Genomic DNA, 115,343 nt, shown 5'->3' on the forward strand with positions numbered 1-115,343 from the left:
TACGCCACTATTACTGATCACTATTTTAGCAATGATTGTTAAAGGGTTTATTGATTTTAGTGACCATTCATCAAGTCATGGTAATACAGAACTTTTCAACAGTAATATAGGTAGTTTTTCTCAAGGATTTACACAAGGTTACTTAACAATGGATGCGATTGCTGCGATTGCATTTTCAATGATTGTAGTGAATGCGATTAAAGCAACAGGTGTCAATCATGCTGATAAGATATTTAAGCAAACCTTAATGGCAGGTTTAATCGCAGCTGTCGCATTAATCTTTATCTATATTTCGTTAGGATTTATCGGAAATCATATTGATATTTCTGATGCAAAGTTAAAATCACTTGCTGCTAAAGACCAAAACGTAGGTACATTTTTATTAACGACAATGGCATCTACTGGTTTCGGAACTTTCGGTAAGTATTTATTAGGTATTATAGTAGCTTTAGCTTGTCTAACAACAGCATGTGGTTTAATAGTTGCTGTAAGTGAGTATTTCCATAGAATCATACCTAAAATTTCATATAAAGCATTTGTAATTTTCTTTACTATTATTAGTTTTATCATTGCAAATCAAGGTCTGAATGCTGTCATTACAATGTCGCAACCTGTGCTTAGCGTCATCTATCCTGTGGCAATCACAGTAGTGTTACTCATCTTGATAGCTAGATTCATTCCAACAAAACCTATTACACAGCAAATCACTGTTATTGTAGTTGCAATTGTATCTATCTTGAGTGTGATTCATACACAAGGATGGTTAAAATTGAGCTTTATGGACCATCTATGGCTTAAAGATTATTCATTAGAATGGTTCCCAATTGCTGTAATGACTACTATTATTGCATATATTATTAGTATTTTTATCAAACAACAACCTATCGTTTATCAAAAAGAATAGATATTAAAAAAGCTTCCCTAAAATTAAATAGGGAAGCTTTTTAAGGTTCTTTTCGCATTGATAATAAATGTTGTTTCAAATCATTTTCAAGACCTGACAATTCTTTTTCTGCAGCTTGTCGTTTTTGACGACCTTCATGTTGAATTTGTAATGTTTGTTCAATAGTATCAATAATATCACTTTGTGTTTGTTTCAATGTTTCAATATCGACAACACCGCGTTCGTTCTCAGTTGCCGTTTCAATCGCATTTTGTTTCAACATCGATGCGTTTTGAGTTAATAAATCATTCGTTGTATCAGTGACTGCACGTTGCGCTGAAACTGCATTCCGTTGACGCATCAATGTCAGTGCAATAGCCATTTGATTTTTCCATAATGGAATACTTGTTAGTATTGAGCTCTGAATTTTTTCAGCTAATGCCTGATTTACATTTTGAATCATTCGTATTTGTGGTGCAGTTTGAATGGCAATTTGTCTTGAAAGTTGTAAATCATAGATTCTTTTTTCTAAGCGATCCACAAATTGCTCCATATCTGCGACTGCTTGAATATCCATCTGATTGCCTGATGTTTCAGCTTTCTTTTGTAACTCTGGAATAGTATGTTGTTGAATATCTAGCTTTTTTCGTTGTGCTGCTGCAATATAAAGCGTCACATCATCAAAATATCGCTTATTTTGATCATACAAGCCATCTAATAAATCTATATCCTTCGTTAAGTTACCTTTATGCTTTTCCAATTGAATGGTGATTCGATCAATCTGTGAACTCACTGATTGCATTCTAGAGAAAATCTCATTAATTGAAGATTTCGTTCTTCTAAAAAGACGTTTTAGTCTAGATTGTTTACTAGGGTCTAAGTCATTAGGGTTCACAGATTTTAATTTACTCATCAATTGGTTTAATGAATCACCAACAGGACCCATATCTTTTGACTGTACATCGTCCAACATTTGATGTGAAAACTGCGACATATTTTGTTGTAAGTTTGTACCAAAAGATAATAGACCATCGTGATCAAGTGGCTTAATTTGTTCACTAATCTCATTAATCCTTTTTTGATCAGCTTCAGTAAATTGATGTTCAAAATCTTCTACAATCGTATTAGGTTGCTCAGATTGATGATTGATATATTGATCAAGAGGGTGTGATGGGGTACGTTCTTGTTCATTTGCCATGTCCATTTACGCTCCTTATCTTTATAATTTTTTTCGACGCTGTTGTTCTATTTTATTTAATTCCATTTCAACATCTAATCGTTCATAATCGTCTTCATTCAGTTGTTTTAAATCCGCTACTAATGTTCGTTTTACTTCATCTAATGTAATTCTTGTTTGTTCTAATTTCTGCTTTTCTTCGGGAGACTTTCTAGGCATTTTAGTTAATCTCGTATATGAATCTACTAAATTCAAGGCATTATCAATATGCGAATAAAAGAATCCTTCTACTTTAAAAAACATACCTGGACGTTGTCTCACACTCATATAAATCGAGCGAGAGATTCTATAGATATCGTTGACCTGTCTGAAATCTTTAATAGAACGAATATTGATAAATGATTTTAAAATCAAACGTATTTTGGATTGTGCTTGGTTTAATTGACTTCTAACATATCTATATTCTCTTCTAGTTAAACCTATTTCATTTAGATATTTACGCGAAGTCAAACGTTGAGTAGGGAAGTACGATAAGACAAATCCACCCAAACCAATGACCCCGTCAACGATAAATGACAGATCAAATCCAAAGATACTAACCATCCAAGCAATTATCGCTACCGGTATACCTACCATCGCCCCCAAAACTCTTGAAATATTATATCTCAACTGCCATCTTCCTTTTTTTGTATTTATTTAAATTGTTTTGAATTCAGTTAATGTTTCGTCTATATCTAAATCTTCTACTTGATAGTTAGTTACATGTGAGGCAGGAGAAGCACCTGCAATAACGCTATTGATAAATGCTTCTAAATTTTCTTTTTCTCCTTGAGCATATATATCAACATAGTCTTCAACATTTTGCACTGTACCTACAACGTGATGTTGATTGCCTAATCTTTGAGTGTAAAATCTAAAACCGACACCTTGTACTGTGCCAAATACTTGTATATGTTTACGTTCCATTATTATCACCTCATATCACTATTATAAGGATAAAGACGTAAAAAAACTAATAATTGCTATATCGTCTATCAGTCAAAAGTATGAGTCTTCTAACTTGATTTTGATATACAACCAGTTAAAATTATCAGTATAGAATTTTAAGAAGAAGGGAATACATATGTGGACGGTTGCAAAAATTAGAGCTGACTATGAAGGTTGGTGGTTGTTTGAAGATTGGCCAGAAAAGATTGTGAAACAATCTGAGTTTTCTACATATGAAGACATGTTAGATGCTTACTGTAAATTAATCAAAGATTGCAACGATTATTACGATAACTGTGTGATGGGAAAATATAACATGTACGCATTTTACAATAATTGTGATTTGAATTTTTGTGAAGATTGTGATGAGGATTTGCAAATATTTTATAGTTTTATTGTTTTAAAAAATAATGAAGTTTATTATAATCTTCCAAAAATAGTTTAAATGATAATTTCCTATAATTGTATTGCAATTTTGCATTATATAAATTATAATATCAAGTAAGCAATAGTTTTATTCCATATTGCAAAAAATATTTGCTATTATCGTTATGAGTAATTAGGTCATGTATTTTTTGTAATATGCGAATAACGCATATTGAATGAATTTTAGTCTTGGAGGTTTCAGATTATGAAACAAGGTACAGTTAAATGGTTTAACGCTGAAAAAGGATTCGGCTTCATCGAAGTTGAAGGAGAAAACGACGTATTCGTACATTTCTCAGCAATTAACCAAGATGGTTACAAATCATTAGAAGAAGGTCAATCAGTTGAATTTGAAGTAGTTGAAGGCGACCGCGGACCACAAGCTGCGAACGTTGTAAAACTATAATAAATAGATTGTAATTAATTGACTTTATTAACTAACACCTTACCAAGATGTAAGGTGTTTTTTTGTTGTTCATTCAATATGCTTTGTGAATATAAGGGATACTTATTTGATCGTCATAAAAAACGTTACTTTCACTTTCTGGTGTTAAGTAACGTTTTTTATGTTTAACTTCTCGAAAATCATTTAGCCATCATATCTCTCAATATCTAGAAAAAGGCTATAGCAACTAGTTTCAACAAACTAATTGTTATAGCCTTATGAAATGCCGATTAAAGTTAACTATAATTATTTAGTATCATTAATAATGAGTTGTCTTAATGATTGACGTTTAATCACTTCACGTGCTTTTCCATCTTTAATAAAGAATACTGATGGTTTTTGCATTTGATTATAATTAGATGCCATAGAATAATGATATGCACCTGTTGATAATATCGCTAAATAGTCGCCACGTTGTACAGAACTTGGTAATTTTGCATTCTTAATGATAATATCACCAGATTCACATAATTTACCCGCAATAGTTACTGTATCATCCGCTTCTTCGTGTCGATTTACTAATAAAGCTTGATACTTAGCATCATATAGTGCTGTTCTAATATGATCACTCATACCACCATCGATAGATACGTATTTATTAATTTCCGGTATCTCTTTAATCGTACCTACTTCGTACAATGTGATTCCAGCTTCGCCAACAATAGAACGACCTGGTTCAATACCTATTTCAGGTGTTTCCATATTTAACTGATTCGCTTCATTTTTGATTGCATCAGTGATTTCAGCAATGCCGCTTTCAATAGGGAAGCTAACATCTCCCTCAACATATTTAATGCCAAAGCCACCACCAAGATTAAGTAAATCAACTTGAATTTGTTGATCATTTAACCAATTCATAACTATTTTTGCAGTTTCAATAAATGCTTCTGTACCTTCAATTTGAGATCCAATATGAATATGTACACCTTTTAAGTTAAGATGTTTAGCTTGTTTGATTTTATCAACTGCTTCATTGGCTAAGCCATAACGTATCGACAATCCAAATTTACTATCCTCTTGTCCAGTTTGGATAAATTCATGTGTATGTGCTTCTACACCTGGATTAACTCTTAATACTACTTGTACCGTTTCACTAGCATATCGATCGATTAAATCGATTTCTTCTAAAGAATCTATGACAAAATATCCGATATGATTGTCTAAGGCATATCTAATTTCATGCTTCGTTTTATTGTTACCATGGAAGTGTATACGACTTGGGTCAAAGCCAGCTTCTAATGCAGTATACAATTCTCCTTCAGATACAACATCGAGTTGTAAGTCTTCTTCTTGGACTAATTTAACCATTTGTATACATGTAAATGCTTTAGAGGCATATGAAATATTATATTTTAATCCACTTTGTTGAAATGCTTTATGATAACGACGCATTTGATTTCGAATTTGTTCTTCATCATAAACAATGGTTGGGGTACCAAAGCTTTGTGCAACTGTTTTAAGACTTGTACCTCCCATTGTTAATTCGCCGTATTCGTTATATTCTACTGTCATCTTTATCTATACTCCTTTATAAGAGAATCGTGATTCATAGCGCTCAGTTGTTCTGAATTTGCTCCCACACCCTTAAAGGTATATTCATCAATGCGCATACTTTCATTATATAATACAACTTGATCTTGTGCATGTACGTGTTCATCAACTTCTACAAACATATGGCTCATCATTAATGCTCGAATAGGGTAGCGCTTGCCATTAATTAGTGCTTCATGTTGCGCTCTTGTTCTTAATATACCGTCACCATAACCAACATCTACTACAGCAAGCTTAGTATTATCGTGTTGTGTTTCAAAAGCCCAACTATAGCCACAATAGTCACCATTTTGAACTTCTCTAATTTGAATGACGTTAGCCTTTACAGTCAATGCTTGTTGGATGGTTGATTCATCCAAATCACTATAGGGTCGTGAACCATATAAAGCGATACCCACTCTAGCATGTGTATGGTGGGGAAGAACGACTTGTCCTTCTCGATAATAACTTGCACTATTTTGAGAATGTATATAGTCGAATTGATACCCTTCATTTAATAATGTATGTAAAACATTCAACCATGCTGAACGTTCTTCATCATATTCAGGCACACCAAATTCATCAGCATAACCAAAATGTGTCCATAAGCCAGAAATAATCATGCGTTCAGAATTTTTATTCTGTTGATGATCTTGTAACACCTGTTGAATCTCTTCCAATGTTTTAAAACCAGAACGATGTAGTAAATTTTCAAACTCTAAGTGTACATGAATATCTCGTAAATCTGCTTTATGCTCATAATAATAATTTAAAGAAGGTAAGGTCATATGAATATGATAATCACGAACCGTATCAAAATCATATACCGCATTCATTAGAAATACAGTTGCGTCTGGTGCTAATTCACGCACTCGAACTGCTTCTTTAAGTGACGTCGTACTAAATGTATTGATACCTGCACGTAAAAATTGTTTAACCGCAAATTCTAAACCATAGTGGTAGGCGTTATTTTTAACAACAGCCATAATGGGTTGTTGATTTTTCACTTTCTTAGCATTGCTATAAAATGCTTCTGTATCGACTGACCAAATTGCTGTCAATGCTTACACCTCTTTATAATTTAATAATAATTGTTCATAATAATTAGCTACATCTATTAATACCTTTTCATCAAAATTCAGATGAGACGTATGTAATCCTGTCACATAACCTTTTTCTTTATTTCGAGTGCCAACGAATACAAAATAAGCAGGTGCTAATAATTGACCATAAAAACTAAAGTCTTCGCCGAATAAGAAAGGTGTAGGTTTGTCGATGACTTCTAGATTAGCATTGTTAAGTGCTTGTTCAACAGGTTCACGTAATTTCGGACTATTCATTGTAGGTGGATAGCCTTCCTCAAATTTCACTTCACATGTCACATTAAATAACAAAGAGACACTTTCAGCAATTTTTTGCATTTGATTTTTTACAATAGTTAAATCATCGACGTCATATGTACGGATTGTTCCTTCTAAATAGCCATTACTTGGTACTGTATTGATAGCTTCACCAGCTTCAAAATGACCCATATGTACAATATTTCGTTTTAATCCATTCAAATGAAATTGTTGTATTTGTCCCACTTGTGTTAAGACATGTTGTAATGCTTCTCCACATGAATGACCTTGTTCTTTATCAGCAACATGACTAGATAGTCCTGTTAAATAGAATCGGTACTCTGTCGCACTTGCAGTAATTTCTTCGTCTCTAATGACAACTGTGCCTTCGTCAGAAAAAGGATTAACGTGAATTCCAAATACAGCTTCAATAGGGTAATTTTCAAAAGCTTTGGCTTTTATAAGACGATGCGCGCCACCACCTGTTTCTTCTGCAGGTTGAAATATAAATACAATATTGTGAGGAAGCGTACCTTTATCTGCCATTGCTTTACATCGTTTTACAAATAGCATCAATGCCGTCGTATGACCATCATGACCACATGCATGCATCACGTTATCATTTTGACTACGAAAATCTACATCATTTTCTTCAAAAATAGGTAATGCATCTATATCTGCTCTATAAGCGATAGTATGCTGACTATTACCTTCAAGATATGCAATTGCACCTGTTTCCAATGGACGTTCAAATGGAACATCTAATTCTGTTAAGAAATCCGTGATGTACTGTGTAGTTTCATATTCATGTAAACTTAATTCAGGATGTTGATGTAAATGTCGACGGTGTGTTGTTACAAATTCTAATTCATTCATCATTATCATTCCTTTCATTGTAATAATCCCAAAATATACTTTTAAGTATCATGATAATAAAAAGTCGAAACAATGAGGAGGGGCGATGTAATCATTTGAACGTTAGAGCGTTAAGCATACTCACGTTCAAGTTCAAAACATAGGCCACTCCTTTGTTTCAACTGACTTGTAATTATTATAAATTAATCATTTAATTTGCGTAATGCTGATACAATTTCACGTTTAGAATCTTCTACTTCATATGTTTGTTTGATCACTTTAGCAGGTGTTCCAGCAACAACTGCGCCTGCAGGTACATCTTGTGTCACAATAGCGCCAGCTGCCACAATTGCACCTTCGCCAACTCGAACACCTTCTAAAATAACTGCATTGGCGCCAATTAACACATTATCTTCAATGACAACAGGTGACGCACTAGGTGGCTCGATGACACCAGCTAATACTGATCCAGCACCAACATGTACATTTTTACCAGTCGTAGCACGACCGCCTAAAGTCGCATTCATATCTACCATCGTTCCTTCGCCAACAACTGCGCCAATATTAATTGTTGCACCCATCATTACAACTGCGCCATCTTCGATGATAGCTTGTTCACGAATGAAAGCACCTGGTTCGATACGTGCATTCGTATTTGTTAAATCTTTTAAAGGAATTGCTGAGTTGCGTCGGTCCATTTCAATTTCTACATCTTCAAATTTATTTTGATATGTCTCATAAAATGGTTTCCAGTCATCTGCTTCACAAAAGATAACTTTAGAATGTTCTGATCCAAACACTTTGAATGATTCAGGGAAGTTGACCCCATCAAATGTACCATTGACATAAACTTTTAAAGGTGTTGATTTTTTTGCATCACTAATATATTGAATAATTTCTTGTGCTGATAAATGTTGTACCATAATTTTGCTCCTTTAGTTATATTTTATAAATTATCAAACGTATAAAAACCGTTTTCCTTGTTGATTAACTTTTCAGCTGCACCAATTGCACCATTCGCGAAGATATCTTTAGATTGTGCTTTATGTGAAATCGTAATTGTTTCATCTGTGCCAGCAAATAATACATCATGTTCACCAACAATCGTACCACCACGAACGGTATGAATACCAATTTCATCAGGTGAACGCTTCTCAGTTTTATCATGACGATCATAAACTGGCGTTGTTTTATCACGTAAACCTTCTATAACATCATATAACTTCACTAATGTACCACTAGGTGCATCCACTTTCTTATTATGATGTGCTTCTGTCAGTTCAATATCAAAATCTTGTAGTAGGGGAACTGCCGCTTCTAAAATCTTAGTAAGCGCATGTACACCATAACTCATATTCGCACTGAAAAATACTGGCATCTTTTTACCTAATGATTCTAATTTTTGAGTGATTTTCTCTTTTTCACCAGTAGTCGCAACGACTAATGGCAATTCAAATGATTCATCTAATAGGGGTAATAATAAATTAGGATTAGAAAAATCAATTGCTACATCTGCTTCTTTAGCATCGGCTATATGATGATATTGTTGGTAGGGTGTTGACTCACTATGAGTCGGTTCAATAACACCGACAATTTCATGGCCTTTTTCTTCAGCTAATCTTGCAACACGCTGGTTCATAGCGCCATAGCCAATTAATAAGATTTTCATTATTTTTCACCTGCTTTAAATGTTTCGTAAGCTTGCTCTAATGTTTGACGATCATTTTCCTCAAGTGGTACAAGAGGTAAACGTAATTCATAGCTTCCAAATCCTTCATAAGCAGTTAATGTTTTAATTGGAATAGGATTAACATCAACTGATAACGCGTCTAATAAACGGCCAATCGGTTCAAATGCTTTTGCCATTGTGTCCCCATCTTGTTTAGCATCATATAAGTGTTGAAATTCTTTTGGAATGACGTTAGCAATTACTGAAATCACGCCATTGCCACCACGTTTATAAAAATCAACAACATTATCGTCATTACCACTATAAATGGCAAATTCATCTTGATTTACACGTTTTTTAACCTCTTCAAAATAATCAAAATCATTTGTCGCATCTTTAAGCGCTACAATGTATTTATTTTGACTTAACGTTTCAACTGTTTCTGGTTCAATCGTCATATTCGTACGTGAAGGTACATTATATAAGACCACAGGTAATTCAACTGCATTCGCAATTGTTTCGAAGTGTTGAACTAAACCACGTTGATTTGTTTTATTGTAATAAGGTGTGATAAGCATCACTGCATCTGCACCAAGTTGACGTGCGCGTACAGACGCTTGAATAGATTTTTCAGTATTGTTTGTACCTGTACCTGCAATCACAGGTACCTGTTTGTTAACTAAATTAACAACTGTTTCTAAAACATGTTCTTTCTCTTCATCGTTTAGCGTAGGGCTTTCAGCTGTAGTTCCATTTACAATAATCGCTTGTGCATTATTTTCTAATAAGAATGTAACGTGTCGTCTTAATGCATCATAATCTACTTCATTATTTACAAATGGCGTTGTTAATGCTACGCCTACACCTTCAAACATGTGTGTCATATTAAAGAACTCCTTTCAATTTTAAAACTTGTTCTAAAACTTGAACGGCATTCAATGCTGCACCTTTAAGTAGGTTATCTGATGTACACCATACGTGGAATGTATTATCTAAAGTGTCATCACGGCGAATACGACCAACAAACACATCGTCTTTACCTGTTGAGTGAATTGCTAAAGGATATTCATTTTTAGCTGGATTATCAACAAGAACAACACGATCATCCTTATCAAATAATTCTTGAATTGCCTCAACAGTCGTATCTTGATTTAAAGTAACATCCATTTCAACACTATGACTATCTTGAACTGGTACACGTACACAAGTTGCAGTCACTTTTAAATCTTTATCATTTAAAATTTTACGCGTTTCATCTATCATTTTTTGTTCTTCTTTTGTATAACCATTTTCAAGGAATACATCAATATGTGGTAATACGTTATTATAAATTGGATGAGGGTAGGCTTCAGGTGCTTTACCATTTGCACCTTCAGATAAATCTCTCTTACCCTTAACACCAGATCCTGAAACCGCTTGATATGTCGTATAAGCTACTCTTGATAAACCAAAAGCATCTTGTAATACTTTTAATGGTACGACAGACTGAATTGTAGAACAATTTGGATTAGCAATGATTCCTCTTGTAAAGTGTGGTTCGTTTACTTCAGGTACAACTAAATCAACATCTTCAGTCATACGCCATTGACTAGAATTATCAATGACAATAGCGCCCGCTTGTTCAAATAGTGGGGCGAAATGTTCACTTGTACCGCCACCAGCACTCATAAGTACATAATCAAAGTGTTCACTTGCTGCTTCATCTGTTAGTTCTTGTACTGTATATGTTTTCCCTTTAAATTCGATCTTTTGACCAGCTGAACGAGCTGAAGAAAATAGAACCAATTCATTGAAAGGGATTTCTTTACGGTCTAAAGTTTCTAACATTTTTGTTCCAACTAATCCTGTTGCACCAACTACTGCTAATTTTGTCATGTCTAAGTCACTCCGTTTTAAATATTATTAATATTGTGAAAAATTAAGTTAAAATCAATTATATATCAAATGCACCGTACAATTCTTCGACGGCTTTTTCACCATTTTCAGCATCAATGACATAAGAAATACTGATTTCAGAAGTGGTTGTTTGGTAAAAAGGTATCTTCGCATTGATTAAAGTAATAAATGCCTTAGATGCTACGCCTGACATATCTCTCATACCGGATCCGATTAATGAAATTTTGACATATGCTTCATTAATTTTATAATCCAAAGCTTCAAAATCAACGGCTAATTGTTCTAAAATAGCTGAGATTTGATGTGCATCTGTATCTTTAATACTGAAGGATAGTTGTAGTCCTTCGTGGTTGACAATTTGTGAAATCATATCCACATTAACTGAACCCATTTCTAGCTCTGTGAATAGTTGTGTTAATAATTGATTATCTGGTAGGGGATAGGTGATCGTTACATGCATCATGTGTTGATCTAATGCAACCCCAGTAACTGCTTTTTTCTCTAATAAATCACTTCTAGACATAATCCATGTTCCTTTCACATTTGATAACGTTCTTCCTAAATATAATGGTATATCATAATTTTTAGCCAACTCTACGCTACGTGTCTCAAGTACGCCAGCACCTAATGCGCTCATTTCCATCATTTCCTCATATGATACATACTCTAAACGTTTGGCATAACTCAGTACTCTTGGGTCTGTAGCATATACACCATCAACATCTGTGTAGATTTCACAAGGAATCTGATTACTCGTCGCTAAAGCTACTGCTGTTGTATCTGAACCACCACGTCCTAGTGTGGTTAATTCATGATCCTCATTGATGCCTTGGAATCCAGCTATAACAAGTACATCGTGGGTATCAAAAGCTGTTTCAAAGGTTGATGGGTCAATTTCAGCAATTTTACTTTTTAAATGATGACCAATGGTTTTGATACCTGCTTGATATCCTGTCATTGCTTTAGCGCTAATACCAATATCATTAAGTACCATTGATAAATATGAAACGGTTTGTTGCTCACCTGTAGTTAACAGTAGGGCGAGTTCTTGCTCTTTTGGTGTTGATGTTAAAGTGGACACATTCTCCATTAATTGATCCGTGGTTTTGCCCATTGCACTAACTACCACAATGAGTTGTTCACCTTGTTCAACACGATTTTTTAGCATACCTGCTATATTTTTAATTTTAGTAAAATCACTGACGGAAGAACCGCCAAATTTCAAAACACTTCTATTCAATATTTGTCCTCCTCAGTTAGTAGGGAGACACATCCATTCAATAAAAAAGAACAAGTCTGGAATGCGACTTGTTCTACATTTATGTACAAGTGATGCACTCCATTATTATGAAATAATGACAAACTCTTAGCTCTTAACCAAAAAGTCCAACAAATGATACCTGCTATTATCATTCGTTTCGGCATTGCCCCCTTTCAATATTAGCTGTTAGCAGACAGTTGCCTAATATTTACTCATGTTTAATGCGCCTCATCAAAATCTTATTCAATTGATATGTTTTTATTATACATATACCACATGTGACTGTAAACCGATAATTGCGATTTTTTGAAATAAACAGAAAATTTCAAAGTGATACTTAGCATTTTAATGGTTAGTATCTCTCGTGCACTCGGATGGTAAGACGAGTGTAGTCATTAATATAAATAACTAATGTAGTAGGGGAACGTTCATTATATCTGTATATAAAAAGCGTATAAATACATCATCAAAATGTATTCATACGCTCAATCGAAGTCATCTATTTTAATACTCCTGTTTCTTTTAAGTATTCTTCATATGGAATTTCTTTAGAAACAGCACCAGATTGATTTAAATCAATCACACGGTTAGCAATTGTATTGATAAATTCAAAGTCATATGATGTAAAGATCAATGAACCTTTAAATGATTTCAAACCATCATTGACTGCGGTGATACTTTCTAAGTCTAAGTGGTTGGTTGGCTCATCTAGTAGTAACACGTTAGCACTTGATAGCATCATTTTACTTAACATACAGCGAACTTTTTCGCCACCTGATAACACGCTTGCTTTTTTCTTAACTTCTTCGCCACTAAACAACATACGTCCTAAGAAGCCGCGTAAGAATGTTTCAGTTTGCTCATCTTCTGGCGCACATTGACGTAACCAGTCCACAAGATTCATATCCACACCATCAAAGAATTCAGAATTATCTTTAGGGAAGTAACTTAATGAAGTTGTTACACCCCATTTATAAGATCCTTCATCTGGTTCCATTTCACCAGCTAAGATTTTAAGTAATGTTGTTTTTGCAATCTCACTATCACCAATTAAAATGGCTTTATCATTAGGATTCATTGTAAATGAAATGTTATCTAATACTTTTTCGCCATCAATAGTTTTAGAAAGGTTTTGTACAGTTAATAAATCATTACCAATTTCTCTTTCAGGTGTGAATTTTACATATGGATAACGTCTGGATGAAGGTTGGATATCATCTAATTCAATTTTTTCTAATTGTTTCTTACGACTTGTTGCCTGTTTAGATTTAGAAGCATTCGCTGAGAAACGAGCAACGAAATCTTGTAATTCTTTAATTTTTTCTTCTTTTTTCTTGTTTTGTTCTTGAGCCATTTTTTGAGCTAATTGACTTGATTGATACCAGAAATCATAGTTACCAACGTAAACTTTAATTTTACCGAAGTCTAAGTCAGCAATATGCGTACACACATTATTTAAGAAGTGACGGTCATGGGATACTACAATAACTGTATTTTCAAAGTTAATTAAAAAGTCTTCTAACCAACTAATAGCTGGAATATCCAAACCATTGGTAGGCTCATCTAGTAATAGTACGTCTGGATCGCCAAATAAACTTTGTGCTAACAATACTTTTACTTTTTGGTTATTTTCAAGTTCAGACATTTTCTTGTCTTGTAATGATGCATCGATACCTAATCCTGAAAGTAGGTTAGCTGCATCTGCTTCAGCATTCCATCCATTCATTTCAGCAAATTCGCCTTCAAGTTCAGCAGCACGAATACCATCTTCATCACTAAAGTCTGGTTTCATGTAGATTTCATCTTTTTCTTTCATTACTTCATATAAACGTTCATGACCTTTGATCACGACATCTAGAACACGTTCATCTTCATATGCGAAGTGATCCTGTTTTAAAATCGCTAATCTTTCATCTTTACCTAATGACACATGACCCGTTTGTGAATCCAACTCACCAGATAAAATTTTTAAGAAAGTAGATTTACCTGCACCATTTGCACCAATTAATCCATAGCAATTACCCTCAGTAAATTTAATATTTACATCTTCAAATAGCTTACGATCACCAAAACGTAAACTTACATCAGTTACTTGTAACATGCATTTGCTCCTTTTTTATATCGTTATTCTAACGGAAGAATTATATCATATTATAACGATAGTTTCGACCACCTATAACTTGTAATGATAGATTACAAGACTCATGTTATACTATAAAAGAATAAAAGACTCGAAGGAGAATATAATGGCACTAGAAAAAGATATCGTAGGTTCTATAGAATTTCTTGAAGTAACTGGCTTACAAGGATCAACATACATGTTAAAAGGACCCAATGGAGAACAAGTTAAACTCAATCAATCCGAAGTAAATGAAGAAGATGAATTACAAAAAGGTGAAGAATACAGTTTCTTCATTTATCCAAATCGATCAGGCGAATTATTTGCGACACAAAATATGCCTGATATTACAAAAGACAAATATGACTTTGCAAAGGTACTTAAAGTCGATCGAGATGGTGCACGTGTCGATGTTGGTCTTCCAAGAGAAGTATTAATACCATGGGAAGATCTACCAAAGGTTAAAACACTATGGCCAGAAGCAGGAGATCAATTACTTGTTACATTAAGAATTGATAGTCAGAACCAAATGTTCGCACGATTAGCAAGTGAAGGTATCGTTGATAACATGTACACACCAATTAACGATGATAGTAAACAAAATGAAATGTTAGAAGCTAGACCATATCGTGTATTAAGAGTGGGTAGTTTCTTATTAAGTACAGAAGGTTATAAAATTTTTGTTCATGAATCTGAACGTAAAGCAGAGCCAAGATTAGGTGAATTAGTAACCGTTCGTATCATTGGTCATAATGAGCGCGGTGAACTTAATGGTTCATTTTTACCTTTAGCTCATGAAAGGTTAGACGATGATGGTCAAGTCATATTTGATTTACTTGTGGAATATGATGGCGAATTACCTTTTTGGGATAAATCAAGTCCCGAAGCTATTAAAGAAGTATTTAATATGAGTAAAGGTTCATTTAAACGTGCCATTGGTCATCTATATAAACAAAAGATAATTAATATCGAAACGGGTAAAATTAGCTTAACGAAAAAAGGTTGGTCTCGTATGGAAGAACAACAAAATTCTTAATACAAAACGCATTTCTTCTATTAGTATAGTCGAATCATATCACCATAGCGCTTATTGAATGAAATATTTCAATAAGCGCTATTTTTGTAATACTTTATGTCCCCAAAACCATAATTCTTATATGTATTCATTTTAACAACTGAAAATTTACATTAATCTCCAAAATTCCATACTTTAAAAACCTTGCTATATCAATGTTCGAAGCACATTTACAATTCAATTATCATTCTTAACAAAACATTTACATTAGCTCTATTATTAATTAACAATAAACCTTTAGTATTAGAACTGTAAGAAATACATATAACATTTGGGTTATTTATATTAGGAGGATGTTTCAATGAAAAAGTGGCAATTAGTCGGTACGACTGTATTAGGAGCTTCAGTACTTTTAGGCGCTTGTGGTGGCGGTAACAACGGCGGTTCAGGCGAAGGTAAAGATGTAAGTGGAAAAGTAAAAGGTGACGGGTCATCAACAGTCGGTCCAATCATTGAAAAATTAAACGAAAAATTCGCTAAAGATTATCCTAACGCTACAGTATCATCTGGTACTTCAGGAACTGGTGGCGGATTCGAGAAATTCATTTCTGGTGAAACAGATTTCTCAAATGCTTCAAGACCAATTAAAGATGAAGAAAAGAAAAAATTAGAAGATAAAGGCATTAAATACAAAGAATACAAAATTGCACAAGATGGTGTAACAGTTACAGTAAACAAAGATAACGACTTTGTTAAATCATTATCTAAAGACCAACTTAAAGAAATTTACTCTGGCAAAGCTAAAACTTGGAAAGATGTTAACTCTAAATGGCCAGATAAGAAAATCAAAGCTTTCTCACCTGACCAATCACATGGTACATTCGACTTCTTTACTGAAGAAGTAATGGACAAAGGTGATATCAAAGCTGAGAAAAATGCTGATACAAACGTAATCGTTCAATCAGTTGAAAAGAATAAAGAAGGTATCGGTTACTTCGGTTATAACTTCTATCAACAAAATAAAGATAAGTTAAAAGAAGTTAAAATCAAAGACGATAAAGGTAAAGACACAGAACCAACTAAGAAAACAATTCAAGATAACTCTTATGCATTAAGTAGACCATTATTCATCTACGCTAAAGAGAAATCATTAAAAGAAAATAAAGCATTCCAAGAATTCATGAAATTTACACTTGAAGATAAAGGTAAATCAGCAGAGGATGCTGGGTATGTAGCACTTCCTAAGAAAGACTATAAAGAAGAACTTAAAGATTTGAAAAAATACATTAAGAAAAACAGCAAAGACTCTGATAAAAAATCTGATAAAAAAGAAGATAAATAATTAATAATAGAGTTTGGGAATACTAACGAAAATCAATGCAAAGTGGTTAATTCAATAACCACTTTGTCTGATTTTCTTTTCAGGTTATAAGTCATATTACAAATCATGAGTCTAGCTCATCTATAGCCTGAAATATTCCCACTCTTTTTTTATAATTGGGAGATTTAAGAAGAGAGAGGTTTTTAAATGGCTTCAAAAACAAATATTAGAGAAATGATTGCTAAGAACAATGCCAAAAAGGGTGGTACAAGCGATAAAATCGTACCTATTATTTTGGCTATCATTGCAGCGATTTCAATTTTAGTTACATTAGGGATTTTATTTACTTTACTTACAGAAACAATTACGTTCTTCACACGTGTACCAATTACAGAATTTTTATTCTCTACAGATTGGAACCCATTCTCTGCTAAACCATCTTATGGTATTTGGGCATTAATCATAGGGACTTTAAAAATCACAATCATTGCTGCATTATTCGCCGTGCCAATCGGTTTAGGTGCTGCTATTTACTTAAGTGAATATGCTACTGACAAAGTTAGACGTATTATCAAACCAATTTTAGAAATTTTAGCAGGTATTCCTACTATCGTATTTGGTTTCTTTGCCTTAACTTTTGTCACACCAATTTTAAGATCAGTATTTCCACAATTAGGTAGTTTCAACTCAATCAGTCCTGGATTAGTCGTAGGTGTTATGATTATTCCACTTATTACAAGTATGAGTGAAGACGCAATGGCATCCGTACCGAATAAGATTCGTGAAGGTGCATTAGGATTAGGTGCTACTAAATTAGAAGTTGCAATTAAAGTTGTGTTACCAGCAGCGGCTTCAGGTATTTTAGCTTCAATCGTATTAGCTGTTTCGAGAGCTATCGGTGAAACAATGATTGTATCTCTTGCAGCAGGTAGTACACCTACAGCTTCACTTAACTTAACTGGTTCTATTCAAACAATGACTGGTTATATCGTTCAGGTTGCTACGGGCGATGCTACTTTCGGATCAGACGTTTATTACAGTATCTATGCAGTAGGTTTCACGCTATTCATTTTCACATTAGCTATGAACTTACTATCACAATGGATTTCTAAACGTTTCAGAGAGGAGTATTAAAATGGCGACAACTACTAATACAGCAAATGGTAATAACAAAACATTAATCGATCAAAAGCAAGTCGATAAAAATATTTCAACTCGTATGACTAAAAATAAAGTGTTCAAAGGTATATTTTTAGCCTGTACATTAATCGGTTTAATCGTATTAGCAGCACTATTAATTGATACATTGATCAAAGGTGCTGGACATTTAACACCATCATTCTTCACTAACTTTTCATCTTCTACACCATCAATGGCAGGGGTTAAAGGTGCATTAGTCGGTACATTATGGTTAATGATTACTATTATTCCAATTTCAATCGTATTAGGTGTGGGCACAGCGATTTATCTTGAAGAGTATGCACGTAAAAATCCATTCACGAACTTTGTTAAGGTTTGTATTTCAAACTTAGCAGGTGTACCTTCAGTCGTATTCGGTTTATTAGGACTTACATTGTTCGTTCGTGGTATGGGCGTTGAATCTTTATCACTTGGTAAATCTATCCTTGCCGGCGCATTAACGATGTCTTTATTAATCTTACCGGTAATTATCGTGGCGGCACAAGAAGCGATTCGTGCTGTACCTAAATCTGTAAGAGAAGCATCTTATGGCTTAGGTGCTAACAAATGGCAAACGATTTATAAAGTCGTTTTACCTGCAGCTTTACCAGGTATTTTAACAGGATTCATCTTAGCGCTATCTCGTGCATTAGGTGAAACAGCACCATTAATCTTAATTGGTATTCCTACGATTCTATTACGTTTACCAAGCGGAATTATGGATCAATTCCAAGCATTACCAATTCAAATATATAACTGGGCAAAAATGCCTCAAGAAGAATTCCAAAATGTCGCATCAGCAGGCATTATCGTATTATTAGTAATCTTATTATTAATGAATGGACTAGCTATATTCTTCCGTAACAAATTCAGTAAGAAATTTTAAGCTGACGTCTTAAAAACAGGGAAACGTTATTTACGATTAAGTAGACATTAAATCAACTTAGTTAATTAGAAGGAGTTTTATATTATGGCTAATACAAAAGTCGAAGAAAACAAAAAATTAGATCAATTGAAAGACAACTCAAATCAAGGCGTATCTACAATAGTCACTACACAAGATAAACACGATCCGATTTCTGATAGTGAACGTAAGGTCGTTTACTCTACTCAAAATTTAGACTTGTGGTACGGTGATAATCATGCACTTCAAAATATCAATTTAGATATTCTTGAAAACAATGTAACTGCTATTATCGGACCATCAGGTTGCGGTAAGTCAACTTACATTAAAGCGTTAAATCGTATGGTTGAACTTGTACCTTCAGTAAAAACTGCAGGTAAGATTTTATATCGTGATCAAAATATCTATGATGCAAAATATTCTAAAGAAAAATTAAGAACGAATGTAGGTATGGTCTTCCAACAACCAAACCCATTCCCTAAATCTATATATGATAATATTACGTATGGACCAAAAACACACGGTATAAAAAATAAAAAGATTTTAGATGAAATTGTAGAAAAATCTTTACGTGGCGCAGCTATTTGGGATGAATTAAAAGATAGATTGCATATGAATGCGTATGGATTATCTGGTGGACAACAACAACGTGTATGTATCGCTAGATGTTTAGCAATTGAACCTGATGTAATTTTAATGGACGAACCAACATCAGCATTAGACCCTATTTCTACATTGAAAATCGAAGAACTTGTTCAAGAATTAAAAGAAAACTATTCTATCATCATGGTTACACATAATATGCAACAAGCTGCTCGTGTTTCTGATAAAACAGCTTTCTTCTTGAACGGCTATGTAAATGAATATGACGACACTGATAAAATTTTCTCAAATCCAGCTGATAAGCAAACTGAAGATTACATTTCAGGACGATTTGGTTGATATATGGCAGTGATTAGACAAAAATACGAAGGCCAACTAGAAGACTTAATTAAAGATTTACGTCGACTAGGTCTTCGTGTTTATTTTAATATTGAAAATGCATTAGTGTCGTTAAGTGATGATAAGAGAACTTTCGCTAGAGAGACGATTGAAAAAGATAAAGAAATCAATCGTTTAGACTATGAAATTAATGAAAAAGTCATCATGCTTATTACAAAGCAACAACCGATTGCAACAGACTTACGCATGATGATGGCAGCTTTAAAGATTTCTACTGACTTTGAACGTATGGGTGATAACGCCGCAAACATCGCTCATATTCGACTCAGAGTAAAAATTACGGATCATTATGTCTTAACAAGATTAAAGACTATGGGCAAATTAGCTATGTTAATGCTTGAAGATTTAAATACAGCTGTTAAAAATGAAGATATTACTTTAATTAAAGAAATTATTGAACGAGATCAAGATATCGATGATTTATATATCAACATTGTCAATACGACTTATTTAATTGATAACGATCCTTTTGTAGCAGGGCAAGCACACCTAGCTGCTAGGAATCTAGAACGTGTTGGAGATCATATTAGTAATATTGCGGAAAGTGTATATTACTTTCTCACAGGTGAACATTACGAAGCCGGTCGCTAAATTTCCTATTTAACCCAAATTTAAATGTAACGGACTCATATTCGTATTTGTTAGACCAAAAAGATATAAAAATCCCCTAAATGATAGCTCTTAGCTACATTTAGGGGATTTGTTTTACTTATGAATTAGCTTCAATTTCATCAGTGAGGGCAATGGCTTCATCGACCAATTCAGATATATATCGAATTGTGTCTTTCAATGGTGCTTCTGTTGTTATATCAACACCTGCTTGTTTTGCTAAAGCAACTGGTGATAAACTACCGCCTGATTTTAACGTATTTAACCAAGCATTAACAGCTGGTTGTCCTTCTTTTTTTATTTTTTGTGACATGACCGTTCCAATTGTTAAGCCCGCGGAATAAGTATAAGAATAGAGTCCCATATAATAATGTGGTTGTCTCATCCAAGTTAACTCCGTACCATCTGTCATTTCAACTGCATTACCAAAGAATTGTTGATAAACATTAAGCATAATATCATTTAACACTGGTGCTGTTAATGATTCTCCATTATCTACTTTCTGATATACTTCGCGTTGGTAAGCCGCTTCTAGCAAATGCGTCACCATATTATGATAATACGTACGAGAAAGTATAGAACCAATGACCCAACGTTTAAATCGTGGATCTTCGCTATGATTAAATAAATAATTTGCCATTAACATCTCGTTCATTGTTGATGGTGCTTCCACAAAATACATCGAAGCTTCAGATTCTAAGAAATTCTGATTTTGTTGTGCTAAAGTAAAATGCCCTGCATGTCCTAATTCATGTGCCAGGACAAATGTTTCGGCCATTTTCCCTGTCCATGAAATAAAGACATAAGAATGTGTGAAATAGGGACTAGCACAGAACGCACCAGTATCTTTCCCTTTATTTTGAGCGAAATCTATCCAACGATTTTGGTATGCTGACTCAATCATAGAATGATAATCTTCGCCAAGTACATCAAGTGCACCATAAATATAAGATTTAGATTCATCAATAGAGATATCCGGTTCATAACTAGGATCAATTGAAACCTTTAAATCTTCAAAACGCATTTTGTCCAATCCATGTACACGTTGAAGTAATTTAGCATATTTTTGCATGACAGGTGCTAAATCACTCATGATGACATCAATTTGTCTGTCAAACATATCACGAGTCACTTCTTGTTCTTGTAATAAATAATCAATAACTGAATCATATCCTCTTAAATCCGCTTCAATTTTTTCTTGTTGTACTTGCATATTATAAGTTGCAGCTGTTGTATGTTGATAACGTCTAATTGCATCACTAAACGCTTTAAAACTTTTCTGTCTAAATTCAGGGTCAGCATGATCCTCATATTCATTTTCAAATGTCGCATAATCCATTGGATACTCTGTATTGTTATGTTTAAATGATTCAAATGCAATATCTAACATTTTAGTTGTACCATATAAATCATAAGGTTGATTTAAAGTAGGGGACAGACTAGCTAATGTTTGTTCAACTTTAGGATCTAATTGATACGGTTTGCGTACAATTAATTGTTGAATGTAATGTGGATATTGTGTTTGAGATTTCAGTTGTTGTAACGTGTCATTATTCAAATTTAATATTTCTGATTCTACAAATGATAATCGACTTGCGATTTTGCCATAAGATGTATTTAATTTAGCATTTAATGTCTGTGCAGCTTCATCTGTTGTGTCCACGCTTAAACGTAATTCTGCATAATTGCCTAATCGATCAATCTGTATTAGAAGTGCTTCATAATCTTTAAGTGCACGTTCAATCGTATCAATTTCAGTTAATTGACCATTGTAACGCTCATGAAAAGATAATGAAGATGTTATCATCTCATCTAATGTTTGGTAAAAATCTTTATCATTTTGGAATAAATCCTTTAAATCCCATGTTTCAGTGCTAGATATATCTTGTCTATTTGGTAAACCTTGTGTCAATATGATTCACTCCCTGTTTGTAATCAATAATTTTATTATACATGAGTTAAATTCGAAACGCAGTTGATACATATCAATCATAAATCTGTACTTAATCAGTAATTAATCGTTCAGAAATACTACTATAGTAGGTTTAGTTAAAGTAAATTAAATAGTATAATAATGTTAGTATTATTTAAAATTAAGGAGAATCCATTTATGACTATTTTTGATATGCCGAATTTTCTATGGATTTCTATATTAGCAGTTATCATTTTAACTGTTTTCTGTACTTTAGTCTTACATAGATGGTTTATTGCAGCAGTTATTTCTTTTGTAGTATTAGGTGTATTAGCATTCTTTATTCCTAATTTCCAAGATATTACATTTCAACCTTTATTAGGGTATGCTGCTTTTATGGCGATTATGAGCTTAATTATCAGTTTCTTATTATGGTACTTCACACGTAATTGGAGACGTGAAAGAAAGAAAAGACAACTCGAAAAAGATATGCGTCGATATGAACAATTTGAACATGAAAAAGATATGAATCATTTTCGTCGTCGTTAACATATAACGGTCAAATGCCCAATTCTGAAACTATTAAACAGAGTTGGGTTTTACAATTTAGGTCATGCATTTAATTTTAACTATCATATTATAGGACAACTAATGGAGAGATACATATGAATTTAATTAAAATAATCATTTCAAAGTGTCTACAAACGATTGTAGTATTATTTATCTTATCTACAATTACGTTTATTCTAATGAAATTATCTCCTGGTAATCCAGTAGACAAAATATTACATTTAGACACTGCGCAAGTATCAAACGCTCAAATAAAAGCGACCGAAAATAAATTAGGACTAAATGAATCGCTATTGGCGCAATGGTGGCATTGGATAATCCAAATATTACATTTAGATTTAGGTGTTAGTTATCAAACTAACGAGCCAGTTAGCCAAGAGATTACAACATATGCACCTCCTACACTAATCATTACTGTAGGAACATTAATCATGTCAGTCATCATTTCAGTGCCATTAGGTATACTTGCAGCAATTAATTATCATCGTCCAATTGATCGCATAATTAGAATTTTTACCTCTTTATCTGTTAGTTTACCTGCATTTTTCATAGGTATACTACTATTATATATATTTGATTTAAAATTAAACTTACTTCCTCCAGCTAGTGATGGTCAATGGGTTTCATACATTCTACCTATACTAACTATGAGTATTGGTATGTGTGCTTATCTCATTAGATTAATTAGATCTAATCTACTAGATTTATATCAAAGTCCAATTGTCCAAGCTTCAAGGTTAAGAGGGATGTCAGAGGAGTATATTTTGTTACACGATCTACTCAAGCCAGCATTATTGCCAACTATACCACTCATTGGTCTTTCTGTTGGTAGTTTAGTAGGTGGCACAGTGGTTATTGAAAATTTATTTGAAATACCTGGTTTAGGCGCGTTTTTAGTCGATAGTATTCGTGCTAGAGATTATCCTGTGATACAAGGCATCGTATTATTTATTGGTACATTAGTGATTATTATTAATACATGTGCGGATTTATTAAGTATTTGCTTAGATCCTAAACAAGGATTAACGCAGCAAGCATGGCCTAAATCGTCTCAATCATTTAATGATAAGGAGGCGACACACCATGAAAATTAAAATCAATCGTTCAAATTGGATATTTTATGTATTTTTCATATATATTTTATTCATTGTTATCATGCAACTATTTGTGAATGACGATGCTGCTACAAAAGTACATTTGTCTCAAACATTTGAACCAATGAGTGCACAACATTTATTAGGTACAGATGATTATGGTAGAGATTTATTCACTCGTCTCGTAGTAGGAGCACTTTCTACGTTATTTATCACTGTGCTCACTTTAATATTTACAGTCATTATTGGCGTACCTCTAGGCCTACTGTCTGGTTATAAAAAAGGCTGGATAGACACAATCATCATGCGTATGATTGATATCGGTTTAAGTATCCCAGAATTTGTCATTATGATTGCACTTGCAAGTTTCTTCCATCCAAGTATATGGAACTTAGTTATAGCCATTACAGTAATTAAGTGGATGAATTACGCACGGGTGACAAGAGGAATTGTGAATACAGAAATGCATCAATCATATATTCGTATGGCACAACTTTTCAAAGTACCTACATTAACGATTTTATTTAAGCATTTATTACCTAAAGTACTGCCATCCATTCTCGTATTAATCATTGTGGATTTCGGCAAGATTGTATTATACATTAGTTCTTTATCATTTTTAGGTTTAGGTGCACAACCACCATCACCAGAATGGGGGGCAATGTTGCAAGCAGGACGTGACTTTATAACCTCTCATCCGATTATGATCATTGCACCTGCGTCTGTTATTGCTATGACGATATTAATCTTTAACTTAACAGGTGATGCACTCCGTGATCGATTACTAATAGGAAGAGGTGACTAAATTGAATATCATAGAAGTTAAAGGGCTCACCATTAATGATTCAAAAGGTCAATCACTTTTAAACCATGTAGATTTATCTATCAAGACACAACAAATCAATGCAATTATTGGAGAAAGTGGGGCAGGTAAAACTTTAGCTATACGTTTTATATTGAATCAATTACCTCATGATTTTCATATCGAATATGATGATTTCTTATATTATGGTCATCCTGTGACACAATTAGATGATCATTTAGGAAAAGACATTGGCTATATTTCTCAAAACTATACCCAAAGTTTTAATGACCATACCAAGTTAGGTAAGCAACTCATAGCCATTTATCGTACACATTTTGATGTATCAAAACAAGTTGCTAAAACTAAAGTAAAAGAAGCACTCACATGGGTGAATTTATCAAGCGAAGAGATTTTAACACTCTATAGTTTTCAATTATCTGGTGGTCAACTTGAACGTGTTTACATTGCAAGCGTACTTATGCTTGATCCTAAACTTATCATTGCAGATGAACCAGTGGCATCATTAGATATGGTAAATGGTCTACAAATAATGGATTTACTTGAACATATTGTTAAGGACCATCATCAAACTTTATTAATCGTTACTCACAATATGAGCCATGTTCTTAAATATGCAGATCAAATAGATGTAATTCAAAATGGACAAATTGTTGATAGTGGTAATCGTTCTTATTTTGAAAGTAAACAATCGACAACATACGCTCAACGATTATTTCATTTTAGAAGTCATATAAAGAGGGAATATCATGATTAAATTAGACAATATCTCATTCAATTATCATAAACAACAAACTGTATTAAGCCATATCAATTTAACAATAGAAGATAATGAAATAGTTGGTATTTTAGGTGAAAGTGGGTCAGGTAAGAGTACACTTAGTTCACTTTTATTACACGAACTTAAGCCAACAACTGGTTACATAGATGTTGATACACATGATATTTTACCCGTATTCCAACATGCTTCTGACAGTTTCAATCCTAAATTAACTATTCAGCAATCATTAGCTGAGCCACTCTTGTATTATAAAAAGCATACGACTCAGCATATTGATCAAATGATTCAAAACACTACATCATCATTTGACTTGTCGTTATCTTTACTTAGCAAATATCCAAATGAATTAAGTGGCGGTCAATTACAAAGATTTAACTTGCTACGAACATTGTTAGTTAAACCCAAAGTATTAATTTGTGATGAAATTACTTCAAACTTAGACGTTATCGCAGAACAGCATATGTTAGATATTTTAACTGCAAACTACCGTAAACACCCATATACTTTAATCATGATTTCACATGATTTATCTGTAATCCAACGTATTTGTCACCGGATTATTGTAATAAAAGATGGGGCGCTCGTTGATGATTTTGCTACCAATCAACTATTCAGCCATCATAGGCATCCCTATACCAAACAACTTGTAGCTTTATACGAATCAAATTAAATTATGTGATAAACCTATACCAAAGAAGCCCAAAGATGACTTTTATTTCAAAGTGACTTTGGGCTTCTTTATATAGAATTTGTTAACCAATTATTTCTTATCTTCAAAGGCGTCTTGAATATGTTCAAGTTGATCTATTGTAAGTTGATTACCACCTTCACCAAAATACCAAGCATTAGATTCAAATTGATATACATTATGATTTTTAATTGCTTTTATATTTTTAATAACCTTATTATTTAGTTCTTTAGGTAAATGCTGATCATTGCCATCTTTTGTTCGATTAATCACAAATAGTTTATCTGGATTAATTTTATTTAAATATTCATAACTGATTTGATTTCCTGCAGAATTGGCTTTCATGTTATTGTCCGCATGTTGTATACCTAAATCCTTATTCAAGAAACCACCAAATCGACCAGTTTGTCCAAATGCTTTCATACCTTTATCATCAACAACTAGTAGCAATACTTTGTCCTTATTAATCGCACGTTTTGTCTCATTTACTTTTTCTTTTAATTCTCGATTAAGTGTGTTGGCCTTATCTTTTTTATTAAATATTTTCCCTAATTGATTGGTTGTTGTTTCTATTGATGAAATATAATTTTCACTATCTGGACTAACAAATAAAATTTTAGCATCGGGCGCAGCTTTTTTCATTTCATCGATTGTTTTTGTATGTGCTTGTCTGAAAGAGGCTAAGATTAAATCTGGTTTTGCTTTGGCTAAATTATCGTATTTAGGTCGCCCAGGGTTACCCAAATTGATATATTGATCACTTTTAAATTCATTTAAAGCGTGGGGGAGAAATGCATTCCCTTGTCCTTTAGCAACTGCTTTTACATGACTTTTTAAATCCATTTGTTGCATAATGTCTAATGCACCATAATCTAAGACAGCAACTCGTTCAGGATTTTTAGGAACTTTGACTGTCTCAGTTTTCTTTACACCTTGTGAGTGGGTGTTATTTTTATCTTTAAACTCATAAGTATTTTTGATACTTACAGTGTCCTTTGAATTTTTACTAGATTGATCTGACGTTTGACTACAAGCAGTTAGTACAATACCAATGATTAAAATAATAAGTAGTTTATATGTATTTTTCATAATCATCCTCCTTATCATTATTTTAAATGAAATTGAGAATCATTATCAATTAATATTATTACTTTTCATTTAACCATTTATCCAATTCGTTACATATTGCTTCATTAGTGTCGTCGACTAAAGTAATTTGCGGATTATTAATAAACGTCGTATGATCCATATGTAAATTCGTTACAAAATAGCCATGAGATGCATGTTCTAGCATTTGAATGTCATTATGATCATTTCCAAATGCGATATATTCAGTTGTAGCTCCAATGATTTTTTGAATGGTAGTATGTTTATCAATACCTTGAGCTGTTATATCAATATAGTTTTCATTTAAATGTTGTATTAGCTCCAGGGAATGCGATTTTTCAGCTAAGATAGTAGCAATTTCTTCAAAATCATCATGACGAATATCTAATATGATAGCTTTAATGGGTTCAACAATGTCATCCATATCCAAAATCTTTGCTGTATGGTTAGGATCAATGCGTTGAAATAATTCATACGTTGCATCTAAGTTAGTTGAATAATTATATTTATCATCTAATATATACTTTAATTGATATGCATGAATAATATCTTTAATTAGTTGCAAATCATCCTGTGTAATAGATTTAATCACTTCAATCTGTCCATTTTGAGAAATGATTGAGCCATTACCACCAATAAGTGTAAAGTCTTTGAATTCAGGTATAACTGGTAGCAAATCTCTAATTGGACGTGCGGATGCAAATATCACTTGATGGCCAAGTTGATGTAATTTAAAAATACGTTCTTCAATAAGTAGATCAACATGATAACCATCAAATGAAATGGTACCGTCAATATCAAAAACAAAATTCATAAACAAAACTCCTAAATGTTAATAAAGAATATATAGATAAATTATAACATAGCAAATATATTAAGATAATGAAGAATAGGGTCCCCTATATCCAATATCCATAACTTCCTATAATATATATTATGTAAACTAAAATTAAAAAAACAATATAGGGCTAATATTCATATCTTATGAACAGGTATAACTAATTAATACGAATCCATTTATATTTTGATTGATAAAATCATTTGTTGCTAAGGCTTGTATTATTAAATGTTCATTTCCTTACATTCATATCTTAGCTTAATGAAACGTTAAATGATCATCGTATTTAAACTTAAATCTATAATCATTTTTAGGATAACTTTTAGCTTTGTCTTTATAAACTTCAATATATTATCAGTAATGCATTTACATCTAACGACCAGTTATCCATCAAAGTCATTCTCGATGCAACTGAGATGCTCTCACAGCACGGACATATTTAGTGACATGTTATAAATTTTGATTATTTTAAATTTAAGACGTTCATTTTAATTAAATACAGGCTTTATTTAAAATATCTAATCATCAATAATTTTATTGGTATATATTTGCAATTTAATGTAATGTAAATAGTTTTTATTATATCGATTCATTCAACTACTCAAAATATGTACTGTAAGCCTTATATAATTTATTTATTAGAAAATTCTCTATAACTATCATTGTTAAGGTCTTTGGTAATAGCTATGATAATTTTAGTAGGGTGCAATATGATTTTATATTAGCTTTTTATATTAATTATTTGTAGAATTTCACTAGATAAAAAAAGCTGAGACAAGAGTCTCAGCCTAGATATACCAATAGATTTGCTATGTCTTCTATTTTACTTCTTAACTTTTCTACGAATACGGTCTAATGTAGTGAATAACCAATATTTCACTTTGTTAATTGGCTTATAAAAATCTCCTATTAACTCTTCAATTTGAACATTAAATCCACGTTTAAAGCGATAAACGCCATAGTCCTCACTATTTTCAGTAAAGTCACCAGACAATCCATAGAAATTGTAACGATCATAACCATTATCGAAGCAATAATTAATCATGAACCAATGCATCATATATGGTCCCATGTATTGATTGAATTTTTCTGATGAACCACCTGAGAAGTAGTTGACTTCATAAGCATTAGCAAAGTAAACACCAGAAGCAAGATTCAATACTGAACCATCAGTTTGACGAATTTCACTAGCTTGTAGCATTTCTTTTTTATCATGCTCAATTTGCTTGTCTAATTCACTGATTTTCTTCAATTGTTTATCACTTTTGTTTTCTTTTGCCATCATTTGATCACGACGGTTTTCTTTATCATTTAGCGAATGCTGTAATGACTCAATATATTCATCTAAATCAATATATGCTAATGGCACTAATACTTTATCGCCGAAATGATCAATGAAATTATAGAAATATTGATCTGTTTTTGAAGCAAATCCAGTTCTTTCTTCAGTTTCACGATAAAGCTCTAAGAAAAGATCAAATTCATCCCTACTTAAAAATCTTACTTTTACTCCGTAGTTTATCGCTTTATTAATATTTCTTTTACGTTGACTATCGAATTCTTTCTTCAATGAAGCAGGTGTTTTGCCCTCTAAGTCTAAAACACCCATCCATCTTACTTGGCTGAAGCTATCGTAAGATGTTGTAAAACCATGGTGTTCATAACCGTGAGATTTAAATAAATTGACAAGTGCATCGTTTTTCTCATGGTTATCAAGTGGTTTAATATCTTTATCATAAATTTGATAAATCCAGTATGGATCCATTTTGACATATAAACATTGATGTTGATGTAAGTATTTATCTAATTCTCTCAAATAAAAATCAACTAAACCTAAGTCAGAGTAGTCCATGACTGGACCACGATTTGAATAATACACATAACTACCCATCGTTGGGATTTTTGAAAATAGACTTGCTGCAATGACCTTGTTGTTTTCATCTTTAATACCTAATAATACAACCTGAAAACCATCCGTTTCACGAGTAGCAATATTTTCTTTCACCTGAAAATAATGACTTTCTAATGATGGATTTTGTACAAAGTTCTCAAATTCTTTAACTGTCAACTCTGTAAATTTCATAATTAGATAATTCCCTTCCTAATAAAAATTTATTATTTATGCTTATTTTTTAAGTAATTTCTTTAATGTCGTATAAACAGTGTACATAGGTTTATTAATTGGTTTTATGAAATCTCCTACATATTCTATAACATCAGCATTATACCCTTTTTTGAATTTAATAACGCCTGCATCTTCTGCATCTTCTGAGAAATCTCCGCTAATACCATAGAAATTATAGCGATCAATACCGTGGTCTAATGCATAATTGATCATCGTCCATTGCACTGCATAACTACCTGCAAAGTGGCGATATTTATTTGAAGTACCACCTGCATAGTAAACAACTTCAAATGGATTGATGAAGAAGTAACCAGCCGAAATAGGTAATTCATTGCCATGTTCAGCTTGAAGTTGTTTCGCTTCATCTATTTTCTGTTGATTAGCTGCTAATTGTTGTTCTAGATTTGCTTTCTTATTATGTGATTTTTTATTATCAGGACGCTTTTCAATATCTTTAAGAGCTTTGTTTAAGTCTTTAGTTAAGGTTTCTTTTTCATTATTGAGTTCTTCAAGATATTCGTCAAAATTAATATATGCTAATGGCACTAGGACGCGATCCTTGAAGTGCTTATATCGATCATAATAATAACTATCATCTCTATCTAAAAACGCTTTTGACTCTGAAGTATCTTCCATGAATGATCGGAAAATCGGTAATTCATCTTCTGATAAGAATTTAACTTTCACACCATTTTTTTGTACTTTTTTAGTATTACGTTTACGTAAATTATCCATATCGTTTAAAACATCTTTTGCAGTTTTACCTTTTAAATTCAATACTGAATGGTGTCTTACTTGTAGTATTGGATCGAAACCATTGTGGAAACCTTCATGTTTAAAACCTAATGATGCCAGTTTATCAAATATCCAATCATTTCCTGCATTACCAGTAATATCCCCATCATGATTACGATATTGGTATGGAAGGTATGGATCGACTCTTAAATATAAACAATGATGTTTTTTAACATATTTACTTAATTCATTAAAGAAGAAATGAACTAATTCTTTGTTATCGTAGTCGATGACTGGTCCTCTATTAGTATAGAAATATTTGAAAAATTTCATCACTGGCACTGCAGTTAATAAGCAAGCTGCAATCACTTCATTGTCGTTATTTTTAATTCCAACAAGATGTGATTCAGTCCCTTCAGCAAGCTTTAATTCATAGTTACCTACCATTTGCGTAAAATGAGTATATGGCATTTGGTCTGTAAAATCGCCAAATTCTTTAGCGGTTAAGTTTGTAAACTTCATTATCATAACTCCTATTGTGTTTATCTCTATTTTTTCTCTCTATTTAAGAATTCGAATTGAGTTCATATCATGCTTAATTCAAGCGTTGTTACTATCTATCATTCATTATTTACAATATGTGTAACAACATTGATATTATCAAACTAATTGTACCAATCTAAGTTGTTTTTATTTTATTTTTCATAACTCTGACTCTAATTAGTTAAATGCAATGACTCATCAAATACTTAGTCATACAACTTAAATTGAATATACGTAATAATAGTATGAGTCGAACTTTTATCAACTCATACTATTATCGTATTATCACCTATTATTTTAATGCATTTGCAAATCTAATGCCAATGACTTCCCTTATAACAACACAATTTTATACTAATCAAGTAAAATCAATGTCAAATCGTGTAATAATTTACATATATCCTTTCCATTTACATTCTATTTAAATATTAAATTAATTTTTCTAATTTAATGCGTGCCTTATAGATTTAAGATAGTTGATATTTTCTTCTGTAGTATCATTAGCAAATCGTTTAACGATTTCACTACCAATGACCACGCCATCTGCTATTTGTGAAATATCTTTCACATGTTGCGCATTTCTAATACCAAACCCAGCTACGACTGGTACTTTTGCAAATGTCTTAATTGTGTCTAATTTAGACTTTAATTCTGGGTGGAATGTGCCATCCTTACCTGTAGTCGCATTCATCGTTACGGTATAAATAAAACCTTCTGCATTTTTGGCAATCAATTTCATTCGCTCTTCAGATGTTGTCATTGCAATGAGCGATATTAATTTTACATTGTATTGATGCGCTTGTTCTTTTATTTGCTGTCCAAGTTCAAAAGGTAAATCAGGAATAATAAGTCCGTACACACCTGCACGTTCACAAGCTTTAAAAAAGGATGTTTCACCATAATGGCAAACAATATTGTAATATGTCATTAATACATACGGACAGTCGATGTCATTTTGATGCAATTCAAGTTCCTTAAATATATAATCAATGTTAATACCTTCTTCAATCGCTTTTCCCCCTGCTTCCATGATTGTAGGACCATCTGCAACTGGGTCTGAAAATGGCACACCTACTTCAATCATATCTGCACCATTTTGACAAAGTAATGTCATATTCTCTATCAATTGATGGTTTGCCATTATATAAGGTATAAATAATTTATTCATTGATCTCACCTCTTTGTTGTGTATATTGACGAATCGTTTCCATATCTTTATCACCACGTCCAGATACAGTAACAACTATAATCTGGTCCTTATTCATTGTCGGCGCTAATCGTTCTACGTAACTTAATGCATGTGCACTTTCAATAGCAGGAATAATACCTTCAGCTTTAGTAAATCGAATTAATGCTTCCATCGCCTGTTCATCACTTGCATCTGTATAAGTGACGCGTCCAATATCATGATAATAAGAATGTTCTGGACCTATTCCAGGATAATCTAACCCTGCTGAAATAGAATGTGCCAATTGAACTTGACCATGTTGATCTTGAATTAAATACATTTTGGCACCATGTAGTACACCTGGACTTCCTTTACCTATAGCTAATGCATGCTTATCAGTGAGTTTACCTTTACCTGCTGCTTCAACACCATATAGTTTTACATCGTCTTGAATAAATGGATAAAAGGTTCCGATTGCATTTGAACCACCACCAATACAAGCAACAACTGCATCAGGTAAACATTGCTCTTTATTCAAAATTTGTGTTTTAATCTCTTTGCCAATCACACTTTGAAAATCTCTAACAATAGTCGGGAACGGATCTGGTCCAAGAGCTGAACCTAGAAGATAGTGTGTATCTTCGACATGACTAACCCAGTATTGAAGTGCTTTATTTACAGCATCTGACAATGTACCTTGACCTTCCTCAACAGAAACTACTTTAGCTCCGAGTAATTCCATTCTAAATACATTTAATTGTTGTCGTTGGATGTCCTCTTTCCCCATAAAAACAATTAAATCCATATCAAATAACGCCGCAACCGTTGCACTGGCCACACCATGTTGTCCTGCACCAGTTTCTGCTACTAATTTACGTTTCCCCATACGTTTAGCTAATAGCGCTTGCCCTAGAGCATTGTTAATTTTATGTGCACCTGTATGGTTTAAATCTTCTCTTTTTAAATATATTTTTGCTCCACCTAAAGATTCTGAATATGCTTTAGCATATGTTAATGGTGTTTCTCTACCTACGTATTCTTTTAAATAATATTGTAATTCATCTTGAAAAGTTTGATCATTTTTCGCTTCTTTATATGCTTGTTTTAATTCTATTATTGCTGGCATTAACGTTTCAGGGACATATTGGCCACCGTAAGATCCAAAAAATCCTAAGTCATCTGCGTCTGTTTGAATATGTTTATTCATGGTTCATTCTCCTTTCACAATGTTAACGATTGTTTTCATTTTATCTCCATCTTTTTGATGATTGATTTCAATTCCAGAGGCTATATCATAGCCAATGTGCTGCAATGATAAATGTTGAATTTGTTTGATATGCTGATCAGTCAAACCACCTGCAATTAGAAATGGTACATCTTGAATATGATCTAACAGATGCCAATCATAAATTTGACCTGTACCTCCAAATTGTTCTGAGGGTGTATCGATGATAAATAAATCAACTAATTGTTTGTAATAGTCTATGTGATCTAGCAAATCTTGATGTGCGGGTAATGCTTTAAAAATTTTAATATTAGGATACTGTGTTCTAGTCCATTTAATGATTTCTATCGGTTCGTTGCCATGAAATTGTATTGTGTTGATTTGAGTATGTGACACAACACTTTGGATTTGTGTTCGATCTGGATTGACTAATACCACTACACGGTCAATATAACTAGGTACGAGTTTGGTTAATTGCTGAATTTGACTCATATCACGGTGACGGTGACTATTGGGAAAATGAATAAATCTTATCGCATCTATAGGTAACTCAATCGCTTTAAGTACATCTTCTTTACGTTTAAACCCACAAAATTTTAAATACATGGTTTCACCTTATTTAACTTTAATTGTGGTAAAAATTCACTTAAATCGTCGCATTTCATTAACGCTTCACCAATAAGTAATCCATCGATACCAGAATGAATTATTTTTGCTACATCTTTTTGAGAGTGAATACCACTTTCGGAAATATAGTAAAAACCATCTTTTTTATGACCTAATATCTGATTGGTGTGTTCTACATCTGTCACAAATCGTTTTAAGTCTCTATTATTAACACCTATAATTTCTGGATTAAGCTCGTAAGCTCTTTGCAATTCTTGACTATCATGGACTTCTACTAATACTTCTAAATCTAATTGACAGGCATATTGATATAAACGATGGAGCTGTTCATCAGTTAAAATATTTACTATGAGTAAAATAATTGATGCACCTGCTGTTTTAGCTACATCAACTTGGATTTCATCTATCATAAAGTCTTTGCATAATACGGGTAGCGACGTTTGTTTAGATAATTGTTGTAAGCGTTCAAAACTACCACCGAAATAACGTTCATCCGTTAAGATAGATATGGCATTTGCTCCATAAGCTTCATAATCTTTAATTTGTTGCGACAAATTACGTTCAGGTAGTTGCTTTACAGATGGACTTTTCGATTTAATTTCTGCAATGATAGATAATTCTTTGTCATTTGCTAAGCTTGATTTCAAAGTTTTCTTTTTAGATGGTTGATTATATTGATTATTATTTTTTAAAGTTTTAAGTTTTTCATGATAATAATGACTAGATAATAATTCTTTTTTATATAGTACAATTTCGTCTAATATTGTCATTTAATTCCCCACCATTCTTAAATATTGTTTCATTGCTGTTCCGTCATCGATGAGTTGTTGCGCAAGTTGAATACCTGTAGCAATATCATTTACTTTTTCCGAAACGTATAAAGCTATGCCTGCATTGAGCACTACTACATCTCTCTTACTTGAATGATCTTGACCGTTTAAAATATTTACCGCAATAGCTTTATTTTCTTCTGGGGTGCCACCTTTCAATGTGTCATTTGCAGCATTTTTTAAGCCAAAATCTTTAGCATTAATCGTATAATGTTGAATTTCCTTACCTGCATTCACTTCATATATTAAATTGTCACCTGACAAACTTGCTTCATCCATGCCACCAGCACCATGTAATATGACTGCTTTTTTCCGTCCTAAATCTTTTACTGTTTGTGCTACATTTGCTAATTGAGATTGATCATAAATCCCCATGGTTTGATATGTTAATTTGAATGGGTTAATTAAAGGTCCCACAAGATTAAATATCGTTGGTTTAGATATCATTTTTCTAATGGGTTGAATATACTTCATAATTGGATACGATTCTGTCGCACTGACAAAAGCTAAATGACATTGATTTAATTGTTGAACAACCTCTTTAACAGGTGTGGTTTTAATTTTTAACTGATCTAACAAATCTGTACTTCCTGAATTTGAAGTGATACTTTTATTTCCATGTTTGATGATTGACGCTCCGGCACTTGCAACTACGAATGAAGCGGTCGTTGATATATTAAAACTTCCTGATTGATCACCACCAGTTCCACAAATACACATCGAACCTTCATAAACTGGTTGTTGTTCATACATCGTTTTGATTAAACTTTTGGCTAAAAATGTTAATTCTGACTGTTGCATTTCCTTATCAGTATATGACTTCAAAGCTTTATATTTGATTTGATTTTCAATTTGAGGATTGATCATCAAATCAATAAATGCTTTCATATCTTGTTGATTTAAATGTTGTTGCTGTTCTAATTGTTTTAAAATTCCCATCTAATCACCTTCTACTACTAAATTAATAAAATTCTTAATTATTTCTTCTCCATACTCCGTCGCGAATGATTCTGGATGATATTGAATACCAAAATGTAAATGATTGATATGTTCAAATGATTGTATGCAATCAGATGTCTCTCCTGTCACGACTAAAGTTTCTGGAAATTGTTCTATATCGCTAACGAGCGAATGATATCTCATAATATTAAAAGTGCTTGGTAAACCGGTATACAATTTAGAATGTGTTTGAAGATTCAATTGATCTACCTTTCCATGCATGACGGTTTTACCTTGTATCACTCGACCACCGTAATAACATGTAAGTGCTTGTGCACCTAAACAAACACCTAAAATAGGTTTATCTTTATAATGATGAATAATATTTAGTAATAAATCATTATCTAAAGGATGCCCAGGACCAGGTGAAATAATAATACCTTTTACATTTTGACGCATAACACGGTCATCATCTGGATATAATACTTTCACTTCATTCTCATTGGTTATATTTTGGGCTACTATATCTACTAAGTTATAGGTGAACGAATCATAGTTATCTATGATTAATATCATGGCGACACCTCCAATAAACTTTTAGCTTTTAATTTTGTTTCTTCTAATTCTTTGTCTGGTTCAGAATCATACACAACACCACATCCGGCTTCTATATTGACATAAGTATCATCTATCATCATCGTTCTAATAGCTAATGCCAAATCTAAGTTATGATTACAGTTAATATAACCAATACCACCGCTATAAACGCCTCTCTTATGTGGCATCACTTCATAAATTCTTTGAATAGCTCTTAATTTGGGTGCACCAGATACAGTACCTGTAGGCAATAGACTTGCTATAACAGACATAGGTGAAATATTTTCTTTAATTTCGCCTGTCACTTCACTTACAATGTGCATCACATGTTCATATTTCTCGATTTCCATTAGTTTTTGAATATGTGATGTGCCCGTTTTACATATTCGATGAATATCATTTCTACCTAAATCGACGAGCATACTATGTTCACTTTTTTCTTTTTCATCATTAATCAGTTGATGCGCATTGCTTTGATCTTCCTCTGGTGTTTGACCTCTTTGTATTGTTCCGGCAATAGGATTTGTGACGACTCTGCCATTGTGAACTTTAACAAAACTTTCAGGCGAACTACCGATAATAATCGGTTGATTCATATTAATGTAATACATATATGGACTAGGATTTTGTCTCTTTAGATTTTGATATAACTGAAACGACAATGTTTGTAATTGATTGTTAAAGTGATGTTTGTATTTATAAATACGTGATGGGACAACTTGAAACATATCCCCTTCAGTTATTTTCTTTTTAAAATCACTCACTATATTCATAAAATGTTGTTCACTCACATTTGCTTCTATTTCTTTATCTTGAACTTGAAATGTGACTTTTGGCTGATATACTTGGATTGTTTTAAGCTGTTCAATGCGTTCTTTGACCCGTTGTATTAAAACGTCTCGTTTAACTTGAGAAAATAAATTCGTACTAATGATGTAAAGTTCGTCTTTGTAATGGTCAAATACATACACATCTTCAATCATGTAAAAGTTCACATCATGTTGTGGATGATCTTCTAACTCCATTTGTTTTAAAACCGGAAATTCATGTCTTACTAAATCAAAGCTACAAGAACCAATAAATCCAGAAATAAATGGTAATTCTTGTAACGTTTGATCTTCAATATCATCATAATAACGATTCACAAATTCCTTTAAGTATTGATAAGGCTGTTCCGTTATCGTTTCTTTCTTTTGTTGGGTAATAATTTGAAGGCATTTATTATCTAATGTGACCGTGCCATAACTATCAAAAACGACAATAGAATATCGCCCTTTTAGTTTTTCTTGGCTTGTGCTTTCTAGTATGATTTTGTTGTGTTTGAGTTGAGCTAAAGTTTCTGGTGTAATATTGGCCTGTAACTTTTCGTAATAGAGTTCCAATTAATTTCACTCCTTTATGTTTGAGTTCGTTTAATTATTATTGAAGATGATTTTTATTTTTTAGTTATTCTTAATTTTGAAAGTTTAAAGTAATGATTCGATTGTTAAACATAAAAAATCAGCCTCCTATAAAAAGGACGCTGACGCGTGGTACCACCTTAATTAACGCAATATTCTTAATATTCGGAATATTATACGTTCACTCATTGTTTATATTTAATTGTTAGAATACAAAACCCAATTTCATTTATAGTGGTGTTAGTTCACATCATCCACTAACTTTCTGACACTACCTTACTATAAACTACTACATTTTGTACGAAATAAAAGCACCACGATACGCGTAAAATCAATAAGGACGCGTTACCGTGGTGCCACCTTAGTTAACAAATGTTTATTGTTCACTTTAATGCTATTTAATTTTATATTCGAAAGCCCAATTCACTAAATATGTTGTGCTAATTTTCATTACCCATTAGCTTTCTATTTGCTACAATTCATATTTGCTACTTTATCTTCCGAATTGTTTAACAATTCTAATTATTTAGTATAATACATCTCTCAAATATTTTTGTCAACGCCAAATCCTAATTTATTTTAAAATTGGGGACATACAGTAGGCATATAATAAATTTTGTGTTGCTTCTATGGATTCAATATGTGTTCTTTCTAAGGCATGTGAAGATTCAATACCAGCACCAAATAATCCATGTCTGATATCAGCTCCAGCTTTTAATGCCGAAGTAGCATCGGAAGCATAATAAGGATATATATCTACTTTATATGGAATATCGTTCATTTTACATAGTTGCACAAGTTGTGAACGAAGTCCCTTATGATAAGGTCCAGAACTATCTTTTGCACAGATAGATACAGTATATTCATCTGAAGATTGACCATCACCTAATGCACCCATATCTAATGCAATAAAATCTACGATATTGTCTGGTAATGAAGCATTTGCACCATAACCTATCTCTTCATTATTTGAAATATAAAATTGAGTTGTATGTGGTAATCTAACATTCTCTTCTTTAATTTTTTTCAATAATTCTATAATCATTGCTACGCTTGCTTTATCATCTAAATGACGTGACTTAATAAAACCAGATTGAGTAATTTCAGTTCTAGGATCAAAGCTAACAAAGTCTCCTACTTCTATGCCTAAATCTTTCGTATCTTGAATTGAATTTGTTTTTTCATCAATTCTAATTTCCATATGCTCTATATCTCTAGGCACTTCATGATTATTTTTATATACATGCACACTAGTTTCATGTAAACATATTGTTCCCGTATATATGTCGCCTGCCTCTGTTTGAATCTCACAGTATTCTCCTTCAATGGCATTAAAGTGAAATCCCCCTATTAAATCAATTGCCAAACGCCCATCTTCTTTAATTTCCTTTACCATTGCACCTAACGTATCAACATGAGCTGTAATACATCGTTGCTGTTCTTGATTGTCTCCAGTAACATTAATAATCAAAGCACCTTTATTCGTCAATTCTGTAGAAAACCCTATGTCTTCTACTGTTTCCTTCACATACTGTATTGCTTTTTCAGCATTTCCAGATGGACTATTAATCTCTGTTAAAGTTTTAATCGTTTGTAGAATATCACTCATTTTTATCCCCTTTCACATTTCTATCTTATTTAACTTTAGTTTAGACTATTTATTTAATATATACTAATCATATTCTTATTGATTCCATAAACATCCTCATTTACAATGTTAGTATTCTGAAAATTTCGAAACAGGTGATTACTTATGCAAAATATTTTATTTGTAGGTCTTGGTTTAATTGGTGGAAGTTTAGCAAGTAATTTAAAATACTATCATCAAGACATTCATATTACAGCTTTTGATGCTGATGAATCTCAATTAGATAAAGCTTTATCTATCGGTATCATAGATGATAAATCAACGCATTATGATCAAGCTATCGAAAAAGCTGATATGGTTATATATGCTACACCTGTCGAACAAACTGTTCATTACCTAGAACATTTACCAAAGCTCAATACTAAAACAAATTTAATTGTTACAGATACAGGAAGCACTAAATCAACTATTCAAACATTTGAAAATATGTTGTTAAAACACAATATTCATCTCGTTGGTGGGCACCCAATGGCTGGTAGTCATAAATCTGGTGTGCTCAATGCTAAAAAACATCTCTTTGAAAATGCTTACTATATTCTTGTATTTAATCAAGAAGCTAATAAGCAAGCAGCAGAAAAGATTAAAAATTTACTAAAACCTACATTAGCAAAATTTATTTTCACTGATGCCAATGAACATGATTTTGTTACAGGTATCGTTAGTCATGTTCCTCATATAGTTGCATCAAGTTTAGTTCATCTCAGTGCTAATCAAGTAGAAAAACACCATTTAGTACAACAATTAGCTGCAGGTGGATTCCGTGACATCACTCGCATTGCTAGTAGTAATGCTGAAATGTGGAAAGATATTACATTAAATAATAAAACTTTCATCCTAGAAATATTACAAGATTTACAAGAACAAATCTCCTCAATTTCAGCTATGATATCTTCTTCTAGTTCAGAAGATATTTATAACTTTTTCGATCATGCAAAAAATTATCGCGACCGATTACCCGCTAAACAACAAGGTGCACTTACTACTGCGTATGATCTATATGTCGATATTCCGGATAAACCGGGTATGATTAGCAAAGTTACAAATATATTGAGTTTACATAATATTTCTATAAGCAACTTAAAAATATTAGAAGTACGTGAAGATATTTATGGTGCACTGCAAATCAGTTTTAAAAACCCTGAAGATCGGGAACGTGGTATTCAAGCTTTAAATCAATTTGATACTTATATAGAATAGCAACTTCATTCATCAACCTGAGACATCTCAATGTAATGTCTTAGGTTATTTTTTATTTTAGTGTTTGAGAAACCTTCATCATTATCGTGTAATACATTACTACATTTTATGTCCTGCCATGAGTCCTAAACGTCCATGTTTTGTACCAGCTTCAGTATAAGATGTTGCCTTAGACACAATGCCCTTACCATATTTCACATGTAAATGATCAATTGTTTTTGCTAGTTTTTCATCTCTCTTACGCTCGTATTCATCGATGAATAAGTTCATTTGTCTTTCGTTTTCATCTATAAATTGTGTAAGCGACACACTTAATGTACGATATAATGCTTGTTTGTCACATAATTGATTAGCAAAATAATTCACTACTTTAAAAATATCTTTTTCTAAGTTAGTACCTTCTTCTAATGTATACTGCTTATGTACACCACCTTCATCACTATAGCCAAATGAAAAATGTATGGTGCGCGCCAATTGTTTTCTTGCTCTAACTCTACTTGCTACATCTTCAATTAACTCTTGCATCACCACTTTCGCTTCTTCAAATTCGTAGTCTCTCATCAAAATTTGACTTTTACATATTGATGGATTATTCACTTTATATTTTTCTCTCATCTTGCTTTGATCAATACCATTAGCGTGAAGATGCATATCCACACCTAGTATTCCAAAATCTCTTTTCAAATATTGATATGGATATTGAGCTAAATCACCTACTGTAAAAATCCCTCTTTTGTTTAATTTAGCTTCTGTTTTTCTATTAATTCCCCAAAAATCTCTTAACGGTTGAATAGGCCATAACTTTTCAGGTACATGTTGATAGCGCCATTCAGCTATACCATTTGTTGTGTGTTTGGCTTCAATATCCATAGCTACTTTACTTAATAACATGTTTGAGCCTATACCAATCGTACATCTAATACCTGTTTCTTCATGAATTTCTTTCTGCAATCTTTCGCAAAATGCTTGCACGGTTGAATTGAATCTATGATAACTATCTGTCACATCCATAAAAAATTCATCGATGCTATATTGATGCAAATCTTCAGGTGGCACATATCGTAAAGCAATCTTAGATATAGCAACTGATACATTAAGATATTTTCTCATACTTGGATTAATGATAAATATGTCATTACGATGTGGTATTTCAAATAATCTTGATCCAGTCTTGACGCCTAATTCTTTAAGTTTAGGTGTCGCTGCTAACACAACCGACCCCTGTCTTTTAGTATCTGCGACAACTACTAATTTCGTCGTTAATGGATCTAACCCTTTTTCTATACAAGATACACTCGCAAAAAAACTCTTTTGATCAATACAAAGTACATCTCTATCCTCTAATAAATGATAGTCATACATGATTACCCCTCCCTAATACATTTTCATTATATACGAACAAACGTTCTTATTCAAGTACAAAAAGAACACTTGTTCTCGTCTAGTAAAAAATGTATTTTTATTGATTATTCATGCTATACTAAAGTTGTAATAAGAATATTGGAGGAATGACATATGCCAATCGTAAACGTTAAATTATTAGAAGGTCGTTCAGATGAACAACTTAAAGATTTAGTTACAGAAGTGACAGCAGCTGTAGAAAAAACAACAGGTGCAAATAAAGAAGCAATCCATGTTGTTATTGAAGAAATGAAGAAAAGTCATTATGGTGTTGCTGGTGTTAGAAAATCAGATCAATAATTAAGTAAAGAGCCTCACGTTGACATCGTCAATGTGAGGCTCTTTGAGTATTACTTTTTATTATTTTTATCATCGAAAAAATCTTGAATTGCTTTTTTATTTTTCTCTTTATCAATTTGCAAGGCACTACCATCATTATTAGTGGTAATATCTTGATATGAGTTCTTAATAGGGACTGTTAATGAATCTACATTTTTATCGCCTCGAACACCGAAACTTATTCCAGTTTGGAACATCGCAGAATCAGGCATATCTGTATTAACATATCCTCTAAGAATACCTGCTACTTTAGGTAACTTAGCAACTGTACCAAAATTCACTAATTCAGATTTAAGTGTTTGCATCACCTGTTGTTGACGACGTACACGCCCGAAATCGCCTTCTGCATCATGACGAAATCTAGCATAACCTAATAATTCTTTACCATTTAAACGATGATGACCTTTTTTCAATGATACACCAATATTTTCAGACATATCTTTTTCAACATCCATTGGAACACCATTAGGTTCTAACTCATCTATCATCTTTTCGAAACCAGTAAAGTCAACAACTGCATAATATTCAGGATTAATACCTAAGTTTTTATTTAATGTTTTTCTTAATAATTCTGGGCCACCTAATGAATATGCAGCATTAATTTTATACTTATCGTAGCCAGGAATATCAGCATAAATATCACGCATTACTGACATCATTTTCATTTTTTTATGAATATAGTCATATTGAACAACCATAATTGAGTCTGTACGTGATTTACCGCCCTGTGCTTTATCTGCACCTAATACTAATACAGAAATTTTACCGTCATTTTTTACTGGTCCGTTAAATTCATGTACTTTAATATCTTTCGCATGCTTTTCCGCATACTTTACACCACTATTATATCCATGAACAATGTATGCAATTATAACGATGAGAATAATTAAAATAAATAAAATAATAAAAGGTAATTTGCGCACTCTCTTTTTCTTTCGTCGCCTAGAAGGTGGAGTTGATGTACCTGCTTGTCGTTTATACTCAGTTTCTTCTCTGTTATCCTTCTGTTCTCTCATATTTACCTACCTTATACCTTTAAAATTACAATTCTATCATCTATAATTAATATGTATTAACGTTATAGAAAAAGTATACAAAAAGCAAGGATTTTTTTAATAAATGGTACTAAGGTCCAATGAAAGGGTGTCATAAATGAATATAAATACTGCATATTTTGCGGGTGGGTGCTTTTGGTGTATGACAAAACCTTTTGATACATTTGATGGTATAGAACAAGTAACATCAGGATATATGGGTGGAGACATAGCCAACCCTACATATGAGCAGGTTAAAAGTGGCACTACTGGACACTATGAAACTGTCAAAGTTGAATACGATGTTGCGTTATTCTCATACAATAAATTATTAGAAATCTTTTTTTCTGTCATTGATCCACTAGACGATGAAGGTCAATTTCAAGATAGAGGATCTCAGTATCAAACAGCTATTTTCTATTCCAATGAACATCAGAAAAAATTAGCTGAAGCGTATATCGCAGCGATGCAAGATACAATCAATGCAGATAAAGCAATTGCTACTAAAATTTTGCCTGCAACAACATTTTATAAAGCTGAAGAATATCATCAAGATTTTTATAAAAAGCAACCAGAAAGATATGCCAAAGAACAACAAGATCGTGAAAATTATAAGAAAAATTAAATCTAGATATAATTAAATTAAAGATTAAAACAAAAGCGATTGATGAAACCACTCAGTTTCATCAATCGCTTTTCATTATATATATTTATTTATGACGAATAACTCTCATCACTTTAATCATTGATTGCCATAAAGATGCATCTTTTCTATAAACTAAGAATCTCGGCTCCCAATTAGGTCCATATTTTTCTTTATAACGTCTTAAACCTTGGAAACGATATAAACCATTAAAATGTTCAAAGATTCTACCAGCTAATCGTTCTCTAAGATACGAGTAATGCAATTGACCTACATTAGAAAGTGTTGCCATCCCCATATTAAATGAACGATAACCCTTTTCTTTTCCCCATGAAAGCATGTGTAAATATAGACCATCCATTAACGGTAAATCTAATTCAGGTAACCAACGAATTAAATCGACTGAAATTGCATCATTAAAGTATGTTGGCATAAGTGTACAAAACGCAATAATTTTTCCTTCTTCATTACGCATAATACCAATTGGTGCTTTAGACAAATACGCTTCACTAAATTGACCTACTGAAAAATGCATTTCATTTCTGCCATCTAACCATTGATCACTTACATGCTGTAATGTTTCAATCATTTCTTTAGAAAATGGTGGTTCAATAACTTCAAAGTTAATATTTAAATCATCAAACTTATTTAAAGTAGCTCTAAAACCTCGACGCTTTTTACCTGAAGTCGTAAACGTTGTTAAATCAATAATCGCCTCTTCTCCTAATTTAAAGAATTGATTCCCAAAATTATGATAAAGTGGCATGAAACGATCACTAACTTGATAAAAGATAATGTCATAACCATAGTATTCTGCATATTCATAAAATGCTTCTAAAAGAGATTCGAAAGATGAAGCATCTCCAACTGGATCCCCTAAAACAACTAATGCATTAGATTTATATCGATACATTAAAAAGGCAGATTCATTATCATGAACAAAATAATCTTTATCTCCACTATAGATAAGATGTGTTAAATAATTACCACCATGTTCGTGAATAATTTGTTCACAAATAGTTAAATCTTTATTTTGATTTGATTTGGAATAACGATAATCAAATAACCATGCAATTGACGCCACAATCAGAGTAATTAAAGCTATTGTAATCCAGAAATAATATCTTAAAACTGTTGTATCAACTTCAAGATTGTACACATCTAATGCATATAACGTACTAGAGATAATAATATGATTGATATATAGTACAATCAAACTGATGATTACTATTAAAAATACGTTTTTTAATCTCAATGGTCGTTTTAAAACTTTGGCACGACGATAAGCAATAATAAGTAATACAAAAATAACAACTAACCATGTTAAAAGTAAGAAAGAAGCATAAGTATATATCGTTGCGGTAAAAATTAATACAACTGATATAATAGCAAAAATAATAGCACGTCGACTTTGTTTAAATATACCTTTAACATTTAACATTAATAATAAACAGGCACTAGTATGCACAGACAATGTTATATAATAAACAAAATGGTTATCATCATATAGTCCGTCATAAATAATAGTTAAATTATTGATGAAGAATATCACACTCGTTAAAAACACTAAAATCGCTAATGAAAATGATGGGATTTTAGATAAGATATCTTTTTGATATGACATTAAGAATGATGTGACATCTTTTGCAGGCACAAAATATTTAGATCCTTCGATATACTTTTTAGCAGTGTTACCAAATTCAAATGAAGATAATACTAACGCGATAGCTACAGGTACAAAGTAATATGCAAAGCGATAAAGCAATAATGCTAATAAAATATTCTCCTCATTTACACCTAGAGACTTAAAACCGAGTAGCACGACTAAATCAAATGCTCCAAATCCCCCAGGAATGAAACTTACTAATCCTGACAAAGCTGCAATAATAAAGATACCGATAAAATTCATAAATGAAATATCAATACCTACGATTAACGCAGAGAAATAGAGAACTACAGCAGCCGCCATCCACTCAACACATGAAACTACAGTACAATAAACACCCATAAATCGATTATTTTTATCTGCGGGTTTCATAATAGTATAAATAATAAAAATAGGTAAAAATAAAGCAACAATATATAAAATCCAACGAACCCATGAAATTCGATCTAACATGTCTGATGCATTAAAGACATGAAAAACAACTAAAATCGATAAAAGGCTAAGGCCTGTTAACATGGAAATGAGAATAATAGATATGTAATGCACGAGTTTCTTATTATCTACAGTATAATTTTTATAAACAAATGCTCTTAATCCGGCACCAATAAACCCGCCGAATCCGACAATAGCATTTAAAGCATTAATAATATAACTAACTCTAAAAACTTTCGTTAAAGGGATATCTAATTTTAAAGATTTAACAAGAATAATATCGTATAAAGATAAGATTAATAATGATGCTCCACCACCGGCAAATAATAATACTAACCATATACGATTAATTTTGCCAAATTGCATTAAGGTATCTTTAAAATTAATGGTTGATAATTCTCGATATAATGTGAACACTACAAAAATAAATAGTGCTGCAGCAAACACAAATTTTAAAATAGATAATAATTTACTTTTATTTTCTTGAGTCATTTTTTCACTTCAATTCTAATTAATTCTTCTATATAGCAAAAATATATCATAAGAATATGATAATTAGAATATAAATAGTCCTAATTATACATAACATTATTGTCATATCCTATGTTAGCTATAGTCATCCTAATAATACGCTACGCTTTAAGCATAAAAAGAAAAGGATATCTTAGAAATTAAGTAAGATAAGGACATTGTCAAATGCCCTTCTTATTCTCACATCCGTTTCTAAAGATATCCTTGTATCACAACTACTCAGATTAATCTTGTTCTTTATTCAATTGGTATTCTCCTGCATCTTCTCCATAATAACGATTATATCTACGTTTAAATAATAAGAAAACATGAGAAACTAAAACTTTTAATACTGCATAACCAGGTATACCTAAAATAACACCTACAATACCTAACAAATTACCTGCACATAATAAAATAAAGATAATTGTTAGAGGGTGTATTTTTAAAGTTTTACCCATAATATTTGGCGAAATGAAGTGTCCTTCAAAGAATTGGACTAATGTCCATACAATTGCTAATTTAAGTACCATTAATGGAGATGTAATAATAGCAATAACAATCGCTGGTGATATCGCAATAGTAGGACCTAAATAAGGTACTACGCTCGTTACAGCAGCGATACATGCAAGTATTAAACTATATTTTAATCCAATAATTGAATACCCGATAAATAATAAAACACCAATACAGAATGAGACAATAATTTGTCCTTGAATATATGAACCTACTTGAACACTCATTTTTTCAAGCAAATCGTGAAAATCTTTTCTGAATTTTGGTGGCATAATATTTGTCGTAAAATCTTTAAACTTATGACCATCTTTTAACATAAAGAATAATACAAATGGTGTTGTTACAATCACTACACCAACATTAGCAACAGCTTCTGCAAAAGTTGCTAATTTTGAACCAAAACCATCAAAATAATCTGATAACATTGTTGGTATTTTCTTCGTTAATGAATTAAGTTGATCATTAATTTGACTATAATAGCCAGCAAAAATTGAATTACTAGTTAATTTATTGATTGTATTCGTAAATTTTTTGAAATATTGAGGCGAATTATTAATAAAACTTCCTAATTGTGAGCCAATAACCGGAATTAATAAATTAACAATTAATGCTATAATTCCCACAATCGCAATATAAATAATCATAATACCCACTAATCGTGGTATACGATAACGTTCCATCAAATTCACAAGTGGATTAAACAAATAAAATATAATCAATGAAACAATAATAGGTGCAGCAATCGTATTAAATATAATAATAAATGGCTCAAACACATATGAAACTTTATCAAATATAAATATGACAATACCTAAAAGTACAAGTGCTAATAAACCATAAATTAAATCATTGCCGCCTAAAAATCGCATAAATCTTGTTTCGGACATACTGAAATTAGTTTTAAACTTTCCAGATGCCTTATTTTCTGTAGTCTTATTTTCATTCGACATTTGACATCACCATACCTTCAAGTTACCTCTCTTTATTCAATTCATAAAACGCTTAATATGATTAAAATAACTAACACTTATCATAACATAATTCGTACAACTAAGGCGTATAAAAAATTTAATAAAATAAATATAACTGGTTTCAATCATTGCATAGATAATACTATATCAATTTAATGAATAGAACTATTAAAATACAACCAGACATGATTAGTCACGAATGACTTGCGCTTCAAAATGGTGAATGTGTAATGTTAAATAAATCACTTCAGCTTCATTAATTGTAATATCGAATTCCATTTGAATCATTTTTAAAATTTTAAAAGCTGTGGAATAGCACTGTGGATAATGCTTTTTAATCATTTCAATGAAATCATTTTGTGCATGAATCGCTTCATTCTGTCTCAAACGTCGAATGAGGAACTGAACATGTCTTATAAAACGCTGATATTGCACTGAGGATTGATCAACTTGATGATTTAAATCAGATTCAATAATTGTAATACTCTTATTAATTAATTGATTGATTAACGACATTTCTCGCATAGATAATTCTTCAGAATTAGAAGCAATATGTAATGCGATAAAACCAATTTCATCTTCTGGAAATTGAACATCTAATTGTTGATTTAGTCTTTCAATCACTTTGGCAGCTAATTGATATGCGTCGCTATATAAATACTTAGTCTCCATAGCAAACGGATTACTTATTAATTGATTTTGTTTTAAACGTTTATACGCAAAAATAATATGATCAGTTAGGGCAACGACTAAATTTTTATCATCAATATCTAAAGTCGTATTAGTGATTAAATTGACTGATTCTATGACAGCTTGCAGTACATGATCATCCGCCATTTCAACCAATGTCTTATAATGCTCTTTATGTTTATCTTGATCAAGCTTATACACTTTTTCAATGGAAGCTGATTCATCTAAGATTAAACCTTGCCTTTTATTAAAACCAATACCTTTTCCAATGAGTACAACTTCCTGATCTTTATTTGTGCATATGATAACGTTATTATTGAGAATTTTACTTATTTTGTATTTTCCCATCATTATCACCTTTCCTAATCCATTATTAAAATTATAAAGCTAAATGATATAAATGAAAAGAAAATACATTTTTAAATCTTTTTATTTATAAATCCAAATTTTACTATTATTATCAAAGTACTCTACTTTCTATCCATAAAAAAGATTCTGTACAATACTAAAAAGAATACAATCAATAACTCACTATTCAATAAAAAATCCTGAGACATTTAAATATGTCTCAGGATTTTTCGTTACTTATTATTTTTATTAGCTTTATTTGTTGAATTGATACCCCAAGATTCAATTCCAAATAAGTTAATCTCAAGATTTTCTGGTTTGAACAGAGGATTTTTACCTGCTTTACGTTGTAGTTGGTAATCTTTCATTACTGCAAAAGCAATATTAGAAAGTCCAATAATAGAAACAATATTAACAATTGCCATTAGTCCCATAAATAAGTCTGCTGTACTCCATACTGTTTCAGTTTTAGCAACTGCACCAATAAATACAAGTACGACTACAAGACATCTAAAAATGAAAATAATTGTCTTATTATTTGAAAGGTATTCTATATTAGATTGTCCATAATAATAGTTACCTACAACAGAAGAAAAGGCAAATAGTGTAATTGCAATTGTTAAGAATATACCACCTGCTGAACCTAAATGTTCATTTAAAGCAGATTGTGTAACTGCCACACCTTGAGGTGCATTTTCTCCAAATTTTAATCCAGAGTATAATAAAATCATGATTGCTGTAGCTGTACATACAAGCATAGTATCAAAGAATACACCTAATGATTGAATTAAACCTTGTTTAACTGGATGAGGTACGGCAGCTGTTGCTGCTGCATTTGGCGCAGAACCCATACCTGCTTCATTGGAGAATAAACCACGTTTAATACCTTGTAAAATAGCTGCACCTACTGCACCACCAGTTACTTGTTCAAAACCGAAAGCACTTTTAATGATAGTACCAATCATTGGAACGATTTGATCTAAGTTTAATAGTAAAATAACTAAAACCATACCAATGTATATAATAGCCATAATAGGAACTATTAATGATGATAATGTTGCAATACTTCGAACACCACCAAAGATGATGATAGCTGTAATGACTGCTAAAACAATTCCTGTAATAACTGGGCTAACATGATACTGAGTATTTAATGATTCAGCAATCGTATTTGATTGAACTGTGTTAAATACAAATGCGAAAGTAACTGTGATTAGAATCGCAAATACAATACCTAACCATTTTTGATTTAATCCTTTAGTTATGTAATATGCTGGTCCGCCTCGGAATCCACCATCTTTATCATGTACTTTGTAAACCTGAGCTAATGTGGCTTCCATAAATGCACTTGCTGCACCTATAAATGCAATAATCCACATCCAAAATACCGCACCAGGACCACCTAGTACAATTGCTGTTGCTACACCAGCAATATTTCCTGTACCAACCCTTGAGCCTGCACTAATTGCAAAAGCTTGGAAAGGTGAAATACCTTTTTCGCCACTTTCTAATGTTTCAGGTTTCTCAACTAACGCTCTAAACATTTCAGGCAACATGCGAAGTTGCACAAATTTAGAACTGATAGTGAAGAAGAAACCAGCTGTAAGTAACAATCCAATTAGATATTGAGACCAAATTAAATCATTCCCTACTTGGACAAAATCTTTGAACCAACCAGGAATTAAATTATCAAAATCTTTCAAATAAATCCCTCTCATCTTTAAATAAAATTCATATCTTAAAAATTCAAGAGATTCATATTGTCATATTGCAATCTAATTAAATAATGATTCAACATATCAATACTTATCATTAGATTGTTCAATTTAATATAAACCTCTTGAACGCTTTAATTGTGATTATTATATTTTATTTTATCATCTTATTCATGTATTGCATATACTTTTATTGTAAGTACATACCTTTGACTTCACCAAAATCATCAATATCTACAATAAACGAACCGTTCGTATATTGTTCAGATTTGTGAATCGACGCAATTTCGCCACTCTCTTGATTATTATCTGAATATAATGTATAGGTTGTATAATTATGACGGACAACATCAGCTGCTACAATTCGATGTGGTGCTTTTTTCAATTCTTTAAGTAAAGTTATACCTCTTTGTGCACGTTTAGCTTCTTGTAATACTTTGAATCCAATATGCTTAATTGCACCACGTTGAGTAGCCATCATCACTGATTCCGAATGGTTAATCATTTGAGTCATGACTACGAAATCCTCATCTTTTAAATTAATAGATTTAACGCCCGCAGCACGAAGACCAGTATCAGATAGTTCATTTGTAGAATAAGTAAGTGACATACCTTTGTGCGTTATCACTGTAATGAGTTGATCTGATTCTACCCTCATAATGTTAATCACTTCGTCTTGGTCTTTCACCTTCATAGCAATTAATGGTTTGTTATAGCGTGTCGTTTTAAACTGAGGAACACTACTTTTCTTAATCATGCCGTTGCGCGTAGCCATAATATAAAATGCTTCGTGTTGGCTAAAGTCTTTTTCATTAAACACATCAATCACTTGTTCATCTTCATCAATAGAAACAATTTGCGACACGTGTTGTCCTAACTCTTTCCATCTGATTTCAGCTAATTTATGAACAGGGATGAATAAATATCTACCTTTATTTGTAAACACGAGCGCAGTATCCTGAGTATTTACATCAAGGTACTTTAATAAACTATCTCCGTCTTTTAAGCCTACTTCGGAAACACCACTTGCATTAAAGCTTCGTGTAGTTGTCCGTTTAATATAGCCGTGTCTCGTCAAGCTCAATACTACTTCTTCACTTGGTACCATAACTTCTTTATCAATTTTAATTTCAGAAATTTCCGCTTCAATCGTAGACAGACGATCTGTTTTGAATTTCTTTCTTATTTCTGTCAATTCATTTTTTATCACATTTAATAATGCATCATGATCATCTAATATATGACGTAAATCTTTGATTAAATTAGATAATTCATCATGTTCTTGTTCTAAAGCAACAATATCGGTATTTGTTAAGCGATAAAGTTGTAACATCACAATCGCTTCAGCCTGAGCTTCAGTAAAGTCAAACTCAGCAACTAAGTTATCTTTAGCGTCTTTTTTATTTTTAGAATTACGGATAAGTGCAATGACTTCATCTAATATTGACAAGGCTTTCATTAAACCTTCAACGATATGCATTCGTTTTTCAGCATGCTCTAAATCAAACTTAGTTCTATTCGCGACGACTTCAATTTGGTGATTGATATAACTATCAATAATTTGTTTAATACCCATTAATTTAGGTCGCCCGTCACTAATTGCTACCATATTAAAATTGTAAGATATTTGTAAGTCTGAATTTTTATATAAGAAGTTCTTGATTGCTTCACTATTAACATCTTTTTTAAGTTCTATAGCAATACGTAAGCCCGTTCTATCCGTTTCATCTCGAACTTCAACAATACCGTCAACTTTCTTATCCGCACGTAATTCATCAATACGTTTAACTAAACTACTTTTATTCACTTCGTACGGAATTTCAGTCACAATCAATTCTTTACGTCCATTGCGTAATTCTTCTTCATCTACTTTTGAACGTACAACAATCTTACCTTTACCTGATTCATATGCCTTTTTAATACCATCTAGACCTTGAATGATACCTCCAGTTGGAAAATCAGGTCCTTTAATGTATTTCATTAATTGGCTCACAGTAATATCAGGATTATCAATATATTTTAAAGTCGCTTGAATAACCTCACCAAGATTATGTGGTGGAATATCAGTTGCATAACCTGCTGAAATACCAGTAGAACCATTAATTAATAAGTTAGGGAATCTAGCAGGTAATACCATAGGTTCTAGCGTCGTATCATCATAGTTTGGAATAAATGACACGGTTTCTTTATTAATATCTCTTAATAGTTCTTCAGATAGTTGACTTAACTTAGCTTCCGTATAACGCATCGCAGCAGGTGGATCATTATCAATACTACCATTGTTACCATGCATTTCGATTAAGACATGTCGCAACTTCCAATCTTGACTTAAACGCACCATAGCATCATACACTGAAGAGTCACCATGAGGATGATACTGACCGATGACATCCCCGACAGTTTTAGCACTTTTACGGAAATTTTTATCGAATGTATTACCACTTGAGTACATCGCGTATAGGATACGACGTTGTACTGGTTTAAGCCCGTCACGAACATCTGGTAATGCTCGCTCTTGGATAATATATTTACTATATCGTCCAAAACGGTCACCGATTACATCTTCAAGTGATAAATCTTGAATTATCTCACTCAATTCGTTTCATCCTCCTCATAGGTTTCATTTTCCAAAATTTGAACTTCAGTATTATCTAAAATACTTAAATCTTCTTGCATACCAAATTCAACATGATTTTCAATCCATTCTCTACGTGGAGCTACTTTATCTCCCATTAAAGTGGTAACACGTTTTGAAGAGCGTACTTCATCTTCAACTTGAACTCGTATCAATGTACGTGTTTCAGGATTCATTGTTGTTTCCCATAATTGTTCAGGATTCATTTCACCTAAACCTTTGTAACGTTGTAATGAGAACCCTTTACCAAGTTGCTTTTGTAATTTATCTAATTCATCATCAGTCCAAGCATATTCTACTTTCTTAGATTTACCTTTACCTTTTTCTAATTTATAAAGTGGAGGTAATGCTATAAAGACACGACCAGCTTGTACTAAAGGTTTCATATATTTAAAGAAGAACGTTAATAATAAAACTTGAATATGTGCACCATCTGTATCGGCATCGGTCATAATTATAATTCGACTATAATTACTATCTTCAATTTTAAATTCGTTACCAACACCTGCACCAATTGTATGAATAATCGTGTTAATCTCTTCATTTTTGAAGATATCTTCTAATCTAGCTTTTTCAGTATTAATGACTTTACCTCTTAGTGGTAGTATTGCTTGGAATTTACGATCACGACCAAGTTTAGCAGAACCACCTGCAGAGTCACCCTCTACTAAATAAAGTTCATTTTTCTCAGTATTTTTACTTTGAGCAGGTGTTAATTTACCTGACAATAACGTATCTTTTCGTTTGTTCTTTTTACCAGAACGTGCATCTTCACGTGCTTTACGTGCCGCTTCTCTAGCTTGTTGTGCTTTAATCGCTTTCTTCACAAGTGATTTAGACAATTGTCCTTTTTCTTCAAGATAAAATGGCAATTTTTCAGAAACAACTGAGTCTACAGCACTTCTAGCTTCTGATGTACCTAATTTAGATTTAGTTTGTCCTTCGAATTGTAATAACTCTTCAGGAATTCTTACAGAAACGATAGCCGTTAATCCTTCACGTATATCATTTCCATCTAAATTTTTATCTTTTTCTTTTAATTCATTGATACGTCTAGCATAATCGTTAAATACACGAGTCATAGCTGTTTTAAATCCGACTTCATGTGTACCACCATCTTTAGTACGCACGTTATTAACGAAGCTTAAAATGCTTTCAGAATATTGATCGTTATATTGGAAAGCTACATCAACTTCAATGCCATTAGATGTACCTGTAAAAGTTGTGACATCATGAAGAACTTCTTTACCTTCATTGACATAACTTACAAATTCTTTAATACCTTCTTCGTAATGGTAATATTCTTCTCTTTCTTTACCACGACGTAAATCAATTAATTTAATTTTTAGGTTTTTTAATAAGAATGCAGATTCTTGTAAACGCTCACTTAGAACATCAAAATTAAATGATGTCGTGGCTTTGAAAATTTCAGGATCTGGTTTAAACGTTACTTTTGTACCCGTTTTCTTTGTTTTACCTTCTTTTAGTAACCCTGTCGCAGGCACACCACCATCTTTAAAACTCTGTTTATATATATTACCGTCTCTATGAATTTCAACTTCTAACCATTCACTTAGTGCGTTAACCACCGATGCACCAACACCGTGTAGTCCACCAGATGTTTTATAACCACCTTGGCCAAACTTGCCTCCAGCATGTAATATGGTAAAGATAACTTGAACAGTTGGTTTACCTGAAGCGTGAATACCTGTTGGCATCCCACGACCATTATCTTCTATTGAAATACTATCATCTTGGTTTAGGATAACTGTAATCTCATCCCCGTAACCATTTAATACTTCATCGACGGAGTTATCGACAACTTCATATACTAGATGATGCAATCCACGTTTATCAGTTGATCCTATATACATCCCCGGTCTTTTTCTAACAGCTTCAAGACCTTCTAAAACCTGTATAGAATCATCTGAATAATGATTTTGTTTATTCATTGCCAATGATTTCGCCCTCCTACAAACGTACGTTCGTTTTTAAAACTATACAATAGTTATTCTTATATAAATCTGTATAAATTGCAAGTGTCATCTTGATAATTCAGTTTATTTTAATGATTATTCATTTTTAAATTATCAATTTTTATTGTTCTAAAATAAGGGGGATATGGTAAAATAGTGCTAAGTTACTAAAGGATGTGTATTTTATGATGATTGTCGTCATGTTAATACTAAGTTATCTTATTGGCGCTTTTCCAAGTGGTTTAGTTATAGGAAAGCTATTCTTTAAGAAAGATATAAGACAATTTGGTAGTGGCAACACTGGAGCAACAAACAGTTTTAGGGTATTAGGTAGACCAGCAGGATTTGTGGTAACCTTCTTAGATATTTTCAAAGGTTTTATCACTGTATTCTTCCCTATTTGGTTACCAGTACATGTTGATGGACCTATAAGTACATTCTTTACCAACGGACTGATTGTAGGTTTATTTGCAATACTTGGCCATGTATATCCTATATATTTAAAATTTAAAGGTGGTAAAGCTGTTGCTACGAGTGCTGGGGTAGTTTTAGGAGTAAATCCCATTTTATTATTAATTTTAGCTGCAATTTTCTTTTTAGTGCTAAAAACATTTAAATACGTGTCCTTATCAAGTATCGTAGCAGCTATTTGTTGTGTGATAGGTTCACTCATTATACAGGACTACATCTTACTTGCAGTTAGCGGCATTGTTTCTATAATTTTAATTATACGCCACAAAACAAATATTGTCCGAATCTTTAAAGGTGAAGAACCTAAGATAACATGGATGTAAATCAAATAAACAAAATTATTAGCGCTTAATTAGATATTTACCTAATAGATATCTTATTAAGTGCTTTTCTTTATAGTCATAAATGACACATGTTGATATAAGCACATTTTTTATTTTGTCAGTATGTATAATGTTTAAAAATATATTAGAATGATAGGCTATGCTATAATTCTAATATCACTAAAATTGACAATCCATCGAGTAAAATATAGAGATTTATTATGGAGGAGATTAAATGAAAATTGAACTTACAGACCAAGCCGTTCAATGGTTTAAAGATGAATTTGATTTACCGGAAGATAATCAAGTATTACATTTCTTCGTAAGATATGGTGGCGAATTTCAATTAAAACAAGGATTTAGCCCAGCGTTTAATGTTGAAAACAAATCTGATGTTGAGGTTGCTTATGAAGAAGAATATAACGGATTAACGATTGTTATATCCGAGAAAGATTTATGGTACTTTGAAGATGATCATATTGTGGTAGATACAGTTGATCATGAAGATGAAATTTCATATACAAAGAAATAGAAATATTATATAGCCCTAAAATGCATTAATAAAGCATTCTAGGGCTATATTTGTTATGTCTTATTAATTTAAATTATAAATGATCAATACCATGAGTTACTTCTTCATTGATGCCTTCTTTATTTAAAGATTCAACTTTACTATAGGTTTCATGCCAATCTGCAAAATAACGATCTAATCTAATTGGTCTAAACGTATCAGCTTTCATACAAATTAACTCAGTATAACCTGTAGTTGCAAGTTCGCCCTGTTCATTAAAAATTTCATATCTATACACAGAACGTAATCTTGAATATTTTTCCACCCATGTTTTAATGGTTACTTTTTCAGGATAAAAAATTGATTTTTTATATTTGATATTTAAGTCTGTAACTGGAGAAATGATCCCTTGCTTTTCCATATCAGCATAACTAAATCCTAGTTTTCTAATGTAATCTGTACGCGCTACTTCAAACCATGTTGCATAATTACCATGATAAATCACGCCCATTTTATCTGTCTCTTGATATCTTGGTTCAATTTCAGTCAAACTATAAATCATTTAAGTCCAATCCTTCCTTAACTATTAACATTACATATATAGTTTAGCATAAAAAAACAGTGCTAACCTAAACGTTAGCACTGTCAAAAGTCACATCTTTTGTGATTATTGAGCTAATTTATTTCTTAATACCATTTGTAAGATACCGCCATGACGATAATAATCTAATTCTACTAATGAATCGAAACGAACCATTGCTTCAAAATCAACAACTTCTCCATTTTCTTTCTTAGCATGAACAGTTACTAAGTCATGAGGTTTAACTGTTTCATCGATATCTACAGAAATTTCTTCTTTACCTTCTAAACCTAGAGAATCAGCTGATTCACCTTGTTTAAATTGTAATGGTAATACACCCATCATTACTAAGTTTGAACGGTGGATACGTTCATAACTTTGTGCAATAACAGTTTTAACGCCTAATAAGTTTGTACCTTTAGCAGCCCAGTCACGAGATGAACCCATACCGTAATCATTACCTGCTAAAACAGCTAAACCAGTACCATTTTCTTTGTATTTCATAGCTGCATCATAGATAGGCATGATTTCTCCTGTAGGCCAGTATGTTGTAAATCCACCTTCAGTACCTGGCGCTAATTGGTTTTTAATACGGATATTAGCGAAAGTACCACGTACCATTACTTCATGGTTACCACGTCTTGAACCATAAGAGTTAAATTCTCTAATTGGAACATCATGGTCTAATAAATATTTACCTGCTGGTGTATCTTTACCAATCGCACCTGCTGGAGAAATGTGGTCAGTTGTAACTGAGTCACCAAATTTACCCATAATACGTAAATCTTTTAATGGTTCAATAGTTCCTGGTTCTTTAGATAAACCTTGGAAGAATGATGGATTTTGAATATAAGTTGAATTTGGATCGAAATCATATAATGGTGCGTCAGTAACGTCGATTTCATTCCACATTTCATTATTTTCGTATACATTTGCATATTCTTCTAAGAATAATTCTGGTGTTACGACACTATCAACAGTGTCTGCAACTTCTTTGATACTTGGCCAGATATCTTTAAGATATACATCTTCGCCATCTTTACCTTTACCGATAGGTTCATTGTGTAAATCGATATCAACTGTTCCAGCTAATGCATAAGCTACAACTAATTGTGGTGAAGCTAAGTAGTTAGCTTTAACTAATGGATGGATACGACCTTCAAAGTTACGGTTACCAGAAAGTACAGAAGTTACTAATAAATCTTCGTCAGCTACTGCTTTTTCAATTTCAGGTAATAGTGGACCTGAGTTACCGATACAAGTTGTACAACCATAACCAACTAAGTTGAAACCTAAATCATCAAGATATTCTTGTAAACCTGAATCTCTTAAATATCCAGTAACAACTTTTGAACCTGGTGCTAATGAAGTTTTAACATAATCAGGTACTTTTAAGCCTTTTTCAATTGCTTTTTTAGCAACTAAACCTGCACCTAACATAACGTAAGGGTTAGATGTATTTGTACATGATGTAATCGCTGCAATTGCAACATCACCAGTCTTCATAGTTGAAGTTCTGCCATCATTAAATTTGATTTCTGCTTTCTTATCAAATTCACTTTCATCTAAACCATGACCTTGGTTTCCAGCTGGTGCTGTAACTGATTTTTCGAATTCAGTTTTCATGTCACTTAAGAAGATTAAATCTTGTGGACGTTTTGGCCCTGATAAAGAAGCTTGAACTGTAGATAAATCTAAATCAATCACTTCAGTATATTCAGGATCTTCATTTTCAACTTGGAAGAACATATTATTTTGTTGTAAATATTCTTTGACAAGTGCAATATGATCATCTTTACGACCAGTTAATTTCATGTATTTAAGTGATTCTTCATCAACTGGGAAGAAACCACAAGTTGCACCATATTCAGGCGCCATGTTAGCAATTGTCGCACGGTCAGCTAATGGTAAGTTTGTTACACCAGGACCAAAGAACTCAACGAATTTACCTACTACACCACGTTTACGTAACTCTTCAGTTACACGTAATGCTAAGTCAGTTGCTGTTGAACCTTGTGGTAATTCATTACTTAATCTTACACCGATAACTTCTGGAATTGGGAAGTATGATGGTTGTCCTAACATACCTGCTTCGGCTTCGATACCGCCGACACCCCAACCTAATACACCAATACCGTTAATCATTGTAGTATGAGAGTCAGTACCAACTAATGTATCTGGGAACGCAGTTTGTTCTCCGTCAACGTCACGAACATGAACAACATTCGCTAAGTACTCTAAGTTTACTTGGTGGACAATACCTGTAGCAGGTGGTACAGCATTATAGTTATCAAATGCTTTTGTTGCCCAGTTTAAGAATTGATAACGTTCATAGTTACGTTCGAATTCTAATTTCATATTACGTTGTAGTGCATCTGGATTAGCATAACTATCGACTTGTACTGAGTGGTCAATAACTAAGTCAACTGGTACTTCAGGGTTAATTTTGTTAATATCCCCACCAACATCATTCATTGCTTTACGTAAAGACGCTAAGTCAACAACTGCTGGTACACCAGTGAAGTCTTGTAAAATAACTCGAGATGGTTTGAAAGGTACTTCACCTTCGTTACCTTTTTTGCCAAATTCTGCTAATTGTTTAATGTGATCATCAGTAATTACAAAATCATCTTCCTGACGTAACACAGATTCTAGTAATACACGGATTGAATAAGGTAACTTTGAAATTTTAGTTAAACCTTGTTCTTCTAATGATTTTAAATCATAGTACGTGTATGATTGGCCATTTAAATCAAATTGTTTCTTTGCTGTTTCTTTAAAATTAGAAGCCATTTGATATCCCCCTTGAATTTCTATATATTTATATGCCTTAGTTAAATTGTATTATTATATGTTTTCGAACACAACTGTATAGGTATATAAAGGAGTCATTTTTCATTTCGCATTTTTAATCAGGTAGTATAAGTAAAACTTATTATGACTCATTTGTACCATAAGTTATTTTTATTAATTGAGAATGGTTATCAATCGCAAGTAATTATTATTTTATATGCTTGAAACATAAAAAATAGCTATCAACAAAATTGTTGATAGCTTTAAATCCACCATTATAGTAGATATTTCATTCAATTATTCTTCTCTTTCACGATTACGTCTAGATTCACGTTTTTCTAAAATATCAGATTCGTAATCCTCTTGTTGATATTTAACATATTCTTCTAATCTGTGTTTATTAGGCGTTAATGTTAATCCTAAGAATTTACGTTCCTTATTAGCATCTTTGTAGAAACTGATCATCATTAATATGACGACAAAGGAGAATGGAAACGCACTAATAATGGCGGCACTCTGAATCGCGTTGAGCGCTTTTGTTCCATCTCCGCCACCAGCTAATAATAATACAAAGGCGATAAGTGCTTGAGCAATACCCCAAGTTACTTTAACCATACTACTTGGATTTAACGAACCAAATGTTGTTTGCATACCTAATACGAATGTTGCTGAGTCAGCTGAAGTAATAAAGAATGAAGCAATTAAAATAAGTGCAATAAATGATAATACGATACCTAATGGTACGTGGTTGAATACACCGAATAATTGTGTTTCTGGAGTCATTTTAAATAACTCTGGATGTTTCTTACCAGTTTCGATACCAAGAACACCAAATACACTGAACCAGATGAAACTAACAATTGCTGGTACTAATAGTACACCAGAAATAAATTCTCTGATTGAGCGTCCTTTTGAAACTCTGGCAATAAATACACCAACGAATGGACTCCAACTTAACCACCAACCCCAGTAGTAAAGTGTCCATGTAGACATCCATTCACGTTTTTGTCCATTTAATGCTGCAGTATCAAAACTATTAAATAAGAATGTATTTAATAAGCTACCAGTTGAACTAGTCATCATGTTTAATATTAAAACAGTTGGTCCAATAATTAATGTAATAATCATTAATAAAGCACCTAATCCGATGTTTAGATTACTTAAATATTGGATACCTTTACTTAGACCAGACCAAGCACTTGCAATAAATAGGATTGTAACTATGACAATAATAATAGCTTGGACCCAAGTTGTATTCGGTACGCCAAATAAATAATTTAAACCACCGTTGATTTGTAATGCACCCATACCAAGTGATACAGCTACACCAACTAAAGTAGCAAATACTGAAAGAACGTCGATGAATGTTCCAATTGGACCTTCAACTTTATCACCTAAAATTGGGCGTAATGTTCTAGATAATAAGCCAGGCTCTCCTTTACGGAATTGTGCATAAGCAAGTGCTAATGCTACAACACCATATACAGCCCATGCATGGAAGCCCCAATGGAAGAATGTTGAACGTAATGCTTCTGTGTAAGCTTCAGTCGTTTTCGGATCGGCATCAGGTGGTGAAGCGAAATGAGACATTGGCTCAGCTGCACCGTAGAATACTAAACCGATACCCATACCGGCACTAAATAACATCGCAAACCAAGAAATAGTATTAAATTCCGGTTTGTCATTTGGTTTACCTAATTTAAGTTTCCCAATTGGACTAAAGATAAGGAAAATACAGAAGAAAACTATAATCGTAGTTAGAATTAAGTAATACCAACCTAGTTTATCTGTTATCCACATTTTGACCTCATTCGTTACTGAGTCAAATTGTGTTGGGAAAATAGCACCAATTAATACAACAATTGCTGCGATAATTGCACTATAGATAAACACCGGAGAAATCTTCTTACCGTTCTTTTCATTAGAAGAAGAAGAATTCATAATTAATTACTCCCTTCATATCTATTATTAAATTTTCAATCTAGTAAAACTAAAATATTCTTTTTTTATCTTAAAACATTTAATTTTACTAAAGCACTACTATAGGATAACAAACGTCCTATTTAGAATCAAATTTGATTAAATTTCCTATTTGCTAAATTAATTATATGTTGTATAATGGCTTTTAAATATTGTTTAGAAAGGACTATTTAAATGCTTAAAGAATTTAAAGACTTTGCGTTAAAAGGCAACGTATTAGATTTAGCTGTAGCCGTTGTTATGGGGGCAGCTTTCAATAAAATCATTTCTGCATTAGTCGAATACATCATCATGCCATTGATTGGTAAAATTTTCGGTTCAGTCAATTTTGCAGAAGATTGGGCTTTCTGGGGAATTAAATATGGTTTATTCATACAATCAATAATTGATTTCATAATCATTGCTTTTGCATTATTTATCTTTGTAAAAATTGCAAATACTTTAATGAAGAAAGAAGAACCAGAAGAAGAATTAGAACAAAATACGGTTCTTTTAACTGAAATTAGAGACTTATTAAGAGAAAAACATTAATAATAATATTAAATCGATTTATCAACTTACAATCAAAAGTTGATAAATCGATTTTTTTATAGAGACATTTCACTTTAATTCCATTTGAATTTTGTCATACTTTGATACTGATTTGATGTTACCTCTAAAATAAGTGGTATTCTTTGTTTTAATTCACTAACATGAGAGATAATACCTACCATTCTTCCCTTCGATTTAAGGTTTACTAGTGTATCAAGTGCAGTTTCAAGTGTTTCTTGATCTAATGTACCAAATCCTTCATCAATAAACATTGATTGAAGAGAGATTCCGCCCGATTCTTGTTGAACAATCTCACTTAATCCTAAAGCTAGCGCAAGCGATGCTTGGAATGTTTCTCCACCCGATAGTGAACTAATATGTCTTGCTTTATTAGAATAAAAATCAAAAACATCTATTTCTAAACCACTAAACCCTTGAGATAAAGCTTCTCTTCTTTGCAATTGATATCTTTGACCACTCATAGTAGCAAGTCGAATATTAGCTTGTGCTATAATTTTTTCTAAATAGTAAATTAGTACATAGTTTTCTAATGTTAATTTTTGACTGTTTTTACCAGATAGAATTTCTGCAAGATTAAATATATCTTGTTGCTCTTTCAACTCCTTGTTTAAATACTCGATATGAGATACAATTTCATCTACTTTTTGTTGGTTTAATTTCAGTTGATATTCTAATGTGGCAATTTCATTAGTTACATTTTCAAGTTTAGCTTTAAGTTCTGATAGAGTTTTTTGAATTTCTCCTATATCATCTAATTTTCTTCCTGCAACTAACTTTTTAAGTCTGCTTATTTCCAATTCATTCTTATGGATTTGTTTATCATATTCTTTAATTTCATTCTCTATGTCTTCTTTTTCATAAACAATTTTAATTATATCCTGAACTTGTTCAATAGAATCTATATTTAAACGGTTCATTTCAGCATCTAATGCTTGTTGTGTTTGTTTAATTTCCTCTTGAATATCATTTTTAGTTTGCTTATGATGATGCAAGTTATTTTCTTCTATGCTTAGTTTTTGAATAATTTCATTTCTATTTTGTTTATGATTTTCAAGTAATTTTAAATAATGATCAACATTACTTTTTAACTTTTTAAAATATGTTTCAAACTCATCTATTTCATTATACTGAGTAGTTGATTCAAAATCATTGATACGTATCTCACATTGTTCAATTTTAGATTTTGCATTTTTAATTTCATTTTCAATTTCAAACGATTCTTGACGTTTTTGTTCTACCTTTTTATTTGTTTTTAAGATAAATTCATTTTCCTTCTGTTGTTTTTCTTTTTCTTCTTTCTTTCTATTGATTTTAGAATAAAGGGTTTTTATATCCGGCATGGTATTTTCATCTACATGAATATTGTTTATTTGCTCCGTTAAGTGATTTAAAGTACTTTCCAATTTAGCTTTATCGATATTCATTTCATTAAGCTCTTTTTGTAATGATTGAATTAAATTTTGCTTTTTATTAATACTATCAAAATCAATATGTTGTCCTAATGAAGTAATTTCATTCCCGCAAATCGGACATGTATCTCCAAGTGACATGACTTGTTGAAGTTGTTCAACTAAAGTTTCTTTGTTATTCAAATTAATTTCTGTCTTATCTATTTCGGACAACTTATTAGATAAGTCTTCTATTTCAATACATTTTTGATTATAGGATGTCTTAGTGTCATTCAACTTAGAGGTTAATTCTGCTTTAATTTTCATATCATTTTTAAGCTTTTCTGCTAGTTCTAGTTCTTTTTCAATATTGAAAATATCCTGACTCAATTGTTCAACATAACTATAGTTAATTTCTTTTGATTTAATAGCTTCATTTAGTTTTAATAATTCATTTTCTATTATTTCTCTATTTTCATTTAAATCTACGAGTTGCGATATCAATCGTTCTTTGTCTTTATAACTATTTAAATAGAGAGTCATATTGGTATAAAAAGTATTAGTTTTTTCCAAATAGGCTTTTTCTTTATTGATAGATTCTTCTTGTTCAGATAATTGATTTAATTCTAATTGATTTTCTTCTTTTTCTTTTATTAACTTGTTAATTTCTTGACCAACGATTTCTATCAATTTTTCTGCTTGATTTAACTTTTTATTGGCCGCTTCATTTCTATCTAGTAATTGTGATAATGGTTTAATTTCATTAATCTTATTTAATCTCTCACGTTGTTGATTTATATTATTTTCCTTTTGCTTAAGTTGCTTTAATGTACTTTCACTTTTATTTAACTCATTTAAATTTAATTCTAACTCTTTATTATCACTGAGCTTTTGTTCTACTTTTTCAATTTCATTTTCATTATTTTTCTTTTGTTCATACTTTTTTCTCCCTATTTTTTTACCAAATTCATTAAACCTATGTAATACCTCAATGATTTTGTCTGTTTGATGTACATTGATACTTTTTAATTCTTCTAACTCATCGTTTTCAAAAGTATGGAGATCATTCCATAATCGTTCAATGTTTTTATATCTTTCTTCAATTTGGATTTTTTCATTTTTAACATTTTCGTTTAATTGTTTTTCAATTTCTTCAAATCGTTCACTATTAAAGAGTGTTCTTAAAATCCCTTGCTTTTCTTTACTATTAGATAATAAGAATTTTTTAAATTCACCTTGTGGCAAAATAAATAACTGTCTAAACTGTTCAGCATTAACACCAATTAAGTCGATAATAAATTGATTACCTGCATTTACCATACTTTCCCTTAAATCAAATTCGTTTTCTATATACTCGAAAACATTTAACTTTGCGGGCGTTTTGGTTGTATTACCTTCTTTAATATAAGGACCAGTACGAACTATTTTAAATAGTTTATGATTAAGTTCAAATTCGAACGTCACTTGCATTGCTGAATTACCATCTGCAAAATGACTTCTTAAATCATTCTCTTTTCTATTTTTAGTTGAAGCTTCTCCATATAATGCATATACGATGGCATCAAATATCATTGTTTTACCGGAACCAGTCTTACCACTAATTAAGAACAATTGATTTTGATCTATATTTCTAAAATCTATTGTTTCATTTAAGAAAGGACCAAAATTGTTCAACTTTAACATCATTGGTTTCAAGGTAATTAATCTTCCTTTCTCATCAAATCATTAATAATTTGGTTAATTTTCTTTTCTTGTATATCACTTAATTGCTCATTGGTTATCGTTTTATAAAAATGATTAATAATTGAAAGATCATCTTCTTTTTTGATTTCTATATGTTGAATTGCTTCATGGTACTCAAACGTTTCGTTTGTTAATGCTAATGTATTAGGATAGATTTGTTTCAAATTAATAATCGGATCTGAAATATGAGCCATGTTTCTTAATTTGAAATGGATATAATTATTCTTATTTGATACGTTTGCCTTTTCCTGTATGACGTCTTCATAATCCCCTGTGACAATTTCTAATTTTCTCATTGGTTCTATTGGAACAAAATAATCTTGAATATCATTTTTATGATTAAACTTAACTACTCGATAACCTTTAGGTTGTCCAACTTCTGAAAAAGAATATTGAAGTAATGAGCCACTGTATTTAATAATGTCCTCATTAATACTAAATGGATGATGTAAGTGACCTAACATTACAAAATCAAAAATATTAAATGATTTTCTTTCTACTGTTTCGACAGTACCTATCGTTAATGGCCTTTCTGAATCTGAAGTCTTACCACCTTGTACAGTTAAATGGCCAATCAAAATATTAATTTCATGAGGTTGTAGCGTTTCTGACATAGAACTTATACACTTATCTAATGCTTGTTGATGCGTTTGAATTGAATCATCTTTAAAATAATGTTGCACTTCAGCAACTGTTGCAAAAGGTAATGTGTAAAAATTGATGCCATTTATATGAATTGGTTGTGTCATACTTTCAAGTTGAGTTCTTATATATAAATCGCTATGTTCGAACCAACTCGCACCATAATTCAAACGTTCTTTTCCATCATGATTCCCACTAATTAAAATAATTGGAATTTTCATATCAATATTTAACGTGGCAATCGTCTCTTCAAATAATTTAATCGTTTCTTTACCAGGATATGTAGTATCGTATAAATCTCCTGCAATAACGATCATATCTGGTTTTTCTTCTTTCATTCGATCTATAAATTGTTCTAATACATATCTTTGATCTTCGAGTAGTTGTTTACCATTTAAAATTCGACCTAGATGCCAATCTGCTGTATGGATTACCTTCATCTTTATACCTCCGAATAGAACGTTTGTTCGTATTAATCATATTACTTTTCAATATATATTTCAAGCAAAAAGCCACTCATCTAGGTAGATAAGTGGCTTTTATATATTTAATGAACAATAGATTTTTTTACTTTTTTGTACTTGTAATACATCGCTAATCTCCATGGTACTATCATACAAAATGCTAATAAGAAAAACATACCAGCAATTTCTCCTGGATCAATTTCATTACTAATGAATATTTTTATAACAGTACGTATAACTAATAGTGATATCAAAATAATTGGAAACGCCTTTGATCGTTTCATATAAATCTCACTACCTTTTACTTCAAAACGAGATGTCCAAATTAAAACTGTAGAAAATAATACACCTAAGACTAATGATTCTAGTATCTCAGTTCCCGTCAATCTGAAATATGGTATTACATACATTAAAGCACCTGTTGCCATGAAAAATGGTGGTAAAATAATTTTCTTTTCATTGACTGGAAAATTTTGTGCTTTCATACGAATCACAATAACAACTGCACCCATCAAGAATGCAAATACAATTGAAAATATTAAATATGCCACTGTTACACCTTCTCATATATTCTAAACTACAATACTCTTTTTTAATCACGTGTTAGTATATCATTAAACGTATATATTTTCATAGCTTTTAATTTAATAAATAGGTATCCCAATATCAATCAATTTAACACCTTATTTTATTTATGATTTCTTATCAATAATTGAACCGTTATAACCTTATAAAAATGAAGACACTACGCATTTGTTAACTTATATTTTTAGTTCTATTTTTACTGTTATTCATAAAGATAGTTTCAAAATAATGATTAAACTTTACTGATACAAACTACATTTCAAATGACTATTCATTTTCACTCAAAACACATCATTTATAGTAAATTAAATATCCTAGCCTCCAGAAAAAGAATAATAATAGAACCATTATGATAACTGTTAATAATAATTGTAACACTACATGCACTTTTAGCCGATTACCAATAATTGAAACAATTATTACTGATAAAAATGACGCGATACCTAATTTGATACTATCTGGTTCTAAATTCAAAATAAACACCTCACATTAAACTTAACGATTAATGTTGGATGCCTTAACGATAGACTTAATAATTCTTCTAATCCTTTCAATATTATAAATACATTTCAATTTTAACTGAACATTTGGTTATTTTATTTAATAGAACAATCATAACTAAAAATAAAAAGGATTAAGACAGAAATTTATAACTGCCTTAATCCCTTTTTATATTATTTCTTTTGACCTTTCATACCTTGGTCCATGTTTTTGTTCATCATAGTCATCATTTGATTGATTTTCTTTTGAGAAGGTTTTTGACCCATTTGCATCATCATCATACGTAGCATTTCTTCATTAATAGGTGGGTTTTTTTTCAAATAGTCCATCATATATTTTCTAGCTAAGAAGAAACCACCAACTAAACCTGCGATTAATGCTATTACAATTAAGATAATTGCTAACCATGTTGCCATTGTTTCACCCACTTTCTTTATCCTAATGAATTTTACTAGATTCAAATATTTATTTCAAGACAAATTTAAGACTTAAAATAATGCACATCAAAAATCATAACAAATTTTCTAATTTTATTAAACGTACTTTATAAATTATTTTATTATTTAAAAACGAAGCCTGGGACATAAATTAAATGTCTCAGGCTACAGCAATATATTTAAATCAACAATGAATTAAAATTCACGAATTTGATTTAAAACATTTTCTTTTGTAAATCCATATTTTTCAACAACTAAGTCGCCAGGAGCACTTGCACCAAATCCATCGATACCAATCACTTTACCTTGAGTACCAACATATTTATGCCAACCTAATGTTGATGCCATTTCAATAGCAACACGTTTAGTTATGTTTGAAGGAATCACAGATTCTTTGTAGTCTTCTGATTGTTGTTCGAATGCGAACCAGTTTGGCATAGAAACAACTCTAACGCCTTTACCTTGTGCGTCTAAATCTTTAGCTGCTTCAACCGCTAAACTTACTTCAGAACCAGTTGCTAATAATAAATATTCAGGAGATTCTTTAGATTCATAAACTACATAAGCACCTTTACGCACGCCTTCTTCTACTGTTTCTTCTGGAACATCTAAAGTTGGTAAGTTTTGACGTGTAAGTACTAATGATGTAGGTGTACTTTCAGATTCTAGAGCAACTTCCCAAGCAACTCTTGTTTCGTTACCATCTGCAGGACGAATCACATTCATGTTAGGAATTGCACGTAATCCAGCTAATTGTTCAATTGGTTCATGCGTAGGACCATCTTCACCTACTGCAATTGAATCATGAGTAAATACAAATGTTGAATTTAAGCCCATAATTGCTGATAAACGTAATGCAGGTTTTAAGTAATCACTGAAAACAAAGAAAGTTGCTCCATATGGATGTAAACCACCGTGAGCTGCCATACCATTAACGGCTGCTCCCATACCAAATTCACGAACACCAAACCAAATATTTTTACCGTCACGATTATCTTTATCGTAATCTTTAGCATCTTTAACATTTGATTTGTTTGAACCAGCTAAGTCTGCAGATCCACCAAAGAATGATGGCACGTGCTTACTTAACGCTTGAATAACTTCACCTGAGTCAGCACGTGATGCTGCATTATGATCTGCATCAAATTTAGGTAGTTCTTTTTCATAGTTTTGTGGTAATTTACCACTTATTGCTAATTTGAACTCTTCAGCTAATTCTGGATAAGCTTTACTATATTCTTCAACTTTATTTTTCCAATTTTCTTCATGCTCATTAGCACGTTTCAACATTGTAGAGTTGAAAATATCGTACACTTCTTGCGGTACATTAAAACGTTTTTCAGGATCTAAACCGTATGCTTCTAATGTTAATTTACGTTCATCTTCACCTAATGGCGCACCATGTACACCGTTAGTACCTGATTTGTTTGGAGATCCAAATCCAATGACTGTTTTAACTTCAATAATAGTTGGTCCTTGTTGAGATTTAGCTTTATTAATTGCGTTATCTATTTCTTCTAAGTCATTGCCATCTTTAACTAAGATGTAATTCCATCCATATGATTCAAAACGTGATTGTGTTTTTTCAGAAAATGCTTTGTCTAAATCACCATCTAATGAAATATCATTTGAATCATATAAAACGATTAATTTGTCTAATTGGTTATGGCCGGCAAATGAAGCTGCCTCATGTGAAATACCTTCCATTAAGTCGCCATCTGACGCAAGTACATACGTATAATGATCAACTACATTGTAATTTTCTTTATTAAATTTACCTGCTAAATAACTTTCTGCTAATGCCATACCTACAGACATTGCAAAACCTTGACCTAGTGGACCCGTTGTTACTTCTACACCATCAGTATGTCTGAATTCTGGATGACCTGGTGTTTTAGAATCCCATTGTCTAAATTGTTTTAGTTCATCCATTTCTAAGCTACCAGATACATGTAATAAGCTATATAATAACGCCGAACCATGTCCAGCAGATAATACAAATCTATCTCTGTTAAAATAATCTTTAGATTGGGGATTAAAATTTAGGTGTCTTGTCCATAGTGTGTATGCCATTGGTGCTGCACCCATTGGTAAACCAGGGTGACCTGAATTGGCTTTTTCTATTGTATCGATACTTAAAGCACGAATCGTATCGATTGCTAATTGATCTTCTTTATTAAACATTATATTTTCTTCCCTTCTTCAAATAATACCTCAAATTAATTATAACTTATTTTAATATAAATTCATAAAGAAAAATCTGAAAAATCCCTCAGTTTTTCTATTAAAATAAATCTAAAATGATAAAATTTCACGCTTATTTTTCTTTCTTATTCTGTTGAATTTTCTTTAATTTTTCAGGAGTAACATCAGTACCCTCTGGATCTATCACTTTAGTGTTTTCTAATTGCTTTTTGAACCCTTCTATAAATGAATCAAGATATTGTTTTCTCAACTTAGATTGCTCTTTGGCTTCTTCGTTGGTTAAACCTTGTTCTTTCTTCTTTTTAGCTAATTCATTAATTCTATCAATATTTAAATCATTTTTAGACATTCAAATTCCTACTTTCATATCAATTATTGTTCAATTATATCCATAGTTAATTTCTAACCTTATATCATATATTTTTATATTCTTATAATAATATAGCGTTTATAAACCTTCCATAGAATATAACAAAAAAATGAGCATAACCAAATCGTTACGCTCACTTTTACTTTTTTATTCTATTTTAGTGTTTAGTGGGCTAATGCGAACATAGACCCAGATTTATGTTCGCTGTTCCCGTTATTATTAGGTGTTTGATGTTCATTTTGGTTAGCATTCTGATGAATTTCATGATCTGTCATTTCGTACGTTTGTTCTGAATGTGCGCTTTGATTAACACTTAAGAAGAATACTAAAAAGATAAGGCAAGATACTAAAAATACTGCTATATATGTTAAAAATGTCTTTGTTTGTTTTGTTAACATGAATCTCACTCCTAGAACGTTTGTTTGTATTTATAATTTAACAGAACAGATGTTCCATGTCAACACTTTAACGAACAAACGTTTGTTATTTACTATTAGAGATGCTATAATAAACTTAAATAAAACTAGGGAGTGCCTATATATGAGAGAATTAACGAAAAGACAAAGTGAAATATATGATTACATTAAGCAGATTGTTCAATCAAAAGGGTATCCACCAAGTGTTCGAGAAATTGGTGAAGCAGTAGGATTGGCTTCAAGTTCAACTGTTCATGGTCACTTATCAAGATTAGAAGAAAAAGGCTATATTAAACGTGACCCTACTAAACCTAGAGCAATTGAAATTGTTAGCGAACAATTAAATGATAATATTAGTATGGAAGAAACAATTCATGTTCCTGTAATCGGTAAAGTAACTGCAGGTATTCCAATTACTGCTGTTGAAAATATTGAAGAATATTTTCCATTGCCTGAACATTTAACTTCCACACATAATAGCGATATTTTTATTTTAAATGTTGTTGGAGACAGTATGATTGAAGCGGGTATTCTTGATGGCGATAAAGTTATCGTTCGTAGTCAAACAATCGCAGAAAATGGCGATATTATTGTTGCGATGACAGAAGACGATGAAGCGACAGTTAAAAGATTTTATAAAGAAAAGAACCGTTATAGATTGCAACCCGAAAATAGTACGATGGATCCAATTTATTTAGAAAATGTTATTGTAGTTGGAAAAGTAATCGGTTTATATAGAGAAATGTAATCATATTTTATCCTCATAACCCCCTATATATATAAAAAGGATTAGGCATCATGCCTAATCCTTTTTATTTTGATTCTTGTTCAAAACTTCTTTTACTTTTTCTAAGATATCAGGTTGTTGTTTTGATTTAGTTGACATTCTATCTACTTCCTTACAACTAATTAGTACCCCAACATATATTGTTTTAAACGATTAACCAGTATAATTTTCGGTCCAATATGGTTGTCGTTGATCATTAAAATCAACGCCGACGCCTAAAGTTGAGAAGCTATCATTTAGTATATTTTTTCTGTGCCCTAATGAATTCATTAGTCCTTCGTGAGCGTATATACTATTTTGTTGTCCATAGGCTAGATTCTCACCTGCGGCATTAAAGTCATGGTGATCTGCTTTCAATCGATCAAATGGTGATTTCCTCTTTAAATCTGTATGATCAAAATAATTATTTTCCACCATATCTTTGCTATGCTTTCTAGCAGTATTAGAAATGGATTTAGAATAACTTAACGTTGATAATTGTCTTTGTTTTCTCTCTGCATTAACAATATCAAAATCTTGTAATTCAAAGCTTTTTTCCAAGGATTTAGAAGGTGCACCATATTGCTCTTGAAGTCTATTTTCCATTTCATCACTTACTTGATATAACGCTGTGACACCATTCTGTTCATGTTTATCATAGAAGACAGTAGTATATATATGCTTTTTGTGAAAGACGTCATATTCATCGTTTTGTATTTCAAACCGCTTATTCCCTTTTTTCATTTCATCAATAGGTTTACCTAAACGATCTCTCACCTTATTTTTAGGGGTCGCATATTTTATTTTAGATTGCGAAGAGATTAAGTTTTGATTAGTGTACATACCGTTTACTCTATCTTTAATATAACTAATCATAACGAATTGGTTATAATCATCATCGTAATACGTATACCAATGTGTGCCATATTCATTAGAAGTGATGCGTCGTGCTTTACCTAATTTATCTTCCACTTCTTTTTTTGACATATTCATTTGAATATTATTTATGGCAAATTCTTGTTTATTCGGAACATCCAAACTTATATCTTCTTCATTAGAATCTCCAAATGCCCAATGATCTATCTGTTGTCTAACTTCTAATTGAACTTTTTCTAGTGGTTTCCATTCATTCAATGGCAGAAAAATGACTAAACATAAACATGCGACAAAAAATACGAGAAACTTTTTAATTGTAGTCACCTACCATAAGATACTAGTCTCTATCTCCGTTAAAAATTGAATTTCTAACAATGACATAATCTACAGTGCGTAGTGATTTTAAATCTTTTCCACCCGCATAAGAAATAGAGCTTTGTAAATCTTGTTGCATTTCTCTTAAAGTATCTTTCAATGACCCTTTATGTTCTACAAACATCTTTTTGCCTTCAACGTTTTTATGTTCGCCCTTTTGGAATTCAGAAGCACTACCAAAATATTCTTTATAGCGTTTACCTTCTAGCTCAACTGTTTCTCCTGGTGATTCTTCGTGAGCTGCAAAAAGTGACCCAATCATAACCATTGATGCACCGAAACGAATTGATTTAGCAATGTCACCGTGTGTTCGTAAACCACCATCGGCAATAATAGGTTTTCTAGCTGCTTTACTACATAAATTAAGTGCAGCTAATTGCCAACCACCTGTACCAAATCCTGTTTTAATTTTAGTTATACAAACACGACCTGGTCCAATACCTACCTTCGTTGCATCTGCACCGGCATTTTCTAATTCTCTAACGCCTTCAGGTGTACCTACGTTACCAGCTATAACAAATGAATTAGGTAAATATGTTTTAATGTGTTTAATCATATTAATCACAGAATCAGAATGTCCATGTGCAATATCAATTGTTATATATTCTGGTGTTAATTGTTCATTTGCGAGTTGTTCAATAAATTCAAATTCTGATTTTTTTACACCAACTGAAATAGATGCAAATAAGTGATTGCTTTGCATTTTTTTGATAAACGGAATTCTAGCTGCTTCATTGAATCGATGCATGATATAAAAATAATCGTTTTCTGCAAACCATTGCGCTAATTCTTCATTCATAACTGTTTGCATGTTAGCTGGTACAACTGGAAGTTTAAATGAACGTGGTCCAAATTGAATTGAAGTATCACATTCAGATCTACTTTCAACAATACATTTGTTCGGTATTAGTTGTATGTCTTCATAATCAAATATTTTCATATTAATCTAAAAGCCCCTTTATAAAACAATATATTTTGGGATAAATAGCTAAAATCCGAATAATCAATTTAAAATCAGTTACTTTATTCAGAAAATATTATCCTTACTTACTTTACATTGTTTTATTGTTCTTGTAAATGGACTTTAGTACGAGTTTTACCAACTTGATTTTTTCACGCCAGGTATTTGACCTTTATGAGCATGTTCTCTAAATGCAATACGTGACATTTCGAACTTTCTTAATACACCTCTTGGTCGTCCAGTCACTTTACATCTACGTGTTAAGCGTGTAGGTGATGAATCACGTGGTAATTTTCTTAAAGCTTCATAATCACCTTTTGCTTTAAGTTCTTTTCGTAATTCAAAATATTTATCTACTAATTCTTGTCTCTTTTGTTCTTTTGCAATTTTTGATTTTTTAGCCATTTCTTTTACCTCTCTTTTTTATAAATCGTAATTATTACGTTTTATATAATAACACGTATTATGATTTTTGCAAACGTGAAATTTCCCTAGCTAAATAAAATGTTAATTTTCATGATTAAGCACAAAAAAGACCTTTTTCGATTAAGAAAAAGATCTTTTCGCATTTCAAATTGTCGTATTTGAAAGATAAGTGATTATTTAGTTTCACGATGTAACGTATATTTGTTTAATCTTGGGCAATATTTTTTCATTTCAATACGCTCAGGATTATTTCTTTTATTTTTAGTAGTGATATAGTTACGATCGCCACATTCTGTGCATGCTAATGTGATATTTACGCGCACGTTCAACACCCTTTCTAGTTAGGAATACTTACGATTTAAAATTCTATCATATAAATCTTCAGTGCGCAATCTTAACTTTTAATTTTTAAAATTCTCATAAGTTTCGTCTTGCTCACCTTCTAAATCGATTGAATTAATATCAATACCTAATGCTTTAGCAACACCTTTACCATAATCTGGATCTGCTTTATAGCAATGGCGAATATGTCGTCTTTTAACATCCTCTGTTACACCATCCATCGCATTGGCTGTATTAGTAAAGATTCTCTCTTTCGCTTCATCAGATTGTAATCTAAATAACTTACCTGGTTGTTCAAAGTAATTATCATCATCTTGACGTTGATTATATTCATAACCATCACCATCAGCTGGGAATGGCGGCTTTTTAAATTCAGGTTGGGAATCATAAACACCTTGATTATTTGGATAATAATGAGGTCCGCCACCTTGGTTATCATCTAAAATACGCATTTGGCCATCACGACTAAATGGACATAAATTTTCAATACCTACACCTTTAGGTTGGTTAACTGGTATTTGCCAATGGTTAACTCCTAATCTATAACGTTGCGCATCACCATAAGAGAATAAACGACCTTGTAACATTTTATCTGGTGAATAGTCTAAACCAGGAACGATGTTTGTAGGTGCAAAAGCAGCTTGTTCAACATCTTGGAAATAGTTATTAGGATTGCGGTTTAATTCAAATTCTCCAACTTCAATTAATGGATAATCACCATGATACCAAACTTTTGTTAAATCAAATGGGTTATCTTTATGATTTCTAGCTTGTTCTTCTGTCATTACTTGAATATACATTTTCCATTTAGGATAATCACCATTTTCAATCGCATTAAATAAATCTCTTTGTGAAGAATCACGATCCGTAGCAATCACGTTAGCCGCTTCTTCATCTGTTAAATTTTCAATGCCTTGTTGTGTTCTGAAATGATATTTAACCCATACGCGTTCACCTTTATCATTGTACATAGAATATGTGTGTGAACCGAATCCATGCATATGTCGTAAATCTTTTGGAATACCTCTATCTGACATTAAAATTGTCACTTGGTGTAATGCTTCTGGTAATCCTGTCCAGAAGTCCCAGTTATTTTGTGCACTTCTCATATTCGTTCTTGGATCTCTTTTAACAGCTCTATTTAAGCTTACGAATAATTTAGGGTCTCTAAAGAAGAATACGGGCGTATTATTACCAACTAAATCCCAGTTTCCATCTTCAGTATAAAATTTTAATGCAAATCCACGAATATCTCTCTCAGCATCTGCTGCACCTCTTTCACCAGATACAGTAGAAAATCTCGCGAACATTTCAGTTTGTTTACCGACTTCCGAGAACATTTTAGCACTTGTATACTGAGTAATATCATTAGTTACGGTAAATGTTCCAAATGCACCGGAACCTTTAGCATGCATACGTCTTTCAGGAATCACTTCACGATCAAAATGTGACATTTGCTCTAAGAAGTAAATATCCTGCATTAAAAGTGGACCTCTTGGACCAGCAGTCATACTATTTTCTCTATCTGACACGGGTGCGCCGAATAAACCTGTTAACTTACCGTCTTGTTTAGACATCAAATTTCCCTCCACACAAATTAGAATTATTATAATATAGTATCCATTATAAAGTATCCCCTCTTTTAATGAAACTTAAACCCCTTATCTCAACCGAATTATCAGAAAATTTTTAAATTTTACTTTAAAGTGCTAAATTACTATTGAATAGTAGGTCTAAAAGAATTAAAATGATGGATATATTTAAAATAGATGGGAGACAGTATATGGAAGATAATAATATGAAAAGAGGTTTAACCTCCAGACACATAACCATGATTGCTATAGGTGGCGCAATTGGAACTGGTTTATTTGTGGCTACAGGAAGTGTCATTTCTGAAGCTGGTCCTGGTGGCGCTATCCTTGCTTACCTCTTAATAGGTATCATGCTTTATTTCTTAATGGCGTCTATTGGTGAATTAGCTACTTTCTATCCAGTATCTGGTTCATTTAGTTCTTACTCTACTCGATTTGTTGATCCATCACTTGGTTTTACCATGGGATGGTTATATTGGGGAATGTGGACACTTGTAACAAGTGTAGACGTCATCGTTGCCGCAAATGTATTAAAGTTTTGGCATGCTTTTAATTTCTTTAGTCCCTTAGCTTGGAGTTTGATATTTATTACGCTACTTTTACTACTAAATATCTTCTCTGTAAAAGCTTTTGGTGAAACAGAATTTTGGTTATCACTCATTAAAGTAGTCACAATTATTGTATTTATAGTTTTTGGTATTTTGATGATTTTTGGTATTTTAGGCGGACATTCTTATGGATTTGAAAATTATACTAAGGGACAAGCACCTTTTGTAGGTGGTATCTCAGGTATTTTAAGTGTTTTATTAGTTGCTGGCTTTTCTGTTGGTGGTACAGAAGTAGTTGCAGTCACAGCTGGAGAATCAAGTGATCCAAGCAAATCAATGCCTAGAGCGATCAAACAAGTATTTTGGAGAATTTTATTATTCTATGTATTATCTATAGCTGTCATCGCTGCAATCATCCCATATACTGATCCATTACTATTAAATGAAAGTCAATCTGTTACTCAAAGTCCATTTACAATCGTATTTGACCGTATAGGTATTGCTTTTGCTGCCTCAGTCATTAATGCAGTTATTTTAACTTCACTATTATCAGCAGCGAACTCAGGTATTTATACAACAAGCAGAATGCTTTATTCATTAAGCGTTGATAAACAAGCACCACAATTTTTCAACAAATTAAATAAAACTACTAAATTACCGATTAGATCAATTCTAACAACTTATTTATTAGTAGTAGCTGTAGTAATATATGCTAATTTTAATTCTAATGCTGTATTTAATTTATTAAATATTATTGGTTCGATGGTTATCATCATTTGGGGTTCTAGTATATGGGCACAAATTAGAGTGCGTCGTGCTATTAAAAAACAAGGTAAAGATGCTAACGAATTATTACCTTATAAAGCACCATTTTATCCATTCGGACCTATAGTCGTAATTGCTACATTATTATTCTTATTATTTGGTAGTTCATTCGGAAGTATTGCTTCAGGTGATTGGATTAGTGTTATTAGAAACTTTACGCCTATTCTAATCCTAGCAATTATCTTCTTTGTGCATAAAATGATTAAGAAAACGAAGTTTGTCAAACTTGAAGAAATGGATTTAAGTTCTCATATTTTCAAAAATAATTAACCGTTATAAATAGAATTACACCTTTCGATTGATTTGTTTAACTAATTTTAATTGAAAGGTGTATTTTATTTTGTCAAAATGAACGCGCAACAATTAATAAATTACTATTGTTTTATAATTAAAGTTTATTTTCTGCAAACAAATTATCATGTATAATAAAGTTAAGAAAAATGGCTTAGAGGTGGTTTCAATGATTGGTCAAACAAATTTGTTCGATGATGTGATTAAAAGTGACGAACGTTTTGTTATCGTCGTGCAATCTTTAGAAGAAAAAAATGGTCAACTCGTTAAAAATACTTTAAGAGAATATCCAAGTTTAAATCACGACCAAATGAATAACTTATTTACACATCTGAAAGAAGTATTTTTAGAAGAAAAGTTTCAAGCAAACCAATCAGCATTTACTATAACTGTTTATACGAATCTGGATTATGCAGCGGATCAAGTTTATGCACATGTTAAACGCTATAAAGGGAAAAACGATTGGACACACACAGCAAAATAATCTAAAAAAAGACTTAGGTAACTTGTCCTTGGTATACATCGATAACATGTTAGTAAATATGTTATCGCGTTACCATCAAGATACCTAAGTCTATTTAATTATAAAAGACGTTTTAAAGCATGTGGAATGCCATTAGAATTATTATCTAAAGTTACTTCATCCGCAATATTTTTTAATTCGTCACTTGCATTGCCCATAGCGACAGCATGACCAACAACCTCTAACATGGATTGATCATTTAAACTATCACCAAATGCAATCACTTCTTCAAGTGAAATATCTAGTTTTTTACATAATGCTGTAATTGCATTACCCTTTGAAACATCTCTCGCCATAAATTCTAAAAAGAATGGTTTACTTGTAGTTACATCAATTTCCTCATTAAAGAAACCATTCAAGTCGATACGCGCTTCAGTAATATTACCTACATAATCGACGCCCATAACTTTTGGCACACTATGTGTAATATAAGATTTAATATCTTCCACACGTTTCATCGGTAGACCAGTTAATTCTGATTCAATATTCATGTATTCATGATCGCCATCATAAATAATGTAACCTTCGTCATAAGTTAAGACTAAAAAGCCTTTTTCACGGCAATAATCTACAATCGCGTCAAAATTTTCTTTAGATACGCTTTGACTTACTTCTACTTCTTCTGTAGTCATATTAATTGTTTTACCACCGTTATAACTAATAATAAAACTTTCATGTTCATTTAATTTTAATGTTCTTGCTACAGGTAACATCCCTTCAGTTGGTCTTCCTGAAGCTAAAACAACTTTATATCCTTTGTCTTGAATATCAATAAGATAAGATTGTGTTTCTGGAGATACTTGATTCTCACTATTCATTAGTGTGTCATCCATATCCATTACGATTACTTTATATTTACTCATGTTATTTCGAATCTCCTTTCAATGACTTATCTATATTTTACATCAAAACAAGCTCACTGGTACACTACTTCTTCAATGACACCAACTTCATTGATAGTCACTAATTCTGAGATACAATGTGACATATCTTTCTTTAAAGTTCTTACTATTTCACCACTATGTTCACGGGGGCTCATTGTTAATACTGTAGGGCCAGCACCACTAATGACAGTCGCATAAGCATGGTGTGCTTTAGAAATTTGTCTAATGGATGCAAATTCTGGAATTAAATGTTGACGATAAGGTTCATGAAAGCCATCTTGTTCCATCATTTTTCCAGCTAATTCATATTTGTGTTGTATTAACGCACATATCATAGTATTACTAATTGCACTATTACGTACTGCATTAGAATGTGAAAAAGTATCTGGTAATGCTTGACGAGAATCTTCAGTTTTAAGTTCATATGGTGGAATAGTTAGTATAATATCTACTTTAGGCACATCAATGCGTGCTACATCTGTCACTTTAGTATCTGGATTATAATAACCAGAAATTAACCCGCCATAAATTGTAGGTGCTACATTATCTGGATGACCTTCAAACTCAGTTGCTAGTTGAAGTAATTCATACTGGGATAATTGAATATTTCCGAAATAGTTAGCGATATAAAGTGCACCAACTAACGCTGAAGCTGAAGAACCTAAACCTCTTGCTAAAGGTATATCACTTCTCATATCAATACTTAACGCTGGTAACTCAACATTATATTTATAAGCAACTTTTTGAGCGACCTGATAAATATAATTAGATTTATCCTTTGGTAAGCTCTCTAATTCTTCATTAAAGTAGTTAAATTCCCAATTATCACCCTGAATTGGTTTGATGTTCATATGAAGATATTTATTTAATGCCATACCAATCGAATCAAATCCAACACCTAAATTTGCAGTAGAAGCGGGAATTTTCAACTTTAACATAGCTTCCATATTATAAAGCTCCTTTAATATACTTAATAATGCTTTCTTTGTCATTAGGAAGTGTTTGTATTGGATTATCTAATAAAGAAATAGCTGTGTCTGGGTCTTTCAAACCGTTTCCTGTTAAAACAGCTACTACTTTTTTTCCTTGTGGTAAGCGACCAGCACGTTTTAATTTAATTAAACCTGCAATAGATGCATTACTAGCGGGCTCACTGAAAACCCCTTCCTTAGATGTCATCATTTGATAAGCTTCTAAAATTTCTTCATCAGTTACACTATCAATTAATCCATTTGATTCTTTAAGTGCATTAGTCGCTTTCTCCCAACTCGCAGGATTTCCAATACGAATAGCAGTAGCAACAGTTTCTGGATTTTTAATGACTTTATTTTGAACGATTGGTGATGCACCTTCTGCTTGGAAACCAAATAATTGTGGTAATTGACTACCTTTTTTCTCATGATATTCTTTGAAACCTTTCCAATATGCAGTTATGTTACCTGCATTACCAACTGGAATCGCCAAAATATCTGGAGCTTCACCATCTAGTTGTTCTACTAACTCAAAAGCGCCTGTTTTCTGCCCTTCAATTCTAAATGGATTAACCGAATTCACCAATTCAATGTCGCCATTCTTTGCAATCTCTTTCACAATTTCTAAAGCTTCATCAAAGTTTCCTTCAATGGATACGATTTCAGCACCATACATTACTGCTTGCGATAATTTACCTAAAGCTATTTTCCCTTCAGGAATGACTACTATTGCTTTCAACCCTGCTCTAGCTGCATATGCCGCTGCTGATGCTGATGTATTTCCTGTTGACGCACAAATAACAACTTTTTTACCCTGCTCTTTTGCTTTAGTTACGGCCATAACCATGCCTCTATCTTTAAAAGAACCTGTTGGATTCGCACCTTCATATTTTACGTATAGTTCGATTCCAAGCATTTCTGACATATTTTCACAATAAATTAACGGTGTATTCCCTTCATTCAACGTTAATTTAGGTGTTTGGTCATTTACAGGTAAATATGATTCAAATTCTTTAACTAAACCTTGCCATCTTTTCATAAGTATTAAACCCCTTCTACTGGATAAACTTTATTAACATCAAATCCTGCGTTATTTAATAATTGTTCAGGTGAATGATCTAATCCTAAAATTACTAATGCGTATGTATCTGCATGACGCTTAGTCACTTTTAATGATTTATGGAATGGTAAATGTGATTTAAGTTCTTTTTCTAACTTTTCTTCAGATTGCTCTTGAGACTTAAGCACAACATAAAAGTTCAACTTTTCTTGAACGAGAACGGCTTCTTCATTATCCATCATTTCTCTAGTTTCTTCAGTTTTCAATTCAAAATGAGGTGGTAGCGTATGTAAATTTGATTCAAAGAATAAAGCCACATTCAATAAATCACTCACAACAGCACTTCCTGTAGCTAAACTACCGGCACCTTTACCATAAAACATTGTATCGCCTACAGCATCACCAATGACATAAATGGCATTATACTCATTTTCTACTGCTGCAAGTTGATGCTTTTCATCGATTAACGTAGGTTCTACTGATGCATTGACCTTTCCATTATTATAAGTTCCCTTACCAATCAATTTAATTTTATATCCTAATGCTTTTGCAGCATTGATATCACTTAGTGTCGTATTTCTAATGCCTGTTAATTGAACGTCATTAAGTTTAATCACTTGGTTAAATGATAGGTATGATGTTATAACTACTTTTCTAGCGGCGTCTATACCATCTACATCATCTGTTGGATCAGCTTCTGCAAAACCTAGACGCTTAGCTTCCTCAAGTGCATCTTCGAAAGTTGTTTGATCTTGAGTCATTTTAGAAAGAATGAAGTTTGATGTTCCATTTAAAATCCCCATAAATTTAGATATATTATTGGCATTTAAACCATTATTAATTGCATTTACAATTGGTATACCACCTGCAACACTTGCTTCAAATTTTAAAGCAACACCGTTAGCTTCTGCCAAATCTTCAAGTAATTTTAAATGTACTGCTAATAAATCTTTATTCGCAGTAATGACATGCTTTTTATTCTTTAAAGCACTACGTAACCAATCAACTGTAGGTTCAATGCCTCCCATAACTTCCACAACAATATCAATAGTGTCATCATTTAAAATTTCATTCACATCTTCAGTTAGGTGATATTGACTAATATTTAATGGACGTTTCTTTGATTTGTCACGAACAAGTATATGCTTGATAACAATATCTTTATTAAGTGTATCTTTAATTTGTTGTCTATTCTCTTCAATTATTTTGACAACACCTGATCCTACAGTACCTAAACCAAGTAATGCTATATTTAATTCCTTCATGTCGCTGTACCTCCTTGTTCACTTGAGAAAAACAAATGTATCGTTGAAAAATACCATATGATGGTATAGTATAGAATTATTCTTAATTTTTGTAAAGTTCACAATAATGAAAATATAACTTTATAGTACCATGCTCTACCGAAAAACTAAATAAAATTTTCTGATTTTTTAGAAAGGTTGTTTTATTATGAAAGTAGCTAAATTTGGAGGCAGTTCAGTCTCTAACGCCAAGCAAATTAAAAAAGTTTTAAAAATTGTTAATGATGATCCAGAACGTAAGATTATTATCGTTTCTGCTCCGGGAAAACGTTTCAGTGATGATATTAAAACAACAGACTTGCTCATTCGTTTATACGAAAAAGTCATCAATAACATTGACTATCAGCATAAAAAACAAGAAATTGTTCAAAGATATGCAGATATTGTTGAAGAATTAGATATGGAACGTGATATTCTTACTACGATTGATGAAACTTTGGAAAAATATATATATGAACTTAAAGATAAACCTGCACGTCTTTATGATGCTATTGTGTCATGCGGTGAAGACTTTAATGCACAACTCATCGCAGCTTATAACAATAGCCAAGGTATTCCTACTAAATATATTTCACCGAAAGATGCAGGTATTTTAGTCACTGATTTACCTAAACAAGCTCAAATTTTAGATTCTGCCTATGAACAAATATATAAATTAAATAATTATAAAGAAAAATTAATTATTCCGGGATTCTTTGGCGTTTCCAAACATCATTTTATAGTTACTTTCCCTAGAGGTGGCTCAGATATTACGGGTGCTATCATTGCTAGAGGTGTTAGAGCATCGCTATATGAAAACTTTACAGATGTATCTGGTATATTCAAAGCTAACCCCAACATTATTAAAAATCCTGAAATCATCGAAGAAATTACTTATAGAGAAATGCGAGAACTTTCATACGCCGGTTTTAGTGTATTTCATGATGAGGCGCTACAACCTTTACATAAAGACCGCATCCCTGTAGTTATTAAAAATACAAATCGTCCTCAAGATAAAGGCACTTTTATCGTACATGATCGAGAAATTAATTCTAAAAATGTAATTAGTGGTATTAGTTGTGATAAAGATTTTACTGTTATAAATATCAAAAAATACTTGATGAATAGACAAGTTGGTTTCACAAGAAAGATTTTAGGTGTTCTTGAAGATTATAATATTTCATTTGACCATATGCCTTCTGGTATAGATAATATCAGTCTCGTCATGCGCTCTGATCAAATCAGAGATGTAGAAAGTCGAGTGTTAAATGATATACAAAAATATTGTGACGTAGATGAGTTAAGTATTGATCACGATCTAGCAATTTTAATGATTGTTGGTGAAGGGATGAATAGAGTTATTGGTACTGCTAGTAAAATTACCCATGCACTTGCTGAATCTAATATTAATTTAAAAATGATTAACCAAGGGGCATCTGAAATTTCAATGATGTTTGGTATCAAACTAGAAGATGCAGAAAAAGCCGTAAAAGCAACTTATGAATTCTGTTATCACGGTATCTGTATAAAAGATTAATTTAAAAAAAGCAACTTTCTAAGTAGAACAAAATCTAGTTCTTTAGAAAGTTGCTTTTAAGCTTCTAATATCTTTTTATTATTTAAAATAGCTTCTTTAATTCTTTTTTCACCCACAACAAGTTTAAGAATGAAAAATTGATAGTAACTCAATGAATCAATTACTTTTTTATAATTAGAGAATTGATGATAGTTTTGGTTATCTAATAAATCATACATCAATACGATTTCAGGTTTAATATAATCCACATCATAATTTAATGAATGGAAATAAATATTATTCTTAGGTAAACGAATTTGAGAATTCAACCTAAATATCCACTCATCATTCACAACATCATATACAAATATCTCCATAATTTGTTGCTCTTCATCATACACATTTGCATGTGTAATTTCTTTTAATGACATGTTATGACTTTCTGAACATTCACCAGCTTTATTAAAAAAACGAACATCAAAATGTTTTGGTATAGCTTTGACAATATCTATTAATTTTTTACGTTCTACACAAATATCTACTTTTGAAGGTAGTTCAAGGTCATCACTTAAAAATAACTGCATTGCTACAACGCCATGAAACTTGAAAGACTGTGATGATGATTGAATTAATGCTTCAACTAAAGTTTGAGTATTTGAATGCTCTTCCATATACATGTACACCACCTTCTTAGTAAACGCTTTCATAACCTATATTATACCCTCTAGCTACATCTTTTTCAATTGATTATTTGTGAACAATTAGTAAAAATTATATTTAATATACTGATAATTTTTTATTATTTCATCTTAATTGGTGGATACTCCAATGGTTATTTATTAAAAGTGTCTATAACGTTAAATTTTCAAATAATATTCTTAATTTCACTTACAATAGATTGAACATCATTAAATGTAAGTTTATAATCAATATTGAGTTATCAATTGTGTGATTTTGATTATATATATTATTTTCTTTTTCATAAAAATTAATATTTCATATCATTGTCATACATATGTATTACTGTTTAAATCTAAATGGATTCGGGTGAAAATTATGTCAACTTTATCGATAATTCTAATAATTATCATCATTGTTTTGATTATCGCATTTTTCTTGAATCAACAGTATTTAAAAAGTAGAGTTGAAACTGAAGAATATGCAAAAAATCAAATCGTAGCGAAAAATTCAGCTTTAAGTGAGGAAAATCTTTCTTTAAAAAATCAAATGTTAAGTACCAACAAAGGCATTAGCCCACATGCATTCAAAAATGCAAAACGTGATTTACGAGGTATCTTAGATAAATTTGTGGAAAGTGGTCAGTTAAAGGTATATAACATCATAGCAACGAGTAACCTTGCCACAAAACATCCATTATTTGATTATGTAAGATCATTTGATTTTATTATTGTTACTGATGTAGGTTTAATCAATGTTGATGTTAAACATTGGAATCAAAAAACTTTCTACCACTTTGATGTGCCTGATAAGCACATTAATTTAGACCAACAACCTCTAAATAGAGATAAAATTGTTGGACATTATATTAGTGAACAATATCATAAACAATTCAATACTACTCGTGAAGGTGTCTATACATTCATTGAAATGCTTCAAGATAATCGAGTAATATATGAATTTTATGATTATGATCCTTACCAACAAGCTGCTAATAACGCTAAAGCATTAAAAGACCAAATCGAGTCACAGTTCAATTTCAAAATTCAAAGTATCGGTGTGGTTTATTTTAATGATGGAACTGTCAATATTATCGAAGGTTCTGAAGAAAGCGACAAATATGTAGACACAGTTTCAACTAAATCATCACTTGAAAAAGTGATTAATGACGCAGTAAGTTTATCTAAACATCCATTAACTAAAGATCAAGTTGAACAAATTACACAACAATTTAATTAAAAATTATATGATAAAAGGCCGATACAATTATGAAAAGATATCCATAATTGTATCGGCCTTCTTATTACATATTAACTCCAAATATTGACTTTATTTTTCTTAGCTTCATTTTGAGCCTTTTTAAATACATCTCTATATTTACCGTTTGGCGCAAAGTACTTCTCTCTTGCTAAACCTTTTTCAACGAGTTCTTTATTATACATATGATCTTTATCTAACCATACATAGGCTAAAGTTCTACCATATCTATCATTTTTTTCTTTATCATATTCAAGATACACGTCTTTATTAGTTAAAGTTTTCTTACTATAGTTCGAAGCCTCTTTACCATAAGGTTGAACAGGTGTGTTCGGTTTAACTGTTTCAGGCGTATCAACACCAATTAAACGCACTTTAATATTTTTGTTGCCCTGTTTTGCTACAAACGTATCCCCGTCAACTACTCTATCAATATGAACTTTTTCCTTTCCTTTTAATTCTGTATTAGTATTTTCAGATTTAGATCCACTAAATGGTCCAGTATGATTAATAAATTGAAACAATAATACACAAACAACTATAATGACCAACACAAGTGTTGATAAAGACTTTTTCGATTTCATTGATGTCACCCATTCTTACTTATTTATCCTGACTAATGATAATGAATAATAATCATAGCGTCAATACTAAATAAAAATTTTTAAACAAGCATGACCATGATATAATAATCAATGATAGGAGTGAATTAACAATATGTCTAGTGAGAATAGAGTCACACTTATAGCAGTCATTGTGGCAATTATAATAGGTATTGTAATGCAAGTTGTATTTAAATTCCCAACTATAGTTTCTGCCGTAGTTGCATTATTTTTAGGAATTTTAGTAGGTTTTATCGTTTATTTAATCACCAATTTCATGGATAAAAGAAAGCGATAGACAATATTTTTTTAAATATCAATATTAAACAAAGCGTGCCATTGAAATCAAATTCAATGGCCTTTTTTAATTTCAAAAAAATATTTATTTTGTAACATTTATGTGAATATTAGAGGAATAATTTGTAAAATTTGTGGTATATAAAAATTAATAAAACAATTAATTCAATAAAATTTTTAGGAGGGGGAAATTATGGAAATTATAGATTGCATCATTGATAGCTATGAAATTACTTATAAAGTTAAAACACCCCAAAATCATACATTTGATCATACATTAAGCATTGAAACACCAACTTATAAAGCAATTGAAATTTTAAAATTACTTTCAGAACATGTTGATAAACAACCAAGCTAATTATATCCAACCATTATTTGTGGCAATTTTCCAAGCGTCAAAACGATTTTCAGCTTCAAGTTTATCAATAATAGATGATGTATAATTACGTATTGTTCCATTAGATAAATATAATTTATCTGCAATATCCTTACTACTTAATCCATTACCGATTTCTCGTAAGACAACTTGTTCTTTGTGCGTTAATGGATTGGTGTACGTAATTAATGATGTCATCAAGCTATCACTATATTCTTTCTTCCCTTTAACTACCTTCTGAATAGTATTTACTAATTCATCTATGGATCGCTCTTTTAAAACATATGCATCTACATCATTTGCTACAGCTTTTTCAAAATATCCTGGTCTTTTAAAAGTTGTAACAACGATAATTTTGGTCTGTAATTTTAACGCTTTAGATTCTGCTAAGATTTCAATACCAGTCATACCTGGCATTTCTATATCTAGAATTGCAATATCAGGTTCATATGTTTTTATTAACTCTAATGCCTCATTACCATTTCCTACATCTGCTATTACCTTCAAATCATCATTTAATTCGATAAGTTGTACCATAGCTTTTCTAAGCATATGTTGATCTTCAGCTATAATCATTGTAATCACATCATTTCACCTCTAGGTACACAGATTGTTAGTTTAGTTCCATTGTGATTTTCAATATTTAGTTCTCCATTTAAATAATTCACTCTATTCCGAATACTACTCAACTTTTCTTTATCTTTATTATTCATTCCTATACCGTTATCTTGGATAGTTAACATAATATATTTTTGATAATCACTCACATTAATTTTAACTGTAGTTGCATTAGCATGTTTAATAATATTGTTTATCGCCTCTTTTAAAATCATGGATACCAAAGCCTGCTTTGCTGGATTTAAAGATGCTACTATTTGTGTGTTAGAAAAAGCAAAATCAATTTGAGCATCTTTTAAAATTGTCGATACTGCTTTAACTTCTTCTTGAAATGAAGGCGTTTGAAGATTTTCTATTATATTTCTCACTTTTTTTAACGTGTCTTTTGATAGTTCATTGATAGATTCTATTTCATCTCTAGCTTTAGCTGGTTGTTGATCAATCAGTTTCATAGCTAGCTCTGATTTTAAGGTTAAACTTGCAAAAACGTGACCTAACGTATCATGCAAATCTTGTCCTATACGTGATCGTTCTTGTTCCGCTATTAGAATATTAATGTATTTATTCTGTTCTGTAAGTTTTTCTTTCATTTTACGCTCTTCTAAAGCATAAATATTCCCTACACACATTAAAAATATGACCACAAAATAAATTGATAAAGGTAATGTTGCATCATTTATAATAATAAACGTGATTCCTAGTGTTACTATAATCGCAATAACAAATGTAATAAAATATTTAGACTTAAATCCTTTTTTCAACATGAAAGGAATAGCAAATGCACTAAAGAAATAAAATAATGCATTCATTGGTTGTTTACATATAACAAAATAATCTAATAATATATAGTGAATCAGAAACATTATATACAGTGTTTTATCACTCACGTGATTATAGTAAAAACAATTGTGATATAATCAATTGCAAAAATGATTACAATTAGAAAATATTCCCATTTGGGTCTCTCAATACTATAATCGATTAGGTTTAATATCGGAAAAATCAAATAAATTAAAGGTGTTATTCTGGTTCCAATTTTTGTCCAAATGGATACATTTGTCATATTAATCCACTGCTTTCTGTTTATTAATCAATAATGCGATCATTAAAAATATCACGCTATAAAAAAATATTATTCCAAAAGAAGTAAAATCTATACCATCACCTTTACTTAAACGATAAGCCAATTGTTTAAGATGATAAGTAGGTGTTAATTTAGAAATAGTTTGCAACCAATCAGGGAATGTGTTAGTTGGGAACCATAAACCTCCTAAAATCGCTAATCCTATACCTATTAAGTTAGCAATACTGCTTGCTTTTTGAGTATCGTTAAATTGAGCAATAATTAAACCTAATGTTAACAACAAACTAGCACCTATCCATAATATAACTGCAGATTTTATCCACTGTATCATTTCCATATTTACGTTATTATAAAAGTGTGCTACTACAAATATTAATACAATAGCTAATAAAAACTGAAAAGTAGTCTTACTAACTTTTACCAAATAATATGACGTTATATTAAGAGGTGTGGTCATAAGATGCTTAAACCACCCATTTGTTCTTTCTTCAATCATATCAACAGGAAATGAAATCAAACAAAAGTTCATACAACTAAATACTACCATACTATACATATATTCCTTATAAAATATTATTCTTTCAGACTTAGGCAAATCTAATATAGAAGTGAATAAAAGATAAAAAAATAGTGGTAAACATATGGACATGATTAAATATAATCTTTTTCTAAGTAGGACTTTAAATTCGATTGTAAAATAAGACATTAGCATTATATTTCCTCCTCACTGATATTCGACTTATTAAATAGCACTTCTAATAGAGATGATTTATATATTTCAATTTCATTTAAATCAATATTCTGATTCATCATTTCTATTAATATGTCCTTGACTTGTTTTGTTTTAATTTCGAACTTTTGTTCTAATTTTTTGAATATAAAATTAACAGCCAGTTTTTGAACTTCATCTTTATATTTAAGCGGAATATATATGTAGGATGTTTTTTCTAATGACTTTATTTTATTTATATCTCCCTTAATTTTAATATGACCATTTTCTAATAAAGCAATTTGATCTGCCATTCTTTCTACTTCCTCTATATAATGTGTGGTATATAAGATGGTCATACCTTCACTTTTAAATCGATTGATTATTTTCCAAAAATGTTCTCTCGTTTCAATATCCATTGCGGTAGTTGGCTCATCTAATACAAGCAACTTTGGTTTACCAGTAACTGTTAAGGCAAAATCTAAAATTCTTTGTTGACCACCAGAAAGCTTTGAAGCCCATTGATTAAACAATTGTTCGTCAAAGTTAGTGATATTCATAAAATCCTCTTTAGAAATATGCTCTTGATATAAACTACAATATAAATTAAATAACTCTTTTACTTTTACTAATTTTGGAAAATGTGTTTTTTGATATAAAACAGCCATATGTTTTCTATTAATTAAACTATTTTCATCAATGATTTCACCAAAATCTATTGCTTTATTACCAATAATAATATCGATTAATGTTGATTTTCCTGCCCCATTTTTGCCAATGAGTGCTGTGCAAATACCATCTTCTATATTTAAGTTAATATTTTCAAGTACATTGACATTGTTAAATTGTTTACTTAAATGATTTATTTTTATCATTTGTACCACCTCTTTTTTGAGTTGAATACAGAATATCAATTTTGTATAACTCAAAATAGTAGCGTTTGTCATTATTTAGATATGACATTTGTCATATAGTTGACATAATATTATTATAATAAATAAAAAATCTGCCACATTTAGTGACAGAATTTTTATATTATAATATTGGCGAGATTAACTTAGCTAAATCTTCTTTAATTTTAATTGTTAATGAACGATTTCTATAACTTTCTACTGTTAACTCTTTTGATTTTTCTATATCTTCTTTATAAGCTTGTTTGATTTTTTTAGCTATCTCTTTATCATATACAAATGCATTAACCTCAAAGTTTAATTCAAAACTTCTATAGTCCATGTTTGCTGAACCGACTGACACGACCTCATCATCAATTAAACATACTTTAGAATGTAGGAATCCATTTTCATATGTATAAATATGGACACCACTTTCTAATAATTGTGCCGCATTCGCAAATGTTGCCCAATAAACAAATGGATGGTCTGGCTTACAAGGAATCATTAAATGTACCTCAATACCAGTCGCTGCTGCCATTTTCAAAGCATTGATATATGAATTATCTGGAATAAAATAAGGCGTTTGTATATAAATCGACTTTTTCGCTTTCATAATCATTTTAGTATAACCAAATTCAATTTGATGCCAATCTTCTGCTGGACTACTTGCCACAATTTGCATAGGTACATGTCCATCTTGCACATGTTTTTTCGGAAAATACTTATCGTTATATTCAAATTGAGGTCTATGTGCTTGAGAGTTCCAATCCATCATAAATCGAGTTTGTAAACCATCAACTGCGTCTCCAGCAATTCTAAAATGTGTATCTCTCCAATAACCTAATTTACCTAAACCAAGATAATCATCACCGACGTTGAAGCCACCTATATAGCCAACTTGTCCATCAATGACTACAATTTTACGGTGGTTACGGTTGTTCATTCTAAAATTGATAATTGGTAATTTAGAAGCAAAAAATGCCTCAACTTCTCCGCCTAATTCATTAAAGTGTTTAAAATTAGCCCTACCAACTTTTTTAGAACCAACATCGTCATATAATAGTTTGACTTCTAAACCTTCTTTCAGTTTTTCCTCTAATGCTTTGATGATACGTTTACCTAAGCCATCCAATTCGAAGCCAAAGTATTCTAAATGAATATAATCTTTAGCATTTCGAATATCTTCTAACATTTGATCATACAATTCATGACCATCTGTAAAAACATCAAGTTGGTTATTTTCAGTAATAAAACCATCTTGGTTCATAAGTAACATTCGTACTAGGTCATGGTGTTTCGCTACTAATTGATTATCCGTACCATATTGGTGTTCATCAAATTCCTTAATTTGTCTATCTATAAGTTCATTAAATGCATCTAATTCTTTACCATTATTTTTATCTAGTTTACGTTTAGACACTGTACGACCAAAGAATAAATAAAGGATAAAACCAATTAAAGGTAATACAAATAGTACAAATAACCATGCCCATGTTGAGCTTGCACTACGTCGATTTCTCTCCAAAAATATAATAATAAATGCTAAAACAACATTAATTACAAAACCTATTGCAAGTAATATTGTAAAAAGCATACCCAAATCATGAGAAAACTTTAATTCCATAAACATATACTCCTAACGACATATTATCTTTTAATTTGACTCATTTTTGACTAAAGTCACAAAAGCAGTGAAATCTTCCTCAATATTTGGAAACTTTTGTTCTTCAGTCTGTTTAATTGTAACATTTAACAAACGATAATTTGCCCCTTCTTCTGATTTTAAAAATTCATTTAAAGTACTTTCTAATTTTTCTAAACTACTTTCTGTAAAAGTCTTAAATGTAATTTGTTCCATGTTCTAATCCCCTTTTCTTTTTATTGATTAAATGATACGGCTTTTCTAAAAATAATTCAATAAATAGCGAAAGCGACAAAAGGAATTAAATATATTTCGACATTATATTGCTCGGAATATATTTGAAATATATTTAAAGTAAGATATAATATATTCATCCATCTTAGTTATCAGAATAATCTAACTAATTAAGGAAAGTAATTCATTGTAATATTGGAGGGAAAGTAAATGTTATCTTTTGAAAATGACTATTTAGAAGGTGCACATGAAAAAGTTTTACAACGTTTAATTGAAACAAATCGAATTCAAGCTCCAGGATATGGATTTGATCAATTTACTGATCAAGCTATCCAACAAATTAAACATAAAATCAAATGTCCTGATGCAACGATTCGTTTTTTAGTAGGAGGTACGCAAACAAATCAAGTCGTGATTAACTCCATGTTAGAAAGCTATGAAGGTGTTATCTCAGCCGAAACTGGTCATGTTGCAGTACATGAAGGCGGCGCAATTGAATATAGTGGACATAAAGTACTGACAATCCCTTCATCAGAAGGAAAAATCACTGCCAACGGTGTTGAAGATTATATTGAAACCTTTAATAGTGATTTTAAACGTGATCATATGGTCTTTCCTGGTATGGTATACATTTCCCATCCTACTGAATACGGTACATTATATTCAAAAAGTGAATTAGAAGAACTATCTAACGTTTGCCGAAAACATAATCTACCCCTTTTTATGGACGGTGCGCGCTTAGGTTATGGTTTAATGAGTGATCATTCAGATATGACTATCGAAGACGTTGCGAATTATTGTGATATTTTTTATATTGGTGGAACTAAAATCGGTGCTTTGTGCGGAGAAGCAGTTGTATTTACGAAGCAGAACGAACCCAAACATTTTACGACACGTATTAAACATCATGGCGCCCTTTTAGCTAAAGGACGATTAACCGGCATACAATTTCTTGAATTATTTACAGATGATTTATATTTCAAAATTAGCCGCCATGCGATTGAAATGGCCAATAAAATGAAAGAAGGTTTCCTTAAAAAAGGATACCGACTATATTTTGATTCACCTACTAACCAACAATTCTTCATTTTAAGTAACGATAAAATTAATGAATTAAAACAAAAAGTAAAATTTGCCGTTTGGGAAAAATATGATGATCAACATCGAGTAGTTAGATTTGCGACAAGTTGGGCTACACCTGAAGAAAATATTAATCAATTATTAGAATTGATATAGATAAGCATTTTGAAAGCATCATTCTTTAAGAGAGTGGTGCTTTTATTATATATTCACGGAAGACATTTTTTAGACTACTTGGTCATCAACATTGTCCACACTAGCTTCTTTAAGCATTGATCGTGTTTCATCTTTCATTTGATTCAAAGCTTTTTCTGCTTTGAGTTCTTGATTTTCTTTCAGAACTTTTTCAAGTTCATATTGATTCTTCTGATCACGATTCATCTTGGCTAATTTCTCAGCTTCTTGAACGGCATCTTTAATACGTTCATCTGACTTTTTACGTTCTCTAGCTATACGCTCTTTAATCAATTGCGATACTTCTTCTTGAGAAAATGTTTTCTCAGTTTGTTGTGATTGTTCATCACTGTTGTTTAATTCCTCATTGTTCTTAGGTTCTTCAGTAATATTACTTTGATTATTCTCCATGAGATATACCTCCGTTTATAGTCTGTCGACTGTTATTCCATACTTGCTTTTAAATGTCATCAGCACGTTTTGGACAATAAAAAATAACCTTCACAATGGAAGGTTAAAAAAGTGTATAAAAATAGCACCACTTTCTATTTATTTGTGTAGAAAGGATGCTTTAATCAGATGATTTTATTTTAGCTTCACTGGATTCTTTTTTAACGTTTTCTTTTAAATCATCAATCATTTCATTGATTGAACAGCTACCATCAAGTTGATAAGTGTACATTTAAATCACCTCACATTGTAATTAATCATCTTTATTTGATGTAAATCCTTAAGATAATTTTCGATTTCCTTTTCTTTTATTAATCTTTCATTTTTATTATAAAAATGTTTAGTCAATAAATCAACGGCAACGCTACTAATATATTTATTTGTTTTTGTAATATATTTAACTTGACTTTTATTAGTTACAATAGTGATAGTTTGCACAGAATTTTGCTTTATGTATAAACCTAAATTATTTAATGAAAATCCTGATTGTCCAGGATGGTTATGTAACATAATAATTGAATTAGGTTTACTGTTAAATAACAATTCTGTTGCTTTTTCCCCTGGTACAAAGGATACACTATCTTGATCACCATATACTTTTGTAACTTTACCATCTTTTAATAAATAAGCTACTTCATTGCTATCATTGTTTTCTTTGGCCTCTTTAAGTAAGGCTTTATGTTGTTCTTGTATAAATTGATTTTCTTCTTTGGTATGTGTTGGTATATCAACATATCTGACCTTATCAATTGCTTGATCAGTAATATATATTTTCTTTCCTAATACTTTAGCTTGTTGTAATTCATCTTTGGTTGTATCATCTTCTACTTGATATTTACCTTTACGCTCTTTAAAGAATTTCTCTCGCCAATTACCTACATGTGGCACTGTGGTACTTCTACACCATGGATGCATAGGTGGCGCATTTACACCTGGAATCATATCTTTAACTTTAAATACTTTACCATTTAATGAGTGACATAGTTTAGATGTTTTCTTATCTATTTTGGCCACATATTTATATTCGCCATCTTCACCAAGTTCTTTAAGATAAGTTAACTTTTGTGATTCTGCTTGAACACGTGCTGATTCAGTGACTAACAATCGACTGGCGTTATAAGTAGTTGAGTTGAATTGTTTTTTTAATTCAGATACGAATTCATTTGGATGACGTCTACGAATAACGACATGACTCGTCACACGTTCTAATTTAGTCATTACATGAGGAAAGGTTTCGTTTTGTATGATGTCTTTAAGACCTTATCGCTTTTTACATTTGAAAAGACGCATCTAGTTAGATACGTCTTGGGATAAATACAGTATTCACTTATGGCAAAATTTAAATTAAACCATTTCCAAATAGTTCAATGATCATATAGCTTATTCAAACTAAATTAAATATTTTATTAAAAGTATAATTCCAATTAAGAGAAGTGCCCCTTTTAAAAAATCTAATTTCTCTTGTTTTGTCGTTTTCCGTACTGTAATCGTTACTTTCATAATTATTTACCATGACATCGGTTTATATATAATTAATGTCTACCTTTCTTTTATTTTATATTAATTACTTGATATCTATTATCAATCTATTTTTGTGTTCTTATTTTTAAATTATTATTTCGTTCACTAAGACAATAATTGAGTCATACTAACTTTTTATTTCTTGCCTCATTGATATTTATAGTAAAAGTTAATTGTCTTAAGTTCATTAAAAATTCTTTGATTTCATTTTTAACGAGAGAGGTGGACAATAAGTGGACAACAATCTAAACACAATTCTACATAACTTGTATTGTCCACCCCATCAAACAAAAAAGAGCTAAAGCAAAATTACTCTAGCCCTTGATATAACGACATTCCCCAATGTTGTTTAGCGTTTTAGTATTGTTTCATATATTGCTCGCGTTCCCATTCAGAAACTTGAGTTCTGTAATAATCCCATTCAATTGATTTTGAATTGATGAATTGGTTATAGATATGATTACCTAACGCTTTTTTGATTGTTGGATTTTCACGCATTGATTTTAACGCAGTGTATAAAGTTGATGGTAAATCTTGGATACCAACAGCTTCACGTTCTTCACGATTCATTTCATAAATGTTTTGGTTTACTGGTTTAGGAACTTTTAATTTGTTTTTGATACCGTCTAATCCAGCTTCTAAGATTGCTGCTAGTGCCATGTATGGGTTAGCTGCTGGGTCAACTGAACGTACTTCAACACGAGTAGATAAACCTCTTGATGATGGTACACGTACTAATGGTGAACGGTTTTTACCACTCCATGCAATATAACATGGTGCTTCGTAACCTGGTACTAAACGTTTATAAGAGTTTACTAATGGGTTACATACTGCTGTGAATCCACGTGCATTTTTAAGAATACCTGCAGTGAATTGGTATGCTGTATCAGTTAATTCCATTTCGCCATTTGGATCATAGAATGCATTTTCTTTACCTTTAAATAATGATACGTTGAAGTGCATTCCGCTTCCGTTTACACCAAATAATGGTTTTGGCATAAATGTTGCATGCAAGTTATGTTTACGAGCGATTGTTTTAACTACCAATTTGAATGTTTGGATGTTATCACACGCTGTTACTGCATCTGCATATTTAAAGTCGATTTCGTGTTGACCTGGCGCAACCTCATGGTGACTTGCTTCAATATCAAAGCCCATGTCCTCTAATTCAAGAACGATGTCACGACGGCAGTTTTCACCTAAATCCGTAGGTGCTAAGTCGAAGTATCCACCATCATCATTTAATTCTAATGTAGGTTCACCTTTGTCATCTAATTTGAATAAGAAGAATTCTGGTTCAGGCCCTAAGTTGAAGTCTGTGAAACCTAAATCTTCCATTTCTCTTAAGATGCGTTTTAAGTTTGCACGAGGGTCACCTTCGAATGGTGTACCATCTGTTTTGAATACGTCACAGATTAGACGTGCAACTTTACCTTGACCAGCTGTCCATGGGAAGATAACCCAAGTATCTAAGTCAGGGTGTAAGTACATATCTGATTCTTCAATACGTACGAAACCTTCGATTGATGATCCGTCAAACATCATTTCGTTATCTAAAACTTTTTCTAATTGACTTACTGGTACTTCAACATTTTTAATTGTTCCTAAAATATCAGTGAATTGTAATCTTAAATATCTCACGTTTTCTTCTTCAGCAAACTTACGAATATCGTCTTTTGTAAAACTACGTTTTGGCATACTTGAAATCCTCCAAATTTTATTTTATAAATCGGGATAAATCTCCTCGATTTATCGGCAATGTTTCACCGTATGGTTTTTGAGTTGCATCTACAATCATTTTCTTTCTAGTTTCATGTTCGTCTGATGATAAGTGATTCTCTTGATTATGAATAATTTGTTTAATACCTTTAATATTAAAGCCTTTTTCAATTAAAGATTTAATTTCTAATAATCTTTCCAAATCATTCAGTGAAAATAATCTCTTATTTCCCTCAGTTCTTTCCGGCTTAACAAGTTCATGTGTCTCATAATAACGAATTTGTCTTGGACTTAATTCTGTTAATTTACTGACTACACTCATGGAGAATACAGCCATGTTTCTTCTAATAGAATCATTAGACATCGCTAACATCTCCTCCACTTTTGAACTTGTACTTAATTTAGCATAGTTTAGCTCAGATTACAAAAATATGTTAGGTTTTCTGACATGATAAGTGAAACCATTGATATGACAGCATTTTAGAAGCATTGAAATACCACCACGTAACAACATTCACAAAAATTTCTGAATAAATTTTAAAATTTTCTGATAAAAAAACTGAAACATGGTGGGACAACAATAAAGAAATACTTTTTCTTTAGAAATTAGTATTTCTTATGCATGTGTTTCACTCATGTATTTCTATTTTAATGTACACATTAGCTGTGGCTAATGCGTAAGAACCACTACATATAAGATTAGTGGTTCTTTATGATTTCTGTCCCTCTCCTAATATCAAATTAAACAAGTCCTTGTTCTTTTAATTGAGTGACTGCACGTGTAACAGCTAATTTAACATGTTCATATGTTAAACCACCTTGAACATATGCTTCATATGGTTCACGTATAGGACCATCAGCAGACAATTCAATTGATGAACCTTGAATGAAAGTACCCGCAGCCATAATAACGTCATCTTCATAGCCTGGCATATAACTCGGCTCTGGGCTAAAATGTGCATTGATTGGTGATGCATGTTGGATACTTTGACAAAATGATATCATTTGTTCTTTTGTTTCAAATGTCACAGTTTGGATTAGGTCTGTACGTTTAACGTTATACTTAGGTGTTGTAGTCATATTTAATTTTTCAAGTAACAGACTCGTAAATAAAGCCCCCTTTAAACTTTGGCTGACGACGTGAGGTGCTAGGAAAAATCCTTGATACATTTCTTGTAGTGAATTTAAAGATGCGCCTGCTTCTTTACCAATACCTGGTGCAGTTAATCTATAACCACAACGCTCAATTAAATCCTTATTACCAGCGATATAGCCGCCTATTTTAGCTAATCCACCACCAGGATTTTTAATGAGTGAACCTGCAATTATATCAGCGCCAACTTCTGTAGGTTCTTGTTCTTCAACAAATTCTCCATAACAATTATCGACAAAGATAATGACATTCGGATATTGTGCTTTAATTGCCGAAATCGCTTCTTTAATTTCATCAACAGGTATTGAAGGTCGTTGATCATAACCTTTGGAACGTTGGATAGCAACGACTTTAGTTCGATCATTAATTGCATTTAGAACGCTAGGTATATCAATTTTACCCTCTGCTAATGCTACTTCATTATATGAAACACCATGTTCCTTTAAACTCTCAATGCCATTGCCGTTTACTCCGATAACTTCTAATAATGTATCGTATGGACTACCCGTGATATATAATAATTCATCACCGTATTTCAAATTACTTTGTAAAGCCAAGGTAATGGCATGTGTTCCAGAAATAATTTGTGGTCTTACAATGGCATCTTCTGCTTTAAATGTTCTTGCATAAATTTCTTCTAAATGATCACGTCCAAAATCATCATATCCATAGCCAGTTGTTCCTAATAAATCACTTTCTGTAGCTTTAACTGCATGAAACGCATCTAATACCTTTTCTTGATTAATCAAAGCAATGCGTTCAATATCTTTAAAGTACGGTGTCAATGTAGATTCTACATCTTCAATAAGACTTCTCATATCTGTCATCTTGCTAACTTCCTTTTTATATTTTTTTATATCCTTTAATTTCATAAGACTCGTCTTTTTCATTGAAATTGAGTTCACTGACGAGTGTATGTTGTTTTAAGAAATAAAGTCGATCTGCATCCGAACTTGGTACTGTCTCCTCGTAATACGTTAAACTATGCTTAATTTGATTGATTAATAAATTTTTCACTTTATCTTTATCTGATTCATCTCTACTTGAAACAAATACATAAGGTTGTTCAGAAACTGGTAAGTCCATATTACTTGGACATTGATCCTTTTTATTAAAAATCACTGATTGTGGAATTTGATTCATATCTAGCTGCTTAATAAGTTGATTGACAGTATCATATTGAGAGCGATACTCCGGATGACTTGCATCTACCACATGTAAAAGTAAATCTGCACCTTTAGCTTCTTCTAAAGTTGATTTAAATGCAGCTACTAGCGTTGTAGGTAATTTTTGAATAAATCCAACTGTATCCGAAATAATTAAATTAAATCCTTCATTGATTTGTATCTGCCGAGTTTTAGGATCTAATGTTGCAAACAATTGATTTTGTTCATATGTTGTTTCATTGGCTAACACATTAAACCATGATGATTTACCAGCATTAGTGTATCCTACTAATGCAATTTGAAAGACTTGATTCTGTTCACGTTTACTACGGTATCTGTCTCTGTGCTCAACAACAGTTTGTAATTGATGCTTGATTTCATTCATTCTTGTACGGATATGTCGACGATCCATTTCTAGCTTCGTCTCACCTGGACCACGTGTACCAATGCCACCACCAAGTCTTGATAAACTACGACCATGTCCCTGTAATCGTGGTAATAAATAGTCTAATTGTGCTAATTCTACTTGTAGCTTACCTTCTCTACTTTTTGCTCTTAAAGCAAAAATTTCAAGGATTAGCTGTGTTCTATCGATAATTTTTATGCCCAAATTGCCATTTAATGTTTTAGATTGAGCTGTCGTTAATTCATCATTAGTCACAACGACATCTATATCATGGAATTCTATAAAAGCTTGAATTTCTTCAATTTTACCTTTACCAACATAGTATTTGTGATCAACTTGTTCACGGTTTTGAGTGATTTGACCTTTAACATTTAATTGGCATGTCTCTGAGAGCGCTTCTAATTCTTCCATAGTAGATTCAAAATTAAATTCATTATCGTTTTGAGCATGTACACCGATTAGTACAGCCGTTTCTAATTTTTTCTTTGTATCATGTGTTGATAGCTGTGCCATGATATACATCTCCTTTTATTTTAGTTCTTAAATATTTTATCATAGTGCCAATATAAAGACTATTCGTCAATATTATGTTAAATTGTAATTAATTCGAAAGGGTGATCTTATGGAAAATATATATGACTTCGTTGTTGAAAAGAATACAGGAGAAACATATAAGTTAGAAGATTATAAAGATTATGTGATGTTAATCGTAAATACTGCAAGTGAATGTGGTTTCACACCACAATTTGAAGGGTTACAAAAGCTTTATGAAAAATATAAAGATCAAAAATTTATTATTTTAGGCTTTCCTTGTAATCAATTTGGTGGTCAAGAACCTGGATCGGGTGAAGAAGCTGCTCAAAACTGTAAATTAAATTACGGTGTAACATTCCCTATCCATCAAAAAATTGATGTTAAAGGAGAACATCAACATCCGTTATTCCGCTTCCTTACTGATGCACAACAAGGAATGTTTAATGAAAAAATTAAGTGGAACTTCACTAAGTTTTTAATAGATCGTGACGGTAATGTAGTTAAACGTTTTTCTCCGCAGAAGAAACCTGCACAATTAGAAAATGAAATCGAAAAACTTCTATAAAATATCAAACTTGAACTAATAAATTTAACATGAAAAAGCTTCATTTAAAGTGATGAGCAAAGGCGACAAGATAAACGCGAATGCTTACTTTAAATGAAGCTTTTTTGAATTACAATCTTTAATACGATAAAGCACTAATTAGAACCAATAAATCTTTTTCTCTTCTATGTAACTATTGCGACGTTCATTTTGATTTGTGCTTTACTGCACTTCAATTATGTCTTATTCTTCAGATGTTTCTGATGCTGATTCGTTTTCATCATCAATAATGAAAGTGCTGATCGCATGTTTGTAAATCAGATGTTGTTTTCCTTGTGAAACTAAACGAATCACTTGGCTGTCGAAATCTTCAATTGTTCCTTTCATTTGGAAACCATTTAGAAAGAACACAGTGACTTCTGTTTTTTCTGATTTAAAGTTCTCTAGTGCTTGATCTTGGATGTTTTCGTTTGCAATCATGTTCAGTACTCCTTTTATTTATTTGGGGTGTAATCTCATCTAACATCATTTGAAGTGACATATTTTCTCTATCTAACCAGTGAACGTTCATTTTATTCTTAAACCAAGTCAATTGACGTTTCGCGTACTTTCGCGAATTCTGTTTTAACTTATCAATAGCTGACTGTAAATCCATATTCCCTTTTACAACAGGTATTAATTCTTTATACCCAATTGCTTGCATACTTTGACTTGACTCATAGCCTTGTTCAACTAAGTGTTGCACTTCATTAAATAATCCGTGGCTCAACATAATATCAACACGTTTATTTATTTTTTCATATAATGTTTCACGCGACATTTCAATCCCTACTAATAATGTATCATAATTTTCAGTGAATTGTTGAACTTTCTTGCGATAACTTAAAAGTTTTTTTGTTTTTAAATAATATTCTATCGCTCTCAATACTCTTTTTCTGTTATTAGGGTGTATATTGTCAGCTGATTCAGGATCAAATGAATTAAGATATTCATGTAATTCATTATTATTTAAATTCGCCAATTCATTTAATTTAGATTTAACCTCTTTCATTTTCTCTTCTGAAACGGTTTCATCTTCAAATTGATAATTATAAAGTAAAGATTGAATATATAATCCAGTTCCACCAGCAACAATCGGTGTCTTACCTCTTTGAATAATATCATTGATACACTTTTCTGCTCGTTGTTTGAAATCATAAGCAGAAAATGTGTCATCAGGATTCAATATATCAATCATATGATGGGGAATACCGTCCATTTCTTCTTTTATAACTTTAGCAGTACCAATATCCATTTGTTTATATACTTGCATAGAGTCGCCACTAATAATTTCTCCATTACATCGTTTTGCTAATTCTATGCTTAATTCTGTTTTTCCAGACGCCGTTGGTCCTACAATTACAACTAGAAATGGCTTATCTGTATTACTCATCTTATTCACTCACTTTATTTTTCTTTAATATTTGCTTTTTAATCCATTCAAACATATGTTGCCAAGTTGTTAAATAATCATCTTCAAATAATATTTCATGGCGTTTATTTTTATATAATTGCACAGTTATGTGTTTGATTCCTGCTTTTTTATAAATCTTACCTAGTTTTTTAACACCTTTACCATATTCTCCAAAGGGATCATCTTTGCCTGAAATTAATAGTATAGGTAGATTGTGATTCATCTGCTTTAATGATTTAACATTGGCAGTGTCCATCATATATTTAACTGTTTGATAAATCAGTTGGTTAGATACTCTGAATCCACAATATTCATCATCGATAAATTTGTTCACTTCTTCTCTTTTGGTAGATAGCCAGTCACTTTCTGTTTGAGGTTGATCAATCTTTTTAGTAAATGATTTATTCATTAATTGGTTAACCCATTTAACTCGACGTCTTTTACCTAAAATAATAGTGATTAATTTCAATAAAACCATAGTGGGTATGCCTTTCCATTTAGGAAACATACCTGTGCCTGTTAATATGAGACCATTTGCAAATTGAGGGTATTGTTTTACAAATAGTCTTGCAATGATTGACCCCATTGAATGACCTAACACAATATAAGGTAGTTCAAAATGGCTATCATAAATGGTTTCTACTATTTCGTATGCATCGTCAACAACCTGTGTCATATCATTGAAGTGGCCTCTTTCATTTTCATCTATATTTTTACCGTGACCTCTATGATTATGTCTGAGCACATCATATCCTTGTAAATTTAATGCTTTAACTAACTCATTATATCGATCCATATGTTCAGCCATACCATGAAAAAGATGGACAATACCAATCGTTTCATTATTAGCTTTATCTATTTTCACTTCAATCATTGTTCCATCTTTGACTGTAATGTTGAATTGACTTTGACTCACGCATATACCCCCAAAACTTCTTATCTTCATTAATCATGTTTATTAATATAAACATACATATTATATTCAATATACCTTTTGATAACATCGGAATCAAATTGTATGCATATTGAGTTAACAATTCACATTCAGATATATTTTTTGGCTCATAAGCATGTATGACAAATATAACATTTCATATAAAAAAAACTACTAACATTGAGATAAAAAACTCAATGTTAGTAGTTTAAAATTAATTTTAATTATTCTTTAACTGCTGGTTGGTTGTTACCAGATTGTGCTTCATCAATCGCTTTATTCACTTCATCAGTATAAGCTTGTTTTTGACCTTCACTATATTGAAGCATATCTGCTAATACATCGATAACTGCATCTTTATATTGTAATACATCATCAATATTGAAGTATAATTTACCTGATCTACGTACAAGGAAGTCAGTTGGTTTAAATACCATTTCTTGTTGGATACCATAAATTAATTCTACATAGATTTCTAATGGTAATTTACTAGTATGGTATTGCGCAGTTTGAGCAATGTTGAATAAATCATCAACATTTGAACCGTATTTACTTGCTAAACGGTATGCTACATCTTCATCAATACCAAAACCTTTAGCAGCGTCTACTTTTTGTTTAACAAAGTGGTCAAAGTTTTTACTACCACCAACGTCACCACCAGAAATTTTCAATTCTTTAGTCGCACATGGTTTGAATGTTAAACCATATTCTTTTTTTAGACGTTTAGCTAATAAATCAACAATTTCTAACGCCATATGACGGTATCCTGTTAATTTACCACCCGCGATTGTTAATAAGCCAGACTCGCCTTCCCATACTTCGTCTTTACGAGAGATTTCTGAAGGGTCTTTACCTTCTTCTAAAATTAATGGACGTACACCAGCCCATGTTGATTCGATGTCTTCATCTTTTACATCAACTGTTGGGAACATGTAATTAATCGCATCTATTAAATAATCTCTATCTTCTTGCGTTGTTAATGGTGTTGCTTTTTCATTATCATAGAAAGTATCTGTAGTACCTACATATGCTTTCCCTTCTCTAGGAATCGCAAAAATCATTCGACCATCTTTTTCTGTATCAAAGTAAACTGCTTGTTGTAATGGGAATTTAGATTGATCGATAACCACGTGAACACCTTTTGTCAAACGTAATTGTTTGTTATTACGTGCATAGTCACCGCTTCTTACTTCATCTACCCAAGGTCCTGATGCATTGATTACTTTTTTAGCTTTGATAGGATATGTTTCATTATCAATCATATCTACTACTTCAATACCATTTACTTTTTTATTTGAATCGTAAGTAAAGTGTTCTGATTTTGTATAGTTAATGATTTCAGCACCTTTTTCAGCTGCTTTTTTCATCACTTCAATAGTTAATCTTGCATCATCTGTACGGTATTCAACGTAATAACCGCCACCTTTTAATCCATCTTGCTTCACTAAAGGCTCTTTATTAATTGTATCTTGTTTAGAAAGCATTTTTTTACGTTCAGATTTTTTAACACCTGCTAAACGATCATACATTGTTAAACCAATGGCAGTTGTAAATTTACCAAATGTACCACCTTTATGCATAGGTAATAACATCCATTCTGGTGTTGTTACATGTGGACCATTTTCATAAACAATTGCACGTTCTTTACCAGTTTCAGCTACAACGCCTACTTGTAGTTGTTTTAAATAACGTAACCCACCATGTACTAATTTTGTAGAACGTGAACTAGTCCCTTGAGCGAAGTCTTGCATTTCTACTAAAGCAACTTTCATGCCACGATTACTAGCATCTAATGCAATACCTGCACCTGTAATTCCGCCACCAATAATAACAACGTCATATTCTTCATTCTTTAAATTTCTCTTAATGTGATCCCTTTTTAGTGTTGATAAACCCATAATTCAACGCCTCCTATTTAGTATAAAAAAAGAGAGACTTATCCCACAATTACCATTTAATTGTACGAATAAATCTCTCATTTCTCGATTTCCTTATTAACTTGTTTCAAGTATAACATAAATAAGAAAATCTAGTCTATCTCATGCTTACAATTTATTAATTTGCCAAAGACTAATCTTCTAATTTAAATACTTGTGTAGCTTCTACAGCCTTTTTCCAACCTTTATAAAGCTTAGTACGTTGTTCTTCTTCCATTTTTGGTTCAAATTCTTCTTCAAGTTTCCATCTGTTAGCAATGTCATCTTTACTTTCCCAGAATCCAACTGCTAAACCTGCTAAGTATGCAGCACCAAGTGCCGTTGTTTCTTGAATTTCAGGTCTTTCTACAGGTGTATTAACAATATCTGCTTGGAATTGCATGATAAAGTTATTTTTAACTGCGCCACCATCAACTCGTAAGTTTTGAACTTCGATACCTGAATCTTTAGACATTGCTTCCATTACATCGCGAGTTTGATAACATAGTGATTCTAATGTTGCACGAATGAAGTGTTCTTTTTCAGTACCACGAGTTAATCCAAAGATAGCGCCTCTAGCTTCAGAATCCCAGTAAGGTGTTCCTAATCCAACAAATGCTGGTACAACGTATACACCTTCAGTTGAGTCTACTCTAGTCGCATAGTTTTCAGTTTGTGGTGCTGAATTAATCATTCTTAATCCATCACGTAACCACTGAATAGCTGAACCTGAAACAAAGATAGAACCTTCTAAAGCGTAGTTTACTTTACCATCAATACCATATGCGATAGTAGTTAATAATCCGCTGTCAGATTTAACTGCTTCTTCACCAGTGTTCATTAACATGAATCCACCAGTACCATAAGTATTTTTCACGTCACCTTTGTCGAAACATGCTTGACCAAATAAGGCAGCTTGTTGGTCACCAGCGATACCTGCAATTGGTACGTTTTGACCAAAGAAATGATAATCAACTGTATGTGCATAAACTTCACTTGAAGGTTTAACTTCAGGTAGCATACTTTCAGGTACTTCTAAAATATCTAATAATTCTTTATCCCATTTTAAGTCATGGATATTGAACATTAATGTACGACTTGCGTTTGTATAGTCTGTGATATGTGCTTCTTTACCAGATAATTTCCATACTAACCAAGAATCAATTGTTCCAAATAGTAAATCGCCATTATCAGCTTTTTCACGTGCACCATCAACATTATCTAAAATCCATTTGACTTTTGTTCCTGCAAAATATGGGTCTAATAATAAACCGGTTTTGTCACGGAATAATGCTTCATGACCTTGATCTTTCAATTCTTGGCAAATACTTTGAGTTTGACGAGATTGCCAAACAATTGCATGGTAAATTGGTCGACCAGTATTTTTATCCCAAACAACTGTTGTCTCACGTTGGTTTGTAATACCAATACCTTCGATTTGTTCTGCTCTAATGTTATGTTCGTTCATTACTTCTGCCATAACAGATAACACTGAAGTCCAAATTTCATTCGCATCATGCTCTACCCAACCTGATTGTGGGAAGTGTTGTTTAAATTCTCTTTGTGCTACACCTTTAATTTCGCCATCTTTATTGAATAAAATAGCTCTTGAACTAGTTGTTCCTTGGTCTATTGATAAAATGTATTTTTCCATAGGTATTTGACTCCTTTTGATGTCTTCAATATTATTTAAAGTATTTTAATGATAATTACTTATATCATATATCAACACATCATGTTAATTTATATGCAATTTTTTAATATCACATGCTAAAAATAAGATATTTCTTATCTTGATTAATAGATTGATTCAATATCGTTACTTTTAGAAGTTCTATTTAAAACCACACCTAATACTAATGTAATGATAACTAAAATAATACCAACTACACAACTTACATTAAATGTTTGTTTATAAAATACTTCATAAATGACTGCACCTAACATACCACCAGAGATTGGACCTAAAACAGGTACAATAGCATATGACCAGTTTGAACCACCTTTACCAGCAATCGGTAAAATGGCATGTGCGATACGTGGACCTAAGTCACGAGCAGGGTTGATTGCATAACCTGTTGTACCACCTAAACTTAACCCGATTGCAATAATTAAAGCACCAACAATTAATGGATTTAAACCATCGGCGATTTTATTTACACCGATGAATAAAATACCTAATGTTAAAGCTGTTGTACCAATAATCTCACTTAAAAAGTTTGCGAAATAATTTTTAATTGCAGGGGCTGTTGAGAACACGCCTAATTTTGTTGCTTGATCTTCTGTTGCTTTCCAATGTGGTAAATACATTAACCATACTAGAGCACCACCTACGATACCTCCAAGCATTTGGCAAACGATGTATCCTGGAACTTGTGCCCAACTAAATCCACCATCCATTGCTAACGCGATAGTAACTGCTGGATTTAAATGTGCACCTGAAAATTTACCAACTGCAAATGCACCCATTGCAACGGCTAAACCCCATCCTGTAGCGATAACAATCCAGTCAGCGTTATTACCAGCACTACGTTTTAAATTAACGTTAGCACAAACGCCGCCACCAAAAAGTATAAGGATGGCCGTACCTAAAAACTCTGCTAAATAAGCATTCATATAACTATTCCTCCCAAAATAGATAGGGAGACCCCTACAACGTTATAAAGCTGCAGAAATCTCCCCTTCTCTGTTCTAATATTAACTTTTAATAACTTGGTTATATATTACAGTTATGTTGTAAGCGTTGTCAATATTTTTGTTATAAATTTGTCAAAATTATTTCATTTCAATCCTCATTACTCAACTCATTTTTGATATATAAAAAGGAATCAGCGACTCATAAGTTCGACTGATTCCTTTACATAATAAAAGTTGCTATTTCATTGTTACCATAATTTTTGATTACTTGTTGTAATATATTCTGCACCATTATTAATGGCCTCTTCTACTTCAGATACTTCACTAATCAATCCACCTGCAATTACAGATGTATTTGTCTCTTCTTGAATACATCTTACTGCCTTATGTGCGATGCCTGGTAGAACTTCAACGAAATCTGGTTGTACCTTTTGTATTAATTCAATACTTCGGCTCAAAGCTTGACTATCAATAATAAACACTCTAAAGATAGTTAAAGTATTTAGTGACTTTGCTTTTTTAATCACTTTAGTCTTAGTTGAAACAATGCCTTTAGGTTTATACTGTTGAATAATATATTCACAAGAATATTCGTCATGACTTAAACCTTTGATCAAATCAATATGGATATAACATTCAATACCTTTATTTTTTAACAGATCTAATATACTTTTAAGATGACCGATATGCATATCCAACAGTACACATGATTTATATTCGGTTTTAATTAGCTTATCTAAGTCTTTCATATTTCTAATTGCTGGGAGTATATTTTCTTTCAAATGATTGCTCCTCTCTACATTACACGTTTAAATAATTTTTCTAATTCGTAATTCGAAAAGTTAATGATAATGGGTCTTCCGTGCGGGCATGTAAATGGATCTTCCATTTCACGCAATTGATCAATTAAATCTGCCATCTCATTATTTTTAAGATAATGATTAGCTTTAATCGACTTTTTACAAGACATCATTATTGCTGCATCTTCACGCATTTTTTTCACATCAATTTTTTTATTTTCTAATACGAGTTCTATCATATCTTTGATGATTTCTTCCGCTTCTGCTTTTGGAAACCAAACTGGATAACTATTAACAATATAATCATGTCCTCCGAAATGTTCAAGGTGTACGCCAACTCTGTCTAATTCCTCTTGATACTGATCGATAATGAATTGTTCATCTTTTGAGAAATGAAATGTCATTGGAATTAACAAGTTTTGAACTTCATTTGTTACTTCGCCAATTTTTTCTCTAAAATATTCGTATTTGATGCGTTCTTGAGCAGCGTGCTGATCAATCATAAACATGCCATTTTCATTTTGAGCAATGATATATGTGCCATGAACTTGTCCGACAACTTCCATATATGGTACACGTCGTCGTGTTGACGCACTCACCGCCCCTTTAATGTCATTTTCATTTCGATCTTCTTCTTGTTCTAGTGTCTCATTTTGATTATCTAATTCATTTAAAATATCTTTTTGATTATTGAAGTAATGATCATTATGATTACGTTTAATATATTGAGAGTCATTAAACAAAGTACTTTCATTGTCTTCATTCACTTGTGAAATATTTTGATTATTATCTTTTTCAAATGCCGATCCACTTAATTCATCTTGTTTTTCATCTTCAGATAAATGTGAACGATTTGGGTCTTCAATTTGTTTACGTTCAAAGTCTAACTTTTGTTGCTCAAAACTATTGAGTACTTTATTTTTCTTTGGATGAGTATCTAAATCATTTTTTGGAATAAGAATTTTATCTTTAAATGCTTCTCGTATTTTTTCTACTATCAAATCATATAGTTGTTCTTCTTTAGATAATCTCACTTCTAGTTTAGTTGGATGCACGTTGACGTCTACTAAAATAGGATCCATTTGAATATTGATATAACAAATAGGATATCGACCAATTGTTAGTAACGTATGATAACCTTCTACAATAGCTTTATTCAAAACGAAATTTTTAATATATCTACCATTGATAAATATAGAGATATAATGTTTATTACTTCTAGAATGTTCAGGTCTAGCTACATATCCTTCTAAATGGTAATCACTTGTATCACCTGTGATATGTACAAGATCTTTTGCCACTTTCATACCATAAATTTCTGCCATTACTTCATTTGTTTTCCCAGAACCATTCGTTTTGAGTAGTGTCTTGCCATCAGAAACAAGAGATATCCTTATATCTGGGTGACTCATTGCCATGCGATTTACAATATCAGTTATTTTCCCTAGTTCTGTATACAGACTTTTAATATATTTTAATCTGGCCGGTGTGTTATAAAATAATGATTCTACAAGGATATCCGTACCTTTTTTCGCTTTAGCTGGTTTTTGGTTAATAATTTCACCATTCTCAGCATATATTTCATGTCCATTTTCATTATCTGTACAGGTACGTAACGTTACTTTCGATACTGAAGAGATACTGGCTAATGCTTCACCACGAAAACCTAATGTTCTAATATGAAATAAATCATCATCTGCATCTAATTTACTTGTCGCGTGACGATGAAATACCAAACTTAAATCATCAGCTTCTATTCCTGTACCATTGTCTACTACGCGTATCGATGCAACACCAGATTGTTCTACTTCAATATTTATTTCAGTTGATTGGGCATCAATGGCATTTTCCAGTAATTCTTTAACAACCGAACTAGGTCTTTCGACTACTTCGCCAGCTGCAATTTTATTAGCTAAGGAGGTTTGTAGTTCTTTAATTTTTCCCATTTACAACACCTCTATTTTAATTGATTTTGTAATTCACTTAATTTTACCAATGCTTCAATTGGTGTCATATTTGATAAGTTTAATGACTTAATGTGTGCTTCAACCTCACTTTGTTGAGGTTCCGATTCAAATAAGTTAAATGACGCTTGTTCGAATGGCGTTTCTTTCTCTTCATACTTGTTTTGATGTGCCTTTTTATTAGGTGCCTTAGCTTCTTCAATTTGATATGATTCAGATTGAACAATCTGAGGTTCAGGACTATCAGATTTTTGTTCAAAATCATTCAAAATAACTTGCGCTCTTTGAATGACTTCATCAGGTAAATCTGCAAGTTTTGCTACTTGAATACCATAACTATCATCCACCGCACCATCTTTAACTTTGTGTAAGAAGATAAGCTCTCCTTTATATTCATTAGCAGCAACGTGTACATTTTTTAAACATGGTAATAGTTGATCTAATGTCGTAAGTTCATGATAGTGTGTTGAGAATAGCGTTTTAGCATGTGATGTTTGTGCGACATACTCTATCATCGCTTGTGCCAACGCTAAACCATCATACGTTGATGTTCCTCTTCCTATCTCATCAAAAATAATCAAACTATCCTCAGTAGCATAGGTTAATGCTTTTTGAGCCTCTAGCATTTCTACCATAAATGTACTTTTACCTGAAACTAAATCGTCTGCAGCACCAATACGAGTGAAAATCTGATCAAATATTGGTAATGTCGCAGATTCACAAGGTACATAAGCACCCATTTGAGCCATTATACTAATAATTGCAATTTGTCTCATATAAGTCGATTTACCAGACATATTAGGGCCCGTTATCAGATAAATAAATGTATCATTATCTAACGCACAATCATTAGGTACGTAATCATTATAATCCATGACACGTTCAACAACTGGATGTCTAGAATTTTCTAATTTTAATGTTTTATCATCACTAAAATGTGGTCGAACATAATTATATTTTTGAGCTATTTCGGCGAAACTTTGTAAACAATCTAGTTCCGATATGATTTTAGCCTGTTTTTGAAGTCTCTCAGTATATTCTTTAATATGTTCTCTTAATTTGACAAATAATTGATATTCTAACTCTATTGCTTTATCTTCAGCACCTAATATAATATCTTCTTTTTCTTTTAACTCATCTGTTATAAAGCGCTCAGCATTAGATAATGTTTGTTTACGATTATATCCAAACTGTGCTGGTTCAAAGCCTTGCAAGTTAGCACGAGTAATCTCGATAAAGTAACCAAATACTTTATTAAAGCTTATTTTCAGAGATTTAATACCAGTACGTTCTCTTTCTTTCGCTTGTAATTCAGCGAGCCAAGATTTACCGTTACGTGATGCTTCTAAATATTCATCTAATTGTTGATTAAATCCGGATTTAAATAGGCCACCATCTTTGACTGAAATAGGTGGTTCTTCAACCAAGCTATTTTCTAAAACTTCGAGTAAGTCATCAAGCGGTTCGAGTGCATCAAATTGAGTAATCTTATCACTATCTAATTGACTTAATAAATGCTTTATATTAGGTATTTCACTAATTGAATGTTTAAGTTGAATTAAATCACGTGCGTTTACATTTCCATAACTTACACGACCTACTAGTCTTTCTATGTCATACACTTGATTTAAATAGTTTCTCAACGTATCTCGTTCGATAAAATGATTAATAAACTCATCAACGATATTTAATCGTTCTTCAATTTGTTGTTTATATATTAACGGACGGTCTATCCACTGTTTTAGTCGTCTTGCACCCATCGGCGTCTTCGTTTCATCCATCAACCATAAAAGCGTGCCTTTTTTAGATTTTAATCTAATGCTTTCAGTTAATTCTAAATTTCTTTTGGCATAGAAATCCATCTTCATAAAATCAATTGCAGCATATTGTTGTACATCTTCCAAGTGTGATAAATCTCTTTTTTGTGTATGTTGTATATAATCTAACAATAATTGCGTTGATTGTTGCATGTGCTGATGTTCAATGTTATTCACTTCAAAATATTGACTTGAAATCTCATCTCGAACTGTAATGGTTTCTGTAATCATATTAATTTGTCGTTGCATATTTTCAGATAAAGGTTCACAAATGACTATTTCATTAGGATTGATAGTCGTGATTTCATTTAATAATGTAGCTTCATCTTCAAAATGTGTGGTTTTTAATTCACCTGTTGAAATATCACAATAACTTAATGCATATTCTTGTGGCGTTTGAATAAAACTCAAGATATAGTTATTTTGCTTTTCATCCACGCCGCCTTGATCCATAACTGTCCCTGGCGTTACGATTCGAACAACTTCTCTTTTAACCATACCTTTAGTTTGTTTTGGGTCTTCCATCTGTTCGCAAATCGCTACTTTATACCCGTTATTAATTAGCGTCTCTATATAACTATCTGCTGAGTGATAGGGAACGCCACACATAGGTATAGGATTATCTTTTTTGGCATCTCTTTTTGTTAAAGTAATTTCTAATACTCTTGATGCTTCTTTAGCATCGTCGAAGAACATTTCATAAAAGTCTCCAAGTCTAAAGAATAACAAGCAGTCATCATATTCTGATTTGATTTTTAAATATTGTTGCATCATTGGTGTCACATTTGACATAAAGTTCTTCACAACCCTTATTTTATAGTCTTTTTCTTTAAATATTTTAATCATTTTATGTAATTTTTTACGTACTATTTAACTCATCTATTTTAACATATACAATCATATCTAGCCCATTATCTAAAATGAACCAAAAAAATACGCACAGTCCTATGTGCTTAAACATAACAGTTGCACATTAGACTATACGTACTCAATCATCATTTTTGAAAACGATCTAAGAGACCTCGTCGTTTTAATATTATTAATATAACATAACTAATTGCTGCACCTATAATACTAGATACAATGAAAGCAGTCATAAGCGGTTTTACAAAGAAATTTTGTAAGTTAAGTACCCATGCTAATG

105 protein-coding genes, 1 pseudogene and 1 riboswitch (2 of these 107 cut by a window edge) are annotated in these 115,343 nt (G+C 31.8%); of the genes and pseudogenes, 29 read left to right on the forward strand and 77 right to left on the reverse strand.

What is annotated here, in order from left to right; genetic code table 11:
• On the forward strand, positions 1 to 904 hold the 3' portion of the coding sequence (gene brnQ3 / locus ACZ267_RS03470) for a branched-chain amino acid-like transporter carrier protein BrnQ3 (RefSeq protein ID WP_015365006.1). Its footprint begins 440 nt before the window's first position; 904 of the gene's 1,344 nt are visible here — the last part of the coding sequence; its start codon lies beyond the left edge, outside the window; its stop codon occupies positions 902 to 904.
• A gap of 40 nt (positions 905 to 944) precedes the next feature.
• On the opposite strand, the gene ACZ267_RS03475 is transcribed toward brnQ3, so the two are convergent.
• From ACZ267_RS03475 to ACZ267_RS03485, 3 genes are read right to left on the reverse strand one after another with little or no spacing between them, the layout of a single operon-like run.
• On the reverse strand, positions 945 to 2,087 hold the full coding sequence (locus ACZ267_RS03475; protein ID WP_002466832.1) for a toxic anion resistance protein: 1,143 nt from the start codon (positions 2,085 to 2,087) through the stop codon (positions 945 to 947).
• Between the two features lie 15 nt (positions 2,088 to 2,102).
• A complete protein-coding gene (locus tag ACZ267_RS03480; RefSeq protein ID WP_015365008.1) occupies positions 2,103 to 2,729 on the reverse strand; it encodes a 5-bromo-4-chloroindolyl phosphate hydrolysis family protein in 627 nt (208 codons plus the stop codon).
• 27 nt (positions 2,730 to 2,756) lie between these two features.
• Complete coding sequence (locus ACZ267_RS03485; RefSeq protein ID WP_002466833.1) at positions 2,757 to 3,026, reverse strand: acylphosphatase; 270 nt, start codon at positions 3,024 to 3,026, stop codon at positions 2,757 to 2,759.
• Between the two features lie 157 nt (positions 3,027 to 3,183).
• Here ACZ267_RS03485 and msaA point away from each other — a divergent pair, with 157 nt between their 5' ends.
• Together msaA and cspA are read left to right on the forward strand one after the other, a co-directional pair.
• Positions 3,184 to 3,492 (forward strand): regulatory protein MsaA, encoded by a 309-nt coding sequence (gene msaA, locus ACZ267_RS03490; RefSeq protein ID WP_002466858.1) that lies wholly within the window; start codon positions 3,184 to 3,186, stop codon positions 3,490 to 3,492.
• 186 nt (positions 3,493 to 3,678) lie between these two features.
• Positions 3,679 to 3,879, forward strand: a complete 201-nt coding sequence (gene cspA / locus ACZ267_RS03495; protein ID WP_002433901.1) for a cold shock protein CspA — start codon at positions 3,679 to 3,681, stop codon at positions 3,877 to 3,879.
• Between the two features lie 285 nt (positions 3,880 to 4,164).
• Here the strand turns inward: cspA and lysA are convergent, their stop codons facing one another.
• From lysA to ACZ267_RS03540, 9 genes are all read right to left on the reverse strand, one after another.
• Positions 4,165 to 5,430: a diaminopimelate decarboxylase gene (gene lysA / locus ACZ267_RS03500; protein ID WP_015365009.1), complete on the reverse strand. Its 1,266-nt coding sequence runs from the start codon at positions 5,428 to 5,430 to the stop codon at positions 4,165 to 4,167.
• A gap of 2 nt (positions 5,431 to 5,432) precedes the next feature.
• Positions 5,433 to 6,509 carry an alanine racemase gene (locus ACZ267_RS03505; protein WP_002466840.1) on the reverse strand — a complete coding sequence of 359 codons (1,077 nt, stop codon included), beginning with the start codon at positions 6,507 to 6,509 and terminating at the stop codon, positions 5,433 to 5,435.
• Positions 6,510 to 6,512: 3 nt separating this feature from the next.
• Positions 6,513 to 7,664, reverse strand: coding sequence for an amidohydrolase (locus tag ACZ267_RS03510; RefSeq protein ID WP_019235903.1), 1,152 nt, complete (start codon positions 7,662 to 7,664; stop codon positions 6,513 to 6,515).
• Between the two features lie 182 nt (positions 7,665 to 7,846).
• Positions 7,847 to 8,566: a 2,3,4,5-tetrahydropyridine-2,6-dicarboxylate N-acetyltransferase gene (dapD, locus tag ACZ267_RS03515; protein ID WP_002466841.1), complete on the reverse strand. Its 720-nt coding sequence runs from the start codon at positions 8,564 to 8,566 to the stop codon at positions 7,847 to 7,849.
• Between the two features lie 23 nt (positions 8,567 to 8,589).
• On the reverse strand, positions 8,590 to 9,312 hold the full coding sequence (gene dapB, locus ACZ267_RS03520; RefSeq protein WP_019235902.1) for a 4-hydroxy-tetrahydrodipicolinate reductase: 723 nt from the start codon (positions 9,310 to 9,312) through the stop codon (positions 8,590 to 8,592).
• The gene (gene dapA, locus ACZ267_RS03525; protein ID WP_002466856.1) at positions 9,312 to 10,196 is read right to left on the reverse strand and encodes a 4-hydroxy-tetrahydrodipicolinate synthase; all 885 of its coding nucleotides are present in this window, start codon (positions 10,194 to 10,196) and stop codon (positions 9,312 to 9,314) included. The genes dapB and dapA overlap by 1 nt, the downstream gene beginning before the upstream one ends.
• Position 10,197: 1 nt before the next feature.
• On the reverse strand, positions 10,198 to 11,187 hold the full coding sequence (locus ACZ267_RS03530; protein WP_002466842.1) for an aspartate-semialdehyde dehydrogenase: 990 nt from the start codon (positions 11,185 to 11,187) through the stop codon (positions 10,198 to 10,200).
• A 58-nt stretch (positions 11,188 to 11,245) separates the two neighbouring features.
• Complete coding sequence (locus tag ACZ267_RS03535) at positions 11,246 to 12,451, reverse strand: aspartate kinase (protein ID WP_026088910.1); 1,206 nt, start codon at positions 12,449 to 12,451, stop codon at positions 11,246 to 11,248.
• Positions 12,452 to 12,532: 81 nt separating this feature from the next.
• A riboswitch (Lysine riboswitch) is annotated at positions 12,533 to 12,709 on the reverse strand.
• A gap of 259 nt (positions 12,710 to 12,968) precedes the next feature.
• A complete protein-coding gene (locus ACZ267_RS03540; protein WP_079449009.1) occupies positions 12,969 to 14,570 on the reverse strand; it encodes an ABC-F family ATP-binding cassette domain-containing protein in 1,602 nt (533 codons plus the stop codon).
• Between the two features lie 145 nt (positions 14,571 to 14,715).
• Here ACZ267_RS03540 and cvfB point away from each other — a divergent pair, with 145 nt between their 5' ends.
• From cvfB to phoU, 6 genes are all read left to right on the forward strand, one after another.
• A complete protein-coding gene (gene cvfB / locus ACZ267_RS03545; protein WP_002466837.1) occupies positions 14,716 to 15,624 on the forward strand; it encodes an RNA-binding virulence regulatory protein CvfB in 909 nt (302 codons plus the stop codon).
• 340 nt (positions 15,625 to 15,964) lie between these two features.
• Positions 15,965 to 16,945: a PstS family phosphate ABC transporter substrate-binding protein gene (locus tag ACZ267_RS03550; protein ID WP_002466849.1), complete on the forward strand. Its 981-nt coding sequence runs from the start codon at positions 15,965 to 15,967 to the stop codon at positions 16,943 to 16,945.
• A gap of 186 nt (positions 16,946 to 17,131) precedes the next feature.
• The gene (gene pstC / locus ACZ267_RS03555; RefSeq protein ID WP_002451350.1) at positions 17,132 to 18,058 is read left to right on the forward strand and encodes a phosphate ABC transporter permease subunit PstC; all 927 of its coding nucleotides are present in this window, start codon (positions 17,132 to 17,134) and stop codon (positions 18,056 to 18,058) included.
• 1 nt (position 18,059) lies between these two features.
• A complete protein-coding gene (gene pstA / locus ACZ267_RS03560) occupies positions 18,060 to 18,989 on the forward strand; it encodes a phosphate ABC transporter permease PstA (protein ID WP_002466845.1) in 930 nt (309 codons plus the stop codon).
• A gap of 84 nt (positions 18,990 to 19,073) precedes the next feature.
• The gene (pstB, locus tag ACZ267_RS03565) at positions 19,074 to 19,949 is read left to right on the forward strand and encodes a phosphate ABC transporter ATP-binding protein PstB (protein WP_015365014.1); all 876 of its coding nucleotides are present in this window, start codon (positions 19,074 to 19,076) and stop codon (positions 19,947 to 19,949) included.
• Between the two features lie 3 nt (positions 19,950 to 19,952).
• Positions 19,953 to 20,600 carry a phosphate signaling complex protein PhoU gene (gene phoU / locus ACZ267_RS03570; RefSeq protein WP_002451347.1) on the forward strand — a complete coding sequence of 216 codons (648 nt, stop codon included), beginning with the start codon at positions 19,953 to 19,955 and terminating at the stop codon, positions 20,598 to 20,600.
• A 118-nt stretch (positions 20,601 to 20,718) separates the two neighbouring features.
• On the opposite strand, the gene pepF is transcribed toward phoU, so the two are convergent.
• Entirely contained in the window at positions 20,719 to 22,530 is a 1,812-nt protein-coding gene (gene pepF, locus ACZ267_RS03575) for an oligoendopeptidase F (RefSeq protein WP_019235900.1), read from the reverse strand.
• Between the two features lie 198 nt (positions 22,531 to 22,728).
• Between pepF and ACZ267_RS03580 the strand changes: the two genes are divergently transcribed.
• The 5 genes from ACZ267_RS03580 to ACZ267_RS03600 all read left to right on the forward strand — a co-directional run bounded on the left by ACZ267_RS03580 (position 22,729) and on the right by ACZ267_RS03600 (position 26,468).
• A complete protein-coding gene (locus ACZ267_RS03580) occupies positions 22,729 to 23,079 on the forward strand; it encodes a hypothetical protein (protein WP_002465817.1) in 351 nt (116 codons plus the stop codon).
• A gap of 116 nt (positions 23,080 to 23,195) precedes the next feature.
• Entirely contained in the window at positions 23,196 to 24,194 is a 999-nt protein-coding gene (gene nikB, locus ACZ267_RS03585) for a nickel ABC transporter permease (protein ID WP_002465819.1), read from the forward strand.
• Positions 24,184 to 24,999 (forward strand): nickel transporter permease, encoded by an 816-nt coding sequence (gene nikC / locus ACZ267_RS03590; RefSeq protein WP_463680289.1) that lies wholly within the window; start codon positions 24,184 to 24,186, stop codon positions 24,997 to 24,999. The genes nikB and nikC overlap by 11 nt, the downstream gene beginning before the upstream one ends.
• Before the next feature lies 1 nt (position 25,000).
• Positions 25,001 to 25,774: an ATP-binding cassette domain-containing protein gene (locus tag ACZ267_RS03595; protein ID WP_002465821.1), complete on the forward strand. Its 774-nt coding sequence runs from the start codon at positions 25,001 to 25,003 to the stop codon at positions 25,772 to 25,774.
• Positions 25,767 to 26,468 carry an ABC transporter ATP-binding protein gene (locus ACZ267_RS03600; RefSeq protein ID WP_002465820.1) on the forward strand — a complete coding sequence of 234 codons (702 nt, stop codon included), beginning with the start codon at positions 25,767 to 25,769 and terminating at the stop codon, positions 26,466 to 26,468. Before ACZ267_RS03595 ends, ACZ267_RS03600 begins: the two co-directional genes overlap by 8 nt.
• A gap of 90 nt (positions 26,469 to 26,558) precedes the next feature.
• Here the strand turns inward: ACZ267_RS03600 and ACZ267_RS03605 are convergent, their stop codons facing one another.
• The 12 genes from ACZ267_RS03605 to ACZ267_RS03660 form a co-directional block, all read right to left on the reverse strand.
• A complete protein-coding gene (locus ACZ267_RS03605) occupies positions 26,559 to 27,575 on the reverse strand; it encodes a siderophore ABC transporter substrate-binding protein (RefSeq protein ID WP_015365018.1) in 1,017 nt (338 codons plus the stop codon).
• A 58-nt stretch (positions 27,576 to 27,633) separates the two neighbouring features.
• On the reverse strand, positions 27,634 to 28,407 hold the full coding sequence (locus tag ACZ267_RS03610; RefSeq protein WP_002465813.1) for an HAD-IIB family hydrolase: 774 nt from the start codon (positions 28,405 to 28,407) through the stop codon (positions 27,634 to 27,636).
• Between the two features lie 847 nt (positions 28,408 to 29,254).
• Complete coding sequence (locus ACZ267_RS03615; RefSeq protein WP_002467186.1) at positions 29,255 to 30,514, reverse strand: aminoacyltransferase; 1,260 nt, start codon at positions 30,512 to 30,514, stop codon at positions 29,255 to 29,257.
• A gap of 42 nt (positions 30,515 to 30,556) precedes the next feature.
• Positions 30,557 to 31,813: an aminoacyltransferase gene (locus ACZ267_RS03620; RefSeq protein WP_002467180.1), complete on the reverse strand. Its 1,257-nt coding sequence runs from the start codon at positions 31,811 to 31,813 to the stop codon at positions 30,557 to 30,559.
• Positions 31,814 to 32,276: 463 nt separating this feature from the next.
• Positions 32,277 to 33,002: a tryptophan synthase subunit alpha gene (gene trpA / locus ACZ267_RS03625; protein WP_079449008.1), complete on the reverse strand. Its 726-nt coding sequence runs from the start codon at positions 33,000 to 33,002 to the stop codon at positions 32,277 to 32,279.
• Positions 32,995 to 34,209: a tryptophan synthase subunit beta gene (trpB, locus tag ACZ267_RS03630; RefSeq protein WP_002467188.1), complete on the reverse strand. Its 1,215-nt coding sequence runs from the start codon at positions 34,207 to 34,209 to the stop codon at positions 32,995 to 32,997. The genes trpA and trpB overlap by 8 nt, the downstream gene beginning before the upstream one ends.
• A gap of 3 nt (positions 34,210 to 34,212) precedes the next feature.
• Positions 34,213 to 34,833: a phosphoribosylanthranilate isomerase gene (locus ACZ267_RS03635; protein ID WP_079449007.1), complete on the reverse strand. Its 621-nt coding sequence runs from the start codon at positions 34,831 to 34,833 to the stop codon at positions 34,213 to 34,215.
• The gene (gene trpC / locus ACZ267_RS03640) at positions 34,824 to 35,624 is read right to left on the reverse strand and encodes an indole-3-glycerol phosphate synthase TrpC (RefSeq protein WP_002467178.1); all 801 of its coding nucleotides are present in this window, start codon (positions 35,622 to 35,624) and stop codon (positions 34,824 to 34,826) included. The genes ACZ267_RS03635 and trpC overlap by 10 nt, the downstream gene beginning before the upstream one ends.
• A complete protein-coding gene (gene trpD / locus ACZ267_RS03645; RefSeq protein ID WP_019235897.1) occupies positions 35,625 to 36,623 on the reverse strand; it encodes an anthranilate phosphoribosyltransferase in 999 nt (332 codons plus the stop codon).
• The gene (locus ACZ267_RS03650) at positions 36,624 to 37,199 is read right to left on the reverse strand and encodes an anthranilate synthase component II (protein ID WP_002467184.1); all 576 of its coding nucleotides are present in this window, start codon (positions 37,197 to 37,199) and stop codon (positions 36,624 to 36,626) included.
• Positions 37,196 to 38,602 (reverse strand): anthranilate synthase component I, encoded by a 1,407-nt coding sequence (locus tag ACZ267_RS03655; RefSeq protein ID WP_015365022.1) that lies wholly within the window; start codon positions 38,600 to 38,602, stop codon positions 37,196 to 37,198. The genes ACZ267_RS03650 and ACZ267_RS03655 overlap by 4 nt, the downstream gene beginning before the upstream one ends.
• A 592-nt stretch (positions 38,603 to 39,194) precedes the next feature.
• On the reverse strand, positions 39,195 to 40,229 hold the full coding sequence (locus ACZ267_RS03660) for a M42 family metallopeptidase (protein WP_015365023.1): 1,035 nt from the start codon (positions 40,227 to 40,229) through the stop codon (positions 39,195 to 39,197).
• Between the two features lie 144 nt (positions 40,230 to 40,373).
• Between ACZ267_RS03660 and ACZ267_RS03665 the strand changes: the two genes are divergently transcribed.
• Complete coding sequence (locus ACZ267_RS03665; RefSeq protein WP_015365024.1) at positions 40,374 to 41,465, forward strand: prephenate dehydrogenase; 1,092 nt, start codon at positions 40,374 to 40,376, stop codon at positions 41,463 to 41,465.
• 99 nt (positions 41,466 to 41,564) lie between these two features.
• Here ACZ267_RS03665 and ACZ267_RS03670 read toward each other — a convergent pair whose 3' ends face one another.
• Positions 41,565 to 42,827: a Y-family DNA polymerase gene (locus ACZ267_RS03670; RefSeq protein ID WP_079449006.1), complete on the reverse strand. Its 1,263-nt coding sequence runs from the start codon at positions 42,825 to 42,827 to the stop codon at positions 41,565 to 41,567.
• A gap of 153 nt (positions 42,828 to 42,980) precedes the next feature.
• Here ACZ267_RS03670 and ACZ267_RS03675 point away from each other — a divergent pair, with 153 nt between their 5' ends.
• Complete coding sequence (locus tag ACZ267_RS03675; RefSeq protein ID WP_002451325.1) at positions 42,981 to 43,166, forward strand: 2-hydroxymuconate tautomerase; 186 nt, start codon at positions 42,981 to 42,983, stop codon at positions 43,164 to 43,166.
• Positions 43,167 to 43,216: 50 nt separating this feature from the next.
• On the opposite strand, the gene ACZ267_RS03680 is transcribed toward ACZ267_RS03675, so the two are convergent.
• A complete protein-coding gene (locus tag ACZ267_RS03680) occupies positions 43,217 to 44,221 on the reverse strand; it encodes an LCP family protein (RefSeq protein ID WP_002467187.1) in 1,005 nt (334 codons plus the stop codon).
• A 136-nt stretch (positions 44,222 to 44,357) separates the two neighbouring features.
• On the opposite strand from ACZ267_RS03680, the gene msrA reads away from it, so the two are divergent.
• Positions 44,358 to 44,864, forward strand: coding sequence for a peptide-methionine (S)-S-oxide reductase MsrA (msrA, locus tag ACZ267_RS03685; RefSeq protein ID WP_002467182.1), 507 nt, complete (start codon positions 44,358 to 44,360; stop codon positions 44,862 to 44,864).
• An 85-nt stretch (positions 44,865 to 44,949) separates the two neighbouring features.
• Here the strand turns inward: msrA and mprF are convergent, their stop codons facing one another.
• The 6 genes from mprF to parE form a co-directional block, all read right to left on the reverse strand.
• A complete protein-coding gene (mprF, locus tag ACZ267_RS03690; RefSeq protein WP_002467181.1) occupies positions 44,950 to 47,472 on the reverse strand; it encodes a bifunctional lysylphosphatidylglycerol flippase/synthetase MprF in 2,523 nt (840 codons plus the stop codon).
• A 263-nt stretch (positions 47,473 to 47,735) separates the two neighbouring features.
• Positions 47,736 to 48,893 (reverse strand): AI-2E family transporter, encoded by a 1,158-nt coding sequence (locus ACZ267_RS03695; RefSeq protein ID WP_161767513.1) that lies wholly within the window; start codon positions 48,891 to 48,893, stop codon positions 47,736 to 47,738.
• A 273-nt stretch (positions 48,894 to 49,166) separates the two neighbouring features.
• Entirely contained in the window at positions 49,167 to 50,015 is an 849-nt protein-coding gene (gene glcT / locus ACZ267_RS03700; protein ID WP_079449005.1) for a glucose PTS transporter transcription antiterminator GlcT, read from the reverse strand.
• A gap of 233 nt (positions 50,016 to 50,248) precedes the next feature.
• Positions 50,249 to 51,718, reverse strand: coding sequence for a glutamine transporter AlsT (gene alsT / locus ACZ267_RS03705; protein ID WP_079449004.1), 1,470 nt, complete (start codon positions 51,716 to 51,718; stop codon positions 50,249 to 50,251).
• 202 nt (positions 51,719 to 51,920) lie between these two features.
• Positions 51,921 to 54,326, reverse strand: a complete 2,406-nt coding sequence (gene parC, locus ACZ267_RS03710) for a DNA topoisomerase IV subunit A (protein ID WP_015365027.1) — start codon at positions 54,324 to 54,326, stop codon at positions 51,921 to 51,923.
• On the reverse strand, positions 54,323 to 56,317 hold the full coding sequence (parE, locus tag ACZ267_RS03715; RefSeq protein ID WP_037540500.1) for a DNA topoisomerase IV subunit B: 1,995 nt from the start codon (positions 56,315 to 56,317) through the stop codon (positions 54,323 to 54,325). The genes parC and parE overlap by 4 nt, the downstream gene beginning before the upstream one ends.
• A 209-nt stretch (positions 56,318 to 56,526) precedes the next feature.
• On the opposite strand from parE, the gene plsY reads away from it, so the two are divergent.
• On the forward strand, positions 56,527 to 57,135 hold the full coding sequence (gene plsY, locus ACZ267_RS03720; RefSeq protein WP_002466090.1) for a glycerol-3-phosphate 1-O-acyltransferase PlsY: 609 nt from the start codon (positions 56,527 to 56,529) through the stop codon (positions 57,133 to 57,135).
• A 235-nt stretch (positions 57,136 to 57,370) separates the two neighbouring features.
• Positions 57,371 to 57,667 (forward strand): HesB/YadR/YfhF family protein, encoded by a 297-nt coding sequence (locus tag ACZ267_RS03725; RefSeq protein WP_002466095.1) that lies wholly within the window; start codon positions 57,371 to 57,373, stop codon positions 57,665 to 57,667.
• A 73-nt stretch (positions 57,668 to 57,740) separates the two neighbouring features.
• Here the strand turns inward: ACZ267_RS03725 and menI are convergent, their stop codons facing one another.
• From menI to ACZ267_RS03740, 3 genes are all read right to left on the reverse strand, one after another.
• Positions 57,741 to 58,208: a 1,4-dihydroxy-2-naphthoyl-CoA hydrolase MenI gene (menI, locus tag ACZ267_RS03730; RefSeq protein ID WP_002466091.1), complete on the reverse strand. Its 468-nt coding sequence runs from the start codon at positions 58,206 to 58,208 to the stop codon at positions 57,741 to 57,743.
• Positions 58,209 to 58,313: 105 nt separating this feature from the next.
• On the reverse strand, positions 58,314 to 61,019 hold the full coding sequence (acnA, locus tag ACZ267_RS03735; RefSeq protein WP_002451312.1) for an aconitate hydratase AcnA: 2,706 nt from the start codon (positions 61,017 to 61,019) through the stop codon (positions 58,314 to 58,316).
• A gap of 297 nt (positions 61,020 to 61,316) precedes the next feature.
• Complete coding sequence (locus ACZ267_RS03740; RefSeq protein ID WP_023375256.1) at positions 61,317 to 62,960, reverse strand: glycine betaine uptake BCCT transporter; 1,644 nt, start codon at positions 62,958 to 62,960, stop codon at positions 61,317 to 61,319.
• 213 nt (positions 62,961 to 63,173) lie between these two features.
• On the opposite strand from ACZ267_RS03740, the gene mscL reads away from it, so the two are divergent.
• Positions 63,174 to 63,530: a large conductance mechanosensitive channel protein MscL gene (mscL, locus tag ACZ267_RS03745; RefSeq protein WP_002466891.1), complete on the forward strand. Its 357-nt coding sequence runs from the start codon at positions 63,174 to 63,176 to the stop codon at positions 63,528 to 63,530.
• 74 nt (positions 63,531 to 63,604) lie between these two features.
• Here the strand turns inward: mscL and sbcC are convergent, their stop codons facing one another.
• From sbcC to sosA, 8 genes are all read right to left on the reverse strand, one after another.
• Entirely contained in the window at positions 63,605 to 66,634 is a 3,030-nt protein-coding gene (sbcC, locus tag ACZ267_RS03750; protein WP_047210803.1) for an exonuclease subunit SbcC, read from the reverse strand.
• Between the two features lie 5 nt (positions 66,635 to 66,639).
• A complete protein-coding gene (gene sbcD, locus ACZ267_RS03755; RefSeq protein WP_002465846.1) occupies positions 66,640 to 67,764 on the reverse strand; it encodes an exonuclease subunit SbcD in 1,125 nt (374 codons plus the stop codon).
• A gap of 107 nt (positions 67,765 to 67,871) precedes the next feature.
• The gene (locus tag ACZ267_RS03760) at positions 67,872 to 68,339 is read right to left on the reverse strand and encodes a CcdC family protein (RefSeq protein WP_002465848.1); all 468 of its coding nucleotides are present in this window, start codon (positions 68,337 to 68,339) and stop codon (positions 67,872 to 67,874) included.
• Between the two features lie 325 nt (positions 68,340 to 68,664).
• On the reverse strand, positions 68,665 to 68,847 hold the full coding sequence (locus ACZ267_RS03765; protein ID WP_015365031.1) for a hypothetical protein: 183 nt from the start codon (positions 68,845 to 68,847) through the stop codon (positions 68,665 to 68,667).
• Between the two features lie 200 nt (positions 68,848 to 69,047).
• On the reverse strand, positions 69,048 to 69,290 hold the full coding sequence (locus tag ACZ267_RS03770; RefSeq protein ID WP_015365032.1) for a YneF family protein: 243 nt from the start codon (positions 69,288 to 69,290) through the stop codon (positions 69,048 to 69,050).
• A gap of 216 nt (positions 69,291 to 69,506) precedes the next feature.
• Positions 69,507 to 71,495 carry a transketolase gene (tkt, locus tag ACZ267_RS03775; protein ID WP_079449002.1) on the reverse strand — a complete coding sequence of 663 codons (1,989 nt, stop codon included), beginning with the start codon at positions 71,493 to 71,495 and terminating at the stop codon, positions 69,507 to 69,509.
• 133 nt (positions 71,496 to 71,628) lie between these two features.
• A complete protein-coding gene (locus ACZ267_RS03780; protein WP_079449001.1) occupies positions 71,629 to 71,865 on the reverse strand; it encodes a DUF896 domain-containing protein in 237 nt (78 codons plus the stop codon).
• 185 nt (positions 71,866 to 72,050) lie between these two features.
• Positions 72,051 to 72,284 (reverse strand): DNA damage-induced cell division inhibitor SosA, encoded by a 234-nt coding sequence (gene sosA, locus ACZ267_RS03785; protein WP_002466360.1) that lies wholly within the window; start codon positions 72,282 to 72,284, stop codon positions 72,051 to 72,053.
• 142 nt (positions 72,285 to 72,426) lie between these two features.
• Between sosA and lexA the strand changes: the two genes are divergently transcribed.
• The gene (gene lexA / locus ACZ267_RS03790; protein WP_002466354.1) at positions 72,427 to 73,050 is read left to right on the forward strand and encodes a transcriptional repressor LexA; all 624 of its coding nucleotides are present in this window, start codon (positions 72,427 to 72,429) and stop codon (positions 73,048 to 73,050) included.
• 192 nt (positions 73,051 to 73,242) lie between these two features.
• Here lexA and ACZ267_RS03795 read toward each other — a convergent pair whose 3' ends face one another.
• From ACZ267_RS03795 to ACZ267_RS03815, 5 genes are all read right to left on the reverse strand, one after another.
• Complete coding sequence (locus tag ACZ267_RS03795; protein ID WP_019235890.1) at positions 73,243 to 74,268, reverse strand: CAP domain-containing protein; 1,026 nt, start codon at positions 74,266 to 74,268, stop codon at positions 73,243 to 73,245.
• A 13-nt stretch (positions 74,269 to 74,281) separates the two neighbouring features.
• Positions 74,282 to 75,259 carry a GMP reductase gene (gene guaC, locus ACZ267_RS03800; RefSeq protein ID WP_015365036.1) on the reverse strand — a complete coding sequence of 326 codons (978 nt, stop codon included), beginning with the start codon at positions 75,257 to 75,259 and terminating at the stop codon, positions 74,282 to 74,284.
• Positions 75,260 to 75,415: 156 nt separating this feature from the next.
• Positions 75,416 to 75,685 (reverse strand): 30S ribosomal protein S14, encoded by a 270-nt coding sequence (gene rpsN, locus ACZ267_RS03805; protein ID WP_002451298.1) that lies wholly within the window; start codon positions 75,683 to 75,685, stop codon positions 75,416 to 75,418.
• Positions 75,686 to 75,879: 194 nt separating this feature from the next.
• On the reverse strand, positions 75,880 to 76,029 hold the full coding sequence (gene rpmG / locus ACZ267_RS03810; protein WP_001831295.1) for a 50S ribosomal protein L33: 150 nt from the start codon (positions 76,027 to 76,029) through the stop codon (positions 75,880 to 75,882).
• A gap of 78 nt (positions 76,030 to 76,107) precedes the next feature.
• On the reverse strand, positions 76,108 to 77,625 hold the full coding sequence (locus ACZ267_RS03815) for a catalase (RefSeq protein WP_002466353.1): 1,518 nt from the start codon (positions 77,623 to 77,625) through the stop codon (positions 76,108 to 76,110).
• 206 nt (positions 77,626 to 77,831) lie between these two features.
• On the opposite strand from ACZ267_RS03815, the gene ACZ267_RS03820 reads away from it, so the two are divergent.
• A complete protein-coding gene (locus ACZ267_RS03820; RefSeq protein WP_002466366.1) occupies positions 77,832 to 79,283 on the forward strand; it encodes an amino acid permease in 1,452 nt (483 codons plus the stop codon).
• 190 nt (positions 79,284 to 79,473) lie between these two features.
• Positions 79,474 to 79,788: a hypothetical protein gene (locus tag ACZ267_RS03825; protein WP_002466361.1), complete on the forward strand. Its 315-nt coding sequence runs from the start codon at positions 79,474 to 79,476 to the stop codon at positions 79,786 to 79,788.
• A 98-nt stretch (positions 79,789 to 79,886) separates the two neighbouring features.
• Here the strand turns inward: ACZ267_RS03825 and ACZ267_RS03830 are convergent, their stop codons facing one another.
• The 4 genes from ACZ267_RS03830 to ACZ267_RS03845 are packed head-to-tail and all read right to left on the reverse strand — an operon-like array spanning position 79,887 to position 84,007.
• Positions 79,887 to 80,690, reverse strand: a complete 804-nt coding sequence (locus tag ACZ267_RS03830) for a Cof-type HAD-IIB family hydrolase (protein WP_002466348.1) — start codon at positions 80,688 to 80,690, stop codon at positions 79,887 to 79,889.
• A gap of 53 nt (positions 80,691 to 80,743) precedes the next feature.
• Positions 80,744 to 81,658 carry a homoserine kinase gene (thrB, locus tag ACZ267_RS03835; protein WP_047210798.1) on the reverse strand — a complete coding sequence of 305 codons (915 nt, stop codon included), beginning with the start codon at positions 81,656 to 81,658 and terminating at the stop codon, positions 80,744 to 80,746.
• A 1-nt stretch (position 81,659) separates the two neighbouring features.
• Complete coding sequence (gene thrC / locus ACZ267_RS03840; RefSeq protein WP_079448999.1) at positions 81,660 to 82,721, reverse strand: threonine synthase; 1,062 nt, start codon at positions 82,719 to 82,721, stop codon at positions 81,660 to 81,662.
• A gap of 5 nt (positions 82,722 to 82,726) precedes the next feature.
• Positions 82,727 to 84,007, reverse strand: coding sequence for a homoserine dehydrogenase (locus tag ACZ267_RS03845; RefSeq protein WP_047210796.1), 1,281 nt, complete (start codon positions 84,005 to 84,007; stop codon positions 82,727 to 82,729).
• 187 nt (positions 84,008 to 84,194) lie between these two features.
• Between ACZ267_RS03845 and ACZ267_RS03850 the strand changes: the two genes are divergently transcribed.
• The gene (locus tag ACZ267_RS03850) at positions 84,195 to 85,562 is read left to right on the forward strand and encodes an aspartate kinase (protein WP_002466363.1); all 1,368 of its coding nucleotides are present in this window, start codon (positions 84,195 to 84,197) and stop codon (positions 85,560 to 85,562) included.
• A 56-nt stretch (positions 85,563 to 85,618) separates the two neighbouring features.
• Here ACZ267_RS03850 and ACZ267_RS03855 read toward each other — a convergent pair whose 3' ends face one another.
• Positions 85,619 to 86,218 (reverse strand): hypothetical protein, encoded by a 600-nt coding sequence (locus tag ACZ267_RS03855; RefSeq protein ID WP_002466355.1) that lies wholly within the window; start codon positions 86,216 to 86,218, stop codon positions 85,619 to 85,621.
• A gap of 379 nt (positions 86,219 to 86,597) precedes the next feature.
• On the opposite strand from ACZ267_RS03855, the gene ACZ267_RS03860 reads away from it, so the two are divergent.
• On the forward strand, positions 86,598 to 87,458 hold the full coding sequence (locus ACZ267_RS03860; protein WP_015365040.1) for a hypothetical protein: 861 nt from the start codon (positions 86,598 to 86,600) through the stop codon (positions 87,456 to 87,458).
• A 71-nt stretch (positions 87,459 to 87,529) separates the two neighbouring features.
• Here the strand turns inward: ACZ267_RS03860 and nucI are convergent, their stop codons facing one another.
• The gene (nucI, locus tag ACZ267_RS03865; RefSeq protein ID WP_002466364.1) at positions 87,530 to 88,060 is read right to left on the reverse strand and encodes a thermonuclease NucI; all 531 of its coding nucleotides are present in this window, start codon (positions 88,058 to 88,060) and stop codon (positions 87,530 to 87,532) included.
• Between the two features lie 133 nt (positions 88,061 to 88,193).
• Between nucI and ACZ267_RS03870 the strand changes: the two genes are divergently transcribed.
• Together ACZ267_RS03870 and ACZ267_RS03875 are read left to right on the forward strand one after the other, a co-directional pair.
• Positions 88,194 to 88,376 (forward strand): hypothetical protein, encoded by a 183-nt coding sequence (locus tag ACZ267_RS03870; RefSeq protein WP_079448998.1) that lies wholly within the window; start codon positions 88,194 to 88,196, stop codon positions 88,374 to 88,376.
• A gap of 192 nt (positions 88,377 to 88,568) precedes the next feature.
• Positions 88,569 to 88,733, forward strand: a complete 165-nt coding sequence (locus ACZ267_RS03875) for a hypothetical protein (protein ID WP_002451285.1) — start codon at positions 88,569 to 88,571, stop codon at positions 88,731 to 88,733.
• Here the strand turns inward: ACZ267_RS03875 and ACZ267_RS03880 are convergent, their stop codons facing one another.
• From ACZ267_RS03880 to ACZ267_RS03905, 6 genes are all read right to left on the reverse strand, one after another.
• Positions 88,734 to 89,327 carry a response regulator transcription factor gene (locus ACZ267_RS03880; RefSeq protein ID WP_222128793.1) on the reverse strand — a complete coding sequence of 198 codons (594 nt, stop codon included), beginning with the start codon at positions 89,325 to 89,327 and terminating at the stop codon, positions 88,734 to 88,736.
• 5 nt (positions 89,328 to 89,332) lie between these two features.
• Positions 89,333 to 90,178: a sensor histidine kinase gene (locus ACZ267_RS03885; protein WP_002466739.1), complete on the reverse strand. Its 846-nt coding sequence runs from the start codon at positions 90,176 to 90,178 to the stop codon at positions 89,333 to 89,335.
• A 255-nt stretch (positions 90,179 to 90,433) separates the two neighbouring features.
• A complete protein-coding gene (locus tag ACZ267_RS03890; protein ID WP_015365043.1) occupies positions 90,434 to 91,165 on the reverse strand; it encodes an ABC transporter permease in 732 nt (243 codons plus the stop codon).
• Positions 91,165 to 92,037 carry an ABC transporter ATP-binding protein gene (locus tag ACZ267_RS03895; protein ID WP_015365044.1) on the reverse strand — a complete coding sequence of 291 codons (873 nt, stop codon included), beginning with the start codon at positions 92,035 to 92,037 and terminating at the stop codon, positions 91,165 to 91,167. Before ACZ267_RS03895 ends, ACZ267_RS03890 begins: the two co-directional genes overlap by 1 nt.
• Positions 92,038 to 92,197: 160 nt before the next feature.
• On the reverse strand, positions 92,198 to 93,679 hold the full coding sequence (gene cls, locus ACZ267_RS03900) for a cardiolipin synthase (protein ID WP_015365045.1): 1,482 nt from the start codon (positions 93,677 to 93,679) through the stop codon (positions 92,198 to 92,200).
• Positions 93,680 to 93,709: 30 nt separating this feature from the next.
• Positions 93,710 to 93,913, reverse strand: a complete 204-nt coding sequence (locus ACZ267_RS03905; RefSeq protein WP_015365046.1) for a hypothetical protein — start codon at positions 93,911 to 93,913, stop codon at positions 93,710 to 93,712.
• Positions 93,914 to 94,141: 228 nt separating this feature from the next.
• On the opposite strand from ACZ267_RS03905, the gene ACZ267_RS03910 reads away from it, so the two are divergent.
• Positions 94,142 to 95,167 (forward strand): threonine aldolase family protein, encoded by a 1,026-nt coding sequence (locus ACZ267_RS03910; protein WP_079448997.1) that lies wholly within the window; start codon positions 94,142 to 94,144, stop codon positions 95,165 to 95,167.
• Between the two features lie 69 nt (positions 95,168 to 95,236).
• On the opposite strand, the gene ACZ267_RS03915 is transcribed toward ACZ267_RS03910, so the two are convergent.
• The 6 genes and pseudogenes from ACZ267_RS03915 to hflX form a co-directional block, all read right to left on the reverse strand.
• A complete protein-coding gene (locus tag ACZ267_RS03915; RefSeq protein WP_002467194.1) occupies positions 95,237 to 95,596 on the reverse strand; it encodes a capsid assembly scaffolding protein Gp46 family protein in 360 nt (119 codons plus the stop codon).
• 276 nt (positions 95,597 to 95,872) lie between these two features.
• Positions 95,873 to 96,856, reverse strand: a pseudogene (locus ACZ267_RS03920) (minor capsid protein); the annotation flags it as partial.
• A gap of 657 nt (positions 96,857 to 97,513) precedes the next feature.
• On the reverse strand, positions 97,514 to 98,854 hold the full coding sequence (gene glnA / locus ACZ267_RS03925; RefSeq protein WP_079448995.1) for a type I glutamate--ammonia ligase: 1,341 nt from the start codon (positions 98,852 to 98,854) through the stop codon (positions 97,514 to 97,516).
• 19 nt (positions 98,855 to 98,873) lie between these two features.
• Complete coding sequence (locus ACZ267_RS03930; protein WP_015365050.1) at positions 98,874 to 99,239, reverse strand: MerR family transcriptional regulator; 366 nt, start codon at positions 99,237 to 99,239, stop codon at positions 98,874 to 98,876.
• Positions 99,240 to 99,616: 377 nt separating this feature from the next.
• The gene (locus ACZ267_RS03935) at positions 99,617 to 100,855 is read right to left on the reverse strand and encodes a methionine gamma-lyase family protein (protein WP_002466636.1); all 1,239 of its coding nucleotides are present in this window, start codon (positions 100,853 to 100,855) and stop codon (positions 99,617 to 99,619) included.
• 16 nt (positions 100,856 to 100,871) lie between these two features.
• On the reverse strand, positions 100,872 to 102,113 hold the full coding sequence (gene hflX / locus ACZ267_RS03940) for a GTPase HflX (RefSeq protein WP_002466639.1): 1,242 nt from the start codon (positions 102,111 to 102,113) through the stop codon (positions 100,872 to 100,874).
• A gap of 109 nt (positions 102,114 to 102,222) precedes the next feature.
• Between hflX and ACZ267_RS03945 the strand changes: the two genes are divergently transcribed.
• Positions 102,223 to 102,699 carry a glutathione peroxidase gene (locus ACZ267_RS03945; protein ID WP_002451266.1) on the forward strand — a complete coding sequence of 159 codons (477 nt, stop codon included), beginning with the start codon at positions 102,223 to 102,225 and terminating at the stop codon, positions 102,697 to 102,699.
• Positions 102,700 to 102,921: 222 nt separating this feature from the next.
• Here ACZ267_RS03945 and hfq read toward each other — a convergent pair whose 3' ends face one another.
• The 10 genes from hfq to thiW all read right to left on the reverse strand — a co-directional run.
• The gene (hfq, locus tag ACZ267_RS03950) at positions 102,922 to 103,158 is read right to left on the reverse strand and encodes an RNA chaperone Hfq (protein ID WP_079448994.1); all 237 of its coding nucleotides are present in this window, start codon (positions 103,156 to 103,158) and stop codon (positions 102,922 to 102,924) included.
• On the reverse strand, positions 103,112 to 104,110 hold the full coding sequence (miaA, locus tag ACZ267_RS03955) for a tRNA (adenosine(37)-N6)-dimethylallyltransferase MiaA (RefSeq protein WP_019235885.1): 999 nt from the start codon (positions 104,108 to 104,110) through the stop codon (positions 103,112 to 103,114). The genes hfq and miaA overlap by 47 nt, the downstream gene beginning before the upstream one ends.
• Before the next feature lies 1 nt (position 104,111).
• Positions 104,112 to 105,047 carry an alpha/beta hydrolase gene (locus ACZ267_RS03960; protein WP_015365054.1) on the reverse strand — a complete coding sequence of 312 codons (936 nt, stop codon included), beginning with the start codon at positions 105,045 to 105,047 and terminating at the stop codon, positions 104,112 to 104,114.
• A 242-nt stretch (positions 105,048 to 105,289) separates the two neighbouring features.
• Positions 105,290 to 106,963 (reverse strand): glycerol-3-phosphate dehydrogenase/oxidase, encoded by a 1,674-nt coding sequence (locus tag ACZ267_RS03965; RefSeq protein ID WP_015365055.1) that lies wholly within the window; start codon positions 106,961 to 106,963, stop codon positions 105,290 to 105,292.
• A 172-nt stretch (positions 106,964 to 107,135) separates the two neighbouring features.
• The gene (glpK, locus tag ACZ267_RS03970; protein ID WP_002465648.1) at positions 107,136 to 108,635 is read right to left on the reverse strand and encodes a glycerol kinase GlpK; all 1,500 of its coding nucleotides are present in this window, start codon (positions 108,633 to 108,635) and stop codon (positions 107,136 to 107,138) included.
• A gap of 143 nt (positions 108,636 to 108,778) precedes the next feature.
• Positions 108,779 to 109,597 (reverse strand): MIP/aquaporin family protein, encoded by an 819-nt coding sequence (locus ACZ267_RS03975; protein ID WP_002465653.1) that lies wholly within the window; start codon positions 109,595 to 109,597, stop codon positions 108,779 to 108,781.
• 269 nt (positions 109,598 to 109,866) lie between these two features.
• The gene (locus ACZ267_RS03980; protein ID WP_002465650.1) at positions 109,867 to 110,400 is read right to left on the reverse strand and encodes a glycerol-3-phosphate responsive antiterminator; all 534 of its coding nucleotides are present in this window, start codon (positions 110,398 to 110,400) and stop codon (positions 109,867 to 109,869) included.
• Between the two features lie 14 nt (positions 110,401 to 110,414).
• Entirely contained in the window at positions 110,415 to 112,364 is a 1,950-nt protein-coding gene (gene mutL, locus ACZ267_RS03985; protein WP_002465649.1) for a DNA mismatch repair endonuclease MutL, read from the reverse strand.
• A gap of 11 nt (positions 112,365 to 112,375) precedes the next feature.
• A complete protein-coding gene (gene mutS / locus ACZ267_RS03990; RefSeq protein WP_002465652.1) occupies positions 112,376 to 114,991 on the reverse strand; it encodes a DNA mismatch repair protein MutS in 2,616 nt (871 codons plus the stop codon).
• A 203-nt stretch (positions 114,992 to 115,194) separates the two neighbouring features.
• On the reverse strand, positions 115,195 to 115,343 hold the 3' end of the coding sequence (thiW, locus tag ACZ267_RS03995; RefSeq protein ID WP_002465647.1) for an energy coupling factor transporter S component ThiW. The gene runs 343 nt beyond the window's last position; only the last 149 of its 492 coding nucleotides appear in the window; its start codon lies off the right edge, out of view; its stop codon occupies positions 115,195 to 115,197.

The organism is Staphylococcus sp. AC872, from assembly GCF_979255425.1.

What these genes read in the sequence shown, in the direction of transcription:
- ACZ267_RS03635 (WP_079449007.1), bottom strand. Translation starts at nt 34,833, where the DNA reads ATGTATTTAAAATTTTGTGGGTTTAAACGTAAAGAAGATGTACTTAAA.
- sbcD (WP_002465846.1), bottom strand. Translation starts at nt 67,764, where the DNA reads ATGAAGGTAATCCATACAGCAGATTGGCATCTAGGTCGAATTTTAAAT.
- dapD (WP_002466841.1), bottom strand. Translation starts at nt 8,566, where the DNA reads ATGGTACAACATTTATCAGCACAAGAAATTATTCAATATATTAGTGAT.
- ACZ267_RS03605 (WP_015365018.1), bottom strand. Translation starts at nt 27,575, where the DNA reads ATGAAAAATACATATAAACTACTTATTATTTTAATCATTGGTATTGTA.
- cls (WP_015365045.1), bottom strand. Translation starts at nt 93,679, where the DNA reads ATGGAATTAAAGTTTTCTCATGATTTGGGTATGCTTTTTACAATATTA.
- ACZ267_RS03945 (WP_002451266.1), top strand. Translation starts at nt 102,223, where the DNA reads ATGGAAAATATATATGACTTCGTTGTTGAAAAGAATACAGGAGAAACA.
- ACZ267_RS03670 (WP_079449006.1), bottom strand. Translation starts at nt 42,827, where the DNA reads ATGTATGACTATCATTTATTAGAGGATAGAGATGTACTTTGTATTGAT.
- trpD (WP_019235897.1), bottom strand. Translation starts at nt 36,623, where the DNA reads ATGGGAATTTTAAAACAATTAGAACAGCAACAACATTTAAATCAACAA.
- trpA (WP_079449008.1), bottom strand. Translation starts at nt 33,002, where the DNA reads ATGAATAAATTATTTATACCTTATATAATGGCAAACCATCAATTGATA.
- ACZ267_RS03620 (WP_002467180.1), bottom strand. Translation starts at nt 31,813, where the DNA reads ATGAAGTTTACAAACTTAACCGCTAAAGAATTTGGCGATTTTACAGAC.
- ACZ267_RS03740 (WP_023375256.1), bottom strand. Translation starts at nt 62,960, where the DNA reads ATGAATTCTTCTTCTTCTAATGAAAAGAACGGTAAGAAGATTTCTCCG.
- lexA (WP_002466354.1), top strand. Translation starts at nt 72,427, where the DNA reads ATGAGAGAATTAACGAAAAGACAAAGTGAAATATATGATTACATTAAG.
- ACZ267_RS03875 (WP_002451285.1), top strand. Translation starts at nt 88,569, where the DNA reads ATGGAAATTATAGATTGCATCATTGATAGCTATGAAATTACTTATAAA.
- trpC (WP_002467178.1), bottom strand. Translation starts at nt 35,624, where the DNA reads ATGACAATATTAGACGAAATTGTACTATATAAAAAAGAATTATTATCT.
- ACZ267_RS03930 (WP_015365050.1), bottom strand. Translation starts at nt 99,239, where the DNA reads ATGTCTAATGATTCTATTAGAAGAAACATGGCTGTATTCTCCATGAGT.
- ACZ267_RS03870 (WP_079448998.1), top strand. Translation starts at nt 88,194, where the DNA reads ATGTCTAGTGAGAATAGAGTCACACTTATAGCAGTCATTGTGGCAATT.
- ACZ267_RS03895 (WP_015365044.1), bottom strand. Translation starts at nt 92,037, where the DNA reads ATGATAAAAATAAATCATTTAAGTAAACAATTTAACAATGTCAATGTA.
- ACZ267_RS03845 (WP_047210796.1), bottom strand. Translation starts at nt 84,007, where the DNA reads ATGAAGGAATTAAATATAGCATTACTTGGTTTAGGTACTGTAGGATCA.
- ACZ267_RS03510 (WP_019235903.1), bottom strand. Translation starts at nt 7,664, where the DNA reads ATGAATGAATTAGAATTTGTAACAACACACCGTCGACATTTACATCAA.
- ACZ267_RS03475 (WP_002466832.1), bottom strand. Translation starts at nt 2,087, where the DNA reads ATGGACATGGCAAATGAACAAGAACGTACCCCATCACACCCTCTTGAT.
- plsY (WP_002466090.1), top strand. Translation starts at nt 56,527, where the DNA reads ATGATGATTGTCGTCATGTTAATACTAAGTTATCTTATTGGCGCTTTT.
- glcT (WP_079449005.1), bottom strand. Translation starts at nt 50,015, where the DNA reads ATGGGAAAATACAAAATAAGTAAAATTCTCAATAATAACGTTATCATA.
- ACZ267_RS03905 (WP_015365046.1), bottom strand. Translation starts at nt 93,913, where the DNA reads ATGGAACAAATTACATTTAAGACTTTTACAGAAAGTAGTTTAGAAAAA.
- ACZ267_RS03485 (WP_002466833.1), bottom strand. Translation starts at nt 3,026, where the DNA reads ATGGAACGTAAACATATACAAGTATTTGGCACAGTACAAGGTGTCGGT.
- ACZ267_RS03780 (WP_079449001.1), bottom strand. Translation starts at nt 71,865, where the DNA reads ATGTCTAAAAATGATTTAAATATTGATAGAATTAATGAATTAGCTAAA.
- ACZ267_RS03885 (WP_002466739.1), bottom strand. Translation starts at nt 90,178, where the DNA reads ATGAATGCATTATTTTATTTCTTTAGTGCATTTGCTATTCCTTTCATG.
- msaA (WP_002466858.1), top strand. Translation starts at nt 3,184, where the DNA reads ATGTGGACGGTTGCAAAAATTAGAGCTGACTATGAAGGTTGGTGGTTG.
- nikB (WP_002465819.1), top strand. Translation starts at nt 23,196, where the DNA reads ATGAATTTAATTAAAATAATCATTTCAAAGTGTCTACAAACGATTGTA.
- dapB (WP_019235902.1), bottom strand. Translation starts at nt 9,312, where the DNA reads ATGAAAATCTTATTAATTGGCTATGGCGCTATGAACCAGCGTGTTGCA.
- pstA (WP_002466845.1), top strand. Translation starts at nt 18,060, where the DNA reads ATGGCGACAACTACTAATACAGCAAATGGTAATAACAAAACATTAATC.
- sosA (WP_002466360.1), bottom strand. Translation starts at nt 72,284, where the DNA reads ATGTTAACAAAACAAACAAAGACATTTTTAACATATATAGCAGTATTT.
- nucI (WP_002466364.1), bottom strand. Translation starts at nt 88,060, where the DNA reads ATGAAATCGAAAAAGTCTTTATCAACACTTGTGTTGGTCATTATAGTT.
- mscL (WP_002466891.1), top strand. Translation starts at nt 63,174, where the DNA reads ATGCTTAAAGAATTTAAAGACTTTGCGTTAAAAGGCAACGTATTAGAT.
- ACZ267_RS03965 (WP_015365055.1), bottom strand. Translation starts at nt 106,963, where the DNA reads ATGGGTTTATCAACACTAAAAAGGGATCACATTAAGAGAAATTTAAAG.
- parE (WP_037540500.1), bottom strand. Translation starts at nt 56,317, where the DNA reads ATGAATAAACAAAATCATTATTCAGATGATTCTATACAGGTTTTAGAA.
- glnA (WP_079448995.1), bottom strand. Translation starts at nt 98,854, where the DNA reads ATGCCAAAACGTAGTTTTACAAAAGACGATATTCGTAAGTTTGCTGAA.
- ACZ267_RS03770 (WP_015365032.1), bottom strand. Translation starts at nt 69,290, where the DNA reads ATGGCAACATGGTTAGCAATTATCTTAATTGTAATAGCATTAATCGCA.
- thrC (WP_079448999.1), bottom strand. Translation starts at nt 82,721, where the DNA reads ATGAAAAGATGGCAAGGTTTAGTTAAAGAATTTGAATCATATTTACCT.
- cvfB (WP_002466837.1), top strand. Translation starts at nt 14,716, where the DNA reads ATGGCACTAGAAAAAGATATCGTAGGTTCTATAGAATTTCTTGAAGTA.
- hfq (WP_079448994.1), bottom strand. Translation starts at nt 103,158, where the DNA reads ATGATTGCAAACGAAAACATCCAAGATCAAGCACTAGAGAACTTTAAA.
- phoU (WP_002451347.1), top strand. Translation starts at nt 19,953, where the DNA reads ATGGCAGTGATTAGACAAAAATACGAAGGCCAACTAGAAGACTTAATT.
- ACZ267_RS03975 (WP_002465653.1), bottom strand. Translation starts at nt 109,597, where the DNA reads ATGAATGCTTATTTAGCAGAGTTTTTAGGTACGGCCATCCTTATACTT.
- ACZ267_RS03665 (WP_015365024.1), top strand. Translation starts at nt 40,374, where the DNA reads ATGCAAAATATTTTATTTGTAGGTCTTGGTTTAATTGGTGGAAGTTTA.
- pstC (WP_002451350.1), top strand. Translation starts at nt 17,132, where the DNA reads ATGGCTTCAAAAACAAATATTAGAGAAATGATTGCTAAGAACAATGCC.
- ACZ267_RS03725 (WP_002466095.1), top strand. Translation starts at nt 57,371, where the DNA reads ATGAAAATTGAACTTACAGACCAAGCCGTTCAATGGTTTAAAGATGAA.
- ACZ267_RS03935 (WP_002466636.1), bottom strand. Translation starts at nt 100,855, where the DNA reads ATGACAGATATGAGAAGTCTTATTGAAGATGTAGAATCTACATTGACA.
- ACZ267_RS03855 (WP_002466355.1), bottom strand. Translation starts at nt 86,218, where the DNA reads ATGTATATGGAAGAGCATTCAAATACTCAAACTTTAGTTGAAGCATTA.
- miaA (WP_019235885.1), bottom strand. Translation starts at nt 104,110, where the DNA reads ATGAGTAATACAGATAAGCCATTTCTAGTTGTAATTGTAGGACCAACG.
- ACZ267_RS03890 (WP_015365043.1), bottom strand. Translation starts at nt 91,165, where the DNA reads ATGCTAATGTCTTATTTTACAATCGAATTTAAAGTCCTACTTAGAAAA.
- ACZ267_RS03910 (WP_079448997.1), top strand. Translation starts at nt 94,142, where the DNA reads ATGTTATCTTTTGAAAATGACTATTTAGAAGGTGCACATGAAAAAGTT.
- ACZ267_RS03915 (WP_002467194.1), bottom strand. Translation starts at nt 95,596, where the DNA reads ATGGAGAATAATCAAAGTAATATTACTGAAGAACCTAAGAACAATGAG.
- ACZ267_RS03540 (WP_079449009.1), bottom strand. Translation starts at nt 14,570, where the DNA reads ATGTTACAAGTAACTGATGTAAGTTTACGTTTTGGTGATCGTAAGCTA.
- ACZ267_RS03880 (WP_222128793.1), bottom strand. Translation starts at nt 89,327, where the DNA reads ATGATTATAGCTGAAGATCAACATATGCTTAGAAAAGCTATGGTACAA.
- mutS (WP_002465652.1), bottom strand. Translation starts at nt 114,991, where the DNA reads ATGTCAAATGTGACACCAATGATGCAACAATATTTAAAAATCAAATCA.
- ACZ267_RS03580 (WP_002465817.1), top strand. Translation starts at nt 22,729, where the DNA reads ATGACTATTTTTGATATGCCGAATTTTCTATGGATTTCTATATTAGCA.
- dapA (WP_002466856.1), bottom strand. Translation starts at nt 10,196, where the DNA reads ATGACACACATGTTTGAAGGTGTAGGCGTAGCATTAACAACGCCATTT.
- menI (WP_002466091.1), bottom strand. Translation starts at nt 58,208, where the DNA reads ATGATTTATAGTTTGACTGAAATTGAACCAAGATATCAAGAGACAGAT.
- thrB (WP_047210798.1), bottom strand. Translation starts at nt 81,658, where the DNA reads ATGGAAGCTATGTTAAAGTTGAAAATTCCCGCTTCTACTGCAAATTTA.
- glpK (WP_002465648.1), bottom strand. Translation starts at nt 108,635, where the DNA reads ATGGAAAAATACATTTTATCAATAGACCAAGGAACAACTAGTTCAAGA.
- ACZ267_RS03695 (WP_161767513.1), bottom strand. Translation starts at nt 48,893, where the DNA reads ATGTCCGAAACAAGATTTATGCGATTTTTAGGCGGCAATGATTTAATT.
- ACZ267_RS03860 (WP_015365040.1), top strand. Translation starts at nt 86,598, where the DNA reads ATGTCAACTTTATCGATAATTCTAATAATTATCATCATTGTTTTGATT.
- ACZ267_RS03530 (WP_002466842.1), bottom strand. Translation starts at nt 11,187, where the DNA reads ATGACAAAATTAGCAGTAGTTGGTGCAACAGGATTAGTTGGAACAAAA.
- ACZ267_RS03675 (WP_002451325.1), top strand. Translation starts at nt 42,981, where the DNA reads ATGCCAATCGTAAACGTTAAATTATTAGAAGGTCGTTCAGATGAACAA.
- tkt (WP_079449002.1), bottom strand. Translation starts at nt 71,495, where the DNA reads ATGTTTAATAAAGAAGATCAATTAGCAATCGATACGATTCGTGCTTTA.
- ACZ267_RS03650 (WP_002467184.1), bottom strand. Translation starts at nt 37,199, where the DNA reads ATGATATTAATCATAGATAACTATGATTCGTTCACCTATAACTTAGTA.
- cspA (WP_002433901.1), top strand. Translation starts at nt 3,679, where the DNA reads ATGAAACAAGGTACAGTTAAATGGTTTAACGCTGAAAAAGGATTCGGC.
- ACZ267_RS03850 (WP_002466363.1), top strand. Translation starts at nt 84,195, where the DNA reads ATGAAAGTAGCTAAATTTGGAGGCAGTTCAGTCTCTAACGCCAAGCAA.
- msrA (WP_002467182.1), top strand. Translation starts at nt 44,358, where the DNA reads ATGAATATAAATACTGCATATTTTGCGGGTGGGTGCTTTTGGTGTATG.
- ACZ267_RS03550 (WP_002466849.1), top strand. Translation starts at nt 15,965, where the DNA reads ATGAAAAAGTGGCAATTAGTCGGTACGACTGTATTAGGAGCTTCAGTA.
- trpB (WP_002467188.1), bottom strand. Translation starts at nt 34,209, where the DNA reads ATGAATAAACATATTCAAACAGACGCAGATGACTTAGGATTTTTTGGA.
- guaC (WP_015365036.1), bottom strand. Translation starts at nt 75,259, where the DNA reads ATGAAAATATTTGATTATGAAGACATACAACTAATACCGAACAAATGT.
- ACZ267_RS03815 (WP_002466353.1), bottom strand. Translation starts at nt 77,625, where the DNA reads ATGTCTAAACAAGACGGTAAGTTAACAGGTTTATTCGGCGCACCCGTG.
- ACZ267_RS03680 (WP_002467187.1), bottom strand. Translation starts at nt 44,221, where the DNA reads ATGAGAGAACAGAAGGATAACAGAGAAGAAACTGAGTATAAACGACAA.
- mutL (WP_002465649.1), bottom strand. Translation starts at nt 112,364, where the DNA reads ATGGGAAAAATTAAAGAACTACAAACCTCCTTAGCTAATAAAATTGCA.
- ACZ267_RS03820 (WP_002466366.1), top strand. Translation starts at nt 77,832, where the DNA reads ATGGAAGATAATAATATGAAAAGAGGTTTAACCTCCAGACACATAACC.
- ACZ267_RS03660 (WP_015365023.1), bottom strand. Translation starts at nt 40,229, where the DNA reads ATGAGTGATATTCTACAAACGATTAAAACTTTAACAGAGATTAATAGT.
- lysA (WP_015365009.1), bottom strand. Translation starts at nt 5,430, where the DNA reads ATGACAGTAGAATATAACGAATACGGCGAATTAACAATGGGAGGTACA.
- pstB (WP_015365014.1), top strand. Translation starts at nt 19,074, where the DNA reads ATGGCTAATACAAAAGTCGAAGAAAACAAAAAATTAGATCAATTGAAA.
- nikC (WP_463680289.1), top strand. Translation starts at nt 24,184, where the DNA reads ATGAAAATTAAAATCAATCGTTCAAATTGGATATTTTATGTATTTTTC.
- rpsN (WP_002451298.1), bottom strand. Translation starts at nt 75,685, where the DNA reads ATGGCTAAAAAATCAAAAATTGCAAAAGAACAAAAGAGACAAGAATTA.
- acnA (WP_002451312.1), bottom strand. Translation starts at nt 61,019, where the DNA reads ATGGCTTCTAATTTTAAAGAAACAGCAAAGAAACAATTTGATTTAAAT.
- hflX (WP_002466639.1), bottom strand. Translation starts at nt 102,113, where the DNA reads ATGGCACAGCTATCAACACATGATACAAAGAAAAAATTAGAAACGGCT.
- ACZ267_RS03610 (WP_002465813.1), bottom strand. Translation starts at nt 28,407, where the DNA reads ATGAATTTTGTTTTTGATATTGACGGTACCATTTCATTTGATGGTTAT.
- ACZ267_RS03615 (WP_002467186.1), bottom strand. Translation starts at nt 30,514, where the DNA reads ATGAAATTTACAGAGTTGACAGTTAAAGAATTTGAGAACTTTGTACAA.
- ACZ267_RS03825 (WP_002466361.1), top strand. Translation starts at nt 79,474, where the DNA reads ATGATTGGTCAAACAAATTTGTTCGATGATGTGATTAAAAGTGACGAA.
- ACZ267_RS03600 (WP_002465820.1), top strand. Translation starts at nt 25,767, where the DNA reads ATGATTAAATTAGACAATATCTCATTCAATTATCATAAACAACAAACT.
- mprF (WP_002467181.1), bottom strand. Translation starts at nt 47,472, where the DNA reads ATGACTCAAGAAAATAAAAGTAAATTATTATCTATTTTAAAATTTGTG.
- ACZ267_RS03830 (WP_002466348.1), bottom strand. Translation starts at nt 80,690, where the DNA reads ATGAGTAAATATAAAGTAATCGTAATGGATATGGATGACACACTAATG.